Here is a 113,872-nt window from a genome sequence, read left to right as displayed (position 1 = left end):
CGCTCGCGAAAACCGCCCGCGAGCGCCTTCATGGAAAGATCGTCGGTCATCAGCAGGCCATCGAAGCCGATCAGGCCGCGGATGATCTCACTTACGACGGCCACGGACTGCGTGCCCGGCGCCGCCGGGTCGATCGCCGTGTAGACGACATGGGCGCTCATCGCCATTGGCAAACCGGCGTTGGCTTTGAAGGGCTGAAAATCCACGGCCTCGAGCTCGGCTCGCCTCGCCTCGACGACGGGAAGCTCAAGATGGCTGTCGGCCCTGGCGCGGCCATGGCCAGGAATGTGTTTCATGACCGGCGCGACGCCGCCCGCCATGAGCCCCTGCGCCGCCGCGCGTCCGAGCCTGGCGGCGCGCGCGGGGCTGCGGCTGTAGGCGCGGTCGCTGATGATCGCATGCGAGCCCTCGGCCGGCACGTCGAGCACAGGCAGGCAATCGACGTCGATTCCGACTTCGCGAAGATCGTGGGCCATCAGCCGGGCGCCGAGCCAGGCAAGACGTTCCGCCTGGGCCGCATTGGCGCCCGCCCGCTCGAAACTCGCCGCGCTCGGCCAGGCGCGCCACTGCGGCGTGTTGAGCCGCTGCACGCGCCCGCCTTCCTGATCGACCAGCACGGGCGCATGACGGCCGAGCGCGGCGCGCAACTCGCTGGTCAGTCGCTGGACCTGCTCCCGGCTTTCGACATTGCGGCGGAACAGGATCACGCCCCAGGGCGCAGCGTCACGCAGGAACGCGCGCTCGCCCGCGTCCAGAGTGCAGCCCTTCAAGCCGCAGATGAAAGCGCGCATCGACGCCTAGTTCCCCGCCACGAAGCAGTTGCCGCCGCTGGCCTTGACCTTGTTGCAGACAGCATTGGCCGAGTCCTTGCTCAGCCCCGCGGCGCGGACGCGATAGACCATCTTGTCCCCGACCTTGGCCGGCTTGAAGGTGGCTCTCACGCCATATTTCTGGGACACGGTCTTGAGGAGCGTGCGCGCCTCGTCCTCGCTGCCGGCGGCGCCAAACTGCACGGCGTAAGTCCCGCTCGCGCTGGCCGCCGGCGCCCCGGCGTCCTCCTCGGCGGCGGGCGGCTCGACAGCGGCGACCTTGGGCGTCGGCTTTGGCTTGGCCGCCTGCGCGGTGGTGGCAGGTTTGGTTTGCAGCTTGGGGGTCGCCCCCTTGGCCTGCGCGGGGTCGACAGCCGGCGCGTCGACGCTCTCGACCGCGGCGGGCGGAACGGCGGCGTCCTCGACGCGGCTCCCATCCGTGCGCACCGTCACCGTCTTGACCTTGCGGGGCTGGGCGCCCAACGCCGGCTCATGGGGCGCATCCACCGGCCCGTCGCCGAGCGTCACGACCTTGGGTTGAACCGTCGGATCGACAGCCTGCTCCTGACGCGTCACGACCTGCTTGACCGGAGTGGGCTCCTTGCGGTCGAGCACGGCGGCGCCCTGTTTGCTGGGCGCATCCTCATCCGTCTCAACCGTTGGCTTTACCTTTACCGGTCCTTCCGGCGCGTTGATGACGGCAATCTCCTTCGAACCGCCGACGCCATTGCGGTGCATGAAGCCCCAGGCGACGCTGATGACCGCGACGACGCCAATGGCGGCGGCCGCGTGCCAGGGTTTCAGAAAGCGGCGGATGCCGCCCCCCGGCGCCGTTTCAGCTTCCTCGTCGCCGTAATCGAGATATTCCGAGTCATCGGCCCAGTCGCCCTCTGCGCCGCCGTGATAGCCATGGCCGTGATGCTCCTGCGCATAGCCGGGCTCGGCGTAGCCATGCTCGGGATAGGACGGCTCCTGATGGCCGGCATGGCGGACATGCGCGTGATGCTCGTCTTCGTAATAACGGGGCTCCGGCGCGACCTGCGGCGGGGCGTCGTAGGAGCCGCGCAGATGCGCGTCCCATTGGGGCGCCGGCTGGGGCGCCGCCGGCGGCGGAGCGGCGGCGGGCCGGAGCGGCGGCGGAGGCGGCGCAACGGGCCGGACCGGCGGCGGAGGCGGCGGAGGAGCCTGCCGGGGCGCGCGTGGATCGGGCAAAATCCTGCCGAGAGGGTCCGCCTTGTTCTCGCTCTGCATCAGCCGCGCGAGCTCGCTCAGCGGGTCCGGCTTGGGCGCCGCCGGAGCCGGCGATTGCCGACTCCGCATGCGCCGCTCGAACTCGGTCAGGTCGATGGCGGGGCCTCTGGCGGGCGATTCACGCATGATTTACACCTCGATCGTCTTCCCGGATGGAGCTGGTTGCGAGCGGGCCGCGCTTCTGACCGAGAAGAGGAGGTCACGCGTCAACGCATTTCGTCGGGGGCGCTCACGCCGAGAAGCCTCAGGCCCGACCCCAGGACGATGCTTAAGGTTAAAACCAGAGCAACCCGGGCGCTCGTCAAATCTCTCTCGGTTGCATTAACAAAGCGTAATTGTGGCTGATCTTTGCCCCTGTTCCAATGCGCGTGGAAGACGCTCGATAATTCATGCAGATAAAAGGCCACGCGATGCGGCTCATGCGCCGCCGCCGCCGCCTCGATCATGCGCGGATATTGCGCAATCATGCGGGCGAGCTGCATCTCGCCCTCGTCGTCGAGCAGATCGAGCCGCGCCGCGGTGAGCGCCTCGCGCGAGATGTCGAGGTCCGGGAAGGCGGCGAGCGCCTGCCTGAGCGCTGATTTGGCGCGGGCGTGGGCGTATTGCACGTAAAAGACCGCATTGTCCTTCGACTGTTCGATGACTTTGGCCAGGTCGAAATCGAGCGGCGCGTCATTCTTGCGGTAGAGCATCATGAAGCGGACCGCATCGACGCCGACCTCGTCGACGACCTCGCGCAACGTCACGAAATCGCCGGCGCGCTTCGACATTTTCACCGGCTCGCCGGCGCGCATCAGCTTCACGAGCTGGCAGAGCTTCACGTCGAGCGCCACCCTGCGGTCGGAGAGCGCGGCGACGGCGGCGCCCATGCGCTTCACATAGCCGCCATGGTCCGCCCCCCAGATATCGACGAGCGTATCGAAGCCGCGGTCGATCTTGTCCTTGTGATAGGCGATGTCGGCGGCGAAATAGGTGGGCGAGCCGTCCGACTTCTTGAGCGCGCGATCCACGTCATCGCCGAAGTCGGTGGATTTGAACAGCGTCTGCTCGCGGTCCTCCCAATCGTCCGGGAGCTGGCCCTTGGGCGGCGGCAGGCGCCCCTCATAGACAAGCCCCCGCTCCCGCAGCCACTCGATCGAGGCGTCGATCTTGGAGGGGCCATGCGAGCGGTCGTGCAGCGTCCGCTCCGAGAAAAAGACCTCATGCCGAATATTGAGCGCGGCGAGATCGTCGCGGATCATGGCCATCATGGAGTCGATGGCCTCCGCCCGCACGAGGGGAAGCCATTCGCGCTCCGGCCTGTCCAGAAGCGCGCGCCCGTGCTTTTCAGCGAGCGCCGCGCCGACGGGCTTGAGATAATCGCCGGGATAGAGCCCCTCGGGGATCGTGATGGCCTCGCCAAGCGCCTCGCGGTAACGCAGAAAGGCCGAGCGAGCGAGCACGTCCACCTGCGCGCCGGCGTCGTTGATGTAATATTCGCGCGTCACCTCGCAGCCCGAGAAGGCGAGGAGACTAGCGAGAGCGTCGCCGAACACCGCGCCGCGGCCATGGCCGACATGCATGGGCCCGGTGGGGTTGGCGGACACATATTCGACGTTCACCTTGCCCTGCAGCGCGCCCGCCCTGCCCTTTTCCACGCGGCCGAAATTCCCGGGGTCGTTCAGCGCGGCGCGCAGCACCTGAGCGAAGATCTCCGGATTGAGCCGGATGTTGATGAACCCCGGCCCGGCGACCTCGGCGGCCGCGACGCCCTCGGACTCCGCCAGCGCGAAACAAATCTCCGTCGCCAGCGCGCGCGGGCTCGCGAAATGGGCCTTGGCCTCCTTGGCGAAGACCATCGCGGCGTTGCTCGCAAGATCGCCATGCGTCGGGTCCTTGGGCGGCTCGACCACGAAACGGGTCGTATCGAGCGGCGGGAGACGGCCGTCGGCGGTCATGCCCTCGAGGATCGAGGCGATGCGGGCGTGGTAGATGTCGAAAATGTTCATGAAGATCCGGACGCGGTCGTGATGGGATTGGCGGGGGGTTTAGCAGAGGGCGCGCGGGCGCGCACCCTCTTCGCGCTAACCGCCGCGCTGTCCGAAGAGGCGCTCCACCTCCAGGAGCGCATAGCGGTCGGTCATACAGGCGATGTAATCGGCCACGACATCCGCCCGCTCCGCGCCCTTGCGCCCGGCGGCGAGGGCCGCCCACTCGTCCGGCATGAGCGCCGGCGTTTCGAGGAAGGCCGGAAACAGCCGCGAAATGGCGTCGCGGGCCTGCTCCCACACCCCCATGATCCGCTCGTGCCGGTACATGTTCTCGAAGAGGAAACGCTTGAGCTCGTGTTGTTCGATGGTCATCTCCACCGAGAGCGCCACCACCGCCCGCATGGCTCCGCGCACGTCCTCGACGCTCTTGGGCCCGAGACGTTCGAGCCTTTCGCGCGACGCCGTGATGGCGTCCTCCACGAAGCGGGTAATGACCCGGCGCACCAGCTCGTGAATCAGGCGGCCGCGCTCGAGGCCGGGCCGCCAGGCGGCGATCTCGGCCAGAAGGCTGGCGACCAATGGCGATTCCGCCTCGATGGCTTCCAGCGTGAAAAGCCCCGCCCTCAACCCGTCGTCGATGTCGTGGCCGATGTAGGCGATGTCGTCCGCCAGCGCCGCCGCCTGCGCCTCGACGCCCGCCAGGGTCGAAAGCTCCAGCGGAAAGATCGCGTCGAACTCCGTCACATAGGGCGCGAGAGGGCGGTAGATGCCCGCGCTGCTGACGCCCGCGAGCGAAAGACACATGGGCTCCTCGAGCGGGCCATTGTGCTTGACGATGCCCTCGAGCGCCTCCCAGGTCAGATTGAGCCCGTCGTAGTCCGCGTATCGGCGCTCCAGCAGGGTCACGACGCGCAGGGCCTGCGCATTGTGGTCGAAACCCCCATAGGGCCTCATGCAGACCTGAAGCGCCTCCTCGCCGGCATGACCGAAGGGAGTGTGGCCGAGATCATGGGCGAGCGCCACCGTCTCGGCGAGGTCTTCGTCGGTGGCGAGCGCGCGTGCAAGGGCGCGGGCGATCTGGCCCACCTCGATCGTGTGGGTGAGCCGCGTGCGGAAATGATCGCCGTCGAGGGGAACGAAGACCTGCGTCTTGTGCGCAAGGCGGCGGAAGGCGGTTGAATGGATGATTCTGTCGCGGTCGCGCTGGAACTCGCTTCGCGTCGGCGAGGGCGATACGGGGTAGAGCCGTCCGCGCGACCGGGTGGCGTCGGAGGCGTAGGGCGCGAGAGGCGGGCGAAGGGCCACGGTCGGGCTCCAGTCGTTGAAAGGCCGCAAGGGCGGACCTATGTTGCAGCGCATAGCCCGCAAATTCGGGTGGTTGCAAGAAACCCGGCAATATTATCGCGAGGACATGGCATGACGGAGACGGTCGCAGGCGAAGTGGGACTGACGGAACAGGCGGCGAAGCGAATCGTCGCGCTTCTCTCGGGAGAAACGCCCGGCGCGGTCTTTCGCGTCTCCGTCGAGGGCGGCGGCTGCTCGGGCTTTCAATATCAGTTCGCGATCGACCCCGCCCCCGCGCCCGACGATGCAATCGTCGAGCGGGAGGGCGCCCGCGTCGCCATCGACCCGGCCTCGCTCGGCTTCCTGACTGGGGCACAAATCGACTTCGTGGACGATCTGATGGGCCAGTCCTTCCGCATCGACAACCCCAACGCGGTTTCGTCATGCGGATGTGGCACGAGTTTTTCGCTTTAGGAATTTGGACGGCACTGGGAGGCGCCATTGGACGCTCTGTTCATCGGGCACGCCTATATCGACGTGACCATGCTCGCGGACGAGATGCCTGCCGGCGACGAGAAGGCGGTGGCGCGCGACTATGCGGTGAGTTTCGGCGGCAACGCCGTGACGGCGGGATTCGCCTGCGCCAAGCTCGGCCATGACGTACATATGCTGACGACTCAGGCCCGCGACTGGCTCGGCCATATGTTCGCCGAGATGGCGGACGCGTATAATGTTTGCCTCCATCCGCGCAAGGTCGCCCGCTCCTCGCTCTCCTTCGTGCTGCCCAATGACGGAAAGCGCGCCATCCTGCGGGCGCGCGACGACGCCTATCTCCAGCCGTTCATCCGGCTCGACATCGCCCAGGCCCGTGTGCTGCATCTCGACGGCCACATGGCCGACGCGGCGATTCACTACGCCCGGGCCGCGCGCGAGACGGGCGTGCTCGTCTCCCTCGACGGCGGCGCCCTGCGCCCGCGAATCGAGGAGCTGATGAGCTTCGTCGACGTCGCCGTGGTCTCCAAGCAGCTTTGCAGCCAAATGTCCTTCGACGAGCTGGAAATGCTAGCCTGGCTGAAATCGAAGGGCTGCCGCGTGGGCGCGGTGACGGTCGGCGAGAAGGGAACCTTCTGGTACGAGGGCGCCGGCGCCCCGCAACATCTGCCGGCGCTGCGCGTGCCGCCGGAAAAGGTGGTCGACACCTCCGGCGCCGGCGACGTTTTCCACGGCGCCTATTGCGCCTCCTATCTCGAGCGCCCGGACGCCTCCTGGCGCGACCATTTCGAATTCGCCCGCGCCGCCTCGGCCCACAAGGTGCAGCATTTGGGCAATGAGGCGGGCCTTCCCAGCCGGCAGGACATCGCCCGCGCGCTGGAGCAGTTCACCCCGGCGCCGGCTGCCTAGCAAAGTTTTCAACAGGCCCCATCAAAGGGGCTTGGCAAATCACCGCTCGCCTTGTAATACCCCCCTCACCAACGACGTTCCCCGATAGCTCAGCTGGTAGAGCACGCGACTGTTAATCGCTAGGTCGTAGGTTCGAGTCCTACTCGGGGAGCCATAAAAACCAAAATTATTGACGCGTGATGGCCGCCGACCGCTGGCCGATTATGTCGGCGATCGTCCGCGACGCCTCTCGTAGGCTCGTCCTTGGAGTGTGACGGAGCCCATGGCAGGTCAGACCCTGCCCTGAGAAGCCCTCGGTCTACAGCGACCTCTAATTGTCGCAGAGCGCGGCTGGCGCTCCGTCGTCAGACTGCGCAAGCGTGCCGCCCTCGGCGATCCCGCCAGCGTGAATCATGCGGTAGCGCTTCAGCGAAACGCGCCGGCGCGCCGCTGATTTTCAGATTTATGCCCTCGGCCCGGGAATCATGCCAGACGCTTAGTGTGTGGATTCTAGGCCAGCAAGAGACAGTCTGCGCGCTGTAGGGCGAGCGATGCGGTAGGCATTCCGCGACCGAGCCGAACAGCCTCCGTGAGGACGGGCCATCTGAGACGTTTCTTGCGTCTCATCTGGTCAATTCCGTCGAGCAAAAACCCTTGCTCCTGGCGCTCTTCTCCTGGGACGCAGGCGCCGGCCGCGGCCACCGCCACCTGCCACACACAGCCGCACGCTCCCTGCCCGCGCATGTTTTCAGCGCGCCCCACAAGAGCGCGCGCCCGGCGCGGCCAGCGCCGCGAGGTCCTTGCGCAGATGTTTGGTCGCGGGCGTCACGATGGCGATGAAGTAAGACTCCCTCAGTCTCCGGCTGTAGAGCGAGTTGCGCAGATAAGACCGCGCGCCCGCATGGAGCATGAGCGCCTGTGTCGCGTCGAGTGCAAGAGTCGATCCCCGGAGCCGCACCTCGAGAACGCGGCGCAAATAATCCTGATCGTCTTCGAAGGGCGTCGCCGCCAGCGACATGATCTCCCCTTCGAGCGCGTCGAGCGATGCATCGAGCGCATCGGGTCCCGTGGGGAGATGAGCGTTGATCTCTCGGATGCGCGCCGGGAGTTCGCGCATGAGTTCAGCGCAATCGCGCACGAGGCCGGCCACCATGCCCGTCTGAAGCAGCAGGAAGCCGGGCTTGATGCGCCTCGCGAAACGCGGGAGCGCGTCGGACAGCAGGTTCTCATCTGCAACGAAGGCTTTACGGAAGCCCACGGCGCAGGTCGCCGTCCCCTCGAGCGCGATGAACTGCGCGCCCTTGCGGCTTTCGACGCCATCCGCGCCAAGGCGCGCGACAGCCGCGACCCGCTCTCCCTTTGGCCCGTCGAAGCAGAAGGCGAAGAAATGGCCCTCCTGCAGATTGGACACCCAGGGCAGCGCCCCCTCGACGAGATAGCCGCCAGCGACCCTTTCGCCGCGCAGCCGCATCGGTTCGATGCCCGAAAGCGTCTTCATCGGATTGGACAGACCCGTGCCGCCGAGAGCGGCGCCCGCGGCGGCGGCGGCCTGCAGGCGCGCGCGAAGCCCGGGGTTCTCCGAGTTTTGAAGATACCAGCCGAAGGCGTCCTGGCACCAGGCGCAGAAGGCCGTGGACAGGCACGCCTCCGCAACCGCGCTGATCGCAGAAATGGCGAGGCCGAGGTCGACGCCCGCCGCTTCCCCGAAGCCCTCGTGATGCTGCGCGAAGGCGCCGGCGGCGCCGAGTTGCGTCAACGCGGAGGACGGGTAAAGGCCGTCGGCGTCGATGCGCGCGGCGAGAGGCCTCACCTCGCGCTCGACGACGGCGCGCACCCGCGCGAGCATGTCCGGCTTTTGGGGCGCGCGCGCGACGGGCGCTGTCGTTCCCGCGAGAGTCATGCGTCGCCCTTTTCCGCGCCTGTCACCGTGAGCGCCACAGGTTTTGCGATCGTGTTGGCGACGGGCGACCATTTCTGCGCATGGGCGATCAGCGCGTCGAGCGTCTCCTTCGGGGCGTCGGCGTCAAGCGTCACGCGCACGCGGATCGCCTCGAAGCCGACGGGTTTGGGCGAGGTGTCGCCCGTTCCCCAGACCGAGGTGATGTTGATGTCGGCTTCGAGATCGAGCACGAGCGAACGAACGGCGATTCCCTGCGCGACGGCGTTGGCGTGAATGCCGACCGCCAGACAGGAGCCGAGCGCGGCGAGCAGAGCCTCGGAGGGATTGGGGGCCGTGTCGTCGCCGAGCAAACCCGGCGGTTCGTCGACGATATGCGGCGGCAGATTGCGGATGAAATTGAGGTGGCGGAACCGGCCTTCGGCGACCGTGCGGCATCGGACCGTCTTGATGGCCGCTGGATCGGCCTTGCCGGCGGCGATGAGGGCGTCGAGCCCGTCCTTGCTGATCGGCGCGAGGCAGGAGGTGAGAACCGGGGCGTCATTGCTCATGTCAACCATATCCTTTTGGAGTCAGTCGTGATGCGTCCACGAGACGCGCGCGATCGCCGTCACGATGAGCGCGTCGAGGAAAAAGCCGATGAGGCCGATGAGAACCACGATCGCAGCGAGGCGGTCGTAATCGAGCGTGTCGCGCGCGTCGTTGATCGCGTAGCCGAGCCCGCTGGTGACTCCGAGATATTCGGCCGGGACCAGAACGATCCAGGCGACGCCGAGCGCGAGGCGGAGCCCCGTCAAAACATCCTGCGCAACCGCCGGAACGACGACGGCGGCGAGAATCTGAAAACGCCCCGCGCCGAGATTGTGCGCGAGCCGAAACCAGTCGGGATCGAGTTTTCGCACGCCATGCGCGGTCGAGAAAACGATCGGCCAGATCGAGGCCGCGAAGATGAGAAAGACGATGGCCGCGTTCCATGTGGGAAAGGCAAGGATCGCGATCGGCATCCAGGCGAGCGGGCTCACCATGCGCAGGAGCTGGAAAGGCAGCCGCGTCGCCTTGCGGAACAGCGCGCTTCGTCCGACGAGAACGCCAATCGGCGCGCCCGCCGCAAGGGCGATGGCGAGACCGCCGGCGATGCGCCCGAGACTGGGGCTTGCGGCGGCCAGCGCCGAGCCGTCGAGGAGCATCTCGAAGAGCCGGCGCAAGGCGGGCGCCGGCGCGAAGCCCGCGAATGCGGCGGTCCCTGGATTGCGGGCGATCAGCCAGCCGCCGAACGCCCAGAGGCCCAGGAGAATGGCGAGGCCGCTCACATCGACGAGGCCGCCCGCCAGGCGCCGGCCGGCCGACCGCAGGCTCTCTCGAAGCGCCCTCAGGCGGCGCGCGGCGCGTCGGCCGACGGGAGAGGTCATGGCCACGCTGGTCATAGCGCCAGGAGCTCCTGCCGGCTGAAAGGATCGCCCTTCGCGGCGCTCCGATCCCGCCGCCAATCGGGGTAGCGCGCAAGCGCCTTTTTGACGAGCGCGTAATCGACGAGATCCTTCGCCACGAAATCGGGATCGAGCGCGTCGAGAAAGACGCGGTCGCCTTCGATCTTCGTGTCCTTGAGCTGCTGCACGATCAGGCGCGTCGCCGAGGGATAGGGCCACGGGTCGAAATCAATGCGGCCATTGCCCCAATCGGCATGGCGAATGACGTCCTCGTAGGCAGGATCCTGCGCGTAGGCCGTCACGGCGCGCGTCACCACTTTGGCGGGCGCGGGCAGATAGCCGGCGCCGTCGCGCGAGAGAAGCTTTGCGACTTCTTCCTTGTTCTGCGAGGCGTAGATTTCCGCGCGCACAATCGCGTTGACGACTTTCTGCGCCCATTCCGGCCGCTTCTCGATCAACGGCTGCAACATGGAGACGACGCAACAAGGATGATTTTTCCAAATGTCTCCGGTAAAGCGCAGCACCCGCGCACCGGCGTTCAATTCGCCAAGCGCGTCGAAAGGCTCGGCGACGATGTAGCCGTCGATCTTCTTTGCTGCGAGCGCCGGCGGCATATCCGGCGGCTGAAGAATCTGCAGATTGACTTCCCTGGGCCCGAGCGTCGCCCCCTGCGGCTTGACGACCGGCGTGAGCCCGCTTTTGCGCAGTGCGTATTGCAGCACGATATTGTGCATCGAATACCAGAACGGCACGGCGAGCTGCTTGCCGGCGAGATCGGAAAAGTCTTTCACGCCGCCGTCGCCCTGCACGACGAGCGCCGAGCCGTTGGTGTGCGCCCAGGCGACAACCTTCACCGGCACATGGCTGCCGTAGCGCAGCCAGAGCGCCGTCGGCTTCAGCAGATGGACGACATTGAAGCGCCCGGCCGTGAAGCCCTCGATCAGCGGCGCCCAGCCGCGAATGAGCTCGGGCTTGGCGACCTTGAGCCCCTCCTCCTCGAAATACCCCTTGGCGTGGGCAAGGAGCAGCGGCGTCGCGTCGGTGATCGGGAGATAGCCGATGCGCAGAGTCTCGTCGTCGCTCTCGAAGGCGCGCGCCGCGCCAGACGTGCCCGCAAGCAGCGCCGCGAGGCCGCCCATGGCGAGCCGGTCGAGAACGTGACGGCGCGACACGCCCGCGCCCGGAGCATAATGGAGATCGTAATGGTCGCAATCCTTGCACATGGTTCTTTTGCTTTCGTCAGGCGCCCAAAGCGAAGGGATAGAGTTCGGGTTCGAGAGCGTCGAGAAGACGCGCGCGCAACCGTGCGCGGCCCTCGCCGTCGATCTCGCGCGGGATCTCGAACTCGGCGACGACGCGGCCCGGATCGGCGGCCATCACGACGACGCGCGTGGCGAGATCGAGCGCGTCGTCGACATCGTGAGTGACGACCATCAGGGCGAATTCAAATTTCCGCCGCATGTTGCGCAGCTCGCGACGAAGATCGCCGCGGGTCACGGGATCGAGCGCGGAAAAGGGCTCGTCGAGAAGGAGAACATCGGGATCCACGGCGAGGGAGCGCGCGAGCGCCACGCGCTGTTGCTGCCCGCCAGAGAGTTCGCGCACATGGGCGCGCCCGCGTCCGGCAAGGCCGACCTGCGCGAGCAGCGCCTCGGCGCGGTCCCGCGCCTCCTGCTTGCGGCCATCGAAATGCAGCGCCAAAGCGACGTTGCCGGCGGCGTCGAGCCAGGGGAAGAGCAAGGGGCGCTGGAACATCAGCGTGCGACGGATCGGTTTGCAGTCGTCGAACCGGTCGGCGAAGCGAATGTCGCCTCGTGTCGGCTGGAGAAGCCCAGCCATGATCTGCAAAAGCGTCGACTTTCCGCAGCCGCTGCGGCCGATGACAGCGACGCATTCTCCGGGTTGGACGCACAGGTTCACGTCGGCGAGAACCGGCGTGGCGTGGCGGGCATGGCGATGCGCGACGCGGCGCAATTGAATCAGCGGAAGAGAGATCGGCACGGGGCGGCTCCTTTCGGCAAACAGACTACAAAAATAATAGATATTATCAAGTGGCTGGATTTCTCCCGTCATTCGTGTTGCAATGCCTTGAATTTGATCGCCAACGATCGCGCCAGGCGCATGCTGTCAGAACGAATGGTCTAGAAAAAAATGGAAAAGCGTCCATCGGCTACGAAAACGCGGAACAACCGGCTGTCGCCAACGGCGGCGAACCGCCTGGGACGCGCCCGCAAGAAGGAAGCGACGCAAACCGGCCCGAAGGCCAATGCGCGTCTGCTGGAGGCGGCGATTGGCCTATGTTGCCGTAAAGGCGTCGCCGCGACGAGCGTCGACGAAATCGTCGAAGAGTCGGGCGTGGCGCGCATGACGCTCTACAATCGCTATGGCTCCAAGGATGGGTTGATTCATGCGGCGCTCACGCATGAGGCGGGCGTCTGGCGCGCCTGGTTCTTTTCGCGTCTCGCCGAGACCCCCGGAACGCCCCGTGAAAAATTGCTCGCCTGGTTCGACATTATGGACGAATGGTTCCGCCGCGAGGATTATCTGGGCTGCGCGCTGATGAATGCGGCGATGGAGAGCCGCAACACGGACCAGAAGCTTGCTGAAATCATCCGCAGCCACAAGAGCCACGTGCTCGAGCAATTGCGCGCGCTCATCCACGCCGCGGGCCTAGACGACGTCGAACTGCTCACGCAGCAATTCGATTTGCTGATCGACGGCGCCATCGTGAAGGCCGCCATCAAGAAGGCCCCGACCCCCGCGCTCGAAGCGCGCAAAATCGCCGAACTGCTACTAGCTCATACACCGCGTGCGGGCATGTGACGACGAGACGGCTCGTCTCTTCTTGGCGGTCGGCCGATCGGCTCGGCGCGCCTGTGTTGCATCCTCGCCACTGCATGAGCCTCTCGCGCGGCGAAGTGTGATTATTATTATACTAATCGGTATAGTCAGGAGCGTCGCATGCACGCAAACGTTTGTTGAGCTGGCTTTTCCAGTGATTTTCGCGACCGCGCTCGTCTAGTTGATAAAACTTATCGAGTATAACAAGAATGCAGCGTCGGTTTCCGGCGCTTCGTCCTCAAACGAACGCGGCGGAATTCCTGGCGCCTTCCCATCGGACGATCCGAGGTCCTTGAAGATGAATCTGCATGCAGGAGAGACGGCCAGGCGTGGCCGGCTGATGAGAATGCTGTTGCTCGCGAGCTGCGCCATCCCGTTCGGGATCGCGTCATCGTCGGTCTGGGCGGCGGGCAAGCGCGCGACCGCCATCGCGGCGACGCCGAAAGTCGCGCCGTCGGAGGCTCCGCAGCAGCCTGCCCCGCCTCCGCAGCGCCCGCCGGCGCCCATGGGCGTCTTTGGCGCCGACATGCCGGCCAAAGGCAAATTCGTGCTCGCGATCGCGCCCGTCTGGGCGAATCTCTCCGGGCAGCGGATCGGCACGCAGGGCGTCAGTTCGGAATTCATCGTCTCGACCATTCCCTGGTGGGTCGATCCGACGAAAAAGCTGAGGCTCGTGCCGCAAAACATCGCGGTCTCGGCGCAGACGGGCCTGATCTCCTATGGCCTTTCGGAGGACCTTTCCGTCGTCGTCACCGCCTCGATCGTCGAAAAGCGGCTCGAGGCGCTCACCTTCAAGGGACAATCCGGCGCCACGCCGCTGGGCCGAAGCTACCCGGGAACATTCGGTCTTTCGGATTTCACGACCTCGGCGATCTACAGAATTTACCAAGACCCGGTGCACCGGATTCAGGTCAATCTCGGCTTCGCCTATCCGTTCAGCTTCAATACGGCGCGCTTCGATCTGCTGCAGGCGGACGGGACGGTCCCGAACATTCGGGCGTTCTACGGCATGCAGCCTGGAAGCGGCACATTCGACATCATGCCCGGCGTCGTCTATGCGGGAAACATCGGCCAATGGTCGTGGGGTCTCTCCTACCGCGCACGCTTGCCGCTTGCGAGGAATCCCGAAAACTGGCGCTTCGGCGACCTGCATGAGTTCAACGGCTGGGGAGGTTATACGCTGATCCCCGGCGTGACAGCCACCTTCCGCGCCAGCGGCGTGACGCAGGGACAGATTTCCGGTTTCGATCCGCAAATCCTTGGGCGCGCCGTGCCAACCAACCCGGCCTTCTATGGCGGACAGCGCGTCGAACTTTTCGGCGGCGGCGTCGTCAGCGGCAAGTTGATCGGCGTCGACGCCGCGTCGGTCGCCTTCGAGGCGGGCCTTCCCGTCTATCAAAATCTCAACGGCCCGCAGATCGCCAAGAACTGGCAGGCCGGTTTCTCGTTTCGGCTGAAGATATGACGTTGATGGGGCCGACATCGTCGCCCCCGTCTCCTTCTGCGCTTGTCGCGACAGGGTCGCGGCAGGCGCGGCGCGTCAATGCGCCAGATGTTGCAGAGCGGCGTCCGTCTCGGCGCGGAGCTCGGCTATGTCTCGCATTCTCTCCAGCGAGCAATGATCGAGGACGCCGGAGAGCGCCTGCTGCGCCTTCTGCATCAGGCGGCGCACGGCGCAGGTATCTTCATCGAGACAATCGTCGCAGCGTCGGTAACGCGTCTTGCTCGCGCAGGGCATGGGCGCGAGCGGGCCGTCGATGGCGCGCACGATGTCGCCGATCATGATCTCGCTCGCCGGCCGCGCCAGACAATAACCGCCGCCCTTTCCCATCTTCGAATGCACGAAACCGGCGTTGCGCAATTCGCAGAGGATGCCATCGAGAAACTTCTTCGGAATCTTTTGAGTTTCAGCGATCTCTACGACGCGGACGGGCTGGCCCCCGGCCGCGCCGGCGAGATGCGCCATCGCCTTGAGGGCGTATTTCCCTTTCCTGGTCAGCATGGCGTCCCTTAGAGCCGTCCCCTGCCCGCCTGCAATTTGAGAAGCGCCGCGACCAGCGTATCGACGTCGGCGCAGGTGTTGTAGAAGGCGAGTGCGGGCCGCACCGTCGCCTCCAGCCCGAAGCGGCGCAGGATCGGCTGCGCGCAATGGTGCCCGGCGCGCACGGCGATGCCCTCGCGATCCAGCGCCTTGCCGACTTCGAGCGGGCTGTGGCCGTCGAGCACGAAGGAAAGAACGGACGCCTTTTCAGCCGCCGTGCCGATGAAGGTCAGCCCCGGCACGAGCCGCATCTTCTCGGTCGCGTAAACGAGGAGGTCGTGCTCGTAGCGGGCGATGACCTCCATGCCGATGCTCTCGACATAATCGATGGCGGCGCCGAGCCCTACGGCGTCGGCAATATTGCCGGTGCCGGCTTCGAAACGCTCAGGGGCGTCCTGATAGATCGTCTTCTCGAAGGTGACGTCGGCAATCATATTGCCGCCGCCCTGCCATGGCGGGGTGTGTTCGAGCACGGCGCCCTTGCCATAGACCGCGCCGATCCCGGTCGGGCCGAACACCTTATGGCCGGAGAAGACGAAGAAGTCGCAGTCGATCGACTGCACGTCTACGGGCATGTGCGAGACGGATTGCGCGCCGTCGATCAGCACGCAGGCGCCGTGGCGATGCGCGATGGACGTGATCTCCCGAACGGGCGTCACCGTGCCGAGCGCATTCGAGACCTGCGTGACGGCGACGATGCGCGTGCGCGGATTGAGAAGCTTCTCGTAGTCTTCGAGAATGATCTGGCCGCGATCATCCACCGGCGCGACGCGCAGCCGTGCGCCCCTCTCGGCGCAGAGCATCTGCCAGGGGACGATATTGGCGTGATGCTCGAGATGCGACACGACGATCTCGTCCCCCTCGCGCACATGGCGCCGGCCCCAGGCCTGGGCGACGAGATTGATCCCTTCCGTCGCGCCGCGCACGAAGACGATATCCCTGACGCTCGGCGCCTTCAGAAAGCGGCGGACCTTCTCGCGGGCGGCTTCATAGGCGTCCGTCGAACGCGCCGCGAGCGCATGAGCGGCGCGGTGAATGTTGGAGTTTTCATATTCGTAGAAATGCGACAGGCGGTCGATCACCGACTGGGGCTTCTGCGTCGTCGCGGCGTTGTCGAGCCAGATGAGCGGTTTGCCGTGCACCTGCTGTTGCAGGATCGGGAAATCCCGCTTTACGCGATAGGGGTCGAAAACCGTCCGCGTCTCGGCCGAGCCGGCGGACAATTGCGGCGCATAGCCCTCGGGCTCGGCGGGCGCCGGGACCGGGGCCGCATGGCCGCCGCCGTGGTCGATAAAATAGAAGGCGTCGTGCGCGGCGGGTCCACTCTGGTCGGGCGAGGGGTAACGGTCGAAACCGCCCGGCGCCTGCTCGCCGTCGATGGGCGGCGTCGCGAACGAGGCGACGTCCGAGAGGCGATGCGGATCGGCCTGCGAGGGCTGCGGGATGACGAAGCTCTCCGGCGCGGGCGTCGCATTCGCCTCGGCAAGCGCGGGCGCGCTCGGCGCCGCGACCGGAATATTGGGGCGGCCGAGTTCGGGCTGCGGCGGAACGGCCGGAGCGAGCGGCGCAACGGCATAGGGCGCCGGCGCGGCTTCGGGCGCGCTGCGCGCGTGCAGAAAATAGAGATGATCCGCAGGCGCAGGCGCGCCGCCGCCGGGAAGGCCCATATCGCCCAGACCGACCGTTGGCGGCGCGGAGCGCCTCGCCGGCGCGAGCGCCAGTTCGCTTCGCGGGTCGGCGGCAAGCAGACGCGGGATCAGGCTGTAATCCACCTCCGCCGGGACGCCGCCCGCAGGGGAGCCGCCGGGCTGAGGGATCTGATCGAGGCCGAGCGGGCGGGTCGGCGACTGGAGGCCCGTCGGCGCGCCGGGAGCCGGAATATTCGGCGTCGGGACCACGGAAGGGATCGTCGTTTGCGGAATGTCCGGGGGCCCGAAAGGCGCGCGCGCCGGCGTATGAGGCGCGGCGGTGGTGACGACCGAGGGCGCCGGCGCATCCGGCAGGCTCGGCGTATGCGCCGGCGGACCAAAGGGGAGCGGCGAGGATGAGAATGCGACAGGCGGCTGTTGAAAGAACCCGTTGGCGAGCCGCGCGATCAAGGCCGGATCGAAAGCCGGGCGCGCATGTTCGTTAAAGTCCTGCGCCGGAAGCGCCTCGAAAGGCGGATCGGCGGAGACGGGCGCGGCGGATTTGACTGACGACATGGGCTCGGCTTCCTCGAAAATTGACAAGGGCCGGCGGCGGAGACGCCGCCGGCGTTGTTCATGGCTCGGCGCGTCAGACGCGCTTGTCGTCATAGTCGTGGAATTTGCTCACATCGACGTCCTCGAGCACGCCGAGCGCGTCATGCGTCAACACGGCGGCCGAGCAGTAGAGCGAGATCAGATAGGACGCGATCGCCTTGCGGTTGATGCCCATGAAGCGAACCGACAGGCTCGGCGCCACCTCGCCCGGCACGCCGGGCTGGAACAGGCCGATCACGCCCTGCTTCTTCTCGCCGGTGCGCAACAGCAGGATGTTGGTCTTGCCGTTCTCGTCGATGTAGAGCTTGTCGCTCGGCACGAGCGGCAAGCCGCGCCAGGTGAGGAAGGGCGAACCAAATAGCGTCACGGTCGGCGGCGGCACCCCGCGGCGCGTGCATTCGCGCCCGAAGGCCGCGATGGCGCGCGGATGCGCGAGGAAGAAGGCCGGCTCCTTCCAAACGCGCGAAATCAGCTCGTCGAGATCGTCGGGCGTCGGCGGGCCCTTGCGCGTCGCGATCTTCATCGAGGAATGCGCATTGGCGAGAAAGCCATACTCCGCATTGTTGATGAGCTCGGCCTCCTGCTTCTCCTTCACCTTCTCGGTGAGAAGACGCACTTGCTCCTGTATCTGATCGTAAGGATGATTGTAGAGATCGGAGACGCGGGTCTGCACGTCGAGCACCGTCGTCACCGCGTTCATCGAATATTCGCGCGGCGCGTCCTCATAGTCGACGAAGGTCTCGGGCAGATCGGCGTCGCGATCGCGCGCCGGACTGCATTGCACGTCGGCGTCCGTGAGCGCGGATGATTCCTTGACGCGGTTCAAGCGATAGATGCCGGCTTCGACCGGGACCCACGGCAGGAAGGAAACGAGCCACCTCGGCGTGATGCCCGACCATTGCGGGCGCGTTTTCGTGGCGTTGGCGAGCTGGCGCGCGGCCGCCTCGCTCAACGTTTTGCGAACTTCAGGTTCTGTCGTCATGCGCTCTCCTTGAAATCGCCCGCGCCGGGAAAATTCCGCGGAACGAAAAATCAATTGATTTATTCCCTATAGTCTACCAAGCTTATGCAGTAAAGACGCCTGTCGGCCTTGTTCAGGGAGAATTTCGAAGAGATGGCCAATATGCTCGAAACGGTGGTCACAGGGCCCGAACGTCTGCGATTTCAAAGCGTCGTGTCAGATCTCGGTTCTCTGCGCAAAGCCTCCCAGGCGCGGCGCTACGGGAATGGCGTCTTCCCGCCCGAGCTGCCCTCCCGCGCCGTCGTCGCGAAACTCCTCGGCGATCTCGCCGCAATTCTTTATCCGCGGCATTTCGGCCCGCCGGACGAGCAGTTTCATGCGTCGGACCATCAGCTGGCGCGCCAGCTCGAGCGACTTTTTCTCGCGCTGCGTGAGCAGATCCGCCGGGAAGTGAGGCTGTTTCTCGCCGACGCGTCGGAAGAGGCGGCGGCGCTGCGCGCGACCGAAATCGCCGAAGAATTCATTGAAGCTTTGCCGCGCATCCGCGCGCAGCTCGATACCGATGTGAACGCCGCCTATCTGGGCGATCCGGCCGCGAAGAGCGTCGACGAGGTGATTTTCTGCTATCCCGGCGTCCTTGCCCTGATCCGGCATCGGCTCGCGCACCGGCTCTACCGTCTGGGGGCGCCGATGATCGCCCGCATCGTGGCCGAGATCGCTCATGCGGAGACCGGCATCGACATCCATCCGGGCGCGACGATCGACGACGGCTTCTTCATCGATCACGGCACCGGCGTCGTGATCGGCGAGACCGCGATCATCGGCAAAGGCGTGCGGCTCTATCAAGCGGTGACGCTCGGCGCGAAGCGATTCAACGTCGATGAAAACGGCGCGCTCGAAAAGGGCAAGCCGCGCCATCCGATCATCGAGGACGACGTGGTGATCTACGCCGGCGCCACGGTGCTCGGGCGCATCACCATCGGGCGCGGCTCCACCATCGGCGGCAATGTGTGGCTCACCCACAGCGTGCCGCCCGGCAGCAACATCACCCAGGCGAAAGCGCATGTGGAAGCGTTCGACCACGGCGCGGGGATTTGAGGCGATCCGAAAGACGGCGGACCTGAGCAACTCCACGAAAGGACGGTCCCATGACGATCCATGACGCGCGTTTCATGCCGGCGGCCCGGCCAGGAAGGGGACGCATCTACGGTTCCATCACAGAGACAACCGGCGACACGCCTCTCGTGCGGCTCGACCGCATCGCGCAAGCCAAAGGCGTGAAGGCGCATATTCTGGCGAAACTCGAATTCTTCAATCCGCTTTCCAGCGTCAAGGACCGCATCGGCGTCGCCATGATCGACAGGCTCGAAGCGGATGGCCGCATTGCGCCCGGCCGCAGCGTGCTGATCGAGCCGACCTCGGGCAACACCGGCATTGCGCTCGCCTTCGTCGCCGCCGCGCGCGGCTACAAGCTCATCCTCGTCATGCCGGAGTCCATGTCGCTCGAACGGCGCAAGATGCTCGCGCTGCTCGGCGCCGAACTCGTGTTGACGCCCGCCTCGCAGGGCATGAAGGGCGCGCTCGCCAAAGCCGACGAGCTGGTCTCGAAAAACCCCGACGCCGTCATTCCGCGACAATTCGAGAACGCCGCCAATCCCGAGTGTCACCGCCTCACCACGGCGGAGGAAATCTGGAACGATACAAAGGGAGCCATCGATTATTTCGTCGCGGGCGTCGGCACCGGCGGCACGATCACGGGCGTGGGTCACGCGCTGAAGCCGCGCCGCCCCGGCCTGCGCGTCGTCGCCGTGGAGCCTGAGGACTCCGCCGTTCTCTCCGGCCGCCCGCCAGGGCCGCACAAGATTCAGGGCGTCGGCGCCGGATTCGTGCCGGCCGTTCTCGATCGCAGCGTGATCGACGAAATCGTCGCCATCGGCAATCACACGGCTTTTGAAACGGCCCGCCTCGCCGCGCGGCTCGAAGGCGCGCCGATCGGCGTCTCGTCGGGCGCCGCCCTCGCCGCCGCTCTGGAAATCGGCGCGAGGCCAGAGGCCGAGGGCAAGAACATCGTCGTGGTCATCCCCTCTTTCGCCGAGCGTTATCTCTCGACCGCGCTGTTCGAAGGCTTTTAGGCGAGGATACGCTGATGCCAAATCGCGCCGGTTTTCCGAATCGGGCTGGCGAAGGTCGAAGCCCCGGCTCATCGCTCCTCGTCCGTGCGGTCGTTATTGCAATCGCTCTGGCGCAGGCGCTGTTCTGGATCGTGACGCTGTCGATCTTCCGCAACGGCCTCCTGCCCTTCGACCTCGTTTTCTTCTGGCTGACCGTCCCGGCGCTCGCTCTCGGCCTGATGGGCGAATCCCTGCCCTTTGCGGCCGGGCTGGCGATGGCGGGTTTCATCATCGACATCGGCCTTCTCGCCGAGTGGATGACGATCGGCTAGGGTTTCTGATCAAGCTCTTGCGGCTAGGGCCTGAGCGGGCTGCCCTCGCGCGCCCTGCGTGGATCGCAGTCCCGGCGTGAATTGACGGCCCGCGACCATGTTCGAGCGCGGGCCCGGAAGTTTTTTTGCCCGCTTACATCGGGGTGACGACGACGTAATAGACCCCATTGTTCCCATAGCGGGGAGCGAGCCAGGCCCCGTCGCAGACATAGAAGGCGTCGCCATTCACGATGCGATTGACGCAGCCGCCGGGGAGCGTCGCCAATGTGGCGCCGATCGCATAGTTGCGCGCGGCGGCGGTGACTGCGGCCGCCCCGACAACGGCTCCGGCGGCCGCTGCGCCACAAGCATAACAACCCGCGCCGTAGTAGCTATTGACGACGACGGGTCCATGGTAGCCGTAGCCGCCCCAGGCGCCGGCGGCGTGATAGCCGTCCCCGTGCCAGGTGCCACCCCAGCCAGCCGCGCCGCCACCATGCCAGCCGCCAGCCGCGAAGCCGCCGTTGGGCCCCCGCGCGACAAAACCGCCGCCGCCGAAGCCGCCTCTCCATGCATGCGCGGGTGAAATCGAAAGTCCGATCGCTACGGCGACGAACGCCCGAAAAATGATCCTGTTCATCGTGATCTCCCTCGCGTGACGTTTAGTGTTTGGCGGGCGCGGTTTCGCCGGGCTTTTCGAATTTGATGCGACCTGCCTTGGCCGCGCCGGGCGCGCGCGCGAGTTTCAGACGGGCCGGGTTGATTTCCCAGTTCGAGAATTCAATCATGCTGCGCGATTTTTCCTTGCCGTTCACCGGCGTGATCCACACGAGCCGCGGCAGCTTGTCTTTCGCGCCGATCCAGAGCTGCGCGTGGAAGTCCGGATTTGAGATCGCCACGACGTCCGTCGCCGTCCCGCCCACGGCGTTGGATCGGCCGACGACGAAGGCCGATGTCAGCTTTTCCGTTATGGCCGCATAGGGGTCGGCGACAATGAAGTCGACGAAGGGGAAATAGATGCCCGCCTTGTCGTACGCCGCTTCGAGCATTTGTTCGAGATGTGGCGGCGCCGTCTCCACGGCGATCATGTTGGCGGCCGGAAGATAAACGGCAAACTCCTTGCCATCGTAATAAAATTCGGAAGGAGGCCCGTCGCCGAGCACCACAACCTTCAATTTGTCTGGCCGCTGGAGGCTCACATTGGAGTCGATCATGTAAAAAAGCGGCTGTCCGTTCGAAGCAGGCTCGTCGAAGGAGCGTCGGATTTTGACGGACAGCGAATTCGCCTTGGCGAGCGTCTCGCTCATTCCCTTCAGTATATCGAGAGCCGCAGGCGCAATGGCGGCAGGCGAAACCGTCGACGGCGGCGTGGATGGCGTTTCGGCATGAGCTGCGGACAAAAGACCCGCAGCGCAGACCGCGCCCATCAGAGCTTTCCAGATTGCCTTCATTTTTCCCTCTCCCGAAGCATTTGCCGCGGCTACGGTTCGCGTGAATTATCCGGCGGCGCCGCAGTCACAAACAGCGGACATAAAGACAAATCACGCGAACCCACAAAGCTTTAGCCTAACAGACGCACTTAGCGGAAGATAGCCCTCCGCCCCGTTCTCACGGCGCGGCGGCGCACTCGACGGAGGCGCTGGCGCAGGACGAGTCCAGAAGCCATCAGCCTTGACGAGCGGTCAAGAAATGGCTGACGCAGAAATCTCCCGGTGGTGAAATCTTCGGGAAATTTCTGGTCAAGAACAGTCTGGTAGAGACTTAACGCGCAGCTACTCCCTGCGCAGCGCGACGGTCCGGGAGCTTCGACCGGTTGGCGTGGGAGCGGCCACCCGTTTTTCAACGAGTTGGCCGTTCCTCCCGCTATCCTTTTGGGTAACGGACCCACCATGTCCTTTTGGCCAACGCGCTTCCCCTTAATAGCCGAAAGGGCGCCTATGATAATCCACGCGCCGGGATAGGTTGGCCCCGAAGCTGCTGACCACCCGGAGAATAGCTAGATGAAGAAAATTGCGCTCGTTCCGGCCGCTCTGGCCCTTTCGACAGTTTTCGCCCTTGCCGACGGCTCCAGCACGCCGACCCCCTCGCTCGGCCAGCAGTTCGGCCTGACCCAGTCGATCGGCGACACCTCGAAGGGCGGCTTTGCCCTCAACAAGGGCCTGTTTGTTCAGGCGCAGGTTCCGGTCAACCAGGGTTCGTCCCTGTCCCTGTCTCAGAAGCTGGACGTCAGCCAGACCATCGGCAATACCTCCGAGGGCGGCAAGGCGATCAACAAGGCGACCGTCATTCAGGCTCAAATTCCGCTGAGCTTCAGCGCGCCCTGAGAACTTCGCTGGTTGGAGCTGAAAGAATCGCGGTCTCTCCGGCCGCGATTTTTTTTGCCTTGCGCCTCTGAGCGCGAGGCTTGGCCACGCGGCTGGTAACGACCCAGAAACTCATAGAAACAGCAGTGGATTACGCTTCCTGCCACACGGCGGACTCAGGCAGCTTCATCGCCGCCGTGTGTGGCAGCCCATCCCGCTCCTGCAAGCGGGATGGGTTGTTCTACGCGCGACGGGCGCGCGCCGGATTTGCGCTCAGCGGCGACCTCCCGCGCTCCGCCCTCCGCCAAGAGCAGCGAAACGATCGGCGCCCTGGAGAGTGTCACGGGGGCGTAATGCGCGGACGATAGCCTTCCGGCGTTTCAACAAGGCTTTCATGCGGCGGCCGGTGTAGGTCCCCTTCAACCGGCCGCCTTTTCTCTCCCCATACGAGCGCACTGCGAGCCGCCGCGGCGGCGCGGGTAAGACGAGGCGGTCAACCGCGGGCGCGCGCAAAAAAGCCCGCCACGACGGGCGGGCAGTCTCCTGATAGTCGCGAATCTTCTTCGCGCGCCTCTTTATGGGCTCGGGAACATGAACCGCCGCTGACTGGAAGCGCATGCTTCACTGCAAAGGTCGCGCGAATGGCGGCGGGCTTGATCGAAGTCGAATTCTCTGGCCCATTCCTGGCCATGGATACTCATGAATTGAAAAAGGCGGCAGAGGCTGCGCGTCACATCTGGGCGAATTGGCAGGCTGGAGAGACGCTGCGCGAGTTGCCGGCCGGGTGTCGGCCGTCCACTCCGCTGGAAGGCTACGCTGCGCAGGCGCAGTTGCCGGAAATATCGGGCCGCAGCGTGCTCGGCTGGAAACTTGCCGCGACCAGCGCGGTGGGGCAAGCCCATATCCAGGTTGCGGGACCGCTCGCAGGTCGGCTGCTCTCGGGAAAGGTCTTTGCCGACGGCGCGGCGCTTTCGCTTTTCGGCAACCGCATGCGCGTGGCCGAGCCGGAATTCGCATTTCTCATGGGGCGCGACCTGCCGCCACGGGAGACGGCTTACAGCCAGGACGAAGTGATGGCCGCCGTCGCTGATCTGCACCTCGGACTGGAGGCGCCGGACTCCCGATTCGCGGTTTTCGAGAAAGCCGGCGAAGCCCAGCTCATCGCGGACAACGCCTGCGCCGGACAATATGTGCTCGGTCCCGCAGCGCCCCCTGTCTGGCGCGCCATCGATCTGAGCCGGCATGCGGTGACGGGAAAGGTGCTTACCGCGCGCGGCGACTGCTGGACGCGCGACGGCGTTGGGGCGGCGGTGCTCGGAGACCCGCGAGTCGCGCTGACCTGGCTCGCAAACCGCCTGTCGTCGCTGGGCCTGACCCTCAAGGAGGGGGAAATCATCACCACCGGGACGTGCATGACCCCGCTGGAGATCGGACCCGGCGATGCCGTCGAAGCGGATTACGGCGTTCTTGGCCAGGTGCGCCTGAGCTTTCTCACGGAAGAATAGGCGTCTGCAATCGAATCACGCCGGGGCGCAGCATGCTCGCCCATGCCCTTCAGCTCGCCTGAAAAGCGAAAGACCGCCAGCGCGTAAGCACTGACGGTCTTGAAAACCGGACCGCTCAGGGCCGGTCATTCGCTTACCTGCGCGATTAGAGGCGCGTCAGGGTAACAGCGGAGATGATGACCATAGCCAACATGCAAGCGGGAATCAGCCAACCCATTTGAACCTCCCTCTGGGGAACGCCATTTGACGGCGTCGTTATTTGCAGCTTTACGCGGGAAGCATCACACCGGAGGGGGCGGTTTTTGTCAAGCCCTATCGCGCCGCTGTCCACCTGAACCCTGCGGACCGGTCCCTCGCCCCGGCCTGCCCCACGCCCCTGGCCGGCTCCTTGCATATCACTGAAAAAGATAGGCTTTCAGCTGATTGATGGACGCCGATCACCTTCCAAAGCGCATGAACATTCAGCCCCGCGACGCGTTCCACGGCATGACCGACCCCAGCAAGCGCAATGGCGGCCCATGGCGGGCGCGTCGGCGCTTCCGCCAAGGAGACCGTGATGCGAACGAGGCTTTTTCTCTCGGCGGCCGTAGCGACTCTGTCGCTCTGCCTCTCTCAGGGCTATGCGCAGCAGGCCGGGCGGCAGCCGGCAGGAGGCGAGGCGACGAAGCAGGGCGAATCAGCAAGAATGCAGAAGCCCGACGAGAAGGGCGCCACGTCACAGCGCCGCGATGAGCGGGCGCAGGAACAGAGGCGCGAACATGGGGCGCAGCAAACGGCGGAGAAATCCGAACGCCACGGGGCATCCGCAAAGGACGAGCAGAAGCACGAGGCGACCAAGGCCGAGGAGAAGAGCGAGGCCGCAAAGGGCGGAGAGAAGCACGGGAGCGCCAAGAAAGGTGAAAAGCACGGCGCCGGAAAGAACGACGAGCGGCGGGGCGCAATCAGCGACGAAGATAGCCGCGCGGCAGCCGCTCAGCGCGGACAGAACAGCGACCGGCAAGAGCGGACGGGCGAAAGAGCAAGCGAACGAACCGGGGCTGGCCCCAATGAACGCACTGGCGCCGCGGCGGCTGAAAATGAGCGCCGGGGCGCCCAGCCCGAGGGCGAAAGGACCGGCCGATTCGGGCAAGCGGAACGTGGGCAGGCGGAACGCGGACAGGCCGAGCGCCAGCAGGCTGAGCGCCAGCAGGCTGAGCGCGCGCAAGCCGAGCGTGAGCAGGCGCAGCGCGCGCAGGCCGAGCGCGGCCAGATCCAGCGGCGCGGCGAGAACGCGCCTGGCGTCGCCGAGCAGCAACAGCGGGGCGCGGAGCGGTCACTGAGGGGCTCGGAGACGGCGCGGGGCGCCGAAGCCACGCAGCGCGGCGGTCGGGGCGAGGCCTATGGATACGCCGGGCGCGAGGGCCAGGGCGGGCGCCTTCAGCTGAGCGAACGCCAGCAGAATCAGGTGCGCCAGATCCTCGAGCAGCGCGGCGCGCGCAGCTTCACCCGCAACGACTTCAACCTTCAGATCGGCGCCGTCGTGCCGCCCAATGTGCAGTTCTACCCACTGCCCCCGGATGTTCTGGCCATGGCTCCGCAGTTCCGCGGCTATGATTATGTGATGGTCGACAACGATGTCGCCATTATCGACCCCGGCACGAGGGAGGTGGTGACCGTGCTCGGAGAGGGCGGACCGCCCGCCGCGACCTACGGTTACGAGGAGCGTGAAGGCGGCGGCTATTACGGCGGCCCCGGCGGCTACGAGCGGCGTCAGGGGCGCGCTTACGGGACTGCGCGGCGTGACGAAGAGGGCTACCGCGGCGGCGGCGCCCGCGAGCGTCGCGGCGAGGCCTATGGATACGCCCCGCGCGTGCGCCTGGATACCCGGCAGGAGCGCGCCCTTTATCGGGGAATCATCAGTGAAGCCCGCTCGAATCTGCGGCAGGTCTGCGTGCGCGTCGGCGACCGGGTTCCCGAGTCCGTCGATATCGAGCCCGTGCCGCGCAACATCGCCGCCGAGGCGCCGGACGCCGAGCGTTTCGATTACTTCGTTCTCAACGATCAGGTGGTGCTGGTCGATCCCGACACGCGGACCGTCGTCGACATGATCGAGCAGCCCAGGTGACGTCGAAGTCCCCGCGGCGTCGAGCCGCCCAACAACGCCGCGAAGGCGCCGGAACCACCCCGGCGCCTTCCATTTTTTAAGAGTCGCGGATGCTCAAGCCGGCCGGTGCGCCTTGTGCGCCTTAGTCAGCGCGGAATGGCGCTCATGCTTGTGATGCTTATGCTTGGCGGGCTTGGTCTTCATCGGTTCGCTGGCGGCGGCGGCCGGCTCTTCGCCGGTCGCGGCGAAGCTCGGTTGCGCCATGCCGGCGGCGGCGATCAGAAGGGCGAAAGCAAAAAGAGCGGCGTTCTTCATCATCGGCTCCTACAGGTCTGGTCCCTGCTCCCCAGCAACGATGAAAAAGATGGCGCTCGCCGCCTGAACCAGCCCTGAAATCGCTATTCATGCGATATTCAGCCGATTGGAGGCCCGCGCGACTCACCGGCGCAGCAGCCGTTCGCGCAGCGACTCATAAATCGGCGCTTCGCTAAGGAGCGTCGGCGCAAGCATCGCGGTGAAGCAGGCGGCCAGCATCGGCAACAGCAGCACGGCGTTGCCCGTCATTTCAGTAACCAGAACCATGCCGGTGAGCGGCGCACGCACGGCGGCGGTGAACAGCGCCGTCATGCCGACCACGGCGAAAGCCTGCGGCTGGATATCGAGACCCGGGAGCAGCAGGCCGCAGATCACCCCGAAAAAGAGCCCCGCCAACGCCCCGAGCGCAAGCATCGGCGCGAAGAGCCCGCCGGGCGTTCCTGTCGCATAGGAAGCCGATCCCAGCCCAAACCGCAGCATCAGCACGAATGGGAGGATGAAAATGTCCTGCGAGCCCGACAGCGCCGCCTGGGTGATGCCGTCGCCGCCGCCGACGAGCCTCGGCGCGAACCAGGCAAGCGCCCCGACCGCCGCGCCAGTCAGCGCCGCGCGCACTTCGACCGACGGTCCCGAAAAGCTGTCATAGACGGCGAGCGTCGCAAAGAGCAGGCGGTTGTAGAAGACGCCCAGGAAGCCCATCAGCCCGCCGAAGACGAAGAAAAGCGGGCCGATCGCTGGCGCGGGGTAGTTGAGCGAGGTTGCGAATTCGGGCGAGTCCCCGAGCAGGAAATGGGCCGTGGCGATCGCGGTCGACGAGGCGCCGAGCGCGGCTATGGCCGTGCGATGCTCGAATTTCTGAACGAGCTCCTCGAGCACAAAGACCGCTCCCGCCATCGGCGCATTGAAGGCCGTCGCCAGCCCCGCCCCGGCGCCCGCCGCGAGCAGCGCGCGGCAATCGGGCCAGTTTCGCCGAGAGATTTTTCCGACGAACTGGCCGATCACGGCGCCGATCTGGACGCTTGGTCCTTCCCGGCCGAGGGCGAGCCCCGACCCGATGGCGAGCACGCCGCCGAAGAATTTCACCGGCAACAGAACAAAGGGAGCCGGCGGCGCTTCGCCGTGAAGAACCGCTTCGACGTGGGGAATGCCGCTCCCCGAGGCATGGGGCGAGAATCGCTTCACCATCCAGGCGGCGACGCAGGCGGCAAGGGCGCAGACCGCAATGCTGCACGACAGGCCAAACAGCCCCCTGCCCTGCGCCCACGCAACAAGAACGTCCCGCAGCCTGTCGGCTGCGTCGAGCGACAGCCGATAGAACGCTCCGACGACGCCTGCGGCGGCGCCGACGACCAGCGCCAGCGCCGAAAGCACGAGAAGATCGAAATGATAGCGCGCCGCCTCAGCACGCTCCTTTGCCCCGAGGGCCGTAATCGGCTCCCCCTCCCGCGCATGCGGGGAGAGTTGGAAAGGAGGCCCGCCGTTCACGAGGCGCCGCCCACAGCGCCAACCATGGGCGAAACTTCGACGCAGTCCCGCCAGAGGGCGAGCGGGATATGTTTGTTGGCGAGCATGAGTTTGGTCAGATCCGGTTGAACAGGCGGCCGAAGCTTTCTGAATGTAGCCGCTGACATAAGCTGCCGGCAATGCGACGGTTTCAGCTGATCGAATCCAACGGCAAGCGCAGTTCGTAGCGCAAGCCGCCCGGCTCATAGGCCACAGTCGCTTCGCCGCCGAATTGCCTCGGCGACTCGAGCAGGATGAAACTGCCAAACCCCTTGCGCGCCGGGGCGGTCGCCGGCGGGCCGCCCACCTCCTGCCAGTTGAAGACGAGGACTTGCCGGCCGTCGATCGTCTCGATCTCCTTGCGAACTGACACCCGTCCGCTCGGGACCGACAACGCCCCATGCTTGACGGCGTTTGTCAGAAGCTCGTGCACGATGAAGGAAAAAGCCTGCCCGACCTTGGCGTTGACGCGGACATTGACGCCTGTCGACATCACCTGGTCTTTGAACCCGCCGATCGCAATGTCGAACAGCCGGTCGAGCGAGATGTTCTTGAACATCGACTCGGAGAGAACGGCATAGGCGTCCGCCAGCAGCTGAACGCGCTGCGTCAATATATCCGCCGCCTCGGCGACGTTTCGGCCCCGCGTCAAGGTGCGGCGGATCATCGCCAGAATGACCGCGAACATATTGCCAACGCGGTGCTCCAGCTCGCGGGCGAGCACCGCCTGGCTTTCCTCGTGCTGCTTCCTTTCCGTTATGTCGGTGATCATGGCGAGAACGGCCTTCTGCCCGTTCCACTCCATGGGGTTCAATCCGATTTCGAGAGGAACCTCGCTGCCGTCCTTGCGTCGGCCCGCCAGATCGCGGCCCGCCCCCATCGGCCTCGTCTCGGGTGCGGCTTGGAACCGGCTTCGAAGACCGACATGAACGGGCGCGACGCTTCTCGGCACGAGCATTTCGACGCTGCTGCCGATCAACTCTTTGCGGTCATAGCCAAATAGCTTCTCGGCGCTGGAATTGGCGTCCACTATCTCGCCGCGCGGCCCAACCACGATAATGCCGTTGGGCGCCGCTTCGATGAGCGCACGCTGCCCCTGCTCCTGCAGGGCGATTCTGTCGATTGCGCTCTGCAGCAGCGAGACGACGCCTGCGATCAATCCGGAAACGAAACTGAAGGACAGGAGAGAAACCACTGCCTTTGCGCTGAGCTTCCAGGCGAGCGATGGCTCCAGAAAAAAATACCAGGCGACGCCGACCGAGCAGGCGGCTGCGAAAAGTCCCGCCCCCAGCCCGCCCACGACGGTCGCCACGAGCACCGCCGGAAAGAAGGTGAGAAAAGGAACCCCCTCGATGAACCAGTCGCTCGCCGTCAGACGGATCCATGCGGCGAGCGCCACCGCCCCGATGGCCACGGCGTAAGCGACGGCCGGCCGCTGCCGCGCCACCATGAACGCCATAAGAGCGTTTGTCGCCCTCTCTGACCGCATCTCCCGGCGCGCCTCCGATGAGGCGCAGATAGTGTCTCGCATCCGGGCGACGATAGGCGCTCGGCGTCAATCGTCAAGGATCAGATCAAGCTTCGACGGCCCCTCGCAGTTGGGCCACGCGCATGGGGACCGGCGGATGCGAAAAATAGAACTTCGCATAGAGTGGATCGGGCGTGAGCGTGGCCAGATTGTCGCGCGTGAGACGCGTCAGGGCGGAAATCATCGGCTCCTTGCCGACGATGCGGCGAGCAAAATCATCGGCCTCGAACTCGTTCTTGCGCGAGCGCGCGGCGAGCAGCGGGTGCAGAAGGTGCGAAACCGGCTCCTTGGCGAAAAGCAGAGCGATCAGCACCACGCCGGGGTCATGCGGCAGGCCGAACCAGCCCGCGAAGGTCTCACTTCCAAACGCCCAGTAGAGCGCCGCGAAGCCGATGAAGGCGATGATCGCGGCCTGCAGGATCATCTGTCGCACATGGCCGAATTTGAAATGGCCGAGTTCGTGGGCGAGGATGGATTCGATCTCGTCGAGCGTGTGCTTTTCGAGAAGCGTGTCGAAGAAGACGATCCGCTTCGCCTTTCCGAAGCCCGTAAAATAGGCGTTGCCGTGAGCCGAACGCTTGGAGGCGTCCATCACGTAAAGCCCCCTGGACTCGAAGCCGCATTTTTGCAGCAACGCCTCCATGCGCGACTTGGTGGACCCCTCCTCCATCGGCGTGAATGTGTTGAAGAGAGGCGCGATCAGCGTCGGATAGATCACCGTCATGGCGATGGTGATGGCCATGAACGCAGCATAGGCGACAAGCCACCAGCTGTTCGGCAAGGCGCCGAGCAGCCAGAACATGCCGTATAGCAGCGGCGTCGCGATCAAGAAGCCGAGCAGCGCGCTTTTTGCCTCGTCCAGCAGGTAGGTCTTGAGCGTGAGCCGGTTGAAGCCGAAACGCTCCTCCAGCCAGAAGGCGTTAGCGAGGGAGAACGGGGTTTCGAGCAGATGGGAGAGCGCCGTCACCATCAGCACGAAGGCGACGCTGCGCGTAAGGCCCGGTTCGAAGTATTGCGAGACGAAGAGATAGACGGGCGCCATCCAGGCCGCGAGCCAGAGGATCGAGACGCCCGCGTCATAGACGGTCTCGGCCATGCCGAACCGGGTGCGCGCGACTGTGTAGTCAGCGGCGCGACGATGGTCCTCAAGCGAAACCTGGTCAGTGAAATCGGCGGGAACCGTAGCGCGATTGGCCGCGACGGTGTCGATCTGTCGCTTGCGCAGATAAATGCCCAGCGCCGCCGACAACGCGATGGCCACGCAGATGAGAACGCCCATAAAGCTCATGGAGAAGACTCCCGCTTCTGATCTTGATCAAATATACGCGCTCTGGCCGAGCTTTGCGAGGGGCCTCGCGCCTGCCCCGCCTCAGGCGGACACGCGCCGGCCTCGGTTGAGCAAGGCGAAGGGCGCGCCGCTCAGCAGAACGTCGAGGGCCGAGAGGCTCTGGAACTTGCCGTTGACAGAGAGGCGCGGCAGGGCGTGCGCATGATGGCGATGGTCGGGAAAGATCAAACCCGGCCGGGTCGTCACTGCGCTCTCGAACCCCAGCTCGGCGGCAAGATCGAATTCCCGCCGCCCCGCGGACGTCCGATCGCCCACCGGATAGCAGAAATGGCGCGGGGCCACGCCCGTCTCCTCCATGATGCGCGCACGGCTCTCGGCCATCTCCCGGCGCGCGGCGGTCGCGTCGAGTTTCGCGAGCCGCGGATGGGTGAGCGAATGCGCGCCGATGGTCGCCAGTTCATAACGCGCAAGCGAACGGATGGCGCCCCAATCCAGGCAGGACTGCGCGGCCATCGCGCCCGCATCGACGCCCGCCCGCGCTGAAAGAGCCGCGACGACCGTGAGCAGCGCGGTCTCGCCGCCCCCGCGGATCGCCCGGTACACCTCTGCAAATGCGGCCTGCTTCTCTCGAGCGCTTTCGCAGCGCCGCACAATGCGGCGCCCCGCGACGGCAATGTCTATCTGCGCGAGCCTGCGGATCGACTCCTCCAGTTCGAGCCACCACAGGCGCGCCGCGCCATCGGCAAAGCCGGCGGTCAGATAGGCGACGAAGGGCGCGCGATGGCGCTCCAGGATTGGAAGCGCGTGGTCGACAAGATCGCAATAACCGTCGTCAAAGGTGAGAACGGCGAAAGGCCGGGCGCGCGGCCTCTCCGAGCCAAGCAGCGCCAAAGCGGCGTCGAGAGACAAAATCTCATAGCCTCGAGCGCGCAGATGATGAAGCAGGAGATCGAGAAATTGCGGCGTAATCTCCAGGCCCGCGTTAGGTGCGAAATCATCGTCGTTCGCCGGCCGCACGCGGTGAAACATGAGAATGACGCCGGCGCCGCGCGTCAGCGGAGCCGCGAGCCTATGCGCCCTGCTGGCGTGAAGCAGCCGCAGACCCAAGCCGATCGCACGATCCCGCCAAACCAACATCCGACCCCGTCGAGCCGCCACGAAAGCAAGAGCTTTTTAGGATGGATCTCATAATGATGCGTTATGCAAATCTCACAGCCGCAGTCCACGATTTCGCAACTCGGAAACGCCCGTTATCAATTTGATCAATGTGGGTCGAGCCTTGCTGCTTATTCTCACTTGCGCGTCTTCACGCGTTTCGAGGATGCGCGAACAGATTGGCTGGCGCTGTCGCGAGAGGCGGCAATCAGTCCGTACCAGTCCTTCGAATTTCTTTCCATGTGGTCGGACGCCATTGAGGCGTCCGAGGACGTGACGCCATTCCTCATTGCTGCGCAGGATGCCAAAGGAGCGCCGAGCGCGTTGCTGCCATTGTGCATCATCGGCAAGGGTCCCCTCCGGATCGCCGCTTTTCTGGGCGGACGAGAAGCCAATTTCAATCTACCGTTGCTGAGTCCCGATGCGCAGCACGATCAGGAAAGCTTGTGGCGTCTTTTGCATGACGCGGCGAAACATGCGCCCTCGCCGCCTGATCTCTATTTTCTCCGCAATCAGCCCCGCCGGTTCGAGAACGCCGAAAACCCGCTCGTCTTTGCAAATGCGCGGCCGAGCGCCAGTTGCGCCTACGGGACCACACTGCCGGCGACGGTCGATGAACTGGCGGCGCGGCTTTCGAAAGAGAACCGCAAGAAACTCAGAAAAAAGGAAGCGCGTCTCGCGGAATTCGGTCGTGTCGAATATGAGCACCGGGTCAGCGGGGAACGCCGACAGGCGATAGCGGCCGCTTTGCTCGAACAGAAATCGGCGCGTTTCTCCGCGGTCGGCAGCAAGGAGCGCCGCTTCCTCACACGCCTGTTGCGCCATGCCTCCGGTTCGGAAGAAGGCGCGCTGGAACTGCACGGACTTTCGGTGGGCGGGCGCATCGTCGCCGCTTATGCCGGCGTGCGGCGTTCCGGACGTTTTTCCGCCATGCTGAATTCTTTCGACACGGACGAGGACATCGCCCGATGCTCGCCGGGAGAGCTGCTCCTCCATGCTCTGATGCGCGATCTCGTGCTGCGCGGGATGACGCATTTCGACCTCGGCGCCGGCGAAGCCCGATACAAGAGGGCGGTCTGCGAGGAAGAAATCGCTCTTTACGATCAGATCGTTCCGGTCTCCGCGCGCGGCCGTCTCGCGGCGCCGCTCCTCGCGGCCTTCCTGCGTCTCAAGCGGCGCGCGAAACGCGCTCCCGCGCTTATCCATCCGTATTACAGGCTGAGATCCCTTCTCCGGCCCTGATCCTTCAGGCCGCGATATCGCCACGCGCGGCTTCATCGAGAAAATGCCCCTCAACGCCGAGGCGCCGGATTTCCTCGAGAAGGGCCGCGGATGCGTCGTCCTTTCCAAGGACGAAAGCGAGATCCATGTGAGACGCAAGGCGCCGCGCTTCTTCGGCCGACGCCGCAAAAATCAGGAAATCATACGCTTGCGCCAGCGCCGCGACGATTAACGCCGGATCGCCAACATCGGCGCCCGCCGCGCCGCCGCCCGGCAGCACATGCAGCCTCGACGAGGCGTCACGGTGAATGACGGCATCGAAGCCAGCGACGCCTCCCAGAAGTTCCGCCATGCCGGCCGGCCGCGATTGTGACGGGCCGACGAGCGCGTCGAAAGCCGTGGCGCCGGGATCAGCCGACACCAGCAGGGCCCGTCCCTGTGGCGCAAGCGTCCGGGCAAGAGCGACGGCGGTTTGGGCGGGTGGCCCTGCCTCGGAGCATGGCGCGATCAGCACCGTGACGCACTGTCCGGCAGCGCGCGCCGCGTCAGCGAAGCGCGAGGCGACGCGCGGCGATGGCTCCTCGCCGAAGTCGGGCTGGTCTTGGACGTCCTTGCCATCCGGGAACGGCTCTTGCACTGCACCGACCGCCGCCTCCGGCGACGGCGGCCCAGGAAACGGCTCCGATGGGGGCCAGACGCTCACCCGCCCCGTGAGCATCTCGCCGGCGACAACGGCGCCGAGCGAAAGGATCGAGCCTGCGAGCGTCGCAAAGACCAAGACGGGGATTTTCTTCGGGAAGGAGGGAATTTGCGGCGCCAGCGCGCGTTGGATGACGCGCGCGTCGGCGGGCGTAGCCTTCAGGCGTTCGCGCGCGAGCGCCTCCTGATATTTCGCCGTTTCGCTCTCGAGTTGCTCCTTGAGCAGCCTTGCGGAGCGTTCGAGATCATGCAGCTTCACTTCTTCCGCGCCCGCCGCGCCGGCGACTCGCTTCTGATCGTCGAGGACGCGCGTGAGATTATCGACCCGCGCGGCCGCGATGTGCGCTTCGTTTTCCAGCGTATGCGCCGTGCGCTCCGCCGCCGCGCGCCATTGCCGGTCGAGATCGGCGAGTTGCGCGTTGAGCTCCTTGACGCGCGGATGCATCGGCAAAAGCGTGCGCGACTCGAGCGCGATACGCGCCTGGAGCGCGACACGCTGCTCGAAGATGCGCCGGATGGTCTCATTGTTTGCAACGTCAGGAATTTCGCCGATCCGTTTCTGGCGCAGCATGTCGCGTAGAAGATTGGCCCTGGCCTGAGCGTCTGCCTGAGCGGCGCGCGCCGTGGAAAGCTGATTGTTGAGCTCGCCGAGCTGCTGCGTCGGGATGGTCGCGTTGTTGGAGCCGACGAGAAGACCCGTCTGGGCGCGATAGGATTCGACCTTCGCCTCGGCGTCCGCCACGCGCACTTGCAGATCCTCGACCAACGCGGCCAGCGATTTCGCCGCATTGCGCGCAATCTCGCGCTTCGCCTCCTGTTGGATCTCAATATAGGCGTCAGCGACGGCGTTGGCGCCGCGCGCCGAGAGATCGGGATCGTGAGAAGAAAATTCGATCGACAGCACGCGCGTTTTCGTCGGAGAGAGAACGGCGAGCTTTTCGGAGAACTTTTCGAGAATCCGATCTTCGGGCGACATGAGCGTCGGATCGCGCGCGATTCCGAGCAGGGCCATGACGCGCGCGAGGGCGCCGACGCCCCTGGCGAGAGGATCGAATTCGGGGTTGCCCTGCAGGCCAAGCGTCCGGATTACGCGCCGCGCGAGATCGCGGGATGTGAGAAGCTGAATCTGGCTCTGCACCCCTTCGGCGTCCGGCCCATTGGCGCCAGCGCGCTCGCCCTTGTCCACGCGCGTGAAAAAATCGTCCTGATTTTCGAGAAGCAGCCGTGCGTCCGACGTGTAGCGCGGCTTGGCGATACTGACGAAAAGAAAGGCGCCGAAAAAGGCTGCCAGCGTCGGCCCGAGCACCCACCATTTTCTCGCGACGAGCGCGCGGCCCAATCGCGGCAGATCAATCTCATTTTGGGTCGCTTCTCGCATCGGCGCCTGCATGGCTGCTCCCGGCTCATGCTGATTTCTTAGAAGAAACATGGTTGAGACGCGGTTAAACGGCCAAGTCAAAGTTTGTTAACCATGTCGCAATAAAACGGCGCGTGGAAGCGCTGTCGCTTTGCCGAAAAGACGGATTGGAGAATGCCGGGACCTGACGCCCTGAAAAGGATCGCATGCAGGCGTCTGTCCCTCGCGGCGGCGGCGCTCTGCGGCGCCTTTCTTACCGCCTGCGCCGCGCCCGGCGATAACCGGCCGGAACTCTACGCTGCATCGACCGCCGAACCCTATACGCTTTCCGCGGGCGACCGGCTGCGGGTAATCGTCTTCGGGCAGGATTCGCTTTCCAACGCCTATTCCGTGGACGGCGCCGGACGCATCGCCATGCCGCTGATCGGCTCCGTCCCCGTACAGGGACGAACGCTTCCGGAAGCCGAGCGCATCATCGCCGCGCGCCTCCGCGAGGGATTTGTGCGCGAGCCCCGCGTCTCCGTCGAGGTCGAAGCGTTTCGTCCTTTCTTTGTCCTCGGCGAGGTCACGAACGCCGGCCAGTTTCCCTTTGTCGAAGGGATGACGGCGCGCACAGCTATCGCCATCGCCGGCGGTTTCGGACCGCGCGGTTATCAAGGCGGCGTCGATCTGACGCGCGTCATCGACGGCGCTCCCGTCACGGGCCGCGTCCCGCTCGATGCGCCGGTTCGGCCCGGCGACACCATCACCGTCCGGGAACGCATTTTCTGAAAGCGACCCGCGCCGCTCCTCTGAACATCGGGAACCGATACATGTGCGCTTTTCGCCTGGAGGACATGAAGGGCGTTACGCCCGAGCCGGACACGAATCGCGGCGGCGACGGTGGGATGCATTCGCTCGATCCGCGTCTCGCCGAGGTCGCGAGTCAAAGCAGGCCAGGCAGAACCCTCTCTCCTGTCGTGCTCGCGGGCGTCGTCCGCCTCTTCGAATTCGTCATGCTGCTCGTGGCTGGCCTGCTGATTTACGAATTTTATGTCGGCGAACGCCAGGTGCAGCCGCTCGACTATTACATCGCCGCGACAGCCATGGCCGTGGCCGCCATCATCGCGTTGCAATCCTTCGGCCTCTATACCATCCCATCTTTCCGCGGGCCGATCCGGCATGGGCTGAAGCTCGCCGCAGTCTGGTCGCTCATCTTCGCCGCGGCGCTGGCGGCGATGTTTTTCCTCAAACTCGACGGCGTTTTTTCCCGTGTCTGGTTGATCGCCTGGTACCTGTCCGGGCTTGCGCTGCTTGCAGTCGAACGCATGGCGCTCGCCGTGGCGACGCGCCGCCTCACCCGCGCGGGGAAGCTCGACCGGCGCACCGTCATCGTCGGCGGCGGCGCGTTGGCGGACCCCGTGCTGCGCGCGCTCGCTGCGCAGGAGGAAAGCGATCTGCGCATTCTGGGACTGTTCGACGACCGCGCGGATGCGCGTTCGCCGGATGTCGTCGCCGGCTATCCCAAGCTCGGCACGGTCGATGATCTGGTCGAACTCGCTCGTCACGCGCGCATCGATTTGATTGTCTTCACCCTGCCGATTTCGGCCGAGACACGCCTGTTGCAGATGCTTCGCAAGCTGTGGGTGCTGCCGATCGACATTCGCCTCGCGGCGCATACGAACAAACTGCGTTTTCGGCCGCGCTCTTATTCCTATATCGGCGACGTTCCGGTCATCGACGTCTTCGACAAGCCGATCGCCGACTGGGACGTGGTGGCCAAATATATTTTCGACAAGGCGGTCGGCGCGCTCTGCCTGATCCTGGCGTCTCCGGTCATGGCGCTCGTCGCCCTCGCGGTGAAACTCGACTCGCCGGGGCCGATCCTGTTCAAACAGCGCCGTCATGGCTTCAACAACGAAGTCATCGAAGTGTACAAGTTCCGATCGATGTATGCGGACAGGCAGGACCCGCACGCGCACAAACAGGTTTCGCGCAACGATCCGCGCGTGACGCGCGTGGGGCGCTTCATCCGCAAGACCTCTCTCGACGAGTTGCCGCAGCTCTTCAATGTCGTCTTCAAAGGCGATCTGTCGCTCGTCGGGCCGCGTCCCCACGCCATCGTGGCGCGCGCGGGGGACATTCTCTACAATGAGGTCGTCGACGGCTATTTTGCCCGGCATCGCGTCAAGCCCGGCATCACCGGCTGGGCGCAGATCAACGGCTGGCGGGGCGAAACCGACACGGAAGAGAAAATCCAGAAACGCGTGGAGTTCGATCTCTATTACATCGAGAACTGGTCGATCCTTCTGGATTTGTATATTCTCACATTGACCCCTTTCGCCCTCATCAAGGCCAAGAACGCCTATTGAGCATCCATCCGGAGCGCGCGTGTTGAACCTGCCGTCGTTAATTGCGACCATTGCGGCGCTCCAGGGCGCCGCCGGCGTGTCCCTCGCCGCCGCAGCGGCCCATGTCGACGCCAATCCCCTGCTCGCCACGGCGAGCCATTTCCTGACGCTCCACGCCGCCGCCGGCCTCGCCCTCGCGGCGCTCGCGAACGGCGCGCCGCCTTTCCGGCGCTTCCTCATCGGCGGGGCGCTGGTCTTGCAGGCGGGGGCGACGCTCTTTTCGGCCGATCTCGCGGCGCGCGTCTATCTCGGCGGCAAGCTCTTTCCCTTCGCCGCGCCAATTGGCGGCTCGCTGACGATCCTCGCCTGGCTTGCGCTCGCCGCCTGGGGCGCGGCGGGCATCTTCCGCAGAAGCTGAACTGCGGCGAAAAAGCAACAGTCGAGGACTCGCTTTCTACTTTTCCGCGCATTTACTGGACAGCTGCGACAAAGAGCCCCACCATCGTAGGCATGTCTGTCTCGGACGCGCCCGACCCCCACTCTGGCGGCGCATCCAGTGCGCCGCAACGGCCGGGCGACCCTCTGCTCGGGCGAAGGGTGCTTATTGTCGAAGACGATCCCTACATCACGCTGGCGCTCGAGGAGACCCTCACCGACTTCGGACTCGTCATCGCTGGCGCGGCGCGAAACATAACGCAGGCGCTGGGGCTGGCGCAGACAGCGTCCTTTGATCTCGCCTTGCTCGACGTCAACATCGGGCACGAGCGGATCGACCCAGTCGCTGACGCCGTCCATGCGCGTGGCATCCCTTTCGTTTTTACGACGGGGTGCGGACGCGCCGGCCTGCCGGAGGCCTATCCGCGGCAGGCTATCGTTGAAAAGCCCTTTTATGTCGAGGAGATCCTTCGCACCCTGCGAGAGGAGCTGAAAAACTGTTAGAAAGATGATTTCCTGGGAAAAGCCTTGCCGGAGCCGTAACAGGGCGACAGGTTGTGGGCAACCCACATCTTTGCGTTTTCTACTTGTCCAAAGTCAAAGTCTGATCGCCGGACGCGCCCGCCGCCACTTTGTCGCCGCGCTTGCCCGCTTAGAACGCAAGAATTGGCGTAGGAGAGCGCGCGCTTGGAGGCCTCGGCCGAAAACAGACCTTTAACGCCCGGCCGCGACGGCGCGACGGCGCCCCCGCTCGGCCGCCTCGGGCGGCGGCTGCTCCTTGGCGGCGCCGTGGCGCTCTGCGTGCTAATCGCCGCCGTCGCCGCTCTCGCGAGCTGGCTTTATTCCCCCGCCGCGACGCTCGCCGCGATCACCCGGCAGATCAACGACGCGACGGGCCTTTACATCGCGGCGCGCGGCGGTCCCCGGCTGTCGCTCACCCCGCGGCCGCATCTCATCCTGACGGGCGTCGCCCTGGCCGACCGCAACAAGGCGCTCGACATCAGGGCCGACGAGCTGCGCGGCAATCTAAAATTGCTGCCGCTTCTCATGGGCCGGCTCGAGCTCGACTCGCTGACGCTGACGCGCCCCCGCGCCGAGGTCGATCTCGACAAGGCCCCCATCGACGCGCCTGGCGCCGCGACGCGCGCCGCCGCCGCGCAACCGGGCAGCATGGCGGCGCAGAAGGCCGACGCTTATACGCTGGGCGTGGTCCATGTCGTCGACGGCTCCTTGCGGCTGCGGCGGGAGGGGATCGACTATGCGGCGGACCGGGTTTCCGCGACGCTGGATTGGCGCCGGGTCGGCGAGCACGCCTTGCTGACGAGCGCGCTCGATTGGCGCGGCGAGCGGCTCCAGCTCGTGCTGTGGGCGGCGCGGCCCGGCATGTTTCTGCGTGGAGACGCCTCCGTCGTCACAGCGCGGGTCGATGGCGAAAGCATGCGGCTCGAGGCGCAGGGGATCGCGCAGCTCGGGGCCAATGCGCGCTATTCCGGCCGGGTCGCCGGTTCGGCCGCCTCGGCGCGGGGCGCTCTGGCGCTCTTCGACGTGGCGGCGCCGCTTCCCGGCCCCTTCAGCGACGCGGAGTTTATGGCGCAGGCGACCATCGGCTCGCATGAGGCCGCCTTCCGGGATCTGCGCGTGCAGGTGGATGGCAACGCCTTCGACGGCGAGCTGACGCTGCGCGAGGAAGAGGGCCGGCCCTATGTGTGTGCGACGCTGAAAAGCGATTTCGTCGCGCTGAAGCCCATGTTCGCCGACGCCCCGCCGCTTGCCGGACCCGACGGCGCGTGGAGCCAGAAACCTCTCGATCTGCCCGATCTGACGGGCGCAGACGTCGACGTCAAGATTGCCGCTCGCCATGCGCGCCTTGGCCGCCTGACTCTCGACGGCGCCAGCATGATCGCGGCGGTTCGCGACGGCGCGCTCGATCTGTCGCTTGTCGAGGCCGAGGCCTATCACGGGCGCCTTAAGGCGCGCGCCTCCTTCAAGCCCGCCGGGCGGGACCTCGTCATGCACGCCGCCGCCCAGACGGTTGGGGTCGACGCCCGCGCCCTGCTTTGGGACGCTTTCGGCAAGGACGCTCTTGGCGGCGCGCTCGATTCCAGCATGACCCTCGACGCGCATGGCGAAAGCGTCGCCGAAATGGTCCGCAGCCTGGGCGGGCGGGCCACGCTGACGCTGACGGACGGTGAAATCGCGGGGGTGGATTTCGACCGGGCGCTCCGCCGATTCGAGAAGCGCCCCCTCGCCAGCGCGCAGGACATCCGATCGGGCAGCTCGCCGCTCACCCGGGCGGGCGCGACGCTCCTCGTGGAGGGCGGCGTTGCGACGCTCGAGAACGGCTTTGCCAGCGGCCCAGGTTTCACCCTGAACTTCACCGGAACCGCCAACCTTGCGGAGCGCAGCCTGGCGATCAAGGCCGCCGCCCATGAGGCGGACGGGGCCGGCAAGCCGCGGGACAAGGGGTTACAGATCGCCTTCGATCTCGCCGGCGCCTGGGACGAACTGAAGATTGCGCCGGACCCAAAGGCCTTCATCCGGCGCTCGGGCGCCGCCGCGCCGCTGCTGCCGGAGCCGCCAGCCGAGGAGACGCGCTAAGCGTCCTCGATTTCCACCTCGCGAGGCGCTTCTTCCAGAAGTTTTGTCAATGAGGCGGGGAGATCGAGGTAACGGAAGCGCCTCAGTTCGAAGCCGATGCCGACAAGGCCCCACGGCGGCGTATAGGTCTGCCAGGGCGGGATTTCGCTCAGGACGACGACGTGACCGCCATTGATCGCCGGCGCGATTCGCTCGACCGTGTAAATCGCCCCTCGCCGCAGGCCCCCGTCGCCGAAGCGCCCGGGCCCCGCCTCGACGCAGACGACCTCCGTACCGGGAGGGGTGTTCGGGCTGATCATCTTTCTTCCTCGTCGCGAGCGGCGACAGGCGCCGCGCCCTCTCCCATCCTTATGGAGGGCGCGGCCGCACAGGAAGCAAGTCGGAATCAGGCCTTACGGCCGATCACCCGATCTTCAGGAAGCTGAACAGGCCCTTTTTGAGCTTCTTGCGGTCGAGAGCGGCGAGTTCGTTGTAAACGTTGCGGGCCTTGGCGCGCAGCTCGAGCAGTTCTTCGTCGGGAACGTCGAAATTCATCGCTGCGAGACGCAGCTGGCGGCGCGCCTCGTCGAGCCGGGCCTGTGCGTCTGCAATCAAAGCATGGAGCATCTTTCCACCTTCAGTGTGGGTTGGCAAACCGCTCTTCGATCGAAACGATCGGGCGCCACGGGCCTTGCAAAAGCGCCGCCGGCTCGCCGGCGAGCGGCCGCGCGGGAATTTTGGAGGCCTCGGAGGGAATCGAACCCCCGTACAAGGATTTGCAGTCCTCTGCGTAGCCACTCCGCCACGAGGCCATCCGGACGAAGGCGCAACGCGCTTCGCCTGCGACCGCTCTTACAGGAGGGCGCTTCGCCCGGCAAGTGCGTAGCCGATCAGTCCGAGGCGCGCGACGACCAGTTGGCGTGCGCGACGTTGCGCAGCCGGGAGAGATCCTCGACGAGGGCGTCGAGCTCCGCGGCCTCAACGCTCGTCGCCGCCAGCGTCGCGACGATCTCGACCCCCTCCTCCCGCTCGATGTCGCGAATCTCCAGCGCCGGATATTTCGCGGCCGCCAGCCGCTCCTCGAGGAGGTCGCGCAGCTCTTCGCGGCTTTGGGCGTCCGTCGTCACCCTGAGCTCGAAGGTCGATTCGGTCTGGCTCTCGTCGATCGGCGCCCGCTCGATGAGATTGACGAGCGGCCGCAGGAAGGTGTTGCCGGCCAGCACAAAGCCGCACATGAGCAGGGCTTCCGCCGGATGGTCGGCGCCGGCGAAAGCGCCCGTCACCGCCGAGCACCAGATGGTGGCCGCGGTGTTGAGGCCGCGAATGTTCATGCCCTCCTTGAGAATCACGCCGGCGCCGAGAAACCCCACGCCCGAGGCGACATAGGCGAGCACCCTGGTCGCCCCCTCGGCCCCCATCAGCCGCATGCCGAGATCGACGAAGGCCGAGGCGCCGAGCGCGACCAGCGCATTGGTGCGCAGCCCAGCATTACGCTGGCGAAACTGCCGCTCGGCGCCGATCAGCGTGCCGAGCACGAGCGCGACGAAAAGCGAGACGAAGGTATTGAGAAACTCCACGCCGTCGAAAGTGACGATCCCCGCCATGATGCCCGACCTCTCCCGCCGACGCGGGGACAGTTAATAGGAGCGTCCGTCCTTGTGGAAAAAGCGCCACCCCCCATCCGGCCCGAGGCGCGCCTCGAGATCGTCGGCGGGATAGGCGGCGCTGTCGCCCGGCGTCCGGTCGCCGATCTCGAGATAGAGCGCGTCCGTGTCGGTTCGATTGACGAGATGGTGGGCGACGCCGCCGGCCGGAAAACCGGCGCACATGCCCGGCGCAAGCTTGGTCTCGCCCTCTTCCGTCACGAGTGTCGGCGCGCCCTCGAGGATATAGACGAACTCATCCTGCCGGCTGTGGCGGTGCAGTAGCGCCGACCAGGCGCCGGGCGCGAGCCTCGTGAGATTGACGCCGAAATTCATGAGGCCGAAAACCTCGCCGAGCGCGCGTTTTTCCCGCCCGGCGAAAGGGCGCGCGAAGGGTTCGGGATAGGCGGAGGGCTTCCTTCTGGGCGCCACTGCGGCGGCCTCCATGGCGCGCGGGCGGGCGTCTCTTTCGTCATTTCCGGTCATGTCGCTTCCCTTGCCCGATCCGGGTCCAATTTGACAGCCGCCACGGCTTCTGCCCATCTTCGCGCCCCATGCGCCCGACCGGCGCCCCCCGGGATTGATCAGGAATGAACGTCGTCATCGTCGAATCGCCGGCCAAGGCCAAGACCATCAACAAATATCTGGGCCGCGATTTCCACGTCCTCGCCAGCATGGGCCACGTCCGCGACCTTCCCGCCAAGGACGGCTCGGTCGACCCGGACTCTGACTTCGCCATGGTCTGGGAGATGGACGCAAGGGGCGCCAAGCGCGTCTCCGAGATCGCCCAGGCCGTCAAGGACGCGGACAAGGTCATTCTCGCGACCGACCCGGATCGCGAAGGCGAGGCCATCTCCTGGCATCTCATCGAAATTCTCAACAAGAAGAAGGCGCTCAAGGACAAAAAGATCGAGCGCGTCGTCTTCAACGCCATCACCAAGGACGCGGTGCGCGAAGCGATGGCGCATCCGCGCCAGATCGATCAGGCGCTGGTCGACGCCTATCTCGCCCGCCGCGCGCTCGACTATCTCGTCGGCTTCACGCTCTCGCCCGTGCTGTGGCGCAAATTGCCCGGCGCGCGCTCGGCCGGCCGCGTTCAGTCGGTGGCGCTGCGCCTCGTCTGCGACCGCGAGCTCGAAATCGAGAAATTCGTCCCGCAGGAATATTGGTCGCTCGTCGCCCATCTGAAGACCAAGGCCGGCGAGCCCTTCCTCGCGCGCCTCGTCGGCGCCGACGGCAGGAAGATCACGCGGCTCGACATCGGCAAGGGCGAGGAGGCCGAGGACTTCAAGAAGGCGCTGCTTGCGGCCGCCTTCACGGTGCGCTCGGTCGAGGCGAAGCCCGTCAAGCGGCACCCTTACGCGCCCTTTACCACCTCGACGCTTCAGCAGGAGGCCTCGCGCAAGCTCGGCTTCGCGCCGGCGATCACCATGCGCATCGCGCAGCGCCTCTATGAGGGCGTCGACGTCGGCGGCGAGACCGTCGGCCTCATTACTTATATGCGAACCGATGGCGTCGACATGGCGCCCGAGGCCGTCGCGAGCGCGCGCAAGGTCATCGCCAAGGAATATGGCGACCGCTTCGTGCCCGGCGCGCCGCGAAAATATTCCGCCAAGGCCAAGAACGCCCAGGAGGCGCACGAGGCGATCCGCCCGACCGACGCCGCGCGCCTGCCCAAGGATGTCGCGAGACATTTGGAGCCGGATCAGGCCAAGCTCTACGAACTGATCTGGACCCGCACCATCGCGAGCCAAATGGAGTCGGCCGAGCTCGAACGCACCACCGTCGATATCGAGGCCAAGGCTGGCGCCCGCACGCTCGATCTGCGCGCCACGGGCCAGGTCATCCGCTTTCCCGGCTTTCTCGCGCTCTATCAGGAAGGGCGCGACGACGACGGCGACGAGGAGAGCGGCCGCCTGCCCCCGATGAAGGAGGGCGAGCCCGTCACCCGCGAGAAGATCGACGCCACCCAGCATTTCACCGAGCCGCCGCCGCGCTACACCGAGGCGACGCTGGTGAAGCGCATGGAGGAGCTCGGCATCGGCCGCCCCTCGACCTACGCCTCCACGCTCGCCACGCTGCGCGACCGCGACTATGTGCGGATCGACAAGAAGCGGCTCATTCCCGAAGACAAGGGGCGGCTCGTCGTCGCCTTTCTGGAAAGCTTCTTCTCGCGCTACGTCGAATTCGACTTCACCGCCTCGCTCGAGGAAAAGCTCGATCTCGTCTCCAACAATGAGATCGACTGGAAAGAGGTGCTGCGCGACTTCTGGCGCGATTTCTCGGCGGCCGTGAACGAGACCAAGGATCTGCGCACGACACAGGTGCTCGACAGCCTGAACGAGCTTTTGGGTCCGCACATCTTCCCCGCCAAGGAAGACGGCTCCGATCCGCGCCTCTGCCCGGCCTGCAACAGCGGGCAATTGTCGCTCAAAGTCGGCAAATTCGGCGCCTTCATCGGCTGTTCGAACTATCCGGAGTGCCGCTATACGCGCACGCTCTCCCCGCCGACCGGCGACGCCGCCGAAAATGCACGGCCGGGCGTGAAAGTTCTGGGCCAGGACCCGGAGACGGGCGCCGAGATCACGCTGCGCGACGGCCGCTTCGGGGCCTATGTGCAGGAGGGCGAGCAGGAGGAAGGCGGCGAAAAGCCCAAGCGCGCCTCGGTGCCCAAGACCATCAAGCCGGAGGACCTCACCCTCCAGCAGGCGCTGGCCCTGCTCTCTCTGCCGCGCGAAGTCGCCAAACATCCCACAACCGGCGAGCCGATCGTCGCCAATATCGGGCGCTTTGGCCCCTATGTGCAGCACGGCAAGACCTACGCCAATGTCGGCCGCGACGACGACGTGCTGACCATCGGCGCCAATCGCGCCATCGACCTGATCGTGCAGAAGGAGTCAGGCGGCGGCGGCTCGCGCTTCTCGCGCGCATCGGACCCGGGCCGCGCGCTGGGCGACCACCCCGACGGAGGCGCCGTGACGGTGAAAGCCGGCCGTTTCGGCCCCTATGTCAATTGGGGTAAGGTCAACGCCACCATCCCGAAAGACATGGACCCCGCGTCCCTGACGCTCGAACAGGCGCTGGAGATGATCGCGGCCAAGGCGGCGGGCGGCGGCGGGACGACCGGCGGGCGCGTGCTCGGCGAGCATCCGGACGGCGGAAAGATCACCGTGCGCGCCGGGCGCTTCGGGCCTTACGTCAATCTGGGCAAGGTGAACGCCACTCTGCCCAAAAGCATGTCCGCCGAGGATGTGACGCTCGACGACGCGATCAAGCTCATTGACGAAAAGGGCGGCGCGCCAAAGAAGAAAGCGCCGGCCAAGAAGGCGCCGGCGAAGGCGAAGAAAGTCATCGAGGACAGCGACGAGGCGCCCTTCGAGGACGCCAAGCCCGTGAAGAAAGCGGCTGCGACGAAAAAGGCCCCAGCGAAGAAGGCTCCGGCGAAAAAGGCTGCGGCGCGGTAAGGGCCGGCGTCCACCCCGTCATGCCCGCGCTCGTCGCGGGCATCGAAGGGACGCAACTCGTCTCCGCGGCTCGGCGTGGGTGGCCGGGACAAGCCCGGCCATGACGGGCGGGAGCGATCGGAGTCACCGGCGCGCGCCCACCCCTTTTCTGACGAATGGCGGCCGAAGCGCGACCGGCGAAGCAAGAAAACCGCCATCGGCAGAACCCACGACCCTCACCGCGCCATGCCCGCGCTCGTCGCAGGCATCCACGGGCCGCCACTCGTTCCCCGCCGCCCGGCGTTGGTGGCCGGGACAAGCCCGGCCATGACGGGCGGGAGCGATTGGAGTGACCGGCGCGCGTCCACCCCCATTTCTGACGAATGGCGGCCGAAGCGCGACCGGCGAAGCAAGAAAACCGCCGTCGGCAGAACCCACGACCCTCACCGCATCATGCCCGCGCTCGTCGCGGGCATCCACGGGCCGCCACTCGTCCCCCGCGGCCCGGCGTGGGTGGCCGGGACAGGCCCGGCCATGACAGGCGGGGGCGGCCATGGCGCAACGGCCGCTCACACCATATGTTGGAAGAAAGTTTTTTCACCGGTCCGGCCCCACCGCCGGGCGATAGAGTATGGCCTTGCCGACAAAAAAAGCACCGCAGCAACCCTCCCGCGACGACATCCTTGCCTTTATCGCCCGCGAGCGCGAAGCGGGCGGCCCCCGGAAAATTGGCGTCAGAGAAATCGCCCGGGCCTTCGGCCTCAAGGGCGATGACCGCGTCGCGCTCAAGCGCATGATTTCCTCGCTCGCCGACGAAGGCGCCATCGAGAAGCGCGGAAAGCGCGTCAACCGCAAGGGCGCCCTGCCCCCCGTGACGCTCGCCGACATCACCGGGCGCGACCCGGAGGGTGAGCTGATCGCCGTTCCGGTCGAATGGGATGAAGACGAGCTCGGCCCCGCGCCGCGCATTCTCATTCGCGCGCCGCGCCGCGCCAGGCCCGGCGAGCCCCTGCCCGGCGTCGGCGACCGCGCGCTCGTGCGCGCCGAACCTGATCCCGACGCCGGCCCGGACGAGCCGCGCTATCTCGGCCGCGTCGTCAAGCTCCTATCACGCGCGCGCCATCGCGTTCTTGGCGTGCTGCGCATCGAGCCCAATGGCAATGGCCGGATCGTGCCCATCGACAAGAAGCAGGCGGGCCGGGAGCTGATGGTCGTCGCCGCCGACATCGGAGAAGGGAAGGAAGGCGACCTGGTTTCCGTCGATCTCGTCGGCAAGACGCGATTCGGCGCGCCGCGCGCCCGTGTGCGTGAGACGCTCGGCTCCATCACCAACGAAAAGGCCGTGAGCCTCATCGCGCTGCGCGCCCACGACATCCCCGACGTGTTTCGCGCCGAGGCGGCGGCCGAAGCCGAGCGCGCCAAGCCCGCCACCCTGCACGGCCGCGAGGACTGGCGCGAGTTGCCGCTCGTGACCATCGACCCGCCGGACGCCAAGGATCACGACGACGCGGTGCACGCCGCGCCCGACCCTGCCCAGGACAATGACGGCGGCTTCATCCTCACCGTCGCCATCGCGGACGTGGCCTATTACGTGAAGCCCCGCTCACCGCTGGATAAAGACGCGCTGGAGCGGGGCAATTCGGTCTATTTCCCGGATCGCGTCGTGCCGATGCTGCCCGAGCGCATCTCCAATGATCTCTGCTCGCTGCGCGAGCAGGAGGACCGGCCGGCGCTGGCCGTGCGCATGCGCGTGACCGGCAAGGGCCGCAAGATCGGCCACAGTTTCCATCGCGTGATGATGCGCTCGCGCGCCAAGCTCTCCTATCAACAGGCGCAGGCGGCGATCGACGGCAGGCCCGACGAAAAGACGACGCCGCTGCTCGACGCGGTGCTGCGCCCGCTCTACGCCGCCCATGAGGCGCTACAGCATGCGCGCAATCTGCGCGCGCCGCTCGATCTCGATCTGCCCGAGCGCAAGATCCTCCTGAAGCCCGACGGCTCCTTCGATCGCGTCGTGATCCCGCCCCGGCTGGAGGCGCACAGGCTCATTGAGGAATTCATGATCCTCGCCAATGTGGCGGCCGCTGAAACGCTCGAAGAGCAGCGTCAGCAGCTCATCTATCGCGCGCATGACGAGCCCTCGAAAGAGAAAGTCACGGCGCTCGCGGAGTTTCTGCAGACGATCGGCGTCAAGCTCGCCAAGGGACAGGTGCTCAAGCCCGCCAATTTCAACGTGATTCTCGATCGCGTGAAGGGCATGGAGCATGAGAACATCGTCAATGAGATCATTCTGCGCACCCAGGCGCAGGCGGAATATACGCACGAGAATTACGGCCATTTCGGCCTGAACCTTCGTCGATACGCGCATTTCACCTCGCCGATTCGCCGCTATGCGGATCTCGTCGTGCATCGCGCGCTGATCCGCGCGTTGAGGCTCGGCGAGGGCGCCCTGCCCGACATGCCCGCGGGCGAGCTCGCCGAGACGGCCGCGCGCATCTCCGCCGCCGAGCGACGCGCCATGGCGGCCGAGCGCGAGACCGTGGACCGGCTGATCGCCCATCATCTCGCCGATCAGATCGGCGCGCGTTTCGGCGCGCGCATATCGGGCGTCACCAAATCCGGCCTGTTCGTGCGGCTCATTGAAACGGGCGCGGATGGATTCGTGCCGGCCGCGACGCTCGGTCGGGAATATTATTCCTATGACGAAGCGAGCCACTCACTGACGTCCCGCTCTGGCGTCAGCTACCGGCTTGCCGACATCGTCGACGTGCGACTCGTCGAGGCGGCGCCCATCGCCGGCGCACTGAGATTCGAGGTCGTCGGCGGGGGCGAGAAGCGGACGCCGCCATCCTCGGCGTTCGGAAAACGCGCCAAAGGCCCGAAAAAAGCTGAAAGAGCGCGGGTCAAGGGCCGACGTTAGCCATTCGCCTTGACATCCGGGCCGTCACACGTATGGTGCGCGCAAATTCGTCGCCCGCCGCGACCTACGTAGCGGCGGGGACGTTTTTCTGTTCTCAATCAGACTGGAACGAGCGCAATGGCCAAGTCCGCCATGATCAAGATCAAGCTCCTGTCCACGGCGGACACGGGCTATTTCTATGTCACCAAGAAGAACGCACGGACCAAGACCGAGAAGTTCGTCTTCAAGAAATACGACCCGGTTGTGCGCAAGCACGTTGAATTCAAGGAAACGAAGATCAAGTAAGGCGTTCCCAAGAGGTGGCGCGCGCCCGCGCCGCCGCACGCCTCAAATGCAGACCGTTCTCTTTGGTGTAGGGCGTTCTAGTTTTGCGCGGAAAACGCGAAAATCTACGGCTCCGCCTATTGCGGAGCTTTTCCTGTTATCTTAATAATTGATTGTGTTTCGTCTTCACGAATGAAGGCGGCCGACTGACAATGGCTTCAAGGAGGCCACTCCAACCATCATCAGCCGGCCAACCCCACGGACCCAGGAGATGCGGCGGACCTGAGCACTCCGTAGGGTATTCGAGTTCTTGCCATTACGCATCAAACGCTTGATTACGCCGTGGGCGCTTTTTCAGGCCCTTTGCGGCGCCGCCAGACACGCAACTCGCTTGGCGGAGACAAGTTACCCCGGCTGCACAAAATTGCAACTATCTGATATGTTTTTTCACAATAGGGCGATCGAAAAATCGAAACCCCGGCGACGCGCGAAATCTTTTCCGCTAAAAGCAAGAAAAATGCGCGCCCTCGCGCGCCGCTTCGGAGGAAATATATGTTCACTCGTCACCTTGGCCTGTTCATGGGATTCGCTGCGGCGATCGCGCTGGGCGGCTGCGCCGACCACCAGCCCGGCGACGCCACGGGCGCGAAAGTGTTGCGCAACATTCTCGAAAAGAACGGCGTTGACGCCAAGATCGTCTCCTTCAAGAAAGTGAACGCGCGTGAGGTCAAGCGCGACAACACCCAGGCGTTCGAGCTGATGTACGAGGCGGAAGTGCAGTTTCCGGAGGGCTTCGAGGCCAAGTGCCGCGATGAGCGCGAACGCGGAAAATGCGCCTTCCTCGGAATCGACGAGGACCGCACCTTCGCCAAGAGCGAAGTGCATACGAGCGAAGGCACGCTTCATTTCGTGAAGACCGAAAAAGGCTGGGTCGCCGAGGACAATAACGCCTATTGAGCATGCCGCCGCGCGCGCCGGTCATCCTCATCCCGGCGCGGCTCGGATCGACCCGGCTGCCGCGCAAGGCGCTCGCCGACATCGGCGGGCGCCCGATGATCGAGCTTGTCTGGTCTCGCGCCCGCGTGGCTGGCCTCGGCCCCGTCACTGTCGTGACGGATTCAGTCGAGATTGCTGACGTCATCCGCGCCGCAGGCGGAGCCGCCCTGCTCCAGCAGGGCGAGTTCCGCTGCGGCAGCGACCGCATCGCAGCCGCCCTCGCCAGGATTGATTCCGAGGGGCGTCATGACGCTGTGGTGAACCTCCAGGGCGATAATCCCTTTCTTCCGGATGACGCCCTGGCCGCGGCGCTCGCGCTACTCGACGAACCGACCGTCGACATCGGCACGCTCGCCGCGCCGGCTGCCGCTGAAGAGGCGGACGATCCCAACGCCGTGAAGCTTGTTGGAACGGAAATCGCGCCCCGTCGGCTGCGCGCACTCTATTTCACCCGCGCCCGTGCGCCCTGGGGCGAGGGTCCGCTTCTCAAACATGTCGGCGCCTACGCCTTTCGGCGCAGCCGCCTCGAGCGCTTCGCCGCCTTGCCGCCCTCCCCGCTCGAGCGACGGGAAAATCTCGAACAGCTTCGCGCTTTGGAGGCTGGAATGCGCATTGACGCGGCCGTGCTGGACAAAGCGAGCCCATCGGTAGATACCGGGCGCGACCTCGCGGCGCTGCGCGCCGCGGCGAGCCGGCAGGACATGCAGTGAACCAGTATATCGCCTATCAGGGAGAGCCCGGCGCCAACTCCGACTTTGTCTGCCGCCAGGCCTATCCGAACATGACGCCCCTCCCCTGCGCGAGTTTCGAGGACGCCTTTTCCGCCATCACGGAAGGCCGCGCGGCGCTCGGGATGATCCCGATCGAAAATTCGATCGCCGGCCGCGTCGCCGACATTCATCATTTTTTGCCGCGCTCAGGCCTGCACATCATCGGCGAACATTTTCTGCCGATTCATTTTCATCTGATGGCGCCGAAGGGCGCGACACGCGAAGGGCTGCGCTCGGTCTACAGCCACGTCCATGCGCTCGGGCAATGCCGCCGCGTGATCCGCGACCTCGGCCTCGTCGCGCATACGGCCGGCGACACGGCGGGCGCGGCGCGAGAAGTGGCTGAATGGAACGACCCGACCAAGGCCGCGCTCGCTCCCCGACTCGCCGCCGACATCTACGGCCTCGACATATTGGCCAGCAATGTCGAGGACGAGGCGCACAATACGACGCGCTTCATCGTCCTCTCGCGCACGAGCCAGTGGGCGCCCGCGGATTGCGGCCCCACCATGACGACCTTCATCTTCCACGTGCGCAACGTTCCGGCGGCGCTCTACAAGGCGCTCGGCGGCTTCGCCACGAACGGCGTTAACATGACCAAGCTCGAAAGCTACATGGTCGACGGCGAATTTGCCGCCACGCGCTTTCTTGCCGATGTAGACGGCCATCCGGAGCAGCCGCCGCTTGCGCGGGCGCTGGAGGAATTGCGATTCTTTTCGAGGGAAGTGGAAATTCTGGGCGTGTATCCGGCGGCGGAGTTCCGCGTCACGAATATCCGGGCCTTCGAATTCGAAGCCTAACAGGGGAAAGCCAAAATGTCCGCCGCCTACGATCCCAACAATATATTTGGAAAAATTCTGCGCGGCGAAATACCGGCGCACAAGGTCTATGAGGACGAGGTGGCGCTCGCTTTCATGGACATCATGCCCCGTGCGGAGGGGCATGTGCTGGTGATCCCCAAGGAGGACGCCCGCGGTCTTCTGGACGTTTCGTCTGCGACGCTCGGCGAGTTGATGAAGCGCGTCCAGCACGTCGCCCGAGGCTTGCAGAAGGCTTTCAAGGCGGACGGCCTGACGCTTCACCAGTTCAACGAGAGCGCCGGCGGCCAGGTGATCTACCACCTGCATTTTCATCTGCTGCCGCGCTGGGACGGCGTCGCCCTGCGCCCACCGGGAACCATGGCCGATAATGAAAGGCTCGCCGAGCAAGCGGCGAAGATCCGGGCGGCGATGACGCCGTTCGAGCGATAGGCCCTACCCGTATTCTCTGACGAATCGGCGTCGCGCGCACCCTGCTTCGAGACGCCTGTTACGCAGGCAAGCTCAGCACGGGCGATTCGCAGCCGACTGAAACGCCGGCCTCGCCCTCAGGGACGAGCAAAGCTCGCGCCTCGAAGGGCGATCCCGCGATTGCGGTTTTGCCGACCGCTCCAATCCGACCCCTGCTGACGCAAGGGTCGGATAGCCGCCTAATCTTCCGCGATCTTCGCAGGCCGCAGCGTCACCGGGCGCAGCAGGAAGGAAGGAATGTGGTCGCCCAGCCCGATGACCGGCGGGCCGTCGTCCTCATGGTGACGGCGGCTGCGGCGCTCCGTCGTGCGGGGACGCGCCGGCTCGCTCTCCGGGCGACGCGGCGCATGCGCGGGCCGCCCCATGGCGACAGGCCCTTCGGCCTCGACCCGTTCCACACGCTCGGCGCGTTCGACCCGCTCGCTCCTGCGGCTGCGCTCGCCACCCCGCTCGCGACGTCCGCCGCGCTCGCCGCGTGCGCCACGGCGGTGTTCGTTGGGCCGGGTGGTCTCCATCGGCGGCGGCAGGGCGTCGAAGCCGGGGCCTTCCCACTCGATCGGCTTGCCGATCAGGTTCTGGATCTGGTCCACATATTTGGCGTCGTCCTCGGTGACGATCGTCAGCGCCACCCCCGAACGACCGGCGCGGCCGGTGCGGCCGATGCGGTGGACATAGTCCTCGCTGTGCGTCGGCACGTCGAAATTGAAGACATGGCTCACGTCCGGAATGTCGAGGCCGCGCGCCGCCACATCGGAACAGACGAGAAGTGACACGTCGCCGTTCTTGAAGGCGTCCAGCGAGGCCATGCGGGCGAGCTGATCCATATCGCCATGGAGCGCGCCGGCCGGGAACCCGTGCTTGATCAGCGAACGGTGCAGAATCGCCACGTCACGCTTGCGATTGCAGAAGATGATCGCGTTCTTGAGATTTTCCGCGCCGCGGATGAGGCCGCGCAGCGTCTCGCGCTTGTCGGCGTGACCATGCGAGGCGACGAGCGCCTGGCGGATCGTCGAGGCCGTGGTCGAGGCGCGGGCGACCTCGACGCGAACCGGATTGTGCAGGAAGGCCTCGGTGAGGCGGGTGATCTCCGGCGGCATCGTCGCGGAGAAGAAGAGCGTCTGGCGGGTGAAGGGCACGAGCTTGCAGACGCGCTCGATGTCGGGAATGAAGCCCATGTCCAGCATGCGGTCGGCCTCGTCGATGACGAGAATCTCTATGCCGGTCAGAAGCAGTTTGCCGCGGTCGAAAAAGTCGAGCAGGCGTCCCGGCGTCGCGATCAGCACGTCCGCGCCGCGCATGATCTTGGCTTCCTGATCGCCGAAGGAGACGCCGCCGATCAGCAGCGCCACGTTCAGCCGCTGGTTGACGCCATATTTGGCGAAGCTCTCCTCCACCTGCGCCGCGAGCTCGCGAGTCGGTTCGAGGATGAGCGTGCGCGGCACGCGCGCCCGGGCGCGGCCTTGTTCGAGACGGCTGAGCATCGGCAATGTGAAGGCCGCCGTCTTGCCCGTTCCGGTCTGGGCGATGCCGAGAATGTCCCGGCCCTGGAGCGCCGGCGGAATGGCCTGCGCCTGGATGGGCGTCGGAGACGCGTAGCCGGCAGCCTGCACGGCCGCGAGCACCTTTTCCGACAGGCCCAATTCTTCGAATGTCATCAATTATCCTGGTTACGGCTTGCCTTGGCGGGAAGGCCGCTGCGCGCCAGCCGTTTGTAAAGCGCGCAAGATGTCAGGAGAGGAGGCGCCGTCATCGCCGCGAGGACGGACTGGCTCGCCTAACCGTCGCCGCAAAGAAGCGGGGGGCCAAAGCCACGCCGCATGCTTGGAGAACAAATGGGCTAATGTCAATAAAAATACGAGCCCCGGGGGCGGTTTTTCCGGAAGTTTTCTTGCGCCCTTCCCCCCGAATGCGGCCCGCAGCCCCGCGAAAAATCACTTCCCAGACTTGCCGCCCCCCTTCTCCTCGCCACAGGGCGACACGGGCGCGGGCGCCCGGCGCGGGATCGTCGCCGTGACAACCCCGTCGATCCCCACGCTGCCAAGGATGGTTCGGAGCCGCGGCGAGTGTTCCGCCTTCCGCAGGACATCGGAAATGGCGTCGTCATGCGCTGCGGCCGTGAACTCGCCGCTCTCGACCATGCGCGACAGAACCTTGGCCGCGAGCAGGCTGCAAAGGAAAACGGCGGCCGAGAGGGCGGCGACGCTCCACACATTGCCGGACCCGTCAGGGCGCGGCCGACGGTCTTTCTGTTCGAAACCGGACATTCTCGAAACCTTGCAAGCCACCCTCTTTTCTGGGCGAATATCGTAAATATCTGGTTCATGGCTAGAATGCCGCGCCCGCCCGCTCCTTGCCTCTTGCCAAGGCGGCCTCGAAGCAGAAGACTACGCGGGCGTTCGGCCGGGGCTCTTTGGGTCCCGCCGGCTGCGGCAAAGAAATTGCTCCATGCGCCCGTGAAAGAGCTTTTCGCGGGAACTACATGGAAAGGACCGAAGGGCGAGACGGACGTGCCGGCGTTGATATCCATCAAATCCCAGCAAGCGTTTTCGCAGCAGGGCCACGACCCGGCGGGCGTTCCCATGCGCGCCGGCAAGGAACCGAAGAAAGGCGGCGACGGCCAGGGTACCGGAACCGCGCTCGTCACGCGCACCCGCCAGCAGACCCGCCGGCCAAACATGTACCGCGTTTTGTTGCTGAACGACGATTACACCACGCAGGAATTCGTCGTGATCGTTCTACGCAAGTATTTCAACAAGTCTGTCGAGGAAGCAACGCGCATCATGCTGCATGTCCACAATCATGGCGTCGGCGAATGTGGCGTTTACACGTACGAAGTCGCCGAAACCAAGGTCACCCAGGTGATGGATTTCGCAAGGAAGCACCAGCATCCCTTGCAATGCATCATGGAGAAGAAATAGGGGCTCGCAGCGAATGCCGACGTTCTCGCGCAATCTCAAACAGACTCTGGACCGGGCCCTCGCCTCCGCGCGCGAGCGTCACCACGAATACGCCACGCTCGAACATTTGCTGCTCAGCCTGATCGAGGACGCCGACGCCTCTGCCGTGCTGCGCGCCTGTTCGGTCGACCTCGACCTTCTGGCCAAGAACCTGCGCGACTACATCGACCGCGAACTCGACAACCTCGTCAATGACGACGCGGACGAGTGCAAGCCGACCGCCGGCTTCCAGCGCGTGGTCCAGCGCGCCATCATCAGCGTGCAGTCCTCGGGGCGCGAGGACGTGAGCGGCGCCAATGTTCTCGTCGCGCTCTTCGCGGAGCGGGAGAGCCACGCCGTCTATTTCCTGCAGGAGCAGGACATGACGCGCTACGACGCCGTCAATTACATCAGCCACGGGATCGCGAAGCGGCCGGGTCTCTCCGATCAGACGCGCTCGCCGCGCGGCGTCGAGGAAGACGGCGACCGCGCCGAAGGGCGGGAAGGCCGCGACGGCGACAGCCGCAAGAAGGAAGGCGCGCTCGAGGCCTATTGCGTCAATCTCAACAAGAAGGCGCGCGACGGCCGCATCGATCCGCTGATCGGCCGCGAGGCCGAGGTGCTGCGCACCATTCAGGTGCTCTGCCGCCGCCACAAGAACAACCCGCTGCTCGTCGGCGATCCGGGCGTCGGCAAGACGGCCATCGCCGAGGGTCTCGCCCGCAAGATCACTCAGGGCGAGGTGCCCGACGTGCTCGCCGGCGCGACAGTGTTCGCGCTCGACATGGGCTCCCTGCTCGCCGGCACCCGTTATCGCGGCGACTTCGAGGAGCGGCTGAAACAGGTCGTAAAGGAGATCGAGAACCACAAGAACGCGATCCTCTTCATCGACGAGATCCATACGGTGATCGGCGCCGGCGCGACCTCGGGGGGCGCCATGGACGCCTCCAACCTGCTCAAGCCCGCGCTCGCCCAGGGCGTGCTGCGCTGCATCGGCTCGACCACCTACAAGGAGTATCGGCAGTATTTCGAGAAGGACCGAGCGCTCGTGCGCCGCTTCCAGAAGATCGACGTGAACGAGCCGTCGATCCCGGACGCGGTGGAGATCATCAAGGGGCTGAAGCCTTATTTCGAAGAGTTCCACAAGATCCGCTACACGAATGACGCGCTGAAGGCGGCGGTGGAGCTTTCGGCCCGGTACATCCACGACCGCAAACTGCCGGACAAGGCGATCGACGTGATCGACGAGACCGGCGCGGCGCAAATGCTGCTCACCGAGAACAAGCGCAAGAAGACCATCGGCATCAAGGAGATCGAGGCGACGATCGCGACCATGGCGCGCGTCCCGCCCAAGACCGTCTCCAAGGATGACGCGGAGGTGCTCGCGCATCTCGACGAGACGCTGCGGCGCGTGGTCTATGGGCAGGAGAAGGCAATTGCCGCGCTCACCTCGGCGATCAAGCTCGCCCGCGCGGGCCTGCGCGATCAGGAAAAGCCGATCGGCTGCTATCTCTTCTCCGGCCCCACGGGCGTCGGCAAGACCGAGGCCGCCCGTCAGCTCGCCACGTCGCTCGGCATCGAGCTCGTCCGCTTCGACATGTCCGAATATATGGAGCGACATACGGTCAGCCGGCTGATCGGCGCGCCGCCCGGCTATGTCGGCTTCGATCAGGGCGGCCTGCTCACTGACGCCATCGACCAGCATCCGCATTGCGTGCTGCTGCTCGACGAGATCGAGAAGGCGCATCCCGATCTCTACAACATCCTGCTCCAGGTGATGGACCACGGGAAGCTCACCGACCACAACGGCAAGACGATCGATTTCCGCAACGTCATCCTGATCATGACGACGAATGCGGGCGCGCAGGATCTCGCCCGCACGCCGATCGGCTTCACCCGCACCCGCGCCGACCTCGACGACAGCGAGGCGATCAATCGCCTGTTCGCGCCGGAGTTCCGCAACCGCCTCGACGCGATTGTGCCCTTCGGCCATCTGCCGGTCGACGTCATCAAACGCGTGGTCGACAAGTTCATCATGCAGCTCGAGGCCCAGCTCGCGGACCGCAACGTCACCATCGAGCTGACAGACGAGGCGCGCGGCTGGCTGGTCGAACACGGCTATGACGAGGCGATGGGCGCGCGGCCGATGTCCCGCGTTATCCATCAGGCGATCAAGACCCCGCTCGCCGACGAGGTGCTTTTCGGCCGTCTCAAGAACGGTGGGGCGGTGCGCGTCGTTGTGGTGGGCGACGACAAGGGCGAGAAGAAGCTCGGCTTCGTCTTCCCCGAGGGGCCGGTCCTGCCGCGTCCCGAGCGCGACATCATAGAGGCGGGCAAGAAGCGCGCGGCCGCCGATGAGGCCGAGCCCGCGAGTGAAGAACCCGGCGCCCCGGACGCGCCCGAAGCGGACGCCAATCCGGCTTCCATGCGCAACTGAGGCCCGTCGAAGCTCATGATCGCGAGAGCGGCGCGCGCCAGGCGAGCGCCGCTCATTCATTTTTAGCCCATCGGCGTTATTCGTCTCGAGCTTGACAGTAAAGCCGAGGGGACACTATTGCCGCACGCCGCCGAGAGCACAGACTCGCCGCTGCGCATCCTGCATGTGCTCCGCGCGCCGGTCGGCGGTCTGTTTCGCCACGTGCAGGACCTCACCCGCGAGCAGATCGCGCGCGGTCACGCGGTTGGGATCATCGCGGACTCGCTGACCGGCGGAGACATCGCCGAAGCGAAACTGGCCGCCCTGCGCCCGCATCTTGCGCTTGGCCTTCTACGCCTGCCGATTCACCGGCTTCCCCACCCCTCGGACGTTCCGGCGGCGATCGCAATCAACAAACGCATTGCGGAGCTGCGGCCGGATGTGGTGCACGGCCACGGCTCGAAGGGCGGCGTTCATGCGCGGCTCTCTGGCCGCTTTTCGGGCGCGAAACGTCCGGTCCGCGTATACACGCCGCACGGCGGCAGTCTGAATTACGAACCCGGCTCGCTGCGCCATCGACTCTTCATGAAGATCGAAGCGCTGCTAGCTACGCGCACCGACGCATTCTTTTCGAAAGCGCCTTCATCGCGGACCGTTTCGAGCGTTTCGTGGGCAAGCCGAAAGGTTTCGCGCGCGTCGTTCTCAACGGAATTTCGACGGCGGAGTTGACGCCCGTCGAAACCCGAACCGGTGCGGCGGATTTGCTCTATGTCGGAGAGCTCCGTGACGCCAAGGGCGTCGATACGCTGATCGACGCCGTCGCCCTCCTCGCGCGCAGGGGCGTAACGCCGAGCGTCTTGATCGTCGGCGACGGCCCAGATCGCGCGCTGCTGGAGGCGCGGGCTAGAGGCGCGGGCGTCGGCGCCCAGATTGCCTTCGGCAAGCCTTGCCGCGCGCGCGACGCCTTCGCGCTCGGCAAGGCGATGGTCGTGCCGAGCCGCTTCGAGTCCCTGCCCTATGTCGTCCTCGAAGCGGCGGGCGCGCGCGTTCCGCTCGTCGCGACGAATGTCGGCGGCATGGCGGAAATCTTCGGCCCGCAGGCGGACCGGCTCATTGCGGCGCATGATCCCGCGCGGCTCGCGGACGCGCTGCAAGGCCTGCTCGCGGAAACGCCGGACGCGCGCGCCAGACAGGCGCAGGCGCTCGCCGATCATGTGGCGTCGCGCTTCTCACTGCCGAGAATGGCCGACGAAATTCTCGACAGCTATTACGACGCCCTTCTGTCGAGGCGACGCCCATGAAAGCGCCCGCCATCCCGGAAGCGCGGCGCGTCTTCCACTATCAGCGTCTGGTCGATGCAGTCGTCTTCATTTTCATCGCCTGTGGAGCGATCGCCGTCATCGAGCCTTCGCCCTATGATCTCGCCTCGCTCATCGCCCTGCCGCTCTGGTTTCTGGGCGGATTCACGATCAGCGCGAGCCTTCTGATCTTCGCCTTTCTGATTGTCGCCTTCAATATCATGGGATTTCTGGCGCTCGTTCCCTACTGGGACAATGCCGACTCCGCGCTCTACCAGTATCAATCCGCCTATCTGGTTCTCACAGGGTTGTTCTACGCGCTGTTCATGGGTGATCGCACCACGCACCGCGTCGAGCTGTGCCTCAGGGCCTATCTCGTCGGCGCGCTGATCGCGGCCGTTGCGGGCATTCTCGGATATGCGGGCGTCGCGGGACTTGGCGAGGACGTCTTTCTTCACGCCGGCCGCGCCTCGGGCACCTTCAAGGACCCGAATGTGCTCGGCTCGTTTCTCGTGCTGCCGATCGTCTATCTCGCGCACAGCCTCCTGATCGGTCGCGCGCGAAGCGCGTTGCTTGCCGGGGCGATGCTTATCGTCGTCTTCCTCGGCATGTTCCTGAGCTTCTCACGCGGAAGCTACGCCGCGACGCTCGTCGCCGTCGCGCTGATGAGCGCCGCGGTCTTCGCCGCCTCGCAAGACGCCGGGGCGAGACGGCGCATCGTCTTCGTCGCGGTCGGCGCCCTCGCCGCCATCGGTCTTCTCGTCGCCGCGCTGCTCTCCGTGCCGGAGACGCGCGAATTCTTCGCGCAGCGAACGGCCGCGGCGCAGGAATACGACGTCGGCGAGACGGGACGCTTCGGCAATCAACTCCGCTCGATCCCCATGCTGCTCGATCGCTTCATGGGATTCGGCCCCTTGCGCTTCCGGCTGGTCTTCGATCTGGAGCCGCATAATTCCTATGTCGGCGCCTTCGCCAACAATGGCTGGATCGGCGGCTTTCTGTTTCTCCTGCTCGTCGCCATTACCGTGTGGGTCGGCCTGCGGCTGATGTTTTCACCGTCCCCCGCCCAACCGCATGCGCAAGTGATCGCGCCGGCCCTCATCGCGCTTTTTCTGCAAGGCTTCCAGATCGACATCGACCATTGGCGCTTCGTGTTCTTCATGCTTGGCGCGGTGTGGGGACTGGAGGCGCAGCGGCGGCGAAGCGAAACGCTCAATCGACCTTCGCCGCCCGGCGCGCGGGCTTCTTTTCCTTCTCTGCCGATGGCAAGGGACGGCGCGCCATCGCCTCGGCGAGATAGCGCCCGGTGTGGCTGCGCTTCTCCTTGACGATCTCGGCGGGCGGCCCGGCCGCGACGATCTCGCCGCCGCCGTCGCCGCCTTCCGGTCCCATGTCGATGATCCAGTCGGCAGTCTTGATGACTTCGAGATTGTGCTCGATCACGACCACCGTATTGCCCTGCTCCACGAGCTCGTGCAGCACTTCGAGAAGCTTGGCGACATCGTGGAAATGCAGGCCCGTCGTCGGCTCGTCGAGGATGTAGAGCGTTCGCCCCGTGGAGCGGCGCGACAGCTCCTTGGAGAGCTTGACGCGCTGCGCCTCGCCGCCCGAGAGCGTCGTGGCCTGCTGGCCGACATGGATGTAATCGAGGCCGACGCGCTTCAGCGTCTCCATCTTGTCGCGGATCGACGGCACGGCCTTGAACAGGTTGGAGGCCTCCTCCACCGTCATGTCGAGCACGTCGGCGATGGATTTCTCGCGATATTTCACTTCCAGCGTCTCGCGGTCGTAACGCTTGCCCTTGCATACGTCGCAGGTGACGTAAACATCCGGGAGGAAGTGCATCTCTATCTTGATGACGCCGTCGCCCTGGCAGGCCTCGCATCGGCCGCCCTTCACATTGAAGGAGAAGCGCCCCGGCGCATAGCCGCGCGCCTTCGCCTCGGGGAGGGCCGCGAACCATTCGCGGATCGGCGTGAAGGCGCCCGTGTAGGTCGCAGGATTCGAGCGCGGCGTGCGGCCGATCGGCGACTGGTCGATGTCAATGATCTTGTCGATGTGCTCGAGTCCCTCGAGCCTGTCGAAAGGCGCAGGAACTTCATGGGCGTTGTTGAGGCGCCGCGCGACCGCCTTGTAGAGCGTCTCGATCACGAGCGTCGATTTGCCGCCACCCGAAACGCCCGTCACCGCGGTAAAGCAGCCGAGCGGAATTTCCGCGTTCACATCCTTGAGATTGTTGCCGCGCGCGCCGAACAGCTTGAGCCAGCGGCCCGGCGTCGGCTTTCTCAGCTTGTGGCGCAGCACGACCTGCTTTTCGCCGGTGAGATACTGCCCGGTGAGCGAGGCCGGATTGGCCATGATCTCCTGCGGCGTGCCCTGCGCGACGATCTTGCCGCCATGAATGCCGGCGCCGGGGCCGACATCCACGACATAGTCGGCGGCGAGGATTGCGTCTTCGTCATGCTCCACGACGATGACGCTGTTGCCGAGATTGCGCAGGCGGCGCAGCGTGTCGAGCAGCCTGTCGTTGTCGCGCTGATGCAGGCCGATTGACGGCTCGTCGAGCACATAGAGCACGCCCGTAAGACCTGAACCGATCTGCGAGGCGAGCCGGATGCGCTGGCTCTCGCCGCCCGAGAGCGTGCCGGAATTGCGCGAGAGCGTCAGATAATCGAGGCCGACATCGACGAGGAAGGTCAGGCGCTCGCGGATTTCCTTGAGGATGCGATAGGCGATCTCGTTACGCTTCTTGTCGAGCTGATCCGGCAGTTTCGTGAACCACTCCAGCGCCGCGCGCACGGAGAGTTCCGACACCTCGCCGATGTGCTTGGCCGCGATCTTCACCGCGAGCGCCTCGGGCTTCAGGCGGAAGCCCTCGCAGGCGAGGCACGGCGTCGCGGACATGAAGCGCCCGATCTCCTCGCGCGCCCATTCGCTGTCCGTTTCCTTGTATCGCCGCTCCAGATTGATGACGACGCCCTCGAAGGGCTTCTTCACGTCATAGGCGCGGAAGCTGTCGTCATAGGAGAAACGGATTTCCTCGCTTCCGGAGCCGAAGAGGATCACGTTCTGCGCCTTCTTCGGCAGCTCCTCCCAGGGCGTGTCGAGCCGGAACTTGTAATGTTTGCCGAGCGCCTCGAGCGTCTGCATGTAGTAGGGCGAAGAGGATTTCGCCCAAGGCGCGATGGCGCCCTTGCGCAAAGTCGTCTTCGGATTGGGTACGACGAGATCGGCGTCGATCTTCTGCTCGCAGCCGATGCCGCCGCAGACCGGACAGGCGCCGAAGGGATTGTTGAAGGAGAAGAGTCGCGGCTCGATTTCGGGGATGGTGAAGCCCGAAACCGGACAGGCGAACTTCGACGAGAAGACAATATGGCCCGGCGCGTAATGCGTCGAGACATTGGCGGCCTTCTCGCGCTCCGCCTCGACGGGCGGCGCGCCGGCGAATTCCACGACGGCGAGACCGCCCGACAAATCCAGCGCCGTCTCGAAACTGTCGGCGAGGCGCGAGGCGATGTCCTTGCGCACCACGATGCGATCCACGACGACGTCAATGTCGTGCTTGAGTTTCTTGTCGAGCGGCGGAACGTCGGCGATCTCGTAATATGCGCCGTCGATCTTCAACCGCTGGAAACCGCGCCGCGTGAACTCGGCGACTTCCTTCTTGTATTCGCCCTTGCGGCCGCGCACGACGGGCGCCAGCAGATAGAGGCGTGAGCCTTCGGGCAGCGCGAGCACGCGGTCGACCATCTGCGAGACGGTCTGGCTCTCGATCGGCAGCCCCGTCGCCGGCGAGTACGGCACGCCGACGCGCGCCCAGAGCAGGCGCATGTAATCGTGGATTTCCGTCACCGTGCCGACGGTCGAGCGCGGGTTTTTCGAAGTCGTCTTCTGTTCGATGGAGATGGCCGGAGACAGCCCGTCGATCTGATCGACGTCGGGCTTCTGCATCATCTCCAGAAACTGCCGCGCATAGGCGGAAAGCGACTCCACATAGCGGCGCTGGCCTTCGGCGTAGATGGTGTCGAAGGCGAGCGACGACTTGCCCGAGCCCGAGAGGCCCGTGAAGACGACGAATTTGTCGCGCGGGATGGTGAGGTCGACATTCTTGAGATTGTGCTCGCGCGCGCCGCGGATCGAAATGGTCTTGTCGCTGACCCTCCGGGCGTCGTCCAACGCCTTCTCCACCGCCGCCGCGGCCTGCTTCTTGCTGCTGGCCATGTCGTGAGAACTTGCATGATGGCGCCGGCGTCCGCGCCGGCTTCTTTAGGGTACTGTATAGCCCCGCGCGGCAGGGCGCCGCAAATCCGGCCGCCAAATTCCACCCGTTGCCCGCCGCGCCCGGCCGCTTTATCAGCGACCCCATGACCCCCGTGACGAACGCCCCGACCAGACAGCCTCTCCACCGCCTGCTCTATGTGCAGGTGCTCGCGGCGATCGCATTGGGCGCCTTGTTCGGCTGGCTCGCGCCACATGTGGCGGCGGCCGATTGGGTCAAGGCCCTGGGCGACGGCTTCGTGAAGCTCATCAAGATGGCGATCGCGCCCATCATCTTCTGCACGGTGGTCTCGGGGGTTTCCCACATCGAGGACGCGCGAAAAGTCGGCCGGGTGGGCGTCAAGGCGCTCGTTTACTTCGAGGTGGTCTCCACCTTCGCGCTCGCCGTCGGCCTGCTGGTTGGCAATCTGCTGAAGCCCGGCGGCGATTTCGCCGGCAAGGCGGACGCGACGGCCATTGCCAAATATACGGAGGCCGCCGCCAAGCGCAGCGGAGTCGATTTTCTCCTCGACATCATCCCCGACAGCGCGCTCGGCGCCTTCGCCAAGGGCGATATTCTCCAGGTGCTGCTGTTTTCGCTGCTGTTCGGCTTCGCCCTGCTGTCGCTCGGCGAAAAGGGCCGGCCCATGCGGCAATGGGTGGACGAGGCCGGCCACGCCATGTTCGCCCTCATCAATATCGTGATGAAGGCCGCCCCCATCGGCGCCTTCGGGGCCATGGCCTATACGGTGGGGAAATATGGCTCCGCCGCGTTGCTTTCGCTCGGCGGCCTCGTCGGCGCGTTTTACCTGACCTCGGCGCTTTTCGTCCTCGTCGTGCTCGGGGCCATCGCGGCGGCGACGGGCTTCAGCATCCTGCGCTATCTCGTCTTTCTCAAGGACGAGCTGCTGATCGTGCTCGGCACCTCCTCCTCCGAAAGCGCCCTCCCCGCGCTGATGGAAAAGCTGCAAAGGCTCGGCTGTTCGAAGTCGGTCGTCGGGCTCGTGGTGCCGACGGGATACTCGTTCAACCTCGACGGCACCAACATCTATATGACGCTCACGACCCTCTTCATCGCGCGCGCCATGGGCTCGGAGCTGGATCTCGCCCATCAGGCGACGATCCTCGTCGTCGCGATGCTGACCTCGAAGGGCGCAAGCGGGGTCTCCGGAGCCGGTTTCGTCACGCTGGCGGCGACGCTCACCGCCGTCGATCCGGCGCTGGCGCCGGGCATGTCATTCGTGCTCGGCGTCGACAAATTCATGAGCGAATGCCGCGCGCTCACCAATTTCATCGGCAATGGCGTCGCGACGATCGTGATCGCCGCCTGGGAGGGGGAGCTCGACCGCGAGAAGCTTCGGGCCGCCCTCTCCGGCCCCGCCATCGAGGCGACTGCGCCGGTGGAAAGCCCCGCGCCCGCCGACTGAAGCTTAGCTTCTGACTTGACCTCGTCGTTTTCCCCGCGTTTTGCGCCCTTGGAGAACCTTTGTTAGGCTCCGCCAGAAATTCAGCTCACGAAAGCGTTTGCGCATGGCGGTCCATCGGCGGAAGAAGCGCGGAAAGCGCCGCCCCGCCCACAAACAAAAACAAACCGGGAGACGCGTAATGGAGGAAACCCTCGTCAGCGAATGGACGCCGGCCGCCTATCGCGCGCGAGAGGAACGGCGGCGTCTCGCTGAGCGCAGCATCCGGGCCGAGTCGGCCGAGGACGCTGAAATCCTTCTCAGCGACTGGACGCTTCCGGCCTATCACGCGCGCGAGATGAAGCGTCGAACGCTCGACGCCGGACGCCCCTCGCCAGCTCCCGCCTCGCAATCCATACTCGAAAGCGACTGGACGCTCCCCGCGTTCAGTCGGCGCGAAGAGCAAAGGCGCCTCGCCGAGCGGGATGAGATTACGACCCGCGCGATTCACGCCGACCTCGACATCCTGCTCAGCGAGTGGACTCTGCCGGCCTATCACGCGCGCGATGCCGAGCGACGCAGACGGGAGCGCCCTGCCCCGCTTGCCTCTGTCCCTGCGCCTGCGCGCGGCGTGGCGGAAAGCGAATGGACGCCCGCCGCCTACAAGCGGCGCGAGGAGCGCCGGCGCCTGCTGGAAAAGGCCAGGATAGAAGCGGCCGCCGCCCCGCACGCCGCCGTTCAGCTCAGCGACTGGACCTTGCCGGCCTATCAGGCGCGGGAGGCTGAACGGCGCAAGCGAGTTCAGCTGGAGCCGGCCGCCGCATCCGCGCCGGCGGCCCAGCCTGTCGAAGCATCTTCGCAGCCAATCCTCCTCAGCGACTGGACGCTCGAAGCATACAGGCTGCGGGAAGAAAAAAGACGCGCCTCGGAACCGCCGCCACGGCCCGAAAAGCAAGCCGCCCCTCTGACGGCCGCCATCGCTCCGGGTTCGTCGGAAAGAGCGGTCGTCCCCTTCCATCCCCCTGGGGCGCCAGTTGCCCGGCCCCCAGAAATTCGGCTCGACATCAGGCCCTCCAGAGAGCTCGCGGCGAACCGCCCCGCACCGGGGCGAAAAACCTTCCCGCTGCGGCGCCTGGCCATGGGCGTCGGCGCCCTCTGCGCGCTTCTCGCCGGCATGTTTTTCCTGCGTGCGCCCTTTGCGCCGAGCCCGCCACCAAAATCCACAGCCAAGAAAGAAGCCCCGCGCAAAGTCGCGCCATCCACGGCCGCATTCCCTCAGCGGGCCACGCAACCGGCTCCGGCGAAGGTTGCTCCCGCCGAGCCGCCGCCAGAAGCGAGCTCAGCCGAAGCGGCCGGCGCCGCCGCGCCGCCGCCGCCGCGGAAAATTCCGGAGCCCCCGGCGCCCGCCACGACTCCGCCGCCGCCCGCGCCTCTTCCGGTAAAAGCGCCGCCCACCGCAACCCAGGATGTTGCCCCGCCGCCGGTCCCACCCTCCGCCGGTCCGCCGGACGTCCAGAAAGCGGTCGAGACGCCGCCGCCAGCGAGTTCGGGCAATGTCGCCAACCCGGCGACAGCCGCCAGAGCGCCCGTCACGGGAAGCAAAGTTGAAACCGCCCCGCCAGTGGGCTCAGGCGAGACGGCCGCGCCAAAGACGCCCGAAGCGAAGACAGTTGCGCCCCAGGCCAGGCCGGCCGCTCCCGAAGTCAAGCCGTCCGCTCCCGAAGTCAAGCCGGCGGCGGCCGAAGTCAAGCCGGCGGCGAAGCCGAAGGCGGGTGCGGCCGAGAAGAAGCCCAGACCTGCGCGAAGCGAATCACGCCCGGCGCCCGGCCTGCTCGACCGGCTGGTAAACGCCGTCAGGAAATGGGGACAGAACCTGACGCGCTGATCTCTCTCATACGCCGATCAGGTGGCGCGTCGCGCGGCGGTTCGCGCCGCAGGTCCCCAATCAGCGGAGGCATTGGCCGCGTTCGGCCCATGCGGCCTCCTGCGAGTCCGAAGGCGCCGCGCCCTGCGGGTCGCAGGCCTTGAAGACCCTGCCCCGCTCACCCATCGAAACGCCAGCCGGAAACTGCTCTATCGAGACGTAGAATCCTTTGTCGAGGGTGGCGCCGACCTGCGCGCGGGCGGCCTTGATTTGCGGAGTGGCCGCGGAGGCCTGTGACGACGGGAGATGATACCATTTCGCGGCGGTCGTCAGATTGCAGTCGCTTTTGGGCAGGCTGTTCGGACAAACCAGAATCCAGGTCTGCTGCCCGCCCCTCGCCGCCGCGGCGCTCGTGATCATCGCCAACAACACTGTGACGAGAATTGAGTTTTTCATGAATCAGCTCACTCCTTGCGGCCGTTGCCCCTCGCCGCCAGTTTAAGCAATGGGCGCTCCGGCCACAAAGAGATATCCGCCCCGCGACTCATGGCCGCGCGCTGTTTTGTCGGATTGAAAGGCCCAAGACGGCGCCCCATCCTCAGGCCACATGATCCTCAGAGCCCCCATCGCCAACGCCGTCATCGCCTCGGTGCTGTTCGCAGCCATTGCCGGGGCCGCCGTCTTTTTCGTCCATTGATTTATTTCCCTCCCAGTTCAACCGCTCTTTCATCGCAGAGTTTGAGCTCCTCCGCGCTCGCCGACCAGTAGGAGAGTTCGCAAAGGGCCTGGTAGCGGCTGCCGGCATAAAGCGACCAGACGCCGAAGCCGACCATCAGAACAAAGGCGGAGAGAAGCAGCGTTTTCTTCATATTTTCCTCGCGGTCGCGTCATAAGCTCGCAGCTTTTCGGATGCGCGGCAGACGGCAAAGCCGCAAAACCGGACAAATTCCGGCGGTTGCCGAGTTGGGAGGCGCGCACTATCCTCCCCGGGCTTTAAACGGCGCCCTTTCCCAAAACTGAACTTCCAAGGATATGACGATGTCCAACACCCCCGAAACGGCGGGCGGCGAGCCGACCGAACCTCACGCGGAAAAGCCGCAACAACACGAGGCCTCGTGGGTGACCGCGCTCGAGGAAGGTTTAGAGGAAATCAAAACCCAACCGGCGGAAGTGCTCTTCCTCGACGTTCTCAAGATTGATCTTCCCTATATCATCATGCTGTCGATGGCGGTGTTCGGCATCGGCCTTGTCACCTTCACAGGCCAGCCGATTGGCCTCTATTGGGAAATTCTCACCCTCGTCTACTGCGTTCTGTGCATCTATGTCGGTTGGCGAAACGCCGAGACCCGCCAAGAGCACGTAAAGCTGGTCTGGACGCAAATTCTGCATTGGGCGGCTTTCCTCGCCGCCATGTGGCTCATCTACACCCCGACGATGCGCGCACTCGTGGACGTGAACGCGACGGGCCTCAATCTCATGGTCCTTCTCGCGCTCGGCACCTTTGTCGCCGGCGTCCACGCGTCGGCCTGGCAAATCTGCGTGGTCGGATTGATCCTTGCGCTCTTCGTTCCCGCGATCGCGATCGTGCAGCGTTCGTCGCTCTTCATCATCGTGGCGCTCGTCGGCGTCATCTTCGTCGGCGTGAGCCTCTATATGACGTTTCACACGCACCGCCGCGCGCAAGGCGAGGTCTGAGATCTCTTTCGATGCAAGCGCGCCGGCCTCTTTGAAGCCGGCGCATTTTTTTGCTGTTTTTCGTCTCAGCCCGTGGGACTCTGGGCGGCGAGCGCCGCGCGGATAGCCTCGTCCTTTGATTTCTCGAAAGATGTGCGCAGGACGGTCCCGCCGACGCCACGCAGGCCTTCCAGCACCTTATCCGTGGTCATTTTGCGGACCAGCACGAAAAGCGCGGCGCCGCCGGGCGGCACGGCCTCGGCCACGTCCTTCATGAATTTGTCGTCGATGCCGAAATCAGTCAACGCGCCCGAGACCGCGCCGGAGGCCGCGCCGAGCGCCGCGCCCGCGAGCGGCATCATGAAGATCAAGCCGATCAGCGCGCCCCAGAACATGCCGGAGACGCCGCCGATCGCCGTGGTGTTGAAGAGCTGATTGAGCTTGATTTGGCCGTCGGGCTCCTTCACGGCGACAACTGCGTCGCCCAGTTCAATCAAATATTCCTTCTGCATCTGAAACAGCTTTTGCCGCACTTCCTCGGCCTTCTGCTCCGAGGAAAAGGCGATGACGAGAAGATCGTTCATAGAGGCTCTCCCGATATGCTCGCGAACATGGGCTCGCGCGCCGCAGGAACGATCTAATCGCCCGACGGCAAATTGCAATCGGACAAGCGAAGCTTGCGTGAGAAACAGGAGCGAAGCTCTCGAAAAGAAGCTTACCCGCGCGGCGCCGCGGGTGCGGCATCGGCGGGTAAAGACAGTCAGGCTGGGAGACGAGACTTGTCTCAGAAGCTTCTGTTTGGCGCCCTCAGACGCTGCTTCACGGGCACGGGGACCCGGCGCGGCGCCGCCAGCCAGAAGGCCAGGGGCGACAATACGGAAGCCAAGATCAGTAAATTCGCGATCATCTGCTCTGCCTCCACTCTCCAGGGACCGCTCGCGCCCGAAGGCGCGAGCAGCTTGATGACAAGTATTACTCGGTGAGGAGGGCGACGCCTTCCTTGCCGATCAGCGCATGGATGCGCATCAGGATCTGCAGCACGACGCCGAAGACGCCCAGGGCCATCCAGCCGAAGAACACGAAGCCCCAGTGAAGCGGAGCAACGAACAGCTCTTCCATGAACCAGAAGGTGTGGCCCCACTCATTCAGGCCAACGTTCGGGATGATCATGAACGGGCCGATGGCGACGATCAGGAACGCCAGCGAGTAGCCATGAGCAAAATACGGAATGCGGGTCTTCGCATAGAAGAACGCGCCAACCGCGATCACCGAATAGATCGGATAGCTCATGTAGAACTCGATGATGTGCGACGGCGTGAAGTCCGTGTCGCGAATCACCGTCATGTGCCACGTGCCGTCCTGCTCCGTGAAGAACGAAGCGCCCCAGTAAATGGCGATGCCGTAAACGACAAGCCACTGAACCAGAACAACCAGGCGGCGCATCTCTTCACGCGGCGAAACCGCGTCAACGTTGCGGTCGCGGGTCTTCCACAGATAGCCGGCAAGGCCCAGACCGGAGACGAGCTCCAGCGGAATCTCCGTCCACAGGATCGACATCCAATACGTCTGGAACTCAGGAGCAAAAGAGTCCAGGCCAGCGCGCCAGCCGTAGATCTGCTCGTAAATGCGGACGATCAGATAGAAAATGTTCAGGACCGCAAGGCCAATCCACATGCCACGCAGATCGACTACTTGTACCTCAGCAGCTGCGCCAGCAGCTGCGCTCGTCGTCGAAGCCATATTATAACTCCTCCTTTTGAGAGAGCTCTCGAGGTCTCCCCTCGAAGCTGTTTCATCTTGCTTTCTACGCAGCAAGACAACAGTGACTTTGTCGCCAATCTGGAGCCAAAAACCGCCATGCCCCGGTTCGCCACATTTCATTGATTTTGCATCGCAACATTGACATCGGCGCATTTCGGGGAAAATCAGGAAAAGTCTCCATGGAGGCGGCGCTCTGCTACGAGCGCCTGCCGCGCAGGGGCCTTGGCGCGAGGGCCTGTAGATGTGCGCTGCTCAGGCCCCATCCTTGCGCGGATCAGGGGCCTCCCCGGTGGTTTCTCGACAAGCCAAAAGCCCGCCCGAGCCTCTCCAAAAGAAAAGGCCCGGACACCGCCGGGCCTTCCCTTTTCTCATGCGACCATCGCTCAGATGGGCTGGGGCGCTACGCCGCCTTCGACATCGGGCTCGGGCTTCTGCCCGGTTGTGGGCACCGCCGAGCCGCGGGGCGGCTGGGGCGACGAGGCGCTCGTGTCCTCTCGCACCGGGCGCTTGCCCTGCAGCAGGCCGCGCATCTCCTCGCCGGTCAGCGTCTCGAACTCCAGCAGGCCATTGGCCAGCGTGTCGAGCTGCCCCCGCTTCTCGGTCAGGATCTCCCTGGCCTTGTCATAGGCCTCCTGAACCAGGCGCCGCACCTCGGCGTCGATCGTCTGCTGCGTCGCCTCGGAGAGGGTCTGCTGCCGGCCGAGCGAATAGCCAAGGAACTGCTCCTGCTGCGGCTCGGCGTAGGCCACCGTCCCCAGCTTGTCCGAGAAGCCCAGCTGCGTGATCATCGCCCGAGCCACTCGCGTGCACTGCTGGATGTCCGACGCCGCGCCGGAGGTCACCTTGTCGTGGCCGAAGATCAACTCCTCCGCCACGCGCCCGCCCATGGCGATCGCCAGCATCGCCGTCAGCTGCTCATAGGTCTGAGACACCTGATCGCGCTCCGGCAGGCCCTGCACCATGCCCAGCGCGCGGCCGCGCGGGATGATCGTCGCCTTGTGGATCGGCATCGCCCCCGGCACAGTCAGCTGGACCAGCGCATGGCCGCCCTCGTGATAGGCCGTGAGCTTCTTCTCTTCCTCGGTCATGCTGAGCGTGCGGCGTTCCGCGCCCATCATGATCTTGTCGCGCGAGTCCTCGAACTCCTGGTTCGTGACGATCCGCTTCGAGCGCCGCGCCGCCAGCAGCGCCGCCTCGTTGACGAGGTTCATCAGATCCGCGCCCGAGAAGCCCGGCGTGCCGCGCGCCACCACCTTGAGGTCGACGTCCGGCGCCAGCGGCACCTTGCGGGCGTGAACCTTGAGGATCTTCTCGCGGCCGATGAAGTCGGGGTTCGGCACCTGGATCTGACGGTCGAAGCGGCCCGGACGCATCAGCGCCGGATCGAGCACGTCCGGACGGTTGGTCGCGGCGATCAGGATGATGCCCTCATTCGCCTCGAAGCCGTCCATCTCGACCAGCAGCTGGTTCAGCGTCTGCTCGCGCTCGTCGTTGCCGCCGCCGAGGCCCGCGCCGCGATGGCGGCCGACCGCGTCGATTTCGTCGACGAAGATGATGCAGGGCGCGTTCTTCTTGGCCTGGTCGAACATGTCGCGCACGCGGCTCGCGCCGACGCCCACGAACATCTCGACGAAGTCAGAGCCCGAGATCGAGAAGAAGGGCACGCCCGCTTCGCCCGCGATAGCGCGCGCCAGAAGGGTCTTGCCCGTGCCGGGCGGGCCGACCAGCAGCACGCCGCGCGGAATGCGGCCGCCCAGACGCTGGAACTTGCCCGGATCGCGCAGGAACTCGACGATCTCCTGCAGGTCTTCCTTCGCCTCGTCCACGCCCGCGACGTCCTCGAACGTCACCTTGCCGGCCATCTCCGTCAAAAGCTTCGCCTTCGACTTGCCAAAGCCCATCGCGCGGCCGCCGGCGCCGCCCTGCATTTGGCGGGCCATGTAGATCCAGACGCCGATGAACAGCAGCAACGGCAGGCCATTCACGAGCAGCGTGGACAGCCAGCCCGGATTCTCTCCGCCCGGCTTGGCGCTGATCTGCACCTTTTTAGACTCGAGCTTCTGAACGAGCGACGGATCGTTCGGCGCATAGGTCGTGAAGGAGCGGTTGTCGTTGAAGTGTCCCGTGATTTCATTGCCCGCGATCGTGACGTCGTGCACGCGGCCTTCGTCGATCTGCACCAGCAGCTCGCTGAAGGTTATCTCGCGCGCCGGCGTGCGGGATTGCTGATGCTGGAACATCGCAAAAAGAACCACAGCGACGGCGACGAAGACGACCCAAGGCAAATATTTCTTCCAATTCGCCTTCATTTGCACCTCCCTGGGCGCGCCCCGCTGAATTCGCGAGGAAAACCGGCCCGTGTAACAGCATCGTGACAGAGGACGGATGCCCTCGCCATACTCAACATGAGGTTGGAGCCATCCTAGGTCAGGATGGCGAAATAGCCAAATCGAGTCCATAATTCGCCAAAAAACGAAATTGGTGGGGAGGCATGCTCAAAATCGTCGTCGCGGGCCTGGATGGCTGTCTAGGCTCCGCTTTTGTCGGTTTGTCCGACTTTTTTTCGCTCGCCAAGCGCAGGATAGGCGCCTCCATGCCTCCGGCCGGAGACGCCCCGGCGGGGGCGGATTTCTGCACCGTGACCGCCGGCGTCGCCGCTCGTCCGATTCTCGATGGAGCGGGCGCGCGCTTCGATGTGGAGACGTCTTTCGACGAAATTGCGGTCTGCGACGCCATCATCGTGCCGAGCTTCGCGCCGGGTCCGGAAGGCGAGGTTCCGGACATGGCGAACTTTGGCGCGGCGGCGGCCTGGCTGCGCCGGCACCATTCGCGCGGCGCGCTGATCGGCGCGTGCGGCTCAGGCGTTTTCCTGCTCGGCGAGGCCGGACTCCTCGAAGGACGCCGCTGCACGACCAGCTGGTGGCATCACGAGGATCTGAAAAAGCGTTATCCCCGCGCGGATTTGGCTTGGGGCGCGCGGCTCATCGACGACCGCCGCGTCGTTACCGCGGCGGGGCCGATGTCCTGGATCGACGTCGGTTTGCATGTGCTGAAGACGCTCTGCGGCGCAGAAGTGGGGCGCCTCGCCGCCGATTTCACACTCGGCGACATGGGCCCCGCCAAGGGTCCCGCGCGCGCCGCCGGTTACAGCCCGGTCACGGTCTCGGGAAGCGCCGACGCGTTTCTCACGGAGGCGGAGCGAATCGTCCGGCAGGCCGACGCCGATTTCAACGCGCAGGATCTGGCGCGCTCCCTCTCCACCTCCGAGCGCACACTGCACCGCAAGCTCAAGATCGCCTGCGGCGAGTCTCCGAAGAGCTTCATCGACCGCATTCGGGTCGAAACGGCGCGGACGCTACTCGAGACCAGCGAGAAACCCGTAAAAGAGCTGGCGGCGAGCGCAGGCTTCATCGACGAAGCGAGTTTCCGGCGGGCGTTCCGGCGCTATGCTGGCATGGCGCCCTCCGCCTATCGCGTCTGGGCGCGCGCCAAGGCTCAGGACAAGGCGCAGATCTTTTCGGTGAAAAAGTCCGAAATCATTCCGGAGATCCTCACCACGATTCTGGACACCTGCGTCAACGGAATCACCCTGACGGACCCCGATCTCGAGGATGCGCCCATCGTTTACGTCAACAAGCGATTCGAGGAGATCACCGGCTATGAGCCAAGAGAGATTCTGGGCCGGAACTGCCGCTTCCTGCAAGGCCAGGACCGCGATCAGGAGGGGCTGCAACGGCTGCGCGAATCGATCCGTAGCCGCCAGCCTGTAGAGGTAACCCTGAGGAACTATCGCAAGGATGGCGTGCTTTTCCACAACAAGCTCAACATCACGCCGCTTTTCGACGAGCAGGGAACGCTGATTTATTTCCTGGGAGTTCAGTACGACGTAACGGAGCAGGTCCGGGCCGAAGCGGAAATTGGCGATCTGAGAGCGAGGCTGAAGGCAATCGCTTGAGCCCTGGCTCGCGAAGGATCGTCGCCGCGTTGCGGCGATCTTCTCTCAGCGCTATTCGCTCACGCATTTTCGTGCGGCGGCGACGCCTAGCGCCGCTACGCATCGTGCGTTGCACAACTTTTCCCGCTTGCGCCCTGCCCGGACAGGGTGCGTTATTATGCCGCGCTGCGGGTTAATCTCCCAGAAAGAAGAAACCCTGCGGCGTCGCTAGAGGCAGAGGGAAATGTCATGAGCTCGTTTACCGCCATTGTCTCGATACTCGCCGCCGCAGCCGCCGTCACCTTCGCGATCACGGCTTACGTCAATTAAGGAAAGCGGGCGCCGGGGGAGTGCGCGACGCGCGTCTCGAGCCAGACGCGCGTCGTCCTGTCCCTCAGCGGCGAGCGCCTCTGAGGCGAGCTTTGCCTGTCGTCCTATGCGTGGCGTTTGCCGCAATGAGGCGGGACGATGAAGGACGAGAAGGGAGCGTCTCTGGCGTTTTCGAGAGGGCGTCCATCTCCCGAGCCAGACTGAGCAGCCAGTCCCGGCTCCTCCTGGATCCGCGGCGCACCCGGCGTAGTGAGCCGACGAACTCGACCTCCTCGATCTCAGCGAGCACGGCGACCGCATCACCATTGCAGCGGCGCCGGTAGTCCCTCTCTATTTGCACGTCGAGCAGGGGGAAGTTTCTGTAAGTGATGAAGCGTATCATTCTCTGCCCTCTCCTGATTTTCCCATCGCTTGGCTTCGTGTTCAGCACGCCAACCGCGCCTGCATGTTCCTGATGGCTTCCGGCTCGAGCGTCACGCTCGCCACCCCGGCGAGGTTGCGCACGCGCGCGTCCCATCCTGGCCCGACCTCGTAGAGGACAGCGTAGGTTTCGACGCCGCCGATCATTTGCGGAGGACCGAGAGGCTCGCCCGCGCAACCGCAACGCATCAGCATGCGGTGCATGACCCGGTCGTAGACTGTGACGATATGCGTGAGCGACGCGGCCTTGCCGATTTCGTTGAGCGCCAGCCCCAATTCGGCCGTGGCGCGGCTTATCGTGGGAACATCCACCCGCGTGTCTCCCGTCATTCGCACGGTGAACCGACTCGATTCCCAGATCAGCGGGCTCTCAATTCGCGCCCCGTCCGGCAGAAGCTGCGGAAAAGTGTCATTCAGCATATTGAATCCGGTGGTCGGCAACAGCCTGAGCCCGCCAATCACTCGTTCGTCTTCATCGAGAGACAGGACATAGAGAGGATCGAGAGCGTCATAGCCGTCGATCTCCCAGCGGTTGATCACCGTCACTTGCCACTTCAGCCGCTCGTGAAAGACGCTGCGGCGCAGCCGATGCATTTCGTCAATGAGCCGGGGGTAACGGTCCCGCCACTCGCCCGGAATAAGTCTGATCATTGCCAACTCCTCCATCGTAAGCTTTACGATTTCAGGAAAATGCAGCAATGACAGTGGGTTATCACCTCCCGAAAATGGGAGGTGAATCGGTTGTCGAGGCGACTTTCCCCTCCCAAAAAAGGGGGGTTATCACCGTTTCCGGGGGAAAAGGTGGGTAGGCTCGTACGACATGTTAATCAGGCCGAGCGCGAGAGCCTTTGCGACCGTGTGCGTGGCGTTGACAGTATTGAGTCGCGCGCGGGCGGATTCGAGGTGGAATCTCACAGTATGTGGGCTGATTCCCAAAATGCGTCCGATTTCGTCGTCGGTCTTGCCGAGCGCCTTCCACCTGAGACAGCTTGCTTCGCGCGGGGGAAGATGGACGCCCGTTTCCTCCGCCACGCCGCAGCCGCGCAACGCCGCCGCGTGAAAGTTGAATGCGACAATCATCAGATCGCGCATCAGATCACGCTTCATCGCGCGCCACTCGGCCTCGGTCTCATTGCTGGTGACGGAGAAGAGGGCGAACTCCCCCAAACGGCCACGCATGGGGATCGTCAAGCCATTGGCGCCGACGTCGAGTTCCTGGGCCTCGCCGAAAAACTTGCGAATGATCGGGTCGCCCCGGTCGATATCGGCCCAATCGACAGGCAGGATTCCGCCAAGTCCGGACCGCACGATGGGGTCGAGGTCCACGTAGCCGCTCTGCGCGTAATGCTTCTGCCACTCAGCGGAATAAGTAACAGAAAGGAGCGGTCTTTGCGCCCCGGGAGCTGGCATGTTCAACGCCGCGTAGGCGACGTTATGCAACCCCCAGGCTCGGGTGAAATCGCAGATGACAACAGAGGCGGCCTCGATCCGGTCCGCTGCCGCCAATCGATCGATCAGGTCGAAAAAATCATCGGGATGCACGGAACTGCCCATTTCCACAACGCTAAAGCTCACGCTATTCAGTTCGTCGTTTGCATACAACCGACCGGACCGCGAATCGTTGAACGTGATGAACAGCTGGCAAGCTTCTGCGCGGCCGAAGAGGTAAAAACCCTCGCCCCATGCGCCCATCGCCCTCCCCTTCCGATGGCGCGCCGACATGATCGTCCGCCATGCCTCTCATGCAAAAAGCCTGGCGCTGCGGCCAGGCTTCTTGTTGAGGACGACAGTCCGATCAGTATTTCGCGATGATCGGGGCCGGAGAGCCCCAGTTGAAGTGATAGTTCACGCCGGCGCGAACGATATTGCCATTCACGCGCGCGCGCGTCTGCCCGCCGAAAATGGCGTTGAGTCCGGTGTTGTTGTTCGTGGCCGCCATCGCGAAGTTCTGCGTGACCGTGCCCAGGTCATAATAGAGATACTCGACCTTGGCCGACCAGTTCGGCATGAACATCCATTCGAGACCGCCGCCGGCCGTCCAGCCGACCTGCGTATTCGAGAAGTTGACTCCACCGACAGAGACCGGGAGAACAGGCGCGCCCGCAGCCGTCAGCTGGTTGACGAAGAAGTCATTGTAGATCATCGACGTCGAGTTCAGCGTCACGCCGCCGTAGGCGAGACCGCCCGTGCCGTAAACGAGCATGGTAGGCATGAAGAGCCAACCGAGACGGCCGCGGACGGTGCCCAGATAGTCGAGGCTGCCGCGCACCGAGTGAACGCCCACGTAATTGCTGCCGTCAGCAACCGACGCGCCGGTCATGAAGGCGCGGCTGCCGCTATTGCCGGCGATGCCCTCGATGTCGGCCTCCAGACCCACGACCAAGTTGTTGTAAAACTGCCAGTTGTAACCGATCTGGCCGCCGCCGATGAAGCCGCCGTTCCCGCCACTGTTCGTCCCGGCGGCCGAACCCGCCGCCGAGAAAGCGGCTAGATACGAATCGGTCAGAGCGGCGCCGCCATGCGGCCAGCCCGCGCTGGCGCCGACCGGCCCCATCCCGAGATACTGACCGTTGCTGTTGGCCCAGGCGCCACCTGCGTTGAGGCCGACATAGAACCCCGTCCACATGGGCGGCGGCGGGGGCGGCGGGGGGAGGACCGCCGGGCCCTTGCGGGAGGGAAGATCGGCGGCGAGGGCGGAGCCCGCCGTCACGGCCAGAGCAGCAAGGGAAAGCGCAATCTTTTTCATCTTCATACCTCTTCGTCGGCTCGACGACGCAACAACCGCGTCGCGCTCTGAAGTTGTCTGGCCCAGTCGCGACAACCGCTCCGTGTGCCTCCCCGCCTTTTTGATCGAGCTTGACCGTTGCAGTCAAAGCCTATCTTGACCGTTGCCATTCAAATTGCATCGCTTTCGCCAGAACTGTGGCACGAAGGACACAAAAGCGAAGAGCCCGGCCTTGCGGCCGGGCTCCAGAGTCGAAACCTCGAAAAGTCGATCAGTATTTGGCGACGACCGGAGCCGGCGCGCCCCAGTTGAAATGATAGTTCAAGCCAGCCCGAACGATGTTGCCGTTCAGGCGGCCGCGCACCTGGCCGCCGAACAGGGCGTTGCCGGTCGGCGCAACCGGGTCAGAAGCCACCAGGGCGAAGTTCTGCGTCACCGTGCCGAGATCGTAATACAGATACTCGACCTTGGCCGACCAGTTCGGCATGAACATCCATTCGAGGCCACCGCCGGCCGTCCAGCCGACCTGCGTGTTCGAGAAGTTCACCGAGCCGAACGAGGCGGGCTGGGCGAGCGCCCACGGGCTGACGCCCGTCGTCGTCACGACCGTCGCCGCGTTCAGGGTCACGCCGCCATAGGCGAGACCGCCCGTGCCATAGACCAGCAGGGTCGGCGTGAACAGCCAGCCCAAACGGCCCCGGACGGTGCCGAGATAATCCAGGCTGCCGCGCGCGGTGGTGAGCGAAGCGTAGCCGTCGGCGGCGCGCAAGCCACCGAGCGCCCCGACCGTAACGCCATTCGCCACAGTACGGCTGCCGCTGTTGCCGGCGATGCCCTGGATGTCAGCCTCGAGGCCAACGACGAAGTTGTTGTAGAACTGCCAGTTGTAGCCGATCTGGCCGCCGCCGATGAAGCCGCCGTTGCTGCCGGAGTTCACGCCCGTCGCCGACGCGGCGGCGGAGAACGCAGCCAGATACTGGGGCTGGATGGCCGGCGCCAGCGTAGCCCAAGTCGGGTCCGCGCCGATGGGGCCGACCGCCATGGTCTGCTGGTTGCTGTTGGCCCAGGTGCCGCCGGCGTTCAGGCCGACGTAGAAGCCGGTCCACATGGGCGGCGGCGGGGGCGGCGGCGGAAGGACCGCCGGGCCCTTGCGGGAGGGAAGATCGGCGGCGAGGGCGGAGCCCGCCGTCACGGCCAAAGCGGCGAAGGAAAGTGCAATCTTTTTCATTTCATACCTCTTCGTCGGCTGAACGACACAACCAATGGCGCGCGCTCTGAAGTAGCCTCGGCTCAGGCGCGAAAACTCGCCCCGTTCGCCACGCCCTCTTTTTGCTTTAGCTTGACCATTCGCGTCAAACGCTATGTCGTCATTCACCGACCTGAGGCTTTGCTTTTCGCGCCACTGTGGCGCAAAGGACACAAAAAAAGAGCCCGGCCTTGCGGCCGGGCTCCTGGGACCCAAGAACTCGAAAGAGTTCGATCAGTATTTCGCGACGACCGGAGCGGGAGCGCCCCAGTTGAAGTGATAGTTCACGCCAGCGCGAACGATGTTGCCGTTGAGGCGCGCACGCACCTGGCCGCCGAACAGGGCGCCGCCGTTGCCGCCGAAGGCGCCCGGGAAGTTCGGGTCGAACGACGCCAGGGCGAAGTTCTGCGTGACCGTGCCGAGATCGTAATAGAGATACTCGACCTTGGCCGACCAGTTCGGCATGAACATCCACTCGAGGCCGCCGCCGGCCGTCCAGCCGACCTGCGTGTTCGAGAAGTTGACGCCGCCGAAGCTCGGAGCGAGCGTATTGCCCCAGATGCCCGACGGGACGACAGCCGACGCATAGTTCAGCGTCACGCCGCCATAGGCCAGACCGCCCGTGCCATAGACCAGCAGGGTGGGGGTGAACAGCCAGCCGAGGCGGCCGCGCACCGTGCCGAGATAGTCGAGGCTGCCGCGCACGCTGTGGATGCCGGCGAAGGAGTCGCCGAGCGCGCTGCCGGCGATGCCGGGAACGGCCGAGCCGGTCGCGAAGGTGCGCGACGAATTGCTGGAGGCGATGCCCTGGATGTCAGCCTCGAGGCCCACAACGAAGTTGTTGTAGAACTGCCAGTTGTAGCCGATCTGGCCGCCGCCGATGAAGCCGGCGTTGTTGCCCGAGTTCACGCCGCCCGCAGAGGCGGCCAGGCTGAAGGCGCCGATGTAGTTGGCCTGCTCGCCGGTGATCCAGCCGGGCGACCAGTTCGGAGCCACGCCGACCGGGCCGACCGCGACGACCTGCTGGTTGCTGTTGGCCCAGGTGCCGCCGGCGTTCAGGCCGACGTAGAAGCCGGTCCACATGGGCGGCGGCGGGGGCGGCGGGGGAAGGACCGGCGGACCCTTGCGGGAGGGGAGATCGGCGGCGAGCGCAGAACCAGCGGTCAGCGCGAGCGCGGCGACGGAAAGAGCGATTTTTTTCATTCCAGCCTCTTTGAACAAATTTTGTCGGAACCGCGCCCAAGCGCACGCTTCCAACCTTTTCGCCTGGCCTAGCCGGAGAAACGATTCAGTTCCCCGCTCAGCCATGGCCCTATCCATCAGCAGCCCCCCTGCACAGTCAACGAAATCCGTCCAACAGACTGAAGCTTAACCGCAGTTTGAGCCTGTGCTGTTGCGTAAAAGTCACGAATTAACGGCAGGCTTATTGCCAAGCTCAAGTAATGATTTGGAACTAATCTTTAGCTTTGCCATTTCCGTTTCATTGCGTTTGGCAGGACTCTGCCTTCTGAGCCGCCAATGGGTTTGGGATTTCTGGCTGCGGGGACAATTCACGGCCGCTGCTTGCCAAGAGAGAGAGGCTTTGGCATATGTCGCTTGCCGCGCGTCGCGCGGAAGGAGACGTGGCCGAGAGGCTGAAGGCGACGGTTTGCTAAATCGTTATAGGGGAAACCCTATCGTGGGTTCGAATCCCACCGTCTCCGCCAGCTCCCTTGCGGTCGCGAGGATGAGGTCTGGCGATGAATGAATTCGGGAACGGCTTTCTACTGAATGCGGTGATCGGCTTCGCTCTGGCGCTGCTGGTTTCCTTCGCCTTCGTCTGGTTCGGCTGATCACCCGACCGCCAGATAGGCGCAGAAAACCGCGACGCCGAGCACAAGGGCGGAAAGGGTGACGAGAGTGACGCGGGTCGCCGCTGGCGTATGCGCCTCGCCATCTTCGATCAGGCGCGCCGTCTGCAAAAACCTCAACGTCGCGACGATGATCAGGGCAACGCCGGCCCCGACGAGCGTTATGCCGCCATAGCGGCCGGATGGACTGGCCAGGTGGTGAAATCGCATCGCCGCCGATTCGCCGGCCTCCCCCGCCATAGCGAGCAGAAACAGATTGAATCGCTCGATGACGAACCCGAGCGCGATGACGGCGACTCCCGTCCGTATCCAGGCCAGAAAAGTCCGCTCATTCGCGGCGATGTTCGTATAGTCGCGGATCATCGGGCAATCCTCCTGTCTTCCTGCATGTAGGTCGCCCATCATTGCCGCCACAGCGACGAATGCCTATAACATCGGGGGCGTGGCGAAGCCGCGCCCGAGGCCACACTCCAATTCTCTCGAGGTGAAATGCCCTGGAGCGATCAAGGCGGACCCCGCAATCACAACAACGATCCATGGGGGCAGCCGGGCGGTCCCTGGGGGCAAGGCTCGGGTGGCGGCCAGCCGCCGGACCTCGAGGAAATCCTGCGCCGCAGTCAGGAGGGGCTCAAACAATTGCTGCCCTCCGGCTTCGGCGGCAGCGGGGTCGCCATTCTCGTCCTCCTGACGCTTCTCGCCTGGCTGATCTCGGGCTTCTACACGGTGGGGCCCAACGAAATCGGCCTCAATCTGATTTTCGGCAAGTATCGCGGGAAGACCCAGGCGGGTCTCAATTACAATCTCCCGGCCCCCGTCGGCTCCGTCGTCAAACTCGCCGTCACGGATCGGAACGTCACGGACGTCGGCTTCCGTGAAGAAGCGGCCCCCGTCGAGGGACGCCGGCGCGGCCCGCAGAGTCCGCGCCTGGGGCCGGAGGCGCCCGAGGAGAGCCTCATGCTCACGGGCGATGAGAATATCGCTGACATCAAGTTCCGGGTTGTCTGGCAGATTGATCCGTCCAAACCCGAGGATTACGCCTTCAATGTCGCCAATCCGCACACGACGGTGAAAGCCGTGGCGGAGAGCGCGATGCGCGAGATCGTCGGCCAGGCGCAAATCCAGAAAATTCTGACCGCCGACCGAAAGCTCATCGAGCCCGCCTGTCAGGCGCTGATGCAGAGGGTTCTCGACGATTACCATAGCGGCGTGCTGGTGCTTCAGGTGCTGCTGCTCTCCGTCGATCCGCCGCAGCAGGTCATCGCGGCCTTTCGCGACGTGACGGCCGCGCAGCAGGATTTGCAGCGTCTCGGCAACGAGGCCGAGGCCTATGCGAATCGCGTGGTGCCCGAAGCGCGCGGCGCCGCGGCGCGCATCCTCCAGGAGGCCGAGGCCTATCGCGAGCAGATGGTCGCCGAGGCGCGCGGCCAGGCGGCCCGATTCGAGAAGATTTACGAGCAATACAAGAACGCCCCGGCCCTCACCCGGCAGCGCCTCTACATCGAAACCATGGAGCGGGTGCTCGGCGGCGCCGAGAAGGTGATTCTCGACGACCCCGCCAAGGGCGGCGCCAGCGTCGCGCCCTTCGTGCCCCTGCCCTCTTTCGCGCCTTTCCATGGAGGCCAGAAGTGAAAAACGGCCTTCTCTTCGTCTTCGCGCTGCTGGGGCTCATCGCCCTCGCCCTCGCCGGCGGCGCGCTCTTCACGGTCGAGCAGACCGAGCAGGCGCTGGTGCTGCGATTCGGCGAGCCGGTCGCCGGCCGCGGCCTGATCACCGAGCCGGGGCTGCATTTCAAGATTCCGCTCATCGAGAATGTGGTGAGCTTCGACAATCGCATCCTCGATGTCGAGAGCCCGAATCTCGAAGTGCTGGCGGCGGACAATCAACGGCTCGAAGTCGACAGCTTCATCCGTTACCGGATCGTCGACGCGCTGAAGTTCTACCAGTCAGTCAACAGCGTGCTGGGCGCCAACAACCAGCTCGGATCGGTGCTGAATTCGGCCGTGCGCCGGGTGCTTTCAGAGGCCAATCAGCAACAGATCGTCCGCGACGAGCGCGCGGCGCTCATGGCCCGCATCAAGGAGCAGGCCGACGCGGAAGCGCGGCGCTTCGGGGTGCAGGTCGTGGACGCCCGCATCCGGCGCGTCGACCTGCCTCAGCAGATTTCGGAAAAAGTCTACGGCCGGATGCAGACCGAGCGTCAGCGCGAGGCGTCCGAGTATCGGGCGCAGGGCTCCGAACAAGCGCAGAAGATCACCGCCAGGGCGGATCGCGACGTGGTCGTCCTCAAGGCCGAAGCGCAGCAGAAGGCGGATCAGATCAAGGGTGAAGGCGATGCGGAGCGTAACCGCATTTTCGCCGAAGCTTTCGGCAAGGATCCGGACTTCTTCGCCTTCTACCGATCAATGCAGGCCTATGAGGCGGCCTTCAAGCCTGGAGAGACGCGATTCCTCGTCAGCCCGCGTTCTGAATTCTTCCGTTTCTTCTCGGCGCCGGAAGGGGCGCCCGAATCGCAAACGACGCCGCCGCCTGAGCCGGCGCGAAAGCGATAGACGGCGCGGAATGGCCGCAGACGGGAGTTTCAGTCGGAATCTGCTCCATATTGTTGAATTGGCATGAGTTCCTGCCGGTTGTCCGCTTCCCTGAAACCGGAAAGCGCGCTAAAGGTCCAGAGTCCCTTCAGGAGACAGTACGCATGACATCCGCATTTCGTCGCGCCGCCACGGCGCTCGCGACGGCGACTTCCCTCTGGCTTGCCGCGCCGGCATGGGCGCCGGCTTGGGCCAAGGGTCCCGATTCTCTCGCCGATCTCTCAAACCAGGTCTCTGACGCCGTGGTGAACATCTCCGCGACACAGACGGTCGAGACGAAGCGCAAGGGCGGCGACATGCCCGGCATGCCGCCGGGCATGGGTGGCCCCGGCGCGCCCTTCGACGATCTCTTCGAAGAATTCTTCCGCCGCCGGCAGGGACAGGGCGCGCCGGATCTCCCGCGCCAGCGTAAGTCCTCCTCGCTCGGCTCAGGCTTCGTGATCGATGCCTCCGGCATCGTCATCACCAATAATCACGTCATCTCCGACGCCAATGAGGTGACCGTGATCTTCAACGACGGCCAAAAGCTGAAGGCGGAGATTCTCGGCAAGGATCAGAAGGTCGACGTGGCGGTTCTCAGGGTGAAGCCCGAGAAGCCGCTCAAGGCGGTGAAATTCGGCGACAGCGACAAGGCCCGCGTGGGCGATTGGGTGCTCGCGGTCGGCAACCCGTTCGGGCTGGGCGGCTCCGTGACGGCGGGCATCGTTTCGGCGCGCAACCGCAACATCGACAGCGGTCCCTACGACAATTACATCCAGACCGACGCATCCATCAACAAGGGCAACTCCGGCGGCCCGCTGTTCAACATGGACGGCGAGGTGATCGGCATCAACACGGCGATTCTCTCGCCCTCCGGCGGCTCGGTGGGCATCGGCTTCGCCACGCCCGCCAACACTGTCCTGCCCGTCATCGAGCAGCTCCAGCAATATGGCGAAACGCGGCGCGGCTGGCTCGGCGTGCGGATCCAGAATGTGGACGACGCGATCGCAGAGACCCTCAACCTTGGCCCGGTGCGCGGCGCGCTTGTCGCCGGCGTCGACGACAAGGGACCGTCGAAGCCCGCGGGAATCAAGGCCGGCGACGTCATCGTCAAATTCGACGGCAAGCCGATCAAGGAATCGCGCGACCTTCCGAAGCTCGTGGCGGCGACGCCGGTCGGCAAGGATGTCGAGCTCGTGATCGTCCGCAGCGGCAAGGAAGAGACGAAGAAGGTCAAGCTCGGCCGCCTGGAGGATGGCGAGAAGGTCGCCTCGCGAGAAGACGGCAAGGAGAAATCCGAGCAGACTGGCCCGTCGTCGCAGAGCGCGCTGGGTCTCGAGCTCTCGCGCCTCACCGACGAGCTCCGCGCGCGCTATCAGATCAAGGATGCGGTCAAGAGCGGCGTGCTGATCACCTCGGTCGACCCCTCCTCCAGCGCGGCCGAGAAGCGGCTGCAGCCGGGCGAGGTTCTGCTCGAGGTGAACCAGGAGCCGGTCAGCGATCCCGCCGACGCGGTCAAGAAGATCAAGGCGCTCAAGGACTCGGGCAAAAAGACGGCGCTGCTGATCGTGGCCAATGGCCAGGGCGACGCGCATTTCGTCGCCCTGCCCGTCGAATAAGACTTCGAGCCCCTCGCCCTGTCCTCTCCCCGTGCACGGGGAGCGGGCTCGGGAGAGGGGTTGATCCTTTGTTACAAATCCCGAATCTCGTCCTTCCGATACCCTTGCGCGTAAAGCAGCGCCGTCAGGTCCGAGTGATCGATTCGCGCCGCCGCGGCTTCGGCCACCTTGGGCTTGGCGTGGTAGGCGACCCCCAGTCCCGCCTCGCGCAGCATGTCGAGATCATTGGCGCCGTCGCCGATGGCGAGGGTCGCTTCATACGGCAGGCCGAGTCGGGCGCGCAAGCCGGCAAGCGCCGCACGCTTGCCTTCGCGCCCCTGCACGGGCTCCACAACGACACCCGTCAGCGCGCCACCTGCGATCTCCAGCCGGTTCGCGAAGGCCTCGTGGAAGCCGAGCCGCGTCGCCACGGCTTCGGTGAACTGCGTGAAGCCGCCCGAGACGAGCGCCGTATGCGCCCCATGCCCGCGCATGGTGGCGACGAGCGCGCGCGCGCCCGGCGTGAGGGTGAGGCGGGGGAGAAGCGTCTCGATCTCATCGAGGGTTACGCCGGCAAGCAGCGCCACGCGCTCCCGCAGCGCCGCCTCGAAATCGAGTTCGCCCGCCATGGCCCGCGCGGTGATGGCGGCGATGCGCGCGCGTATCCCGGCGAAATCCGCAAGCTCGTCGAGGCATTCCTGCTCGATCATCGTCGAATCCATGTCCGCGACGAGCAGGCGCTTGCGACGCGTTTCTGCTGATTGAACGACGACGTCGACCTTCTCTCCGTCCAGCGCCGCCTCGAGCCGCAAGCGCGCGGCCGTCACGTCGCCTCCTTCGAAAAAGGCGTCGGCCGCAAGGTCGGGGGCGAGCCAGTCGAGCGGCGGAGCGACAAGGCCCGCCTCGTTGAGCGCGCGCCGCGCGATCGCCCTGTCGAGCGCCCCTCCCTGCCCCGCGACAAAGGTTGCAACGAGTCTTTCCGGCTTTGACATCTCGCTCATTTAAGCCGCTATAGCGCCATGTCCGCACGCGCCATTCTCATTGCAGGTCCGACCGCCTCGGGCAAGTCGGCGCTCGCCGCCGGCGTCGCGAAACGCATCGGCGGCGCGGTGATCAACGCCGATTCGATGCAGGTCTATCGCGATCTGCGAATCCTGACTGCGCGGCCGACGCCACAGGAAGAGCGCGAGGTCCCGCATCTTCTTTTCGGTCACGTGGACGCCGCCGTGAATTATTCCGTCGGGCGCTACCTCGCCGATCTCGCCCAAACGCTCGCGGAGCTCGGCGCTCGCGGCGTCACTCCGGTCATCGCCGGAGGCACGGGCATGTATTTCAAGGCGGCGCTCTACGGTCTCTCCGACATCCCCGCCGTGCCGGAGGAGGTGCGCGCGAAGATGCGCGCAGCGGCTGAGGGCAAGAGCCCGCAACAGCTGCACGCGGAGCTCTCCGCCTGCGACCCCGAGACGGCCGCGCGCCTGCGCCCGACCGATCCGCAGCGAATCCTGAGGGCGCTCGAGGTTTTCGCCGCGACCGGCAGGCCGCTCGTCTCCTTTCAGGGACCGCGCAGCGCGCCGCTGCTCGATCCCGCGAGCCCTGCCTTCTTCCTCGCGCCAGCGCGCGAGACGCTCTATGCGCGCATCGACGCGCGCTTCGACAAGATGATGGAAACGGGCGCGCTCGAGGAAGTCGCGGCGTTGCGCGCGCGCCATCTCGATCCGGCGTTGCCGGCCATGCGCGCGCATGGCGCGCCGCATCTCATCGCCTATCTCGACGGGCGCATGTCGCGCGAAGAAGCGGTCATGCGCGGCAAGCTCGACACGCGCCGCTACGCCAAGCGCCAGTTCACCTTCGCCCGGCATCAGCTGCCGGGCTTCGAATGGCTCTCCGGCGAGGGGCCGTGGACCGCGCTCGAAGGCGGCGTCGCGCGGTGGGGCTGACCGACGGACATCTGGAAGAAAGACAGCACGATTTCCATGGCGATGAGCACGATAATGATCCATTCGAGCCGGACCGAACGGTCGGCGTCGATCAGATCGGTCAGCGCCCGCGCCGTCTCGCCGATGACGTCGATCTTGGCGTTGAGCGTGCGTCCGCGCGCCTCGAGCTCATATTCGTCTTCGAGACGCGCATAGAGGCGCTCGAGATCCGGCCGGTCCCACAGCACGTCCGGCTTGTCTTCGACGGCGACGCGGCCCGAGACGCGGTGGCGCACGAGCAGCGTCTGGCCAATGAGCTCCAGCATCGACTTGCGCCGCCAGGGCGGCCGGCCCTTGCTGGCGAGTTCGGCGGCGAAGGGCTCGATCGTATCGAAGACGGCGTTGACGCGCCTCTCGTCGCGGGCGAGCGCCACGCTCTTGGCCAGAGCGTCGGCAATGACGAGCAGACGCGGCTCGGAGAGATCCTTCACCGCCAGACGCCCGTTCGGCAGCGCCTTCTCCTCGCCCTCATACGCGGTCTCGATGACGAGCGTCTCGTCGTCGCCGCGCGAGGCTCCGGCGACTCGGGCCCCAATTCTCGTCACGATCTCGTCCTCTTCGAGCGGCGACAGGCCGAAGAGCACCGCAACCCCGAAACGGTAGAGAACCGCGAAGCCCGCCTGCCCCGCATGAAAAGCGAGCGGCGCGGTCGAGACGAGATCGGCCCGCTCCAGCCCGGCCGTATCGATGCGTTCCCCCAGAAGAAGCGCGCGCGCCGTCATGGTCTGCACATGCGGCATGGTCGCTCCCAGTTCAATTTCAGTCATCAGCCACCCGTCAAAAGACGCGTCCCGCCACCCTTCGGCGGCGCCAAAATGAGCATCATGCATGCCTTGCATGACGGCGGCAAAAACGCTAGCTAGCGCAGCAATCCGAGCAGGACCCCTGAAGAGACCCTCACATGACCTATGTCGTCACGGAAAATTGCATCAAGTGCAAGTATATGGATTGCGTGGAAGTCTGTCCGGTGGACTGCTTCTACGAAGGCGAGAACATGCTCGTGATCCATCCGGACGAATGCATCGACTGCGGAGTCTGCGAACCGGAGTGCCCGGCGGAGGCCATCAAGCCCGACACCGAGGAGAACCTCGAGAAGTGGCTGCAACTCAACGCCGAAATGGCGCAGAACTGGCCCAATATCACGATCAAGCGCGATCCTCCGGCCGACGCCAAGGAATGGGACGGCAAGCCGGGCAAGTATGAAGGCCATTTCTCCGCCGAGCCTGGACAGGGCGACTGAGCAACGCGAAAGGCGCCTGGTTTCCGGGCGCCGATTCGTTTCTGCGGCCGCAACAGGCGCCGGCGCGCAATCGTCAAGGGGTTTCCACAGGCTTAATTTACGCGAAACGCCCGTGTTTTTAGAGAGTTGGCGACAGCGCTCAAAGCCATTATGCTGCGCCTTGCGGGTCATTGTCTTTGATTTTCGCCGTCTTGCATGGTATACAGTGGGGTAGGAAGCGCCGCAGCATCGTCATGCGGCGGAACCACTGGCTGCTCACAGCAAGAGAAAGCGCGCGCTTGGCCCTAGCGTCATCTGCCCTACTTCGCCGCGCCTCTAGCTAAGGTGTCAGATCGATAAACCTGCCGGCCGGTTGTGTGTCTGGCGGCGGGAAGGTCTGTAATTCGTCCCGTCTCCACAGCGGGACGTAGAAGGAGTGCCCCGCGTATGCCGTCCGCCAAAAAGAACGAGAAAACAAAAGGGGCGAGCGCATCGGCGACGTCCCAGCGTTCCAGCGGCCCGGCGACAATAGCCGCCAAAGCGCCTGCAGCCCGGAGCGCCGCCGGCAAGGCCCAGACGGCTCGCGCGGCGAGGGCCGCGAGCAGCGGCGCCGCCAAAACTGGCTCTGCAAAGTCAGTTGTCGAAACGGTCGCGAAGGCTCCGGCGCCCAAGAAATCCGCCGCCAAGACGGCGAAGACCGCAGCCAAAACCACCACCAAGGCGACGGTGGAGCGGGTTCCCGAGGGTTTGGAGATGCCCGCGGCGACGCCCGCGCGCGCGGCTCCGAGCAAGAATGAGGCGGCGCGCGGCGCAGCCACGATCGAGGCCGCCGAGAGGATGGCTCCAGCCAAGCCGGCGTCCAAGCCGGTTGTGAGCGCCTCGAAACATCCCGCGCCGCCCTCCAAGGCGGCCGGACTTGCTGCGACGCCCTCGGCAGGAGAGCCTGCGGGCCACGCCAAACCTGCGCCAGCCATTCAACAGCCTGCGTCGGGGCCCGTCGGCGCGGCTCCCCCAAAGGCCGCAAAAATTTCCACCGCCGCGACAAAAGCGCGCGGCGGCTCCTCCGCCTTCCCCGCCGCCGCGCTCGCGGCGTCAGGAAAGATTTCCGCAACCACGACAGCCGGCGAAGATAAAAAATTGGCAAAAAAAAACGAGCCCTCCGTTATGACGGCGCCCGTCGCCGCCGAAAAGACTGCGAACGAAACCAAAGTCGCCGCGAAACCGGCGCCCGCGCCGGCGAAAGCCAAGCCGACTGGCCAGAAGCATGGGTTCAAGCTGAACGAATTCATTGTCTACCCGGCGCATGGCGTCGGCCAGATCATCGGCATGGAGACGCAGGAAGTCGCGGGCTTCAGCCTTGAGCTGTTCGTGGTGTCCTTCATCAAGGACAAGATGATCCTCAAGGTGCCGACGAGTAAGGTGAGCAATGTCGGCATGCGCAAGCTGGCGGAGACCAATGTGGTCGACAAGGCCCTGTCGACGCTGAGCGGGCGCGCGCGCATCAAGCGGACCATGTGGTCTCGCCGTGCGCAGGAATATGAGGCCAAGATCAACTCGGGCGATCTCGTCACAATCGCCGAGGTCGTTCGCGACCTTTATCGCTCGGACACGCAACCGGAGCAGTCCTACTCCGAGCGCCAGCTCTACGAGGCGGCTCTCGATCGCATGGCCCGCGAAGTCGCGGCCGTGCGCAAGCTCATCGATTCCGAGGCGCTGAAGCTCATCGAATCCTTCCTGCAGAAGGGTCCGCGCCGCGGCCAGAAGACCGAATCTGACGCAGCTGACGACGCTGACGAGGAGGATGTCGATCGCGCAGCGTAACACCTCGCGCGCCAGACTCCGAAGAAAAGTGAAGCGCCTCGTGCCGGCACGAGGCGCTTTTCTTTTCTGCGTCTCACGCCATGGGAGACGCTTCGTCGGGCATGTCGTCGTCCTTGAGGCGCGACAGCGCCTTGCGCAATTTGGTCAGGGCGCGGCTCTCGATCTGGCGCACGCGCTCCTTGGAGATTCCGAGTTTGTCGCCAAGCGTTTCCAGGGTGACGAGGTTCTCGGTGAGCCTCCGCTCCTGAACGATTCTCAGCTCCCGCTCGGAAAGAATGGCGAGCGCATCCTTCAGCCACTTGGCGCGGCGGTCGGAGTCGAGGTTTTGCTCGACCACTTCATCGGGCAAGGGCGAGTCATCGACGAGGAAATCCATGCGCTGGGCAGATCCCGCCGCCTCGTCGTCAACGAGTTGCGCGTTGAGCGATACGTCGGAGCCTGACAGGCGCGAATCCATCATTTCGACGTCGGCGCGCGACACGCCGAGGGTTTGCGCGATTGTCTCGTAAGCTTCGCTCGCGCTCACGGCCCCCGGCTCGCTGGACAGCCGCGCCCGAAGGCGTCGAAGGTTGAAGAACAGAGCTTTCTGCGTCGAGCTGGTGCCGCCGCGCACGATCGACCAGTTGCGCAGGACATAATCCTGGATCGAGGCGCGTATCCACCAGGTGGCGTAAGTCGAGAAGCGCACGTCCCGCTCGGGCGCAAAGCGCGCGGCGGCCTCGAGCAGGCCGACATGGCCCTCCTGAACCAGGTCGGCGATCGGCAGACCATAGTGGCGGAACTTCGCGGAGATGGCGATGACGAGTCGCATATGGGCGGCAGTCAACTTGTGCAGGGCCCGCCTGTCGCCCCGTTCGCGCCAGGCGATCGCCAGGTCTTTCTCTTCGTCCCTCTCCAGGAAGGGGGCGTCAGCCGCCGCCTTCATCAGCTCCCTGCCCAGTCCCGGAAGATACGCCATGGCCCGATCTCCATAGCGCGCTATCTCAAATCATGTCTCAGAGATATCCGCGCGTTTTTTGAACAACTCTAGGCGTTCAACCCGCGGGCGCGCGTCATGTTCCGGGCCGCGCCGGCGTCACTCCGTTACGATTTTGTAACGTTCTCCCGCGACGACCGGCTCATTCTCATCCAAACCGTTGAGCAACCTAAAGTATTCCAAAGGACGATTGGGCGTGGTCATCTGCGCCGCAAGGCTTTCCTGCGTGTCCGTGAGACCGGCCGAGATTACGGAAATTTTAAGCGCATGGGCCTCGCGCGCCTCCTCCGGGGTGATCCGCCTGAACGACAAGATGGACTCGTCGAACCGTTTTTCCGCCTCGTCGGTCAGAGATCTCGCCGCGAAGATGAGGCGGTAGAGGCTGTCGCCGGACTGGATCACGGCGATCCGGAAGTTCCACTCGCCCGCGCGCGCGACGGCGGTGATGGCGGGCAGACCATTGATGTCGAGCTTCCGGACGGTGGACGGGAGCAGGCCGTCGACCCAGCCGGACGCAAGATAGGCTTCGAGGCCCTCCGAGGCCGGGAGACGCACCGTATCGAGGCGCAGCGCCTCATTATCAGCCTGCCGCACGCCGAATACCGCCTCGCTCGAATTTTCGAGCAGGAACCCCTCCGGCGCGACGAATGTGAAACGCAGACGCGGATGGGTGAATCTGCGGTCACGGACATAGCCCTCCATGGGATCGTCACCGAAGGCCAGCCCGTTGATCGCCATCAGATAGCCGCTGCGGTCACGCTGGCCGATCCCCGGCGCGCCGATCTGGCGGGCGACCGCGACGGCGCGGGCGACGCGCTCGGGCGTGGAGGGGTGGGTCGACATGATGTCGAAGCCCATCGAATCCCTGCGCTTGCCGTAGAGAGCCTGCCGCAGTTCCGAGGAGCGGCCAAGGGCGGTGAGAAAGCGCGCCGCGCCGTAAGGGTCGTAGCCAGCCCGCGCAATCACCTTCACGCCCGCCTCGTCGGCGTCGAGCTCCTGCTGCCGCGAGAAGCTCGCCACGGAGAGTCGCTGCTTGGACCGCTCTTCCTCGCCCTTCTGCCGGTTCTGGATCACGGTGGCGGCCTGCGAGATCACCGCCGCCTCGCGCTCCTTTTCCGCCCGCAACGCGCTGTGCCGCAGCGTGACATGGGCGATCTCATGCGCCATGACCGCCGCCGCCTCGGATGCGTCGGAGGCGAGGGCCAGAAGGCCGCGCGTCACGTAGAGATTGCCGGAGGGCAGCGCGAACGCGTTCACAACCGGGGTGTTCAGGATCGTGACCTTGTAAGCCGCCTGCCCCGGCGTGTCGCTCGACTGGGCGAGCTTGCCGAGAATCGCATCAAGATAGCGCTCGGCCGCGGGCGCCTGATATTCGCCGCCGAACTGCGCGAGCAGCTCCTTGTGCTGAACCGAGGCGCGATTCTCCGTCCTGGCCGCGGCTGGCTTTTCCGGCGACGGCGGTGGTGGGGCGGAAAAAAGACTCCCCTGCCGCTCCAGCTCTGCGCAGCCTGAAAAGGCGAGCGCAAAGGCGATGGCAAACGCCGCCCGCGAGAGAAGTTCAGGGCGCAGCAGGCTCGAGAATCTCGATCTCGGCCGGCGACGAAATTTCGATGCGCGGTCCAAAAGCTGCCTCAACAAGTCCCCGTACGCGCACCATCCGCCCAACCAGCGCCCTGGGATCGATTCCGGACGACTGCAAAATAGCCAAATTGCGGCGCAGCACCACGACGGACGCGTTATCGGCGCGCTTTTGGCCAAAATTCAGGTAGAGGGCCGCCTTGCTTTCGCCAACCGACCTGATTTTCCCTTCCAGGATTATCATGCCCTTGCGCTGATGCAGCGATGCTGCGACGCCCTCGCCAGTGGAAACCGGCCGGGCGGCGGCCTCGGCCCAGAGGCCGCGCGACGCCTCCCGTGCGCTCGCTTCTGCCGCGCGATATTCGTTTGCGCAAGGCGTCGCGGGCGGGTCCGGCCGGAATCGGGCGAGCCCTTCCTCGAGCAGCGCGGCGCCGACCGAAACGATGGGCGCCGCGGCGCCCTCTCCGGCCGGGGCATAGGCCCGCGCTGGCGCGCGTCCCCAGCGATCGGGGCCAGAGGCGAGCGCTCCAATGAATATGTCCCGTCCGGCGAGCCAATCCGAGAGGCGCTTGCGCGCGGCTTCGCTCATGTCTTTCCCGCCCTTCTCGCCGGCGGGCGGCGGAAATTCGAGCCCCGAGAGCGCCGCGCGCCTTCCATCGTCGAGAAGGAGGTCGAAATCGCCATCTATGGCGGCGACTGTCGCGGGAATCGCATTATCGAGCGAACACGGACCCGATTCGGCCGCGGCCGTGACGGCGCCCGCCGGCCCTGACGAAAAAAAGTGAAGGTAAAGCAAAGCGAGAGCCGTACCCATGACTGGGGTCAACCGGCGTCGAGGGAAAAAGATGCCCCCTCCCGCGGCGACTAGGATCATCATGGCTCAATGTTAAGCTCACGTTTTCGGCCTGGCAACGCCGCACGCCCAATTTCGGCCCCATGCGCGTCTATCATGTGCGCTCGCGAGCCAATTCGGCCTGGCTTCCGGCGCGGCCGTCCGACCCCCATATACATATCCATGATTTCTCGTATCGCCGTTACCGCCGCCCTCCTTCTCAGCACGGGGGCCGCCTTGGCTTATGATCCCTATGACGGGCCGGGTCCGGAGCCCGGCAGGCCGAGGTCCCAGATCTACAATCGGTCCGGCGAGTTCGACGGACCCGGCGAGCCGGATGGCGGCCCGCCCGACACCTCCGCCCTCGTCACTCGCATCGACCGGCTGGAAGGCGAAATCCGCCGCCTCACCGGGCAAAACGAGGAATTGCAGCACAAGGTGCAGACGCTCGAAGAGCAGTTGCGCGCCGCCCGGGACGGGGCCGCCGCGCGGCCCGGCGAATCGCCTCCCTCGAGCCCGCCTGCGTCTCCGCCGGCGCCCGCCGCCGGCCCCGCGCCGGCCTCGGCTCCCGCCGCGCCCTCCACGGGGCGGCGCGGCGACGCATTCGATCCGGCGTCGAATCCCGCCGCTCCGGGGGCGCCCCGGCCGATCGGGACGACCGTCCCTTCCGAGCCCCTGACCTCGGCGCCGAAAACGGCCGCCGGTTCGGTCACGGCCGCGCCCCCGGTGCGCGAGGTAGGACAGCCGCTCGACATCGCCCACGGGCGACTCGTCGGCGACCAGACGACCGCCTCGCCGGAGATCGCCCCGGCGCCGCCCGCCGCCCCGGCCGGTCCCAAGGAAGAATATGAGGAAGCCGTCGCCACGCTGAAGGCGGGCAAGTTCGAGGCCGCGGAGAAATCGCTCGAGACCTTCCTCGCCAAGAACCCGAAGAGCAAATTCGCGCCGGCCGCCACTTTCAATCTCGGCGAAAGCTTCTTCCTGCGCGGCCGGCATCGCGAAGCGGCGGAGAAATATCTAGAAATCTCGCAAAAATACGCTCAGTCGGCGCAGGCGCCGGACGCGCTGCTGAGGCTTGGCCAATCGCTTGGCGCCATGGGCGCCAGGGAGCAGGCCTGCGCCTCTTTCAGCGAGATCGGCGCCAAATATCCGGGTTCCTCGCCGCGCATCCGCGAGGCCGCGCAGCGCGAAAGCCGGAAGCTGCAATGCTGACCTTGCGGATGTCCTTGAGCGGCGGAATCGGCGCTTGAGGCCGCGAGTCGAGCGCGCCCTCGATCTCCTCGCGCCGCACGCAAGACTCCTGCTCGCGGTTTCGGGCGGCCCTGATTCGGTCGCTCTCATGCTCCTTTCCGCGCAGTGGCGAGCGCGCCCCAGCCATGAGGTCGCCGTCGCCACGGTCGACCATGGCCTGCGCCCCGACTCGCACGCCGAGGCCAGGCTGGTCGCCGATTGGGCGCGCGCGCTCGGCTTCGAGCATCACCTTTTGGAGTGGGAGGGGGAGAAACCCGCGACGCGCATCCAGGAACGCGCGAGGGGGGCGCGCTACGCACTGCTTGCGGATTGCGCCGCTCGCATCGGGGCCAGCGCCATCGTCACTGCCCATCATGCCGACGATCAGGCCGAGACGATCCTCTTTCGCCTCGCCCGCGGTTCGGGCGTCTCGGGTCTCGCCGGCATGGCGGCCAGCGCCCGCTGCAACGGCTTGGCGCTACTGCGGCCTCTGTTGGGCTTGCGCAAATCGACGCTCGTCGGCGTCTGCGAGGCCGCGCGCCACCCCTATGTCAGCGATCCATCCAACGCCAATGAGGCTTATGCGCGCGTAAAGCTGCGCAGGCTCATGCCCATGCTGGAGGAACTCGGGCTTGGCGCAGAGGCGTTGCTGCGGCTCGGAACCCGCGCCGCCCGCGCCAGCGTCGCGCTCGACGCCTGCGCCGCGCGCCTTCGCGCCCGCGCGCTCCTTGAGGCCGGGGCGGGATCGGCGCGCTTCGACGCCGCTGCGCTCCGCGGGGCGCCGCTGGAGCTTCTGCAAAGGCTGCTCGCCGTCGAGATCGCGCGGATCGCGCCACGGTCTCAGCTGCGCCTCGACAGGTTGGAGCGCGCCGCCCAGCGTCTCGCGGAGGCCCTGAACGACGACCATAAGTTACGGATGACGCTCGCGGATCTGCTGCTCGACTCCGAGAATGGCTCAGTTACGCTGCGACCGGCGCCGCCGCGCCGGGGAAACGCACAGAAAGGGGCAGAAGGTTCTTGACCTTGAGCCTCGTCTCTCTTGGCAAGGGAGCAGGGCGCGCCTAGATTAAAATGAGCCTGGCGCCGTCGCGGGGGATCGTCCCGCGCGCAACGGCTCCATCATGGATTATGCAATGAACGCAAACTTCAGGAACCTCGCCCTGTGGGCCATCATTGGTCTGCTGGTGGTGGCGCTTGTCATGCTGTTCCAGCAACCGGGCCAGCGGACGCCGATCCGGGACATTTCGTTCAGCGAGCTGCTCACGCAGATTGACCAGGGGCGCGTTCATGACGTGACCATCGCGGGCAATGAGGTCGTGGGCCACTTCAACGACAACCGCCCCTTCACGACTTACATTCCCAATGACGCGAATCTCATTCCGCGTCTGCAACAGCACAATGTCTCGATCAGCGCCAAGCCGCTCAGCGACGGCTCGAGCTGGCTGATGACGCTGCTTTTGAACGCCCTGCCCCTCGTGGCCTTCCTCGGCGTGTGGATTTTCCTCTCCCGCCAGATGCAGGGAGGAGCCGGCCGCGCGATGGGCTTTGGCAAGTCGAAGGCGAAGCTTTTGACGGAGATGGCCGGCAAGGTGACGTTCGAGGACGTCGCGGGCGTGGACGAGGCGAAGGAAGACCTGCAGGAGATCGTCGAGTTCCTGCGCGATCCGGGCAAGTTCCAGCGTCTGGGCGGCCGCATTCCGCGCGGCGTGCTGCTGGTCGGCCCGCCCGGCACGGGCAAGACCCTTCTGGCGCGCGCTATCGCGGGCGAAGCGGGCGTGCCCTTCTTCTCGATCTCGGGCTCTGACTTCGTCGAGATGTTCGTGGGCGTCGGCGCGAGCCGCGTGCGCGACATGTTCGACCAGGCCAAGAAGAACGCGCCCTGCATCATCTTCGTCGACGAAATCGACGCGGTCGGCCGCCATCGCGGCGCGGGCCTCGGCGGCGGCAACGACGAGCGCGAGCAGACGCTGAACCAGCTGCTGGTCGAGATGGACGGCTTCGAGGCGAATGAGGGCATCATCCTGATCGCCGCGACCAACCGTCCGGACGTGCTCGATCCGGCGCTGATGCGTCCGGGCCGCTTCGACCGTCAGATCCAGGTGCCGAACCCCGACTTCATCGGCCGCGAGAAGATCCTCAAGGTTCACGCCCGCAAGGTGCCGCTGGCGCCGGACGTCGACCTCAAGGTGGTGGCGCGCGGCACGCCGGGCTTCTCGGGCGCGGATCTGATGAACCTCGTCAACGAGGCGGCGCTGCTGGCGGCGCGGCGCTCGAAGCGGATCGTCACGAACCAGGAGTTCGAGGACTCGCGCGACAAGATCATGATGGGCGCGGAACGCCGCACGCTCAGCATGACCGAGGAAGAGAAGAAGCTCACGGCCTATCACGAGGGCGGCCATGCGCTGGTCCAGCTGACTGTGCCGGGGGCGATGCCGATCCACAAGGCGACGATCATCCCGCGCGGCCGCGCGCTGGGCATGGTGCAGGGCCTGCCGGAGCGCGATCAGGTGTCTCAGACCTATGAGCAGCTGACGGCGATGCTGGCGATCGCCATGGGCGGGCGCGTGGCGGAGGAGTTGATCTTCGGCCACGACAAGGTGACCTCCGGCGCGGCGTCGGACATCCAGCAGTGCACGCGAGTGGCTCGGGCGATGATCACGCAGCTGGGCTTCTCGGACAAGCTGGGGACGGTGGCCTACGCCGAGCCGCAGCAGGAGCAGTTCCTTGGCTATTCGCTCGGCCGGCAGCAGACCCTCTCCGAGGCGACGCAGCAGACGATCGACGCCGAGGTGCGGCGCCTGGTTCAGGAGGCCTATGACAAGGCCAGGGAGATCCTGACCGAGAAGCGGGGGCAGCTCGACACGCTGGCCAATGGCCTGCTGGAGTTCGAGACGCTGACCGGCGAGGAGATGCGCGGCCTGCTGCAGGGCAAGCGCCCGGTGCGAGAGGACACGAGCGCCTCGTCGCCCCAGCCGCCCCGCGGCTCGGCGGTGCCCACAACCGGGCAGAAGCCCGAGCCCGATGTCGGCGGCCTCTCGCCGAATCCGGTCTAAAGGAAATGAAGCCCGGCGGTTACGCCGGGCTTCGTTTTTGTGAGAACGTCCGCCTGCCGCGTTCTCGATCGCTTACGTCATCAGGCTCCGGCCATGAGCGCCTCGACGGTTTCGGCGGGCCGGCAGAGAGCCGCCCTGTCGCCGAAGACGACGATCGGACGCTCGATGAGAATCGGATGCGTCTCGATGGCGTCGAAAATCTGTTCATCAGTAAGCGCCGGATCGTCCAGGCCCAGCTCCTCGTAGGGCGTTCCACGTTTGCGCAATATCTCGCGCACATTCTTTCCCATCTTTTCGAGCAGCGCCTTCAGCGTTTTCCTGTCCGGCGGCGTTTTCAGATATTCCACGATCCGCGGGGCGCGTCCCGCCTCCTGCAGCGCAGCCAAAACTTTGCGGGACGTGCCGCAGGCCGGGTTGTGGTAAATGACGACTTCCATTTTTTTGCCCTTTTGACGCGGAATCTGTCTGATGTGTGAAATGGTTGCCTGACCATGTAAAATATGGTCGACGACTCTGGAAGATTTCAGTCCGCCACGCGGGCGACTTTGCGGTTTGCGAGAGGGATATAATCGATGGCCCGTCACTATTTTGGAACGGATGGCATTCGCGGCCTGGCTAATGTCAAGATTACGCCGGAGCTCGCCATGAAGGTCGGCCAGGCCGCGGGGCTGACTTTCCAGCGGGGCGAGGGCCGCCATCGGGTGGTCATCGGCAAGGACACGCGACTCTCCGGTTATATGATCGAATATGCTCTGGTCGCAGGCTTCGCCTCCGTGGGCATGGATACGCTGCTGCTCGGCCCGATGCCCACCCCGGCCGTGGCGATGCTGACCCGCTCGATGCGCGCGGATGTCGGCGTGATGATCTCTGCTTCGCACAATTCCTTCGAGGACAATGGCATCAAGCTCTTCGGACCGGACGGCCACAAGCTCTCCGACGACATCGAGGCCGATATTGAGCGGCTGCTCGACAGCGACATCACCCGCAAGCTCGCAGGCGCGACCCAGCTTGGCCGGGCGCGCCGCATCGACGACGTTCGCGCGCGGTACATCGAATTCGCCAAACATACCCTTCCCCGCAATCTGAGCTTCGAGGGGTTGCGGGTGGTCATCGACTGCGCAAACGGCGCGGCTTACAAGGTAGCGCCTGAGGCGCTCTGGGAGCTCGGCGCCGAGGTTATCGCGATCGGCGTCGATCCGGATGGCTTCAACATCAACCGCGACGTGGGGTCGACGTCGCCGCAGGCCCTGCGCGCCAAGGTGCGTGAATTGCGCGCCGACGTGGGCATCGCGCTCGACGGGGACGCCGACCGCGTGATCCTGGTCGACGAGACCGGCGCCGTTATCGACGGCGATCAGGTCATGGCCGTGGTCGCCCAAAGCTGGCGCGACCAGGGCCTGCTGGCGAAGCCCGGGCTCGTCGCCACGATCATGTCGAATCTCGGCCTCGAAAGGCACCTGCATAAGCTGGGCCTGACTCTGGAGCGCACAGCCGTCGGCGACCGCTATGTCATCGAGCGGATGCGCGAAGCGGGCTACAATATCGGCGGTGAGCAGTCCGGCCATGTCATCCTGTCGGATTATTCGACGACAGGCGACGGACTCGTTACCGCCATGCAGGTGCTCGCCGAGGTCAAACGCCGGAACAGGCGGGTGAGCGAAGTCTGCCATTGTTTCGACCCGCTGCCGCAAGTTCTCAAGAGCGTTCGCGCTCAAAAACAGATGCTTGAGAAGAACTCGGTCGCGGTCGCCATCGACTCCGCCCGCGAGAAGCTCGGCGCCAGCGGCCGGCTGATCGTCCGCCCGTCGGGAACGGAGCCGGTCATCCGCGTCATGGCCGAAGGTGACGACCGGGAGCTGGTCGAGACGCTCGTTGCGCAGGTCTGCACTGCGCTGAAGGACTCAGCTGAAGCTGCCTGATTTTAGCTGGCGCCCGGCGGGGCCGCGCCCCCGCCGAAGCGCCAAGAGCGTAAAGCGCCAAACAACAAACAAGGTAACCGCTTGTCTTTCAAGCGGTAAGGTTAACCCAGCCTTAAGTCTTCCCCGTCAAACTCGAGCTTGACCATAAGCTCGGAGCCGCCCGACTGCCGGCCCGTTGACAAAGAGGGGAAGTCACATGGGCAGAATCGCCCTTTATTTGACGGCCGCGTTCGTTGCCGGCCTCGGCGCCAGCGCACAGGCCGCCGATCTTCTGCCGCCGCCCTTGCCGCCCCCTCCTGCTCCGCCGCCGCCGGATTTCAGCGGCTGGTATCTGCGCGGCGACGTGGGCGTCGCCGCCAATCAGATCAGCGGTGTGAGTTCGACCTTCACCAACCCGGCCGTCGCCGTCCCCGCGCCGATGTTCAACGCCTATTCGATCGGCGACGCCGCGTTCGCGCGCGGCGGCGTCGGCTACCAGTTCAACAACTGGTTCCGCTTCGACCTGACCGGCGAATATCGCGCCGCCGCGCAATACAGCGCGATCCAGAGCTACAGCGACATCTGGAGCGCGCCGGGCGCCTCGTCCTGCGGCGTCAACGCCCGCTGCTACGATCTCTACCACGGCCAGCAGAGCGCCGCGGTGTTCCTCGGCAACGCCTATTTCGATCTTGGCACGTGGTACGGGATCACGCCCTTCGTCGGGGGCGGCATCGGCTTCGCGACCAACTGGCAACAGAATCTTTACGACGTTTCGGCGCAACCCGCCGGCGGCTTCGGATTCGCGGCCAACCGCACGCAGACCAATTTCGCCTGGCAGGTCGGCGCGGGCCTCGCCTACAATGTCACGCCCAATCTGAAGCTCGAAGTCGCTTACCGCTATCTCGACATGGGCAAGTTCGACACCAACACCATCCATTGCATGGGCGTGACGGTTTGCCCCGGCGAGGTGCAGCATTTCAATCTCGCCTCGAACGACGTGAGAGTGGGCTTCCGCTATGTGGTCCCCACGCTGGTCCCGCCGCCGCCGCCCCCGCCCCCGCCGCTGATGCGCCAATACTGAAGACGGGCGGCAAAACCTCCGACCACAGGGCAGCTACTTCGGCTTGCCCTTCACCGTCCGCGTTCCGGGCCGGCCGCCAGACGACCGGCCGGCCGGGCGCGGTGGCGCGACGCGGCCGAGCGGGCGGGCTTCGCCGCCGCCGAAATTATGCGGCCCCATATCCGCGTCGGTGGGCTTGCGGGCGCGCGTCGAGAGACCCGCGCCCTCGTCCCCGCCGCGGCCCTCCCCCGCCCTGCGGGACAGGGACATGCGCAGCATGGGGCTCGCCTCGGCCAGAAGCTCCGCCTTTTGCAGGCGCTGGATTTCATCGCGCAGCCGCGCCGCCTCTTCGAAAGCGAGATCGGCGGCGGCCTCCTTCATGCGCTTTTCGAGATCGGCGATCGTCGCCGCGAGATTGTGGCCGGGCGCAATGTCGTAGCCGGTGTCGACCGTGACATGGTCCTGCTCGGCGACGCTGCCAAGAATGTCGGCGATGCCCCGCTTGATCGACGCCGGCGTGATATTATGCTCGAGATTATAGGCCTGCTGCTTGGCGCGGCGACGCTCGGTCTCGTCCATGGCGCGCTTCATCGAGCCGGTGATGTGATCCGCATAAAGGATCACGCGCCCGTCGACATTGCGCGCCGCGCGGCCGATCGTTTGCACGAGCGAGGTTTCGGAACGCAGGAAGCCTTCCTTGTCGGCGTCGAGAATGGCGACGAGCCCGCATTCGGGAATGTCCAGGCCCTCGCGCAGCAGATTGATGCCGACGAGCGCATCGAAGGCGCCGAGTCTCAGGTCGCGAATGATCTCGATGCGCTCCAGCGTGTCGATGTCTGAATGCATGTAGCGCACGCGTACGCCGCTCTCGTGAAGATATTCGGTCAAATCCTCGGCCATGCGCTTGGTGAGGACGGTAATCAGCGTGCGATAGCCAATCTGTGAGGTCGCTCGCACTTCGTCGAGGAGATCGTCGACCTGCGTGCGGGCGGGGCGCACTTCGACCGGCGGATCGATCAGCCCCGTCGGGCGGATGACCTGCTCGACGAAGACGCCGCCCGTCTGCTCCAGCTCCCAATTTCCGGGCGTCGCGGAGACGCTGATCGTCTGCGGCCGCATGGCGTCCCATTCCTCGAAGCGTAAGGGGCGATTGTCCATGCAGGACGGCAGACGGAAGCCATATTCGGCGAGCGTCGCCTTGCGGCGGAAGTCGCCTCGATACATGCCGCCGATCTGCGGAATCGAGACATGACTTTCATCCGCGAAGACGAGCGCATTGTCAGGCAGATATTCGAACAGCGTCGGCGGCGGCTCGCCGGGCCGGCGGCCCGTCAGATAGCGCGAGTAATTTTCGATCCCTGCGCAGGACCCCGTCGCCTCCATCATTTCAATGTCGAAACGCGTGCGCTGTTCGAGCCTTTGCGCCTCCAGCAGGCGCCCCGTGCGGTTCAGTTCGTCGAGCCGATGCTTCAGCTCTTCCTTGATGGCCTTTATGGATTGCAGCAGCGTCGGGCGGGGCGTGACATAGTGCGAGTTTGCATAGATCTTCACAAACTCCAGATCGACCGTCTTCTTGCCCGTCAGCGGATCGAACTCCGAGATGGATTCCACCTCGTCGCCGAAGAAGGAGATCCGCCAGGCCCGGTCTTCGTAATGCGCAGGAAACACGTCGACCGTATCGCCGCGCACACGAAACGTGCCGCGGGTGAAATCCGCGCTGATCCGCTTGTAATGCAATGCGACGAGATCGGTGACGAGCTGCCGCTGCTCCAGCTTCTCGCCGAGCTGAACGGAGAAGGTCATGGCCGTATAGGTCTCGACCGAGCCGATGCCGTAGATGCAGGAGACCGATGCGACGATGATCACGTCGTCACGTTCCAGCAGCGCGCGCGTGGCCGCGTGGCGCATGCGGTCGATCTGCTCGTTCACCGAGGATTCCTTCTCGATGTAGGTGTCGGAGCGCGGCACATAGGCTTCCGGCTGATAATAATCGTAATAAGAGACGAAATATTCGACGGCGTTGTTGGGGAAGAAGCTCTTGAACTCGCCGTAAAGCTGCGCCGCCAGCGTCTTGTTCGGCGCGAGAATCAGCGCCGGGCGCTGGGTGCGGGCTATGACGCTCGCCATGGTGAAGGTCTTGCCCGAGCCGGTGACGCCAAGCAGCACCTGATCCCGCTCCTGCGCGGCGATGCCCTTCGCAAGCTCGGCGATCGCCGCCGGCTGATCGCCCTTGGGCGTGTAGTCGGAAACGAGCTCGAATTTGACGCCGCCCTCGGATTTCTCCGGCCGCTCCGGACGGTGCGGAGCCCAGGGCTTGCGGTCGCGCAGGTTTGGATCGCCGAGCCGCAGCAGCTCGGCAAGCGAGTCGGCCGTGGCCTGAACGCCGCCGCCCTGCGGCGGCAGCTCGCCGAGCACCCATTTCGAAATTTCGTCCCCTTCGAGAGGAACGCCATCCACCTCATAGCCCGCCTGCCCCATATCCTCGAAACCGGGCGCCAACGCCGGATTGAGCAACTGGGCGAGGTGCGGAGCCAGCGGCGCGACTTCGGGCTTGGAGGCCTTGGCGCGGGTCGGCCGCGCGGGGTCTTTCTTCGATTTTTCGGGAGACTTCGCCATGGCGGCAATATGGGGTTTTCGTTGGGCTTATGGAAGCATGGTCTCCCGCTTCCTGTTCGTTGCCAGCGTCGGAAAAGACCAGGCCAATGGCCGGCTCCAGCGGAAACATAAGCGAGCTGCGGAGCGGACGGCTCCGCCTTTGCATTTGACGGCAAGATGACGCAAACTCGGCGTCTTGCCTGCGGAGAATTCGAGCAGATGGACAACCGGCCGGGTCTGACCACGCTTCTTTCGGATACGCTCGTGTTGACGATGGCGGTGAACGCCGTCATCGCGGTTCGGCTGGCCAAGATCGCCGTGGGCGCCGTCGACCCGAAGCACGAAGGAACCCTGATGGTCGCCGAGAAGATCGACGCGGCGACCGAGGCGACCTTTGCAGCGGCCCGCAGTTTCGTCGCCGGAGAGCCGCATCATGCGGCCGGCCGCGCCGTCGCCGTTTACAAGCGGCGCGTCGAGCGCAATCTAAGGCGACTGACGAGCCGCTGACGACGCCGGCTTTCCCTGTGTCGCAGTCTTCGCCGTCTTCGCCGACTGGCTGCGCCGCCACATCACCAGACCGCCGAACCCCATTGCCGCGGCCAGCGCGCCTGTGGCCATCGCCTGCTCATAGCTCTCGCCGACAGCGAAATAATACTGGCCGACATATTCCTTCGCGCCATCGTCGCTCGTCGCGCGCACGAGCGCGATATATTCGCCCTCCTTGCCGAAGTCGTAAGTGAAGCTCGTCGTGCCGCGATCCTGAAGATATTTCTTTGGCGGCAGGGCCGTGACGGTCGTGGCCTCAAGATCGTCGCGCCAATCCTTCTGATCGATGTTCCTGAGCACCCGAACCTCGATATTCATGTCTCGAAGCTCGTTGCTCCTGGCGTCGAGAATGATCATGGTCTTGCCAAGCTCGGGCACGCGCTGGCAGAAGATTTCGTCGGTCTTGTTTTCCTGAAATGCGCTGAACATCATTTGCGTCGGCCCGACGCTCATGACGCAGAAGCGCGGATGCTCGGCCCTGATCTGGGCCTGAGCGGCCGTGGCGGCGCAGACCGCCAGCGAGGCAAACAATGTTTTTCCGAGCATCAGACGCTCCCGAGGCTGAAAGCATCCAGATCGCCGCGACGGGGATGCGAGCCTCGAGGGTGCGCCCGGAGTTGATCTTTGGCAAAGAATGATCCTTGCCAAAGGACGGACGAATTCCGCCAGCGGGGGCCCTACTCCGCCTCGGCCTCCTCGCGCTCGGCCTCGAGCAGCTTGGCGCGCGCCTCGGCCGCCTCACGCTGGCGGTTCCACATGCCGGCGTAGTGCCCTCCGAGCGCGAGCAACTCGGCGTGGCGGCCGCGCTCGATGATGCGTCCATGGTCGAGGAACAGGATTTCGTCGGCGTCAACCACGGTCGAGAGCCGATGAGCGATGACGAGCGTCGTGCGGCCCCGCGCCACGCGCCGTAGCGCCTCCTGAATTTCATGCTCGGTGAAACTGTCGAGCGCCGAGGTCGCCTCGTCGAGGATGAGGATCGGCGGGCCTTTGAGAATGGTGCGGGCGATGGCCACGCGCTGCTTCTCGCCGCCCGAAAGCTTCAGCCCGCGCTCGCCCACCTGCGCCTCATAGCCGCCCGGCACGCTCTGGATGAACTTGTCGATCTGGGCGAGACGCGCCGCCTCGCGCACCTCCTCGTCGGCCGCGTCCCAACGCCCGTAGCGGATATTGTAGCCAATCGAGTCGTTGAACAGCACCGTATCCTGCGGCACCATGCCGATGGCGGCGCGCAGGCTCGTCTGCGTCACCTCCAGAATGTTCTGTCCGTCGATTGTGATGCGCCCGCCCTGCGGCTCGTAGAAGCGGAACATCAGCCGCGAGATCGTCGATTTGCCGGCGCCCGAAGGCCCGACGATGGCGATCGTCTGGCCGGGCGCCGCCTCGAAGCTCACGCCTCGCAAAATCGGCCGGTCGGGCTCGTAGTGGAATTGCACATCGTCGAATATGACGCGCCCTTGCGTGACGACGAGCGGCTTTGCGCCCGGCCTGTCGGCGATCTCCGGGCTGCGCGACAGGATCGAGAACATGGTCTCGATGTCGATGATCGCCTGACGAACCTCGCGGTAAAAAGTGCCCATGAAATTCAGGGGCTGGGCGAGCTGGATCATCATGGCGTTGATGAGCACGAAATCGCCCACCGTATTGCGTCCCGCGCGAATGCCATAGACGCACATGACCATCATGGTCGTGACGCCGATGATGTAAATCACCGTCTGGCCGGCGTTGAGGATGGCGAGCGAGATATAGGAATGCGTGCTGGCCTTCTCGTAAAAGGCCATGGATTTGTCGTAACGCTCCGCCTCGCGCCGCTCGGCGCCGAAATATTTCACGGTCTCATAATTGAGCAGGCTGTCGATCGCCTTCTGGTTGGCGTCCGTGTCGCTCTCGTTCATCTGGCGGCGGATCGCGATACGCCAGTTGGTGGCGAGGGTCGTATAGGCGAAATAGGCGCCGAGCGTGAGGATGAGAACGACGCCGTAGCGCCAGTCGAACTGATAGACGAAGACGCCCAGCACCAGCACCATCTCGATCAGCGTCGGGGCGCCCGTCGACATGACGAGGCGGGACAGGGTCTCGATGGCGTTGCGGCCACGCTCCAGAACACGGGTCAGCCCGCCCGTCTTGCGGCTGATGTGAAAGCGCAGCGACAATTCGTGCATATGGACGAAGAGGTCCGTCGCCAGCCGCCTCACGGCGTGCATGGCGACCGCCGCGAAAATGCCGTCGCGCGCCTGCATGAGGATCACCGCGACAATGCGGATCGCGCCCATGAGGAGAGTAAAGCCGACCGCCCCCGCGCCCAAAACCGGCAAGGCCGCTGCTCCGCTTTCCGCCAGCGCATCGGTCGCCCATTTGAATGCATAGGGCGTCATGGCGTTGAAGAGCTTGCTGACAATCAGCAGCGCGAAGACGACAGCGACGCGCAGCTCCAGATCACGCCGGCCGCGCGGCCAGATATAGGGCCACAGCCGGCGAATTGTTCCAAGGAGCGAGGCTTCGGAAAGGGAAGCGTCCTGCGGATCGGGCGCATGGTGCGCGCCTGACGCGCGTTGGCCAATTCTGAGCATTCGGAGTCCAGTGATGAATGGAAGCCTCGGCGAAGGAGGCAAGAGCGTCATATAAGCCCTTTAACTCTTTCGCGCACCCCGCTTGACCGGCGGGCCGATGGCGCCAGTTGACGGAAGAAATCTATGCAGAAGATCAAGAACGTTTGCGTCTACTGTGGCTCCGCCGAGGGAGACGACCTGCGCTACGCCGCCGCGGCGGAATCTTTTGGGCGCATACTGGCGAAGGCCGACGTGGGACTCGTCTTTGGCGGCGGCTCCTGCGGGCTGATGGGGATCACGGCCCGCGCCGCTCTCAACGCCGGCGGGCGCGTCACCGGCATCATCCCCAATTTTCTGGAAGAGCGCGAACTGGCCATGCAGGGCATGACCGATCTGATCGTTGTCGATCACATGCATACGCGAAAGCGGCTGATGTTCGAGAAATCGGACGCCTTCGTCGCGCTGCCCGGGGGCGTCGGCACGCTCGAGGAGCTCACTGAACAGCTCACCTGGATTCAGCTCGGGCGCCACACCAAGCCGCTCGTGATCGCCGATATCGGCGGCTTTTGGCGCCCACTGCTCACGCTCTTCGCCCATATGCACAATTCGGGCTTCATCCGGGAAGGATATGAGGTGCGCTATCTCGTCGCCGAGCGGGTCGAGGACATTCTGCCGATGATCCAGACGACCGCGCGCCGCATGCCGCAAGTCGAGGAGACGGCAATCACCGAGCGGATGTGAGGGGGATGCCCCCACCCGTCACGCTTCGCGGACCGGGTGGGGGCGACGCGCTTACGTGGCCCCGGACATCAGCAGCTTGTAATCGATCGCATCGACGAGGGCCTCGAAGGAAGCGTCGATGACATTGGCGGAAACGCCCACCGTCGACCAGCGATTGCCCTCGCCATCGGCGCATTCGACGAGCACGCGCGTCACGGCGTCCGTGCCGCCCTGGAAGACGCGCACGCGGTAATCGACGAGGCGCACGTCCTCGATGAATTTCTGATAGGCGCCCAAATCCTTGCGCAGCGCGAGGTCCAGCGCGTTCACAGGGCCGTTGCCCTCGGCCGCCGAAATCCGGCTCTCGCCGTGAACTCTCACCTTCACGATGGCCTCCGCGCCGAGATCCTCGAAGCCGCCGTTTTTTGCGAAGCGGCGGTCGACCGCGACGCTGTAGCGTTCAATGTCGAAGAAATGCGGTGCTTCCCCCAGCACGCGCTTGGCGAGCAGGAAGAAGGAGGCGTCCGCGCCCTCATAGGCGTAGCCCTGCGCTTCTTTTTCCTTCACCTCGTCGAGCAGCCGGCCGAGTCTCGGATCGTCCTTTTCGAGCTGGACGCCGAGCCGAGTGAGTTCGGAAATGATGTTCGACCGCCCCGCCTGATCCGAAACCAGCACGCGGCGCATGTTGCCGACGCTCTCCGGCGGCACATGCTCATAGGTGCGCGGATCGGTGAGCACGGCGGAGGCATGGATCCCCGCCTTGGTGGCGAAGGCGCTCGCGCCGACATAGGGCGCATGGCGGTTCGGCGCCCGATTGAGCAATTCGTCGAGCGCATGGCTGATGCGCGTCAGATGGGTAAGCTTCTCGCGGCTGACGCCGATCTCGAAACGCGCGGCGAATTCCTCCTTGAGCAGCAAGGTGGGGATGATCGTCGTGAGATTGGCGTTGCCGCAGCGTTCGCCGAGACCGTTCAGCGTGCCCTGTATCTGCCGCGCGCCCGCGCGCAGGGCGGCGAGCGAATTGGCGACCGCCTGCCCCGTGTCGTCATGGCAATGCACGCCGACATGAACGCCAGGAATGACCTTCACGACCTCCGCGACAATGCGCTCGACCTCATGCGGCAGCGTCCCGCCATTGGTGTCGCAGAGCACAACCCAGCGCGCGCCAGCCTCATAAGCCGCCCGCGCGCAGGCGAGCGCATAATCCGGATTGGCCTTGAATCCGTCGAAGAAATGCTCGCAATCGACCGCGGCCTCCTTCCGTTTCGCCACAGCGGCTTTTACGGATTGCGTAATGCCCTGAAGGTTGTCTTCTTCCGTGGAGCGTAAGGCGACCTTGACCTGATAATCCCAGCTCTTTGCGACAAAAGTCACGGCGTCCGCCGCGCTGTCGAGAAGCGCCGCGACGCCCGGATCGTTCTCCACGGAACGGCCCTGCCGGCGCGTCATGCCGAAGGCGCAGAAGCGGGCGCGCAGTTTCGGCCGGGCCGCGAAGAATTCCGTATCGAGCGGATTGGCGCCGGGATAACCGCCTTCGACATAATCGACGCCGAGATCGTCGAGCATGGCGGCGATCAGCCGCTTGTCCTCGAGCGAGAAATCGACGCCCGTCGTCTGCGCGCCGTCGCGCAGCGTCGTGTCGTAAAGCGTGACGCGTTGCCTGGTCATCAATGCGGTCTCCCGGCGGCGGGCGCCGCCAGTTCCTTGGTCATCGTCGTATTGCCGAGCCATTCGCCGGCGATGGTTACAGTATTGCGGCTTTGCGCGACATAGCCGCGCGCGGCGAAGAAATCGCGCGCCGAGTCCGCGGCCTCGACCGTCAGCTTTTCCGTTCCACGCGCCGTTGCGAGCTTTTCGATGGCGTCCGCGAGCGCGCCGCCCACACCCTGCCCCGCAAGGTCGGGCCTCACATAGAGCATGTCGAACGTCTTGTTGTCCTTCAGCGAGGCAAAGCCCGCGATTTCGCCGCCGACAAGCGCGACAATGGTGAGGGCGCCCGCAAGCCGCGCCGCGAAAGCCGCTTCGTCATCGGCCGCCGAGGCCCAGGCCTCGCGCTGATCCGCGTCGTAATCCTCGGCCGTCAGCTCGTCCACGCCCGCGCGGAACAAAGCGGCGAGCGTGGGCGCGTCGGCCGGGAGAAAGGGACGAAGTCCGGGCGCCGCCATCAGACGACCTCGAAGGCGCGCAGCAGATGCCACGCGGCGAACGCCGCCAGCGCCAGCACGAAAAGCTTCAAGAGGAGATAGACCGCCCAATGGCGCTTGAACGGCAGCGTTCTCTTCCAGTCGTCGGACATGGTTTCTCCCTGTCTTACCCCACCCGTCGCGCTTCGCGGGCTGCGCTCCCCGTAAAGGGGAGGGATGAGCCTGCATCGGCGCCGCCAATCATCCCGAAGACCAACTTTTCAGGAACAGAGGCAATCTGAGGGCGCGACTCCCTCGCCCTCGCGGGGAGGGTGGCCCGCGAAGCGGGTCGGGTGGGGGCCAGCGCCGTCACCGCTTCATCTCCCACGTCGTCGTGCCGTCCTTGCTGTCCTTGAGCGCGACGCCGAGGCCTGCGAGTTCGTCACGGATACGGTCGGACTCTGCCCAGTTCTTCGCGGCGCGCGCGGCATGGCGCGCGGCGATGAGGCTCTCGACTTTCTCTTTCAGGCCGGGATCTACCGTGACCTCGTTCCATGAAGGATCGAGTATCCCTCCGAGGCCGAGCAAATCGATGCAGAACCGCAGCGAGTCGAGCGCGGCGCCGGCGACGAAGCTCTCCGGCTCCGCGTCCGCGACGCTGGCCAAAGCGTGCATTTCCGCTTCGGCTTTCGAGAAGTTCAGATCGTCCACGAGCGCCTCGATGAACGGAGGATGCTCGTTGCGCGACGCGGCGCGCGCGGCGACGCGCCATTTCTCCAGCGTCTTCTCCGATTCCTCCAGCGCCTTCGCGGTCCAGTCGATCGGCTGCCGGTAATGCGTGCGCAGCATGGCGAGGCGCAGCACTTCGCCCGGCCATTTGCGGCCGCCGAATTTTTCCGTGTGCAGCAATTCGTGGATCGTCACGAAATTTCCCAGGCTCTTGGACATCTTCTCGCCCTCGACCTGAAGAAAGCCGTTGTGCATCCAGTAATTCGCCATCACGTCGCGGCCAAAGGCGCAGCAGCTCTGCGCAATCTCGTTCTCGTGATGCGGAAAGACGAGATCGATGCCGCCGCCGTGAATGTCGAAGGTCTCGCCCAGATGCGCCCAGGACATCGCCGAGCATTCGATATGCCAGCCCGGACGCCCCCTGCCCCATGGGCTCTCCCAGCCGGGCTCGCTCTCCTTCGAGGGCTTCCACAGCACGAAATCCATGTCGCCGCGCTTGTAGGGCGCGACATCGACGCGGGCGCCGGCGAGCATCTCGTCGAGGGAGCGGCGCGAGAGGCGGCCATAGCCGGGCATGGACGGCACGTCGAACAGGACATGCCCATCCGCCGCATAGGCGTGGCCCGCCGCGATCAGCTTCTCGATGATCGCGATCATCTGCGGGATATGTTCGGTGGCGCGGGGTTGCTCCGTCGGCTCCAGACAGCCGAGCGCGCGCACGTCTTCCTGAAAGACCCTGTTGGTCTCTTCCGTCAGTTCGCGGATCGTGATTCCGCGCTCGGCGGCGCGGGCGTTGATTTTGTCGTCGACGTCCGTGATGTTGCGGACATAGGCCACATGCGCGGCGCCGTAGACATGCCGCAGCAGCCGGTAGAGCACGTCGAAGACGATGAGCGGCCGGGCGTTGCCGATATGAGCGAAATCATAGACCGTCGGGCCGCAGACATACATGCGCACATTGGACGCGTCGATCGGCTGGAAAGCCTCCTTCGTTCGCGTGAGCGTATTGTAGATCTTGAGCGCAGTCGTCGACATGCAATCCCCTCGGGCCAGCCTGGCCGGCCCGTTTCATGTCGTTTGGGGCGTGTTCTCAGCGACGACGTGACGGCTCCGGCCAGCGATGGTCGCTAGCTGATGATGATCCGGCCGCAAATTCGGCGGGCGAGCGTCAGGTTGAGCCACATGGCGGGACCATGCGCCCGGCGCGCCGCCCCGTCAAGCGCGTTGTGACGGCGCCGCATTCCGGCGGAATCATGGCCGTTTAACGCATATTTTACCCTGTCCCGCTATCTCTTTTCGACTGCCGCCTCTCCCTCCGGCGGCGCAGAGCGAGCGCCTCAATGTTCATTCTGTCGTCGAAGATCGAAAGCTTCCCCTGGTCCCGTATCGCCGCGCCGCTCGTCGCCGGCGCGCTCGCATCGCTGGTTCTGAACGCCAAGGCCGAAGCCGCGCCCAAAACTTTCGTCGTCGCGGACGATGGTTACGGCGTCATGGAATGCCTCAGGGACAAGGCCGATTGCGGCCGGATCGTCGCCGACGCCTGGTGCGAATCGCACGGCCACGGTCCCGCCCAGGCCTATGGCCGCGCCGACGACATGACGGCCGCCATACCGGCCGCGTCGCGCCAGCCGCAAGCGGCCGACGCAATGGTCATCTCCTGCGCCGACTGAACGGGTTACTTCAACCAGTCCTTGCAATGCCCCGGCTCCGAGCCGCCCCAGGGCTGGATCGGAACCGCGGCTGTCGAATTCTCCGGCGAGCCTTCGATCAGCCTGTCGGAGTAAATCATGTAAATCAGCATGTTGCGCTTCGTGTCGCAGCCGCGCACGATATGCATCTGCTTCCACATGAGCGACCGCCGCTCGCTGAGCACGAGATCGCCCTGGCTGAATTTCTCGTTTTCCTTGCGAAGCTTGATCGGGCCGTATTGATTGCAGGCGAGTGAAACTTCCGAGGTCTGCTCCGCCACGCCGAACATGCCGGCGACGCCGCCCTTTTCATGGGCCGTGTAGGCGCAGGCGACGTTTTCGATCAGCGGGTCGTCGACCACATAGGTTGCGAGCTTGTCATTGGGCGTCAGCAGCTTGAAGTCCGTGGATTTGCGGAAGATCAGGTCCGGTCCTTCCTGCGCCGCGGCCGCCCCGACGCCCAGCGCCGCTCCCAAGGCAATGGTGAGAAGAGAAAGAATTTTTGAAGAAGACTTCATCGTGCCGATCTCCATTGGCGTCCGCGCCCGGATATGGGCGTAGACTGGCGCCAAGGGAAGGGTCGAGCGGAAAAAAGCGCGGCCGTAAGACCGGCGCCCGGCGCCCTCTCGCCTTGTTGAGGACAAGAAACGCTGGAGAATCCCATCCGGTTGATCCGCGGCGCGATCAGCGCCAAGAATGGTCAGCGTCGGCGGCGCGGCAAGGCGCGCAGGCGCCCGCCGCCGGGACTCGCATCGTCGAGTGAAGCGGATCGCGGTTCGCGTGAGACAACAGGAAGCTGGCAGCCCGTCCGATCGCCTCGGACTTAAAAAGGGGCCAGCCGGAGCATTTGATGAGGCCGAACCCGGGGCCAGGCGCCCTCCGCAAGATTCTCGCCGCCGCGTCTGGCGCCGCCTTATTAGGTGCGCTGACGGCCGCGCCGGCCCGCGCCGAGAGCCCGCACTGTCTCGACCTGCGCGGGCAGATCGCCAAGGCGGGCGCCGAAGGCATGGCGGCGCGCTATCGCGCCATGGCCGCCAAGCAACGCACAGAATTCAGCCGCCTCGCGGCCAAGGGTCAGGCCATGGGCTGCGACCGCCAGACCTTTCTGTTTTTCGGCGATCCGCCGCCGCCCCAGTGCAACGCCATCAACGGGCGTCTGAGCGCCCTGCGCGGCAGCATTGCGGCCTATGAGCAGGCGGCCGCCGACGACAGCCAGCGTCAGGCGCTGATGGCCCGCTACGAGGTCGAGTGCCGCAATCCCCGCATCGCCGCCCGCGAGCCCGATCCGGGCAGCTTTTTCGAGGAATTGTTCGGCGTTCGCCCGCCCGATCAGGCGACCGGCCTGCGCGAGGCGCCCATCAATCCGGAGGACGGGCCGCCGCCGGACGACGAGACTTTCAACCAGGACACGCGGCGGATGGGCGGGCCGATGGCGATCTGCGTCCGCAGCTGCGACGGCGGCTTCTTCCCCATCACCTACAGCGCGAGACAGTCTCAGCTCGACGACCTCGACGCGCTCTGCAAGGCCATGTGTCCCGGCGCCGAGGCGAAGCTCTACACTCAGTCGCAGTGGAAGGGCCTCGAGTCGGCGGTCTCGGTCGATGGCGAGTCCTACGCCGACCATCCCAATGCGCGGAAGTTCGAGACGAGCTACGACGCCTCCTGCGGCTGCAAACCGCCCGGAAAGAGCTGGACGGAGGCGCTGGCCGAGGCCGAGGGCATTCTCGCCGAACGCAACAAAAAGGACCAGATGGTGACGGCCGAACAGGCGGAGCAAATGTCCCGGCCGATCCTCCCCGGCGATCCGCGCGCCAGACAGCCTCTCGGCCCGGCGCAGGCGGCGATTGCCGAGCCCCTCCCCGAACTGCGCAGCGGGGCCGGCGCGCCGGAGGTGTTCAAGGAGGTCGTCGGCCCGGACGGCGTCAAGCGCCGCGTGCGAGTCGTGGCGCCGATGCTGTAGCGCCGGCGGCGAAATCTCAGCTTTGCGCCGGCAGATGCGCCTTCACCGTCTCGACGAGTTGCTTGATCGAGAAGGGCTTGGGCAGGAAACCGAACTCTCCCTCGGGCAGATTCTTGGCGAAGGCTTCCTCCGCGTAGCCGGACACGAAAATGACTTTGGCCGTCACACCGCGCTTGCGCAGCTCGGCGTACATCGCCGGTCCGTCCATCTCCGGCATGACCACGTCTGAAACAATGAGGTCGATCTTGCCGCCGACCTCCTCCACGACCTCCAGCGCCTCGAGGCCGGTAGTCGCTTCGAGGACGGTGAAGCCGCGGGTCTTGAGAGAACGCGCGCCGATCGAGCGCACGGCGTCCTCGTCCTCGACCAGAAGAATGACGCCCTGCCCGGTGTAATCGCCCTGGGGCTTGGCCTCCGTCTCCTTCTTCGGCGTCTCCTTTTCCTCGGGGATGTAGCGCGGCAGGAAAATGCGGAAGGTCGTTCCCTTGCCGAGTTCGCTCGTTGCGAAGATGAAGCCGCCCGACTGCTTGACGATGCCGAAGACGGTCGAAAGACCGAGACCGGTGCCCTTGCCCACTTCCTTGGTCGTAAAAAAGGGCTCGAAGATCTTTTCGATCACCTCGGGGGGGATGCCCGCGCCATTGTCCTCGACTTCGACCAGCACATAGTCGGCGGGGAGCAGATAGGGTTCATCGAAGCTCGCGCATTCCGCCTTTGTCACATTGCGGGTGCGGATCTGCATGAGGCCGCCCGACTCCGGCATGGCGTCGCGGGCGTTGGCCAGCAGGTTGATGATGACCTGCTCGAACTGCGTGAGATCGGCCTTCACGTACCAGAGGTCGCGGCCGTGCCGCAATTCGAGCTCGTTCTTCTCGCCGACGACGCGCAAC

Annotated in this window: 101 protein-coding genes and 3 tRNA genes (2 of these 104 cut by a window edge); 49 read left to right on the top strand and 55 right to left on the bottom strand. The window is 65.2% G+C overall.

Annotated features, from left to right (window positions below):
• From nagZ to WOC76_RS10490, 4 genes are all read right to left on the bottom strand, one after another.
• A protein-coding gene (gene nagZ, locus WOC76_RS10505) for a beta-N-acetylhexosaminidase (protein ID WP_341107017.1) crosses the window boundary here: on the bottom strand, positions 1–791 show its 5' portion. The gene continues 214 nt to the left of window position 1, outside the view; 791 of the gene's 1,005 nt are visible here — the first part of the coding sequence; its start codon is at positions 789–791; its stop codon lies off the left edge, out of view.
• Between the two features lie 6 nt (positions 792–797).
• On the bottom strand, positions 798–2,186 hold the full coding sequence (locus WOC76_RS10500; protein WP_341107019.1) for an SPOR domain-containing protein: 1,389 nt from the start codon (positions 2,184–2,186) through the stop codon (positions 798–800).
• A gap of 80 nt (positions 2,187–2,266) precedes the next feature.
• Complete coding sequence (gene argS, locus WOC76_RS10495; protein WP_341107021.1) at positions 2,267–4,048, bottom strand: arginine--tRNA ligase; 1,782 nt, start codon at positions 4,046–4,048, stop codon at positions 2,267–2,269.
• 75 nt (positions 4,049–4,123) lie between these two features.
• Positions 4,124–5,335, bottom strand: coding sequence for a deoxyguanosinetriphosphate triphosphohydrolase (locus WOC76_RS10490; RefSeq protein WP_341107022.1), 1,212 nt, complete (start codon positions 5,333–5,335; stop codon positions 4,124–4,126).
• Between the two features lie 111 nt (positions 5,336–5,446).
• Between WOC76_RS10490 and WOC76_RS10485 the strand changes: the two genes are divergently transcribed.
• The 3 genes from WOC76_RS10485 (at position 5,447) to WOC76_RS10475 (ending at position 6,869) form a co-directional block, all read left to right on the top strand.
• Positions 5,447–5,788 (top strand): HesB/IscA family protein, encoded by a 342-nt coding sequence (locus WOC76_RS10485; protein WP_341388282.1) that lies wholly within the window; start codon positions 5,447–5,449, stop codon positions 5,786–5,788.
• Between the two features lie 27 nt (positions 5,789–5,815).
• Positions 5,816–6,715: a sugar kinase gene (locus tag WOC76_RS10480; protein ID WP_341107024.1), complete on the top strand. Its 900-nt coding sequence runs from the start codon at positions 5,816–5,818 to the stop codon at positions 6,713–6,715.
• A 78-nt stretch (positions 6,716–6,793) separates the two neighbouring features.
• Positions 6,794–6,869: transfer RNA gene (locus tag WOC76_RS10475), tRNA-Asn, on the top strand.
• A gap of 573 nt (positions 6,870–7,442) precedes the next feature.
• Here the strand turns inward: WOC76_RS10475 and WOC76_RS10470 are convergent.
• From WOC76_RS10470 to WOC76_RS10450, 5 genes are read right to left on the bottom strand one after another with little or no spacing between them, the layout of a single operon-like run.
• Entirely contained in the window at positions 7,443–8,594 is a 1,152-nt protein-coding gene (locus WOC76_RS10470) for an acyl-CoA dehydrogenase family protein (RefSeq protein WP_341388281.1), read from the bottom strand.
• Positions 8,591–9,142 (bottom strand): OsmC family protein, encoded by a 552-nt coding sequence (locus tag WOC76_RS10465; RefSeq protein ID WP_341107027.1) that lies wholly within the window; start codon positions 9,140–9,142, stop codon positions 8,591–8,593. Before WOC76_RS10465 ends, WOC76_RS10470 begins: the two co-directional genes overlap by 4 nt.
• A 21-nt stretch (positions 9,143–9,163) precedes the next feature.
• A complete protein-coding gene (locus WOC76_RS10460; protein WP_341107029.1) occupies positions 9,164–10,015 on the bottom strand; it encodes an ABC transporter permease in 852 nt (283 codons plus the stop codon).
• Positions 10,012–11,241, bottom strand: a complete 1,230-nt coding sequence (locus WOC76_RS10455) for an ABC transporter substrate-binding protein (RefSeq protein ID WP_341107031.1) — start codon at positions 11,239–11,241, stop codon at positions 10,012–10,014. Before WOC76_RS10455 ends, WOC76_RS10460 begins: the two co-directional genes overlap by 4 nt.
• 16 nt (positions 11,242–11,257) lie before the next feature.
• Positions 11,258–12,019, bottom strand: a complete 762-nt coding sequence (locus WOC76_RS10450; RefSeq protein WP_341107033.1) for an ABC transporter ATP-binding protein — start codon at positions 12,017–12,019, stop codon at positions 11,258–11,260.
• Between the two features lie 150 nt (positions 12,020–12,169).
• Between WOC76_RS10450 and WOC76_RS10445 the strand changes: the two genes are divergently transcribed.
• On the top strand, positions 12,170–12,841 hold the full coding sequence (locus tag WOC76_RS10445) for a TetR/AcrR family transcriptional regulator (RefSeq protein ID WP_341107035.1): 672 nt from the start codon (positions 12,170–12,172) through the stop codon (positions 12,839–12,841).
• Between the two features lie 316 nt (positions 12,842–13,157).
• On the top strand, positions 13,158–14,324 hold the full coding sequence (locus WOC76_RS10440) for an alpha-amylase (RefSeq protein WP_341431410.1): 1,167 nt from the start codon (positions 13,158–13,160) through the stop codon (positions 14,322–14,324).
• Between the two features lie 75 nt (positions 14,325–14,399).
• Here WOC76_RS10440 and WOC76_RS10435 read toward each other — a convergent pair whose 3' ends face one another.
• The 3 genes from WOC76_RS10435 to WOC76_RS10425 form a co-directional block, all read right to left on the bottom strand.
• A complete protein-coding gene (locus WOC76_RS10435) occupies positions 14,400–14,861 on the bottom strand; it encodes an RrF2 family transcriptional regulator (RefSeq protein WP_341107037.1) in 462 nt (153 codons plus the stop codon).
• Positions 14,862–14,869: 8 nt separating this feature from the next.
• Positions 14,870–17,104, bottom strand: a complete 2,235-nt coding sequence (locus WOC76_RS10430) for a family 2A encapsulin nanocompartment cargo protein cysteine desulfurase (RefSeq protein WP_341107039.1) — start codon at positions 17,102–17,104, stop codon at positions 14,870–14,872.
• A 73-nt stretch (positions 17,105–17,177) separates the two neighbouring features.
• Positions 17,178–18,125, bottom strand: a complete 948-nt coding sequence (locus tag WOC76_RS10425) for a family 2A encapsulin nanocompartment shell protein (RefSeq protein WP_341107040.1) — start codon at positions 18,123–18,125, stop codon at positions 17,178–17,180.
• A gap of 141 nt (positions 18,126–18,266) precedes the next feature.
• Here WOC76_RS10425 and epsC point away from each other — a divergent pair, with 141 nt between their 5' ends.
• Genes epsC through WOC76_RS10410 form a run of 3 tightly spaced genes read left to right on the top strand, consistent with a single transcriptional unit; the run spans position 18,267 to position 20,547 of the window.
• Positions 18,267–19,202, top strand: a complete 936-nt coding sequence (gene epsC, locus WOC76_RS10420; RefSeq protein ID WP_341388271.1) for a serine O-acetyltransferase EpsC — start codon at positions 18,267–18,269, stop codon at positions 19,200–19,202.
• Positions 19,203–19,252: 50 nt separating this feature from the next.
• A complete protein-coding gene (gene cysK, locus WOC76_RS10415; protein WP_341107043.1) occupies positions 19,253–20,236 on the top strand; it encodes a cysteine synthase A in 984 nt (327 codons plus the stop codon).
• 14 nt (positions 20,237–20,250) lie between these two features.
• A complete protein-coding gene (locus WOC76_RS10410) occupies positions 20,251–20,547 on the top strand; it encodes a hypothetical protein (protein ID WP_341107045.1) in 297 nt (98 codons plus the stop codon).
• A 133-nt stretch (positions 20,548–20,680) separates the two neighbouring features.
• Here the strand turns inward: WOC76_RS10410 and WOC76_RS10405 are convergent, their stop codons facing one another.
• Both WOC76_RS10405 and WOC76_RS10400 read right to left on the bottom strand, forming a co-directional pair.
• The gene (locus WOC76_RS10405) at positions 20,681–21,166 is read right to left on the bottom strand and encodes a hypothetical protein (protein WP_341107047.1); all 486 of its coding nucleotides are present in this window, start codon (positions 21,164–21,166) and stop codon (positions 20,681–20,683) included.
• Between the two features lie 22 nt (positions 21,167–21,188).
• Positions 21,189–21,977, bottom strand: coding sequence for a DUF2092 domain-containing protein (locus WOC76_RS10400; RefSeq protein ID WP_341107048.1), 789 nt, complete (start codon positions 21,975–21,977; stop codon positions 21,189–21,191).
• A gap of 549 nt (positions 21,978–22,526) precedes the next feature.
• Between WOC76_RS10400 and WOC76_RS10395 the strand changes: the two genes are divergently transcribed.
• The 3 genes from WOC76_RS10395 to WOC76_RS10385 all read left to right on the top strand — a co-directional run bounded on the left by WOC76_RS10395 (position 22,527) and on the right by WOC76_RS10385 (position 26,438).
• Positions 22,527–22,850, top strand: coding sequence for a hypothetical protein (locus WOC76_RS10395; protein ID WP_341107050.1), 324 nt, complete (start codon positions 22,527–22,529; stop codon positions 22,848–22,850).
• 683 nt (positions 22,851–23,533) lie between these two features.
• Positions 23,534–24,334, top strand: coding sequence for a 2-keto-4-pentenoate hydratase (locus tag WOC76_RS10390; protein WP_341431409.1), 801 nt, complete (start codon positions 23,534–23,536; stop codon positions 24,332–24,334).
• 556 nt (positions 24,335–24,890) lie between these two features.
• On the top strand, positions 24,891–26,438 hold the full coding sequence (locus WOC76_RS10385) for a DUF1236 domain-containing protein (RefSeq protein WP_341107054.1): 1,548 nt from the start codon (positions 24,891–24,893) through the stop codon (positions 26,436–26,438).
• A gap of 93 nt (positions 26,439–26,531) precedes the next feature.
• Here WOC76_RS10385 and WOC76_RS10380 read toward each other — a convergent pair whose 3' ends face one another.
• The 5 genes from WOC76_RS10380 to WOC76_RS10360 all read right to left on the bottom strand — a co-directional run bounded on the left by WOC76_RS10380 (position 26,532) and on the right by WOC76_RS10360 (position 32,188).
• Complete coding sequence (locus tag WOC76_RS10380) at positions 26,532–26,732, bottom strand: hypothetical protein (RefSeq protein ID WP_341107055.1); 201 nt, start codon at positions 26,730–26,732, stop codon at positions 26,532–26,534.
• A 123-nt stretch (positions 26,733–26,855) separates the two neighbouring features.
• Entirely contained in the window at positions 26,856–28,217 is a 1,362-nt protein-coding gene (gene clcA / locus WOC76_RS10375) for a H(+)/Cl(-) exchange transporter ClcA (RefSeq protein WP_341107057.1), read from the bottom strand.
• A 169-nt stretch (positions 28,218–28,386) separates the two neighbouring features.
• Positions 28,387–29,694, bottom strand: coding sequence for a PAS domain S-box protein (locus WOC76_RS10370; RefSeq protein ID WP_341388259.1), 1,308 nt, complete (start codon positions 29,692–29,694; stop codon positions 28,387–28,389).
• A 115-nt stretch (positions 29,695–29,809) separates the two neighbouring features.
• Positions 29,810–31,051, bottom strand: coding sequence for a M48 family metallopeptidase (locus WOC76_RS10365; protein WP_341388257.1), 1,242 nt, complete (start codon positions 31,049–31,051; stop codon positions 29,810–29,812).
• 81 nt (positions 31,052–31,132) lie between these two features.
• Positions 31,133–32,188, bottom strand: coding sequence for a polysaccharide deacetylase family protein (locus WOC76_RS10360; protein ID WP_341107066.1), 1,056 nt, complete (start codon positions 32,186–32,188; stop codon positions 31,133–31,135).
• A 63-nt stretch (positions 32,189–32,251) separates the two neighbouring features.
• Here WOC76_RS10360 and WOC76_RS10355 point away from each other — a divergent pair, with 63 nt between their 5' ends.
• Positions 32,252–33,448, top strand: a complete 1,197-nt coding sequence (locus WOC76_RS10355) for a GNAT family N-acetyltransferase (protein ID WP_341388255.1) — start codon at positions 32,252–32,254, stop codon at positions 33,446–33,448.
• A 4-nt stretch (positions 33,449–33,452) separates the two neighbouring features.
• On the opposite strand, the gene WOC76_RS10350 is transcribed toward WOC76_RS10355, so the two are convergent.
• Positions 33,453–35,516, bottom strand: coding sequence for a GumC family protein (locus WOC76_RS10350; protein WP_341107069.1), 2,064 nt, complete (start codon positions 35,514–35,516; stop codon positions 33,453–33,455).
• A 141-nt stretch (positions 35,517–35,657) separates the two neighbouring features.
• On the opposite strand from WOC76_RS10350, the gene WOC76_RS10345 reads away from it, so the two are divergent.
• From WOC76_RS10345 to WOC76_RS10325, 5 genes are all read left to right on the top strand, one after another.
• On the top strand, positions 35,658–36,254 hold the full coding sequence (locus tag WOC76_RS10345; RefSeq protein ID WP_341431408.1) for a polysaccharide biosynthesis/export family protein: 597 nt from the start codon (positions 35,658–35,660) through the stop codon (positions 36,252–36,254).
• A 41-nt stretch (positions 36,255–36,295) separates the two neighbouring features.
• Positions 36,296–37,834 (top strand): undecaprenyl-phosphate glucose phosphotransferase, encoded by a 1,539-nt coding sequence (locus tag WOC76_RS10340; RefSeq protein ID WP_341107071.1) that lies wholly within the window; start codon positions 36,296–36,298, stop codon positions 37,832–37,834.
• Between the two features lie 19 nt (positions 37,835–37,853).
• Positions 37,854–38,231: a DUF423 domain-containing protein gene (locus WOC76_RS10335; protein WP_445730631.1), complete on the top strand. Its 378-nt coding sequence runs from the start codon at positions 37,854–37,856 to the stop codon at positions 38,229–38,231.
• 179 nt (positions 38,232–38,410) lie between these two features.
• Positions 38,411–38,752 carry a response regulator gene (locus WOC76_RS10330; protein WP_341107073.1) on the top strand — a complete coding sequence of 114 codons (342 nt, stop codon included), beginning with the start codon at positions 38,411–38,413 and terminating at the stop codon, positions 38,750–38,752.
• Between the two features lie 183 nt (positions 38,753–38,935).
• Entirely contained in the window at positions 38,936–40,846 is a 1,911-nt protein-coding gene (locus WOC76_RS10325; RefSeq protein WP_341431407.1) for an AsmA family protein, read from the top strand.
• Here WOC76_RS10325 and WOC76_RS10320 read toward each other — a convergent pair.
• From WOC76_RS10320 to WOC76_RS10300, 5 genes are all read right to left on the bottom strand, one after another.
• Positions 40,843–41,145 (bottom strand): hypothetical protein, encoded by a 303-nt coding sequence (locus WOC76_RS10320; protein ID WP_341107077.1) that lies wholly within the window; start codon positions 41,143–41,145, stop codon positions 40,843–40,845. The genes WOC76_RS10325 and WOC76_RS10320 overlap by 4 nt on opposite strands.
• 103 nt (positions 41,146–41,248) lie before the next feature.
• Positions 41,249–41,452, bottom strand: coding sequence for a hypothetical protein (locus tag WOC76_RS10315; RefSeq protein ID WP_341107079.1), 204 nt, complete (start codon positions 41,450–41,452; stop codon positions 41,249–41,251).
• A gap of 111 nt (positions 41,453–41,563) precedes the next feature.
• Positions 41,564–41,637, bottom strand: a tRNA-Cys gene (locus tag WOC76_RS10310).
• 78 nt (positions 41,638–41,715) lie between these two features.
• Positions 41,716–42,429 carry an MgtC/SapB family protein gene (locus tag WOC76_RS10305; RefSeq protein ID WP_341388250.1) on the bottom strand — a complete coding sequence of 238 codons (714 nt, stop codon included), beginning with the start codon at positions 42,427–42,429 and terminating at the stop codon, positions 41,716–41,718.
• A gap of 33 nt (positions 42,430–42,462) precedes the next feature.
• On the bottom strand, positions 42,463–42,954 hold the full coding sequence (locus WOC76_RS10300; RefSeq protein WP_341431406.1) for a cupin domain-containing protein: 492 nt from the start codon (positions 42,952–42,954) through the stop codon (positions 42,463–42,465).
• Positions 42,955–43,058: 104 nt separating this feature from the next.
• On the opposite strand from WOC76_RS10300, the gene topA reads away from it, so the two are divergent.
• From topA to WOC76_RS10265, 7 genes are all read left to right on the top strand, one after another.
• Positions 43,059–45,932 (top strand): type I DNA topoisomerase, encoded by a 2,874-nt coding sequence (gene topA, locus WOC76_RS10295; RefSeq protein WP_341107082.1) that lies wholly within the window; start codon positions 43,059–43,061, stop codon positions 45,930–45,932.
• 616 nt (positions 45,933–46,548) lie between these two features.
• The gene (rnr, locus tag WOC76_RS10290) at positions 46,549–48,831 is read left to right on the top strand and encodes a ribonuclease R (protein ID WP_341431405.1); all 2,283 of its coding nucleotides are present in this window, start codon (positions 46,549–46,551) and stop codon (positions 48,829–48,831) included.
• Positions 48,832–48,948: 117 nt separating this feature from the next.
• Complete coding sequence (gene rpmG, locus WOC76_RS10285; RefSeq protein ID WP_165048134.1) at positions 48,949–49,116, top strand: 50S ribosomal protein L33; 168 nt, start codon at positions 48,949–48,951, stop codon at positions 49,114–49,116.
• Between the two features lie 531 nt (positions 49,117–49,647).
• Positions 49,648–50,052, top strand: coding sequence for a hypothetical protein (locus tag WOC76_RS10280; RefSeq protein ID WP_341107088.1), 405 nt, complete (start codon positions 49,648–49,650; stop codon positions 50,050–50,052).
• A 2-nt stretch (positions 50,053–50,054) separates the two neighbouring features.
• A complete protein-coding gene (locus WOC76_RS10275) occupies positions 50,055–50,801 on the top strand; it encodes a 3-deoxy-manno-octulosonate cytidylyltransferase (RefSeq protein WP_341108801.1) in 747 nt (248 codons plus the stop codon).
• The gene (locus WOC76_RS10270) at positions 50,798–51,661 is read left to right on the top strand and encodes a prephenate dehydratase (RefSeq protein ID WP_341107089.1); all 864 of its coding nucleotides are present in this window, start codon (positions 50,798–50,800) and stop codon (positions 51,659–51,661) included. The genes WOC76_RS10275 and WOC76_RS10270 overlap by 4 nt, the downstream gene beginning before the upstream one ends.
• Before the next feature lie 15 nt (positions 51,662–51,676).
• Positions 51,677–52,111, top strand: a complete 435-nt coding sequence (locus WOC76_RS10265; protein WP_341107090.1) for an HIT family protein — start codon at positions 51,677–51,679, stop codon at positions 52,109–52,111.
• A gap of 218 nt (positions 52,112–52,329) precedes the next feature.
• Here the strand turns inward: WOC76_RS10265 and WOC76_RS10260 are convergent, their stop codons facing one another.
• Both WOC76_RS10260 and WOC76_RS10255 read right to left on the bottom strand, forming a co-directional pair.
• The gene (locus tag WOC76_RS10260; protein WP_341107092.1) at positions 52,330–53,805 is read right to left on the bottom strand and encodes a DEAD/DEAH box helicase; all 1,476 of its coding nucleotides are present in this window, start codon (positions 53,803–53,805) and stop codon (positions 52,330–52,332) included.
• 276 nt (positions 53,806–54,081) lie between these two features.
• Entirely contained in the window at positions 54,082–54,414 is a 333-nt protein-coding gene (locus WOC76_RS10255) for a hypothetical protein (RefSeq protein WP_341107095.1), read from the bottom strand.
• 315 nt (positions 54,415–54,729) lie between these two features.
• On the opposite strand from WOC76_RS10255, the gene clpS reads away from it, so the two are divergent.
• From clpS to WOC76_RS10230, 5 genes are all read left to right on the top strand, one after another.
• On the top strand, positions 54,730–55,068 hold the full coding sequence (gene clpS / locus WOC76_RS10250) for an ATP-dependent Clp protease adapter ClpS (RefSeq protein WP_341108802.1): 339 nt from the start codon (positions 54,730–54,732) through the stop codon (positions 55,066–55,068).
• A 13-nt stretch (positions 55,069–55,081) separates the two neighbouring features.
• Positions 55,082–57,523, top strand: coding sequence for an ATP-dependent Clp protease ATP-binding subunit ClpA (clpA, locus tag WOC76_RS10245; protein ID WP_341107096.1), 2,442 nt, complete (start codon positions 55,082–55,084; stop codon positions 57,521–57,523).
• A 117-nt stretch (positions 57,524–57,640) separates the two neighbouring features.
• Positions 57,641–58,231, top strand: a complete 591-nt coding sequence (locus WOC76_RS10240; RefSeq protein WP_341107098.1) for a glycosyltransferase — start codon at positions 57,641–57,643, stop codon at positions 58,229–58,231.
• Positions 58,171–58,803 (top strand): glycosyltransferase, encoded by a 633-nt coding sequence (locus tag WOC76_RS10235; RefSeq protein WP_341107099.1) that lies wholly within the window; start codon positions 58,171–58,173, stop codon positions 58,801–58,803. The genes WOC76_RS10240 and WOC76_RS10235 overlap by 61 nt, the downstream gene beginning before the upstream one ends.
• Positions 58,800–60,128 carry an O-antigen ligase family protein gene (locus WOC76_RS10230; protein WP_341107101.1) on the top strand — a complete coding sequence of 443 codons (1,329 nt, stop codon included), beginning with the start codon at positions 58,800–58,802 and terminating at the stop codon, positions 60,126–60,128. The genes WOC76_RS10235 and WOC76_RS10230 overlap by 4 nt, the downstream gene beginning before the upstream one ends.
• Here WOC76_RS10230 and uvrA read toward each other — a convergent pair.
• Positions 60,013–63,021, bottom strand: a complete 3,009-nt coding sequence (gene uvrA, locus WOC76_RS10225; RefSeq protein WP_341107103.1) for an excinuclease ABC subunit UvrA — start codon at positions 63,019–63,021, stop codon at positions 60,013–60,015. The genes WOC76_RS10230 and uvrA overlap by 116 nt on opposite strands.
• Before the next feature lie 143 nt (positions 63,022–63,164).
• Between uvrA and dctA the strand changes: the two genes are divergently transcribed.
• Both dctA and WOC76_RS10215 read left to right on the top strand, forming a co-directional pair.
• On the top strand, positions 63,165–64,484 hold the full coding sequence (gene dctA, locus WOC76_RS10220) for a C4-dicarboxylate transporter DctA (RefSeq protein WP_341107105.1): 1,320 nt from the start codon (positions 63,165–63,167) through the stop codon (positions 64,482–64,484).
• A gap of 178 nt (positions 64,485–64,662) precedes the next feature.
• Positions 64,663–66,345 (top strand): hypothetical protein, encoded by a 1,683-nt coding sequence (locus WOC76_RS10215; RefSeq protein ID WP_341388234.1) that lies wholly within the window; start codon positions 64,663–64,665, stop codon positions 66,343–66,345.
• Positions 66,346–66,405: 60 nt separating this feature from the next.
• Here WOC76_RS10215 and WOC76_RS10210 read toward each other — a convergent pair whose 3' ends face one another.
• Together WOC76_RS10210 and WOC76_RS10205 are read right to left on the bottom strand one after the other, a co-directional pair.
• Entirely contained in the window at positions 66,406–66,780 is a 375-nt protein-coding gene (locus tag WOC76_RS10210) for a hypothetical protein (RefSeq protein WP_341107110.1), read from the bottom strand.
• A 242-nt stretch (positions 66,781–67,022) separates the two neighbouring features.
• Complete coding sequence (locus WOC76_RS10205; RefSeq protein WP_341107112.1) at positions 67,023–67,193, bottom strand: hypothetical protein; 171 nt, start codon at positions 67,191–67,193, stop codon at positions 67,023–67,025.
• Between the two features lie 169 nt (positions 67,194–67,362).
• Between WOC76_RS10205 and WOC76_RS10200 the strand changes: the two genes are divergently transcribed.
• Positions 67,363–68,019 carry a hypothetical protein gene (locus WOC76_RS10200; protein WP_341107114.1) on the top strand — a complete coding sequence of 219 codons (657 nt, stop codon included), beginning with the start codon at positions 67,363–67,365 and terminating at the stop codon, positions 68,017–68,019.
• Positions 68,020–68,084: 65 nt separating this feature from the next.
• Here WOC76_RS10200 and WOC76_RS10195 read toward each other — a convergent pair whose 3' ends face one another.
• The 3 genes from WOC76_RS10195 to ftsH (WOC76_RS10185) form a co-directional block, all read right to left on the bottom strand.
• Positions 68,085–68,582 carry a DUF1269 domain-containing protein gene (locus WOC76_RS10195; RefSeq protein ID WP_341107116.1) on the bottom strand — a complete coding sequence of 166 codons (498 nt, stop codon included), beginning with the start codon at positions 68,580–68,582 and terminating at the stop codon, positions 68,085–68,087.
• Between the two features lie 388 nt (positions 68,583–68,970).
• A complete protein-coding gene (amoC, locus tag WOC76_RS10190; protein WP_341103640.1) occupies positions 68,971–69,738 on the bottom strand; it encodes a bacterial ammonia monooxygenase, subunit AmoC in 768 nt (255 codons plus the stop codon).
• A 404-nt stretch (positions 69,739–70,142) separates the two neighbouring features.
• Positions 70,143–72,068 (bottom strand): ATP-dependent zinc metalloprotease FtsH, encoded by a 1,926-nt coding sequence (gene ftsH / locus WOC76_RS10185; RefSeq protein ID WP_341388231.1) that lies wholly within the window; start codon positions 72,066–72,068, stop codon positions 70,143–70,145.
• Positions 72,069–72,352: 284 nt separating this feature from the next.
• Here ftsH (WOC76_RS10185) and WOC76_RS10180 point away from each other — a divergent pair, with 284 nt between their 5' ends.
• Entirely contained in the window at positions 72,353–73,714 is a 1,362-nt protein-coding gene (locus WOC76_RS10180) for a GlxA family transcriptional regulator (RefSeq protein ID WP_341431404.1), read from the top strand.
• Positions 73,715–74,087: 373 nt separating this feature from the next.
• Here the strand turns inward: WOC76_RS10180 and WOC76_RS10175 are convergent, their stop codons facing one another.
• The 6 genes from WOC76_RS10175 to WOC76_RS10150 all read right to left on the bottom strand — a co-directional run bounded on the left by WOC76_RS10175 (position 74,088) and on the right by WOC76_RS10150 (position 79,617).
• The gene (locus tag WOC76_RS10175) at positions 74,088–74,405 is read right to left on the bottom strand and encodes a hypothetical protein (protein ID WP_341431403.1); all 318 of its coding nucleotides are present in this window, start codon (positions 74,403–74,405) and stop codon (positions 74,088–74,090) included.
• Positions 74,406–74,446: 41 nt separating this feature from the next.
• Complete coding sequence (locus WOC76_RS10170; RefSeq protein ID WP_341107123.1) at positions 74,447–75,094, bottom strand: acyl-homoserine-lactone synthase; 648 nt, start codon at positions 75,092–75,094, stop codon at positions 74,447–74,449.
• A 129-nt stretch (positions 75,095–75,223) separates the two neighbouring features.
• Complete coding sequence (locus tag WOC76_RS10165; RefSeq protein WP_341107124.1) at positions 75,224–76,165, bottom strand: LuxR family transcriptional regulator; 942 nt, start codon at positions 76,163–76,165, stop codon at positions 75,224–75,226.
• A gap of 73 nt (positions 76,166–76,238) precedes the next feature.
• Positions 76,239–77,189 carry an outer membrane protein gene (locus WOC76_RS10160; protein ID WP_341388226.1) on the bottom strand — a complete coding sequence of 317 codons (951 nt, stop codon included), beginning with the start codon at positions 77,187–77,189 and terminating at the stop codon, positions 76,239–76,241.
• A gap of 250 nt (positions 77,190–77,439) precedes the next feature.
• The gene (locus tag WOC76_RS10155) at positions 77,440–78,396 is read right to left on the bottom strand and encodes an outer membrane protein (RefSeq protein WP_341107127.1); all 957 of its coding nucleotides are present in this window, start codon (positions 78,394–78,396) and stop codon (positions 77,440–77,442) included.
• Positions 78,397–78,648: 252 nt separating this feature from the next.
• Positions 78,649–79,617 carry an outer membrane protein gene (locus WOC76_RS10150; protein WP_341107129.1) on the bottom strand — a complete coding sequence of 323 codons (969 nt, stop codon included), beginning with the start codon at positions 79,615–79,617 and terminating at the stop codon, positions 78,649–78,651.
• A gap of 413 nt (positions 79,618–80,030) precedes the next feature.
• On the opposite strand from WOC76_RS10150, the gene WOC76_RS10145 reads away from it, so the two are divergent.
• Positions 80,031–80,120: transfer RNA gene (locus WOC76_RS10145), tRNA-Ser, on the top strand.
• A gap of 126 nt (positions 80,121–80,246) precedes the next feature.
• On the opposite strand, the gene WOC76_RS10140 is transcribed toward WOC76_RS10145, so the two are convergent.
• Positions 80,247–80,627: a YidH family protein gene (locus tag WOC76_RS10140; protein ID WP_341107131.1), complete on the bottom strand. Its 381-nt coding sequence runs from the start codon at positions 80,625–80,627 to the stop codon at positions 80,247–80,249.
• Between the two features lie 126 nt (positions 80,628–80,753).
• Here WOC76_RS10140 and hflK point away from each other — a divergent pair, with 126 nt between their 5' ends.
• The 3 genes from hflK (at position 80,754) to WOC76_RS10125 (ending at position 84,450) form a co-directional block, all read left to right on the top strand.
• Positions 80,754–81,893 (top strand): FtsH protease activity modulator HflK, encoded by a 1,140-nt coding sequence (hflK, locus tag WOC76_RS10135; RefSeq protein WP_341107132.1) that lies wholly within the window; start codon positions 80,754–80,756, stop codon positions 81,891–81,893.
• Complete coding sequence (gene hflC / locus WOC76_RS10130) at positions 81,890–82,813, top strand: protease modulator HflC (protein ID WP_341107134.1); 924 nt, start codon at positions 81,890–81,892, stop codon at positions 82,811–82,813. Before hflK ends, hflC begins: the two co-directional genes overlap by 4 nt.
• Before the next feature lie 143 nt (positions 82,814–82,956).
• Positions 82,957–84,450 (top strand): DegQ family serine endoprotease, encoded by a 1,494-nt coding sequence (locus WOC76_RS10125; RefSeq protein ID WP_341107135.1) that lies wholly within the window; start codon positions 82,957–82,959, stop codon positions 84,448–84,450.
• Between the two features lie 71 nt (positions 84,451–84,521).
• Here WOC76_RS10125 and serB read toward each other — a convergent pair whose 3' ends face one another.
• Positions 84,522–85,421 carry a phosphoserine phosphatase SerB gene (serB, locus tag WOC76_RS10120; protein ID WP_341389813.1) on the bottom strand — a complete coding sequence of 300 codons (900 nt, stop codon included), beginning with the start codon at positions 85,419–85,421 and terminating at the stop codon, positions 84,522–84,524.
• A 27-nt stretch (positions 85,422–85,448) separates the two neighbouring features.
• Here serB and miaA point away from each other — a divergent pair, with 27 nt between their 5' ends.
• On the top strand, positions 85,449–86,366 hold the full coding sequence (gene miaA / locus WOC76_RS10115; protein ID WP_341107136.1) for a tRNA (adenosine(37)-N6)-dimethylallyltransferase MiaA: 918 nt from the start codon (positions 85,449–85,451) through the stop codon (positions 86,364–86,366).
• Here the strand turns inward: miaA and WOC76_RS10110 are convergent.
• Complete coding sequence (locus WOC76_RS10110) at positions 86,288–87,172, bottom strand: RMD1 family protein (protein ID WP_341107137.1); 885 nt, start codon at positions 87,170–87,172, stop codon at positions 86,288–86,290. The two genes, miaA and WOC76_RS10110, sit on opposite strands and share 79 nt — an antisense overlap.
• A 134-nt stretch (positions 87,173–87,306) precedes the next feature.
• Between WOC76_RS10110 and fdxA the strand changes: the two genes are divergently transcribed.
• Positions 87,307–87,645, top strand: coding sequence for a ferredoxin FdxA (gene fdxA / locus WOC76_RS10105; protein WP_341107139.1), 339 nt, complete (start codon positions 87,307–87,309; stop codon positions 87,643–87,645).
• A 426-nt stretch (positions 87,646–88,071) separates the two neighbouring features.
• Complete coding sequence (locus WOC76_RS10100; RefSeq protein ID WP_341107141.1) at positions 88,072–89,445, top strand: CarD family transcriptional regulator; 1,374 nt, start codon at positions 88,072–88,074, stop codon at positions 89,443–89,445.
• A 73-nt stretch (positions 89,446–89,518) separates the two neighbouring features.
• On the opposite strand, the gene WOC76_RS10095 is transcribed toward WOC76_RS10100, so the two are convergent.
• From WOC76_RS10095 to WOC76_RS10085, 3 genes are all read right to left on the bottom strand, one after another.
• On the bottom strand, positions 89,519–90,403 hold the full coding sequence (locus WOC76_RS10095) for an RNA polymerase factor sigma-32 (RefSeq protein ID WP_341107143.1): 885 nt from the start codon (positions 90,401–90,403) through the stop codon (positions 89,519–89,521).
• Between the two features lie 117 nt (positions 90,404–90,520).
• Positions 90,521–91,990: a M48 family metalloprotease gene (locus WOC76_RS10090; protein ID WP_445928473.1), complete on the bottom strand. Its 1,470-nt coding sequence runs from the start codon at positions 91,988–91,990 to the stop codon at positions 90,521–90,523.
• Positions 91,980–92,813, bottom strand: coding sequence for a thermonuclease family protein (locus WOC76_RS10085; protein ID WP_341388217.1), 834 nt, complete (start codon positions 92,811–92,813; stop codon positions 91,980–91,982). The genes WOC76_RS10090 and WOC76_RS10085 overlap by 11 nt, the downstream gene beginning before the upstream one ends.
• A gap of 201 nt (positions 92,814–93,014) precedes the next feature.
• Here WOC76_RS10085 and ybgF point away from each other — a divergent pair, with 201 nt between their 5' ends.
• The 3 genes from ybgF (at position 93,015) to ftsH (WOC76_RS10070) (ending at position 97,114) form a co-directional block, all read left to right on the top strand.
• Complete coding sequence (gene ybgF, locus WOC76_RS10080; protein WP_341107147.1) at positions 93,015–94,043, top strand: tol-pal system protein YbgF; 1,029 nt, start codon at positions 93,015–93,017, stop codon at positions 94,041–94,043.
• Between the two features lie 34 nt (positions 94,044–94,077).
• Positions 94,078–95,082 (top strand): tRNA lysidine(34) synthetase TilS, encoded by a 1,005-nt coding sequence (tilS, locus tag WOC76_RS10075; protein WP_341431401.1) that lies wholly within the window; start codon positions 94,078–94,080, stop codon positions 95,080–95,082.
• 112 nt (positions 95,083–95,194) lie between these two features.
• Positions 95,195–97,114 (top strand): ATP-dependent zinc metalloprotease FtsH, encoded by a 1,920-nt coding sequence (ftsH, locus tag WOC76_RS10070; protein ID WP_341107151.1) that lies wholly within the window; start codon positions 95,195–95,197, stop codon positions 97,112–97,114.
• An 80-nt stretch (positions 97,115–97,194) separates the two neighbouring features.
• On the opposite strand, the gene arsC is transcribed toward ftsH (WOC76_RS10070), so the two are convergent.
• Complete coding sequence (gene arsC, locus WOC76_RS10065) at positions 97,195–97,551, bottom strand: arsenate reductase (glutaredoxin) (protein ID WP_341107152.1); 357 nt, start codon at positions 97,549–97,551, stop codon at positions 97,195–97,197.
• 135 nt (positions 97,552–97,686) lie between these two features.
• On the opposite strand from arsC, the gene glmM reads away from it, so the two are divergent.
• Complete coding sequence (gene glmM, locus WOC76_RS10060) at positions 97,687–99,033, top strand: phosphoglucosamine mutase (RefSeq protein ID WP_341107154.1); 1,347 nt, start codon at positions 97,687–97,689, stop codon at positions 99,031–99,033.
• 196 nt (positions 99,034–99,229) lie between these two features.
• Complete coding sequence (locus WOC76_RS10055; RefSeq protein WP_341107155.1) at positions 99,230–100,093, top strand: outer membrane protein; 864 nt, start codon at positions 99,230–99,232, stop codon at positions 100,091–100,093.
• A 33-nt stretch (positions 100,094–100,126) separates the two neighbouring features.
• Here the strand turns inward: WOC76_RS10055 and uvrB are convergent, their stop codons facing one another.
• Positions 100,127–102,688: an excinuclease ABC subunit UvrB gene (gene uvrB / locus WOC76_RS10050; protein WP_341431400.1), complete on the bottom strand. Its 2,562-nt coding sequence runs from the start codon at positions 102,686–102,688 to the stop codon at positions 100,127–100,129.
• Positions 102,689–102,844: 156 nt separating this feature from the next.
• Between uvrB and WOC76_RS10045 the strand changes: the two genes are divergently transcribed.
• Positions 102,845–103,174, top strand: coding sequence for a hypothetical protein (locus WOC76_RS10045; protein WP_341107156.1), 330 nt, complete (start codon positions 102,845–102,847; stop codon positions 103,172–103,174).
• On the opposite strand, the gene WOC76_RS10040 is transcribed toward WOC76_RS10045, so the two are convergent.
• On the bottom strand, positions 103,151–103,759 hold the full coding sequence (locus WOC76_RS10040) for a hypothetical protein (protein ID WP_341107158.1): 609 nt from the start codon (positions 103,757–103,759) through the stop codon (positions 103,151–103,153). The genes WOC76_RS10045 and WOC76_RS10040 overlap by 24 nt on opposite strands.
• 131 nt (positions 103,760–103,890) lie before the next feature.
• Positions 103,891–105,783: an ABCB family ABC transporter ATP-binding protein/permease gene (locus tag WOC76_RS10035; RefSeq protein WP_341107160.1), complete on the bottom strand. Its 1,893-nt coding sequence runs from the start codon at positions 105,781–105,783 to the stop codon at positions 103,891–103,893.
• Between the two features lie 123 nt (positions 105,784–105,906).
• Here WOC76_RS10035 and WOC76_RS10030 point away from each other — a divergent pair, with 123 nt between their 5' ends.
• Positions 105,907–106,503, top strand: coding sequence for an LOG family protein (locus WOC76_RS10030; protein WP_341107162.1), 597 nt, complete (start codon positions 105,907–105,909; stop codon positions 106,501–106,503).
• 51 nt (positions 106,504–106,554) lie between these two features.
• Here the strand turns inward: WOC76_RS10030 and cimA are convergent, their stop codons facing one another.
• The 4 genes from cimA to cysS form a co-directional block, all read right to left on the bottom strand.
• Positions 106,555–108,150, bottom strand: coding sequence for a citramalate synthase (gene cimA / locus WOC76_RS10025; protein WP_341107163.1), 1,596 nt, complete (start codon positions 108,148–108,150; stop codon positions 106,555–106,557).
• On the bottom strand, positions 108,150–108,647 hold the full coding sequence (locus tag WOC76_RS10020) for a GNAT family N-acetyltransferase (RefSeq protein WP_341107165.1): 498 nt from the start codon (positions 108,645–108,647) through the stop codon (positions 108,150–108,152). The genes cimA and WOC76_RS10020 overlap by 1 nt, the downstream gene beginning before the upstream one ends.
• Positions 108,647–108,778, bottom strand: a complete 132-nt coding sequence (locus tag WOC76_RS10015; protein WP_341107166.1) for a hypothetical protein — start codon at positions 108,776–108,778, stop codon at positions 108,647–108,649. Before WOC76_RS10015 ends, WOC76_RS10020 begins: the two co-directional genes overlap by 1 nt.
• A 196-nt stretch (positions 108,779–108,974) precedes the next feature.
• Positions 108,975–110,369, bottom strand: coding sequence for a cysteine--tRNA ligase (cysS, locus tag WOC76_RS10010; protein WP_341107168.1), 1,395 nt, complete (start codon positions 110,367–110,369; stop codon positions 108,975–108,977).
• 305 nt (positions 110,370–110,674) lie between these two features.
• Between cysS and WOC76_RS10005 the strand changes: the two genes are divergently transcribed.
• Complete coding sequence (locus WOC76_RS10005) at positions 110,675–111,004, top strand: hypothetical protein (RefSeq protein ID WP_341107171.1); 330 nt, start codon at positions 110,675–110,677, stop codon at positions 111,002–111,004.
• A 5-nt stretch (positions 111,005–111,009) separates the two neighbouring features.
• Here WOC76_RS10005 and WOC76_RS10000 read toward each other — a convergent pair whose 3' ends face one another.
• The gene (locus WOC76_RS10000) at positions 111,010–111,540 is read right to left on the bottom strand and encodes a CreA family protein (protein WP_341107172.1); all 531 of its coding nucleotides are present in this window, start codon (positions 111,538–111,540) and stop codon (positions 111,010–111,012) included.
• A gap of 332 nt (positions 111,541–111,872) precedes the next feature.
• On the opposite strand from WOC76_RS10000, the gene WOC76_RS09995 reads away from it, so the two are divergent.
• Complete coding sequence (locus tag WOC76_RS09995; protein WP_341107174.1) at positions 111,873–112,982, top strand: DUF2865 domain-containing protein; 1,110 nt, start codon at positions 111,873–111,875, stop codon at positions 112,980–112,982.
• Positions 112,983–112,998: 16 nt separating this feature from the next.
• Here WOC76_RS09995 and cckA read toward each other — a convergent pair whose 3' ends face one another.
• Positions 112,999–113,872, bottom strand: the 3' portion of a protein-coding gene (gene cckA, locus WOC76_RS09990) for a cell cycle histidine kinase CckA (RefSeq protein ID WP_341107176.1). The gene runs 1,646 nt beyond the window's last position; the window shows 874 of its 2,520 coding nt (coding positions 1,647–2,520); the start codon falls outside the window, past its right edge; it ends in the stop codon at positions 112,999–113,001.

Origin of the sequence: Methylocystis sp. IM3, assembly GCF_038070105.1 — a bacterium.
Lineage (GTDB): Bacteria > Pseudomonadota > Alphaproteobacteria > Rhizobiales > Beijerinckiaceae > Methylocystis.
Note: the sequence above shows the minus strand (reverse complement) of the source record. Positions and strands in the feature narration are given on the sequence as shown.

Bases quoted from the DNA above. Each gene is read 5' to 3' on its own strand.
- WOC76_RS10455 (WP_341107031.1), bottom strand. From the start codon at position 11,241: ATGTGCAAGGATTGCGACCATTACGATCTCCATTATGCTCCGGGCGCG.
- uvrB (WP_341431400.1), bottom strand. From the start codon at position 102,688: ATGGCGAAGTCTCCCGAAAAATCGAAGAAAGACCCCGCGCGGCCGACC.
- clpA (WP_341107096.1), top strand. From the start codon at position 55,082: ATGCCGACGTTCTCGCGCAATCTCAAACAGACTCTGGACCGGGCCCTC.
- WOC76_RS10195 (WP_341107116.1), bottom strand. From the start codon at position 68,582: ATGAACGATCTTCTCGTCATCGCCTTTTCCTCGGAGCAGAAGGCCGAG.
- WOC76_RS10205 (WP_341107112.1), bottom strand. From the start codon at position 67,193: ATGAAGAAAACGCTGCTTCTCTCCGCCTTTGTTCTGATGGTCGGCTTC.
- WOC76_RS10040 (WP_341107158.1), bottom strand. From the start codon at position 103,759: ATGCTCGGAAAAACATTGTTTGCCTCGCTGGCGGTCTGCGCCGCCACG.
- WOC76_RS10380 (WP_341107055.1), bottom strand. From the start codon at position 26,732: ATGAAGAACGCCGCTCTTTTTGCTTTCGCCCTTCTGATCGCCGCCGCC.
- glmM (WP_341107154.1), top strand. From the start codon at position 97,687: ATGGCCCGTCACTATTTTGGAACGGATGGCATTCGCGGCCTGGCTAAT.
- WOC76_RS10030 (WP_341107162.1), top strand. From the start codon at position 105,907: ATGCAGAAGATCAAGAACGTTTGCGTCTACTGTGGCTCCGCCGAGGGA.
- WOC76_RS10485 (WP_341388282.1), top strand. From the start codon at position 5,447: ATGACGGAGACGGTCGCAGGCGAAGTGGGACTGACGGAACAGGCGGCG.
- WOC76_RS10320 (WP_341107077.1), bottom strand. From the start codon at position 41,145: ATGATCAGCCCGAACACCCCTCCCGGTACGGAGGTCGTCTGCGTCGAG.
- rpmG (WP_165048134.1), top strand. From the start codon at position 48,949: ATGGCCAAGTCCGCCATGATCAAGATCAAGCTCCTGTCCACGGCGGAC.
- ftsH (WP_341388231.1), bottom strand. From the start codon at position 72,068: ATGAAGGCGAATTGGAAGAAATATTTGCCTTGGGTCGTCTTCGTCGCC.
- WOC76_RS10055 (WP_341107155.1), top strand. From the start codon at position 99,230: ATGGGCAGAATCGCCCTTTATTTGACGGCCGCGTTCGTTGCCGGCCTC.
- WOC76_RS10460 (WP_341107029.1), bottom strand. From the start codon at position 10,015: ATGACCAGCGTGGCCATGACCTCTCCCGTCGGCCGACGCGCCGCGCGC.
- topA (WP_341107082.1), top strand. From the start codon at position 43,059: ATGAACGTCGTCATCGTCGAATCGCCGGCCAAGGCCAAGACCATCAAC.
- WOC76_RS10175 (WP_341431403.1), bottom strand. From the start codon at position 74,405: ATGATACGCTTCATCACTTACAGAAACTTCCCCCTGCTCGACGTGCAA.
- WOC76_RS10300 (WP_341431406.1), bottom strand. From the start codon at position 42,954: ATGACCGGAAATGACGAAAGAGACGCCCGCCCGCGCGCCATGGAGGCC.
- WOC76_RS10215 (WP_341388234.1), top strand. From the start codon at position 64,663: ATGGAGGAAACCCTCGTCAGCGAATGGACGCCGGCCGCCTATCGCGCG.
- clpS (WP_341108802.1), top strand. From the start codon at position 54,730: ATGCGCGCCGGCAAGGAACCGAAGAAAGGCGGCGACGGCCAGGGTACC.
- WOC76_RS10150 (WP_341107129.1), bottom strand. From the start codon at position 79,617: ATGAAAAAAATCGCTCTTTCCGTCGCCGCGCTCGCGCTGACCGCTGGT.
- WOC76_RS10445 (WP_341107035.1), top strand. From the start codon at position 12,170: ATGGAAAAGCGTCCATCGGCTACGAAAACGCGGAACAACCGGCTGTCG.
- fdxA (WP_341107139.1), top strand. From the start codon at position 87,307: ATGACCTATGTCGTCACGGAAAATTGCATCAAGTGCAAGTATATGGAT.
- miaA (WP_341107136.1), top strand. From the start codon at position 85,449: ATGTCCGCACGCGCCATTCTCATTGCAGGTCCGACCGCCTCGGGCAAG.
- ftsH (WP_341107151.1), top strand. From the start codon at position 95,195: ATGAACGCAAACTTCAGGAACCTCGCCCTGTGGGCCATCATTGGTCTG.
- WOC76_RS10360 (WP_341107066.1), bottom strand. From the start codon at position 32,188: ATGTTGGTTTGGCGGGATCGTGCGATCGGCTTGGGTCTGCGGCTGCTT.
- WOC76_RS10260 (WP_341107092.1), bottom strand. From the start codon at position 53,805: ATGACATTCGAAGAATTGGGCCTGTCGGAAAAGGTGCTCGCGGCCGTG.
- WOC76_RS10395 (WP_341107050.1), top strand. From the start codon at position 22,527: ATGAAGAAAATTGCGCTCGTTCCGGCCGCTCTGGCCCTTTCGACAGTT.
- WOC76_RS10265 (WP_341107090.1), top strand. From the start codon at position 51,677: ATGTCCGCCGCCTACGATCCCAACAATATATTTGGAAAAATTCTGCGC.
- ybgF (WP_341107147.1), top strand. From the start codon at position 93,015: ATGATTTCTCGTATCGCCGTTACCGCCGCCCTCCTTCTCAGCACGGGG.
- cysS (WP_341107168.1), bottom strand. From the start codon at position 110,369: ATGTCGACGACTGCGCTCAAGATCTACAATACGCTCACGCGAACGAAG.
- epsC (WP_341388271.1), top strand. From the start codon at position 18,267: ATGCTCGAAACGGTGGTCACAGGGCCCGAACGTCTGCGATTTCAAAGC.
- WOC76_RS10020 (WP_341107165.1), bottom strand. From the start codon at position 108,647: ATGGCGGCGCCCGGACTTCGTCCCTTTCTCCCGGCCGACGCGCCCACG.
- WOC76_RS10035 (WP_341107160.1), bottom strand. From the start codon at position 105,783: ATGCTCAGAATTGGCCAACGCGCGTCAGGCGCGCACCATGCGCCCGAT.
- WOC76_RS10015 (WP_341107166.1), bottom strand. From the start codon at position 108,778: ATGTCCGACGACTGGAAGAGAACGCTGCCGTTCAAGCGCCATTGGGCG.
- arsC (WP_341107152.1), bottom strand. From the start codon at position 97,551: ATGGAAGTCGTCATTTACCACAACCCGGCCTGCGGCACGTCCCGCAAA.
- WOC76_RS10005 (WP_341107171.1), top strand. From the start codon at position 110,675: ATGTTCATTCTGTCGTCGAAGATCGAAAGCTTCCCCTGGTCCCGTATC.
- WOC76_RS10370 (WP_341388259.1), bottom strand. From the start codon at position 29,694: ATGGCGTTCATGGTGGCGCGGCAGCGGCCGGCCGTCGCTTACGCCGTG.
- WOC76_RS10125 (WP_341107135.1), top strand. From the start codon at position 82,957: ATGACATCCGCATTTCGTCGCGCCGCCACGGCGCTCGCGACGGCGACT.
- WOC76_RS10045 (WP_341107156.1), top strand. From the start codon at position 102,845: ATGACGCAAACTCGGCGTCTTGCCTGCGGAGAATTCGAGCAGATGGAC.
- cimA (WP_341107163.1), bottom strand. From the start codon at position 108,150: ATGACCAGGCAACGCGTCACGCTTTACGACACGACGCTGCGCGACGGC.
- uvrA (WP_341107103.1), bottom strand. From the start codon at position 63,021: ATGGCCAGCAGCAAGAAGCAGGCCGCGGCGGCGGTGGAGAAGGCGTTG.
- WOC76_RS10465 (WP_341107027.1), bottom strand. From the start codon at position 9,142: ATGAGCAATGACGCCCCGGTTCTCACCTCCTGCCTCGCGCCGATCAGC.
- WOC76_RS10100 (WP_341107141.1), top strand. From the start codon at position 88,072: ATGCCGTCCGCCAAAAAGAACGAGAAAACAAAAGGGGCGAGCGCATCG.
- WOC76_RS10345 (WP_341431408.1), top strand. From the start codon at position 35,658: ATGCCGGGACCTGACGCCCTGAAAAGGATCGCATGCAGGCGTCTGTCC.
- WOC76_RS10435 (WP_341107037.1), bottom strand. From the start codon at position 14,861: ATGCTGACCAGGAAAGGGAAATACGCCCTCAAGGCGATGGCGCATCTC.
- amoC (WP_341103640.1), bottom strand. From the start codon at position 69,738: ATGGCTTCGACGACGAGCGCAGCTGCTGGCGCAGCTGCTGAGGTACAA.
- WOC76_RS10170 (WP_341107123.1), bottom strand. From the start codon at position 75,094: ATGATCAGACTTATTCCGGGCGAGTGGCGGGACCGTTACCCCCGGCTC.
- argS (WP_341107021.1), bottom strand. From the start codon at position 4,048: ATGAACATTTTCGACATCTACCACGCCCGCATCGCCTCGATCCTCGAG.
- WOC76_RS10440 (WP_341431410.1), top strand. From the start codon at position 13,158: ATGAATCTGCATGCAGGAGAGACGGCCAGGCGTGGCCGGCTGATGAGA.
- WOC76_RS10200 (WP_341107114.1), top strand. From the start codon at position 67,363: ATGTCCAACACCCCCGAAACGGCGGGCGGCGAGCCGACCGAACCTCAC.
- WOC76_RS10470 (WP_341388281.1), bottom strand. From the start codon at position 8,594: ATGACTCTCGCGGGAACGACAGCGCCCGTCGCGCGCGCGCCCCAAAAG.
- WOC76_RS10425 (WP_341107040.1), bottom strand. From the start codon at position 18,125: ATGACGACAGAACCTGAAGTTCGCAAAACGTTGAGCGAGGCGGCCGCG.
- WOC76_RS10180 (WP_341431404.1), top strand. From the start codon at position 72,353: ATGCCTCCGGCCGGAGACGCCCCGGCGGGGGCGGATTTCTGCACCGTG.
- WOC76_RS10095 (WP_341107143.1), bottom strand. From the start codon at position 90,403: ATGGCGTATCTTCCGGGACTGGGCAGGGAGCTGATGAAGGCGGCGGCT.
- WOC76_RS10410 (WP_341107045.1), top strand. From the start codon at position 20,251: ATGCCAAATCGCGCCGGTTTTCCGAATCGGGCTGGCGAAGGTCGAAGC.
- WOC76_RS10280 (WP_341107088.1), top strand. From the start codon at position 49,648: ATGTTCACTCGTCACCTTGGCCTGTTCATGGGATTCGCTGCGGCGATC.
- WOC76_RS09995 (WP_341107174.1), top strand. From the start codon at position 111,873: ATGAGGCCGAACCCGGGGCCAGGCGCCCTCCGCAAGATTCTCGCCGCC.
- cysK (WP_341107043.1), top strand. From the start codon at position 19,253: ATGACGATCCATGACGCGCGTTTCATGCCGGCGGCCCGGCCAGGAAGG.
- WOC76_RS10210 (WP_341107110.1), bottom strand. From the start codon at position 66,780: ATGAAAAACTCAATTCTCGTCACAGTGTTGTTGGCGATGATCACGAGC.
- WOC76_RS10085 (WP_341388217.1), bottom strand. From the start codon at position 92,813: ATGGGTACGGCTCTCGCTTTGCTTTACCTTCACTTTTTTTCGTCAGGG.
- WOC76_RS10000 (WP_341107172.1), bottom strand. From the start codon at position 111,540: ATGAAGTCTTCTTCAAAAATTCTTTCTCTTCTCACCATTGCCTTGGGA.
- WOC76_RS10140 (WP_341107131.1), bottom strand. From the start codon at position 80,627: ATGATCCGCGACTATACGAACATCGCCGCGAATGAGCGGACTTTTCTG.
- WOC76_RS10155 (WP_341107127.1), bottom strand. From the start codon at position 78,396: ATGAAAAAGATTGCACTTTCCTTCGCCGCTTTGGCCGTGACGGCGGGC.
- WOC76_RS10340 (WP_341107071.1), top strand. From the start codon at position 36,296: ATGTGCGCTTTTCGCCTGGAGGACATGAAGGGCGTTACGCCCGAGCCG.
- WOC76_RS10255 (WP_341107095.1), bottom strand. From the start codon at position 54,414: ATGTCCGGTTTCGAACAGAAAGACCGTCGGCCGCGCCCTGACGGGTCC.
- WOC76_RS10500 (WP_341107019.1), bottom strand. From the start codon at position 2,186: ATGCGTGAATCGCCCGCCAGAGGCCCCGCCATCGACCTGACCGAGTTC.
- WOC76_RS10365 (WP_341388257.1), bottom strand. From the start codon at position 31,051: ATGAGCTTTATGGGCGTTCTCATCTGCGTGGCCATCGCGTTGTCGGCG.
- hflK (WP_341107132.1), top strand. From the start codon at position 80,754: ATGCCCTGGAGCGATCAAGGCGGACCCCGCAATCACAACAACGATCCA.
- WOC76_RS10305 (WP_341388250.1), bottom strand. From the start codon at position 42,429: ATGGCGGGGATCGTCACTTTCGACGGCGTGGAGTTTCTCAATACCTTC.
- WOC76_RS10275 (WP_341108801.1), top strand. From the start codon at position 50,055: ATGCCGCCGCGCGCGCCGGTCATCCTCATCCCGGCGCGGCTCGGATCG.
- WOC76_RS10315 (WP_341107079.1), bottom strand. From the start codon at position 41,452: ATGCTCCATGCTTTGATTGCAGACGCACAGGCCCGGCTCGACGAGGCG.
- WOC76_RS10350 (WP_341107069.1), bottom strand. From the start codon at position 35,516: ATGCAGGCGCCGATGCGAGAAGCGACCCAAAATGAGATTGATCTGCCG.
- WOC76_RS10385 (WP_341107054.1), top strand. From the start codon at position 24,891: ATGCGAACGAGGCTTTTTCTCTCGGCGGCCGTAGCGACTCTGTCGCTC.
- WOC76_RS10230 (WP_341107101.1), top strand. From the start codon at position 58,800: ATGAAAGCGCCCGCCATCCCGGAAGCGCGGCGCGTCTTCCACTATCAG.
- dctA (WP_341107105.1), top strand. From the start codon at position 63,165: ATGACCCCCGTGACGAACGCCCCGACCAGACAGCCTCTCCACCGCCTG.
- WOC76_RS10430 (WP_341107039.1), bottom strand. From the start codon at position 17,104: ATGTCGTCAGTCAAATCCGCCGCGCCCGTCTCCGCCGATCCGCCTTTC.
- WOC76_RS10405 (WP_341107047.1), bottom strand. From the start codon at position 21,166: ATGAACAGGATCATTTTTCGGGCGTTCGTCGCCGTAGCGATCGGACTT.
- WOC76_RS10400 (WP_341107048.1), bottom strand. From the start codon at position 21,977: ATGAAGGCAATCTGGAAAGCTCTGATGGGCGCGGTCTGCGCTGCGGGT.
- WOC76_RS10160 (WP_341388226.1), bottom strand. From the start codon at position 77,189: ATGAAAAAGATTGCGCTTTCCCTTGCTGCTCTGGCCGTGACGGCGGGC.
- WOC76_RS10165 (WP_341107124.1), bottom strand. From the start codon at position 76,165: ATGTCGGCGCGCCATCGGAAGGGGAGGGCGATGGGCGCATGGGGCGAG.
- serB (WP_341389813.1), bottom strand. From the start codon at position 85,421: ATGTCAAAGCCGGAAAGACTCGTTGCAACCTTTGTCGCGGGGCAGGGA.
- WOC76_RS10110 (WP_341107137.1), bottom strand. From the start codon at position 87,172: ATGACTGAAATTGAACTGGGAGCGACCATGCCGCATGTGCAGACCATG.
- WOC76_RS10355 (WP_341388255.1), top strand. From the start codon at position 32,252: ATGCAAATCTCACAGCCGCAGTCCACGATTTCGCAACTCGGAAACGCC.